Consider the following 115,343-nt stretch of genomic DNA (forward strand, 5'->3'; position numbering starts at 1 on the left):
GAAAACAGATTTCTTTGAAAAAAAGTAATAGAACCACGTACTTAGGACTAGCCGTCGCGCTAGCGACTTGGTACAATGGAATATGTAGAAGAAGATTATTTGATGATATCAGGAATCCAGCATTTTAAATTTTGCAGAAGACAATGGGCATTAATTCATGTAGAGCAGCAATGGGCAGAAAATGCACATACTGTAGTGGGTGAGTTGATGCACAGAAAAGTTCATGATCCATATTTAACAGAGAAACGAAAGGATGTAATAATAGCCAGAGCTCTTCCTGTAGTTTCCAGGGAAATGGGAGCCAGTGGAGAGTGTGATGCAGTAGAATTTTATCGTGCAGAGGATGGAATTAACTTACATGGACATCGTGGTCTGTTCAAAATATATCCTGTCGAATATAAGAAGGGAAGACCAAAGCTTACAGAGGAGGATGAGCTTCAGCTGACAGCTCAGGCTATGTGTCTGGAAGAAATGTTTTCCACTGAGATACCTGAGGGCGCGCTTTTTTACGGAGAAACGAGAAGACGGGAAAAAATAGAATTCACACAGGTTTTGCGAAAAGAGGTACGGGATATGTTTCTGGAAATGCATCAGTATTATGACCGAAAATATACACCAAAGGTAAAATATACCAAAGCTTGTAATTCCTGTTCACTGAAACTGTCCTTCCTCGAATTGGAAGGACAGTTTCAGTGAAAGCCTATATGGATGAGCGCCTGAGGGAGGAAAATGAATGAAGAAATTGCTGAATACGTTATATGTCACTTCTGAAAACAGTTATCTTTCTCTGGATGGTGAAAATATAGTGGTATTTGAAGACAAAAAAGAGGTTGGCAGGCTCCCTTTACATAATTTGGAAGGAATTGTTTCTTTTGGATACAGAGGAACAAGCCCGGCGCTTATGGGAGCCTGTGCTGACAGAAATATTTCTTTATGCTATGTCACTCCGCAGGGAAAATTTCTGGCAAGAGTGACAGGTAAGATAAAAGGGAATGTAATACTGAGGCAACAGCAATATGAAAGCAGCAGGGATAAGGAAATCAGTCTGTCTATAGCAAAGAACTGTATTACAGGAAAAATTTATAATGCTCGTTGGGTGTTGGAGCGTGCAGTACGTGATCATAGCCTTCAAATCAATACTGACCAGGTAAAAACAGCATCGGTTCATCTGAAACAATCACTGGAACATATAAGAAACAGCCAATCAAAGGAACAGTTGAGAGGATATGAGGGAGAGGCTGCCAGTATTTATTTTGGAGTATTTAATGAACTGATACTACAGCAGAAAAAGGATTTTGTGTTTTGTGGAAGAAATAAAAGACCTCCTTTAGACAATATAAATGCGATGTTGTCTTTTGTATATACGCTTTTAACAAATCAGATTGCTTCTGCATTGGAATGTGTCGGTCTGGATCCCTATATAGGTTATTTACATACAGAAAGGCCCGGAAGAGTGTCTTTGGCTTTAGATTTGATAGAAGAATTAAGAGCCCCGCTGGCTGATCGCTTTGTTTTGTCACTTATTAATAAAAAAGTAATTACGAGAAAAAATTTTAAAACAAAAGAAAATGGTGCAGTAATTATGGATGACGAAGCCAGAAAGAGGCTGTTGACAGAATGGCAGAACAGAAAAAAAGAAACAATCACACATCCATTTTTGAAAGAAAAGATTGAGTGGGGAATGGTTCCTTATGTACAGGCAATGCTGCTTGCAAGGTATCTGAGAGGCGATTTAGACGGATATCCGGTTTTTCTGTGGAAATAAGAGGATAAAATTATGATGGTATTGATTACTTATGATGTAAATACAGAAACACCAGCAGGAAAAAAGCGCCTAAGAAAGGTGGCAAAGCAGTGCGTAAATTATGGGAGGCGTGTGCAGAATTCTGTGTTTGAATGTATTTTGGACAATGCTCAGTGTATTATGCTGAAGGCTGTATTATCCGATATTATTGATAAAGAATGTGACAGCTTAAGATTTTATTATCTGGGAAACAAATATCAAACTAAAATAGAGCACATCGGCATGGAAAAAGGGATTTCTGCAGATGACATTTTAATTATGTAAACTATGTATAGTGCGAAATATAAGTAAACATAAAATACCCAGGAGATTCGCACATGAAAAAAGCAGAAAATACAGGAAATTATATTGATATAAGTTTCTCAAATAAAAGAAACAATGTATTTTTGTTACTACTTTACAAAAGTTACTATTTAAATTTGGTGACTTTTGCTGTCGCTCCCCTCGCGGGAGCGTGGGTTGAAATATCAAACATCACCTCCGAAAATATGATCAGATCGTCGCTCCCCTCGCGGGAGCGTGGGTTGAAATCATGAATCGGTAAGCATACCCTTTTGATTTCCAGTCGCTCCCCTCGCGGGAGCGTGGGTTGAAATTGTCCAGGTGATATCATGCAGCTCTCCATCAGAGTCGCTCCCCTCGCGGGAGCGTGGGTTGAAATTGATCGGCTCTGTCCGGTTATGCATCGGTCTTTTGTCGCTCCCCTCGCGGGAGCGTGGGTTGAAATCGGTCCTGAAAAATATGGTGGATCAACAATCGCCGTCGCTCCCCTCGCGGGAGCGTGGGTTGAAATCGTAATAGTTTCTGCGTTCCGGTCCTGAAAAATGTCGCTCCCCTCGCGGGAGCGTGGGTTGAAATGCTGGTGTCTTAGGAAATAATAGTCCTGTCTGGTCGTCGCTCCCCTCGCGGGAGCGTGGGTTGAAATCCCAGAAGATGATTTGCTGTCAGTATTTAGGGGTGTGTCGCTCCCCTCGCGGGAGCGTGGGTTGAAATTTTTCCAGATATCCGATCTCTTCTTCCGCAATTCCGGTCGCTCCCCTCGCGGGAGCGTGGGTTGAAATTGGAATTGACAGGTTTGTGGTCTTTAACGGCGCCGTCGCTCCCCTCGCGGGAGCGTGGGTTGAAATCTTGAAGGCGTTGGAGGGATTCCGGTATGCCAAGTCGCTCCCCTCGCGGGAGCGTGGGTTGAAATTGTAATCAGTTTGATAAGGTCTGTACGGAGCTTGGTCGCTCCCCTCGCGGGAGCGTGGGTTGAAATACTTAAATCCTCCTATCCAGTTTAATCAGTGTGTAAGTCGCTCCCCTCGCGGGAGCGTGGGTTGAAATCTCTATCGGTTTTGCTATATACTCCGCCAGATCTTGTCGCTCCCCTCGCGGGAGCGTGGGTTGAAATCAGTGATATCTAATGGAAACTACATAGATCCAAAGTCGCTCCCCTCGCGGGAGCGTGGGTTGAAATATGGTATGGCCGTTATAAGCCTTTGGATAGATCCGGTCGCTCCCCTCGCGGGAGCGTGGGTTGAAATCTCCAGCCAAAAAGAGGACAATCACTCGCCCTCCGGTCGCTCCCCTCGCGGGAGCGTGGGTTGAAATTTAAGAAGAAACGCAGGAATAACAGATGCCTTGGTCGCTCCCCCTCCCCGCGGGAGAAGGTGAATTGAAAAAGGTAAATCTTGAATTACTGGTTTCCAGTAACGCTTTAATGTGATATAATAGCTTGAATTATTTTTTAGGAGGGGAAATCAGTGAAAGAAAGAGAAACTTTTGGCTCACGGCTTGGGTTCATTCTGGTGTCTGCCGGATGTGCCATAGGTCTGGGCAATGTGTGGAAATTCCCATATATGACAGGAAAATACGGTGGAGCGGCGTTTGTTCTTATTTATCTTGTTTTTCTTGTAGTTCTGGGACTTCCTATTCTTGTCAGCGAGTTTGCAGTGGGACGCGCCAGCAGAAAAAGTACGGCGAAGGCCTTTCATGAACTGGAACCGGAAGGCTCCAACTTCCATAAGTACAGCTATATGGGTATGATCGGAAACTATGTGCTGATGATGTTCTATACCATGGTAGCAGGATGGACGCTGTATTACGGTTACGTAATGGCAACCGGAAAGCTTCAGGGTGCGGATTCTGCACAGATAACAGAATTTTTTGGGAACTTCCAGAAATCCACAGGAACCATGACCTTCTGGATGGTCCTTGCAGTGTTTCTGGCATTTGGAATCTGTTCTCTGGGACTTCAAAACGGAGTTGAGAGAATTACAAAGGTCATGATGCTGTGCCTGTTAGGTCTGATCGTTGTGCTTGCAGTTCATTCTGCTACTTTGGACGGAGCCGTGGAAGGTATTAAATTTTATCTGATTCCGAATTTTGAAAACATGAAAGAAGCCGGGATCGGAAATGTAATATTCGGAGCCATGTCTCAGGCATTTTTCACTCTGAGCATTGGAATCGGAGCCATGGAGATCTTTGGAAGCTATATGAAAAAAGATCTGACACTGGCAGGAGAAAGTCTCAGTATTCTTGTGCTGGATACCTTTGTTGCACTGATGGCAGGCATGATCATTATTCCTGCATGTTTTGCGTTTAACGTGGAGCCGGGGGCAGGTCCGGGGCTTGTATTTATCACACTTCCAAATGTATTTAACCAGATGATGGGCGGAAGACTCTGGGGCGCATTGTTCTTCCTTTTTATGGCATGTGCGGCTCTGTCTACAGTGGTTGCTGTATTTGAAAATATTCTGTCTTTTGCCATTGATCTGTGGGGATGGAGCCGTAAGAAAGCGGTAATGGTAAATATTGTTCTTGTTATCATTCTTTCCATGCCGGCAATCCTTGGTTTTGGACCGTGGTCCGGAATACAGATTTTAGGTGAAGGAACAAACATCATGGATCTGGAAGATTTTATTGTATCTAATAATATTCTGCCTCTTGGTTCTGTATTGTTTGTGCTTTTCTGCGCATCGAAAAGGGGCTGGGGTTGGAAAAACTTTTTAAAGGAAGCAAACACAGGAAAGGGAGTAAAGTTCCCGGCAGGTATCCGCATGTACATGCTGTGGGTAATTCCGGTAGTGGTTTCTGTAATTTACCTGAAAGGCTACTACGACATGTTTAAGCCAAAAGGAATGGAGTACCTTGTTCCGTGGATGATCATTGGTGTGGCAATGCTTGCCCTGGTTGTGTGGATTGCCTTTGGCCATAGCAAAAGTAAAAAAGACAGGAGCTGACGGATATGATAGCAGAAAAAATGATTCCTTTTGTTCAGAATAATTCTGCGATCCGTACTATGTTTGAGGAGGGGAATCGTCTGAAAAAACAGTACGGAGCAGATAAAGTATATGATTTCAGCCTGGGAAATCCCAGCGTTCCCGCGCCTGACTGTGTTCGGGAAGCCATTGTTGATCTGGCAAATAATGAGGATCCTGTAATTCTTCACGGGTATATGAATAACGCAGGATTTGAGGATGTGCGTGAAACCATTGCGCAGTCCCTGAACCGCCGTTTTGGGACAGATTTTTCTGCGAAAAACCTGATCATGACAGTGGGAGCTGCAAGCGGACTGAACGTGATTCTGAAAACAGTTTTGAATCCCGGTGAGGAAGTAATTGTTTTTGCACCATATTTTCTGGAATATGGTGCATATGTAAAAAATTATGACGGAAAGCTTGTGGAAATCTCTCCTGATACAGAAACCTTTCAGCCGGATCTGGAGGAACTGGAAAGAAAAATCACTGCAAACACAAGGGCAGTTATTGTAAACAGTCCCCATAATCCTACAGGTGTTATTTATTCGGAAGATACAATCAAGGCTCTGGCAGCCATTCTTGAGAAAAAGCAGAAGGAATATGGCAGTGTGATATATCTGATCTCTGATGAGCCTTATCGTGAGCTTGCCTATGACGGGGCAGAGGTTCCATACCTTACAAAATACTACAAAAACACTGTAGTAGGCTATTCTTACAGCAAATCTCTGTCTCTTCCAGGAGAAAGGATCGGATATCTGGTGATTCCCGATGACCTTGAGGACAGTGAAACAGTAATTGCAGCCGCAGGTATTGCCAATCGTATTCTGGGAAGTGTCAATGCGCCTTCCCTGATGCAGAAGGTGATTGCCCGCTGCGTGGACGCAGAAGTGGATGTGGCGGCCTATGATAAAAATCGTCTGGCTCTCTATAACGGGCTTACTGCCTGTGGTTTTCAGTGCATCAAACCGCAGGGGGCCTTTTATCTTTTTGTGAAATCACCGGTTGCTGATGAAAAGGAATTCTGTGAGGCAGGAAAAAAGTATAATATTCTTATGGTGCCGGGAAGCTCTTTTGCCTGTCCGGGATATGTGAGACTTGCCTACTGCGTTTCCTATGAGACGATTATCAATTCTCTTCCGGAATTTAAAAAGCTGGCAGCAGAGTTTTCCCTGACAGAGGAAAGCTAATGTCGGAAGGAGTAGTATACTCTTTTCACAGTCAGCTGTTTTTATGATGACAAAAAAGGAAATAATAACGTAAAAACGATAACAGGATTCTTTTTCCATAAAACAGGAAGAGAATCCTGTTTAAATTTTATCAATCTTTTTTCGGATAGTCAGCATTTTCTGATCCAGCGCACGGATGACGGCAGCGCACTGCTGAAGTTCCTCGTCGATAAACTGAGTTTCTTTTTTTCCACGCTTATAGCGGAGCTGATGATCCAGATTTGCCCAGTAATCCATGGCGGCAGTGCGGAGCTGAAGCTCTATTTTTATCCATTGGATATCTTCCTGAAAGGGGACTGCTGTTTCCAGGATCAGATGAAGGCTCTGGTAGCCGGAGGCTTTTGGCTCCTGTATGTAATCCTTGGTTTTCAGAATGCGGATATCTTTTTGCTTTTTGATCATCTGGGCAACCTGGTAGATATCGTCTACATAAGCGCAGACGGCTCTTACACCAATCAGGTCGTTTATTTTTTCAAGGGCAACATTAAAATTCAGTTCAAGCCCTTTTTTCTGCATTTTTTTATATACGCTGTCGTATTCCTTCAGCCGTCCGGTTTTCATCTGAATGACATTGCGCTGATATTTCATGGTAAGGATTGTATTAATAATATCAAGCTTTGCCAGCATAAGGCTGACGGCGCATTTTCCCTTTGTGCAGAATGTTTCAGATGTCAGTGCACGCCTTAACTGCTCTTTCTTTTTCAATTTCTTCTGTTCTTCCTCAATCTGTGCATAAATAAATTTCCAATGGTCTTTTACTGCAATACAACTGTTCATTACTTTACACTCCTTATAATAAATAGAAAAAAAGCCTGAGTTAATTTCGGGTAAAATATATCTGAAAGCCTGAGTGTCTGTCAGAATAACTGTTTGTGGCAGATATCAGACAGAAAAACAGTCCCCATCAACTAAGATATGCATTGGTATAAAAAAATATGACAGAAAATTTTTGTATATATTACACAAAAAAGGAGAGATTTAAGATTTATTTTTAAATATTTTTTTATTGAGATAAAGATTGACAAATGATTAACAAACTAATATAATAAAACCATCAAGATTGACAAATATTTAACGTTAATCAATTAACATAATTATTTGCCGCTCTATCAAAAGAAAGTAACAATCAAGAATATAAATGGATTAACAAGGAGGATTTCAAATGGCAAAGACAGAAACCCACATCCCGGCTGTGATCGACACTGCAGAGGCACTGGAAGCAAAAATGGCTGCGATGAAAGAAGCACAGAAACTTTTCGCCACCTATACACAGGAGCAGGTAGACAAAATCTTCAAGGCTGCGGCTACCGCTGCTGACAAAGCGCGTATTCCCCTTGCAAAAATGGCTGTTGAGGAAACAGGCATGGGCGTTGTGGAAGATAAGGTTATTAAGAACCACTACGCAGCAGAGTATATTTACAATGCTTATAAAAACACGAAAACCTGTGGCGTGATCGAAGACGATCCGGTTTATGGAATCAAAAAGATTGCAGAGCCGATTGGCCTGATCGCAGCAGTTATTCCTACAACAAATCCTACCTCCACAGCGATTTTTAAAACACTGATCGCATTAAAAACAAGAAACGCAATTATCATCAGCCCGCATCCTCGCGCAAAAGGCTGTACTATTGCTGCAGCAAAGCTTGTTCTTGAAGCAGCCGTAAAGGCAGGCGCTCCGGAGGGCATTATCGGATGGATCGATGTTCCAAGCCTTGAGCTTACCAACCTGGTTATGAAGGAAGCAGACATTATTCTTGCGACAGGTGGTCCGGGAATGGTTAAAGCTGCATATTCTTCCGGAAAGCCGGCTCTTGGCGTTGGCGCCGGAAATACACCGGTTATCATTGACGATACGGCAGATGTACGTCTGGCAGTAAACTCCATTATCCATTCAAAAACCTTTGACAATGGTATGATCTGCGCTTCCGAGCAGTCTGTTACTGTACTGGAAAGCGTATATAAGGCAGTAAAAGAAGAGTTTATTTACAGAGGCTGCTACTTCCTGAAAAAGGATGAGCTTGACAAGGTAAGAAAAACAATTATTATTAACGGCGCGCTGAATGCGAAGATCGTAGGTCAGAAAGCAGCAACAATCGCAGAAATGGCCGGTGTGACTGTTCCGGCTGAAACAAAGATCCTTATTGGCGAGGTTGAGTCTGTGGACATCAGCGAAGAATTTGCTCACGAAAAGCTTTCTCCGGTACTTGCCATGTATAAGGCAAAAACCTTTGACGAGGCTCTTGCAAAGGCTGAACAGCTGGTAGCTGACGGCGGATACGGACATACTTCTTCTCTTTATATCAATGTAAATGAGAAGGAAAAAATGGCAAAACATGCAGCAGCTATGAAAACCTGCCGTATTCTTGTAAATACACCATCCTCCCAGGGAGGAATCGGAGATCTTTATAACTTTAAGCTTGTTCCATCCCTTACTCTGGGCTGCGGCTCCTGGGGCGGAAACTCTGTTTCTGAAAACGTTGGAGTAAAGCATCTGATCAATATTAAAACTGTTGCAGAGAGGAGAGAGAACATGCTCTGGATGAGAACCCCGGAAAAGGTTTACTTCAAAAAAGGCTGTATGCCGGTTGCCCTTGATGAGCTAGGAACTGTTATGGGCAAAAAACGCTGCTTTATCGTAACCGACTCTTTCCTTTACAAAAACGGATATACAAAGGCAATCGAGGATAAACTGGATCAGATGGGCATTGTCCACACCTGTTTCTCTGATGTAGAGCCGGATCCGTCTCTTGCATCTGCAAAAGCCGGAGCAGCAGCAATGCGCGCCTTTGAGCCGGACTGCATTATCGCTCTTGGCGGTGGTTCTGCAATGGATGCCGGAAAAGTTATGTGGGTGCTTTATGAGAATCCTGACGCTGATTTTGACGATATGGCAATGGATTTCATGGATATCCGCAAGAGAATCTATACCTTCCCGAAAATGGGTAAAAAAGCTTACTTTGTAGCAATCCCAACATCTTCCGGTACAGGTTCCGAGGTAACTCCGTTTGCCATTATTACAGACAAAGAAACAGGAATCAAATGGCCTCTGGCAGACTATGAACTGATGCCGAACATGGCTATTGTTGATACAGACAACATGATGAGCGCTCCGAAAGGCCTGACCTGCGCTTCCGGTATTGACGTTATGACTCACGCGATCGAGGCATATGTTTCCGTAATGGCTTCTGACTATACAGACAGTCTTGCTCTGAAAGCAATCAAGCTGGTATTTGATTATCTTCCAAGAGCTTACAGAGACGGAAATGATGTGGAGGCAAGAGACCATATGGCAAACGCTTCCTGCATGGCTGGTATGGCTTTTGCAAACGCTTTCCTTGGAGTAAATCATTCTCTTGCTCATAAGCTTGGCGCTTTCCATCATATTCCTCACGGAATTGCAAATGCTCTGGTTCTCACAGATGTAATGCGTTATAATAGTGTTGAGGTACCGACAAAAATGGGAACATTCCCGCAGTATCAGTATCCGCACACACTTGCACGTTATGCAGAGATCGGACGTTTCGTAGGTCTTACAGGCAAAAATGATCAGGAAGTATTTGAAAAACTTCTTGAGAAGCTGGAAGAGCTGAAGAAGATCATTGAGATCAAGCCAACCATCAAAGATTATGGTGTAGATGAGAAATATTTCCTGGATACTCTGGATGAGATGACTGAACAGGCGTTCAACGACCAGTGTACAGGAGCGAACCCGAGATATCCGTTAATGGCTGAGCTGAAGGAAATCTATCTGAAAGCATACTACGGAAAAGAGTCCAAATAAGAAAAGGGAGGGTATTTACCATGAAGCTGAAAGACAAAAAGGTATTTTTGACACGTCCATATAAAGTTGTCTACAAAGATGGAGACCGTATTATCAAGGTATTTACCAAAGAGCACGGAAAGGCAAATGTCTTTAATGAGGCTCTCTGCCAGGCTCGCGTAGAGGAAAGCGGACTGGATATCCCGAAGGTTCTGGAGGTAACTGAGATCGATGGCGAGTGGGCCATTGTGATCGAATATGCAGAAGGCAAAACTCTGGAACAGCTGATAAACGAGAATCCGGATAAGCTTGAGGAATACATGGAGAAATTTGTGGATCTTCAGCTTTCCATGCATGAGAAAAAAGCTCCGCGTCTTACGCTCCAGAAGGACAAATTTGCCCGCAAGATTGAGAGCATGAAAGATAAGCTGGATGCTACTGTTCGCTACGAGCTGCTCACAAGACTGGATTCCATGCCAAACCACACCAAGCTCTGCCATGGGGATTTTAACCCAAGCAACGTGATCGTTGCAGAGGACGGAACTATGAAGATCGTAGACTGGTCCCATGCAACTCAGGGAAATGCCAGCGGCGATGCAGCCATTACTTATCTGGAATTTGCCCTGAAGGATGAAAAAATGGCTGACCTGTACTTGAAGCTTTTCTGCAGGAAGAGCGATACCGCAAAGCAGTATGTACAGAAATGGCTTCCGATTGCGGCGGCAGCCCAGCTTACCAAAGATGTAAAAGAGGAAGAAGAGTTCCTGCTTCGCTGGACAGACATCATTGATTTCCAGTAAAATTTATAGAAAAACCATTTGAAACAAATCCCTTTATTATTTATAAAATCCCCGGGCTGACTGTGTCGGTTCCGGGGATTTTGGACTTCCGCAGTCCGGCATTGGCACATTCTTGGAACTGTGGTAGAATAGAAATAATAAAGTGACAAATTAAAAATTGCAGTACATGAATAAAATACAAGTGTTATTTAACAGTCTTACGCAGGAGTATTTTGGATAGACAGGGGGGGATTTGATGGCAAAAATGACAGTATACCATGGTGGGTTTATGCCGGTAGAGCATCCGGAAATCCGTATCGGGAGGAATACGAAAGATTTTGGAACAGGATTTTATTGTACAATTATAAAAGAGCAGGCACAACGGTGGGCGAAACGATATGATACTAAAGTTGTGTCTATATATGAGGTACGTTTGAATTCAAATTTACGGATAAAAGACTTCAAAGATATGACGGATGAATGGTTGGATTTTATAATTGACTGCAGGAGTGGAAAACCTCATGATTATGATATTGTAATCGGGGCAATGGCAAATGATCAGATTTATAATTATGTATCCGATTATATGGAAGGGGCTATTACCAGAGAACAATTCTGGATATTGGCAAAATTTAAATATCCAACACATCAGATTAATTTTTGTACAAATGAGGCACTGAAATGTCTGGAATATAGAGGGGCTGAGGAGGTGTTGTAATGACGGAAAATAATGGAAGAGAAGCGGCAAAAGATAACGATTTATTTTTTACCTGCAGCCTGATTGATTATATTGCCAGAAAAACTCAAAACACGCGGGCAGATGTCGTAAATATGTTAGGGGCAGAAAAAGTTGAAAAAATTTACGATTTAGCAGACATATACCATAGTGATAATATAGAACGTGTCAGTGATGATTTTATACGGGAAGCAGGTATTAGAAACGGTGAATTTGATAATGTAAAAGAGTGTAATTATGCAATTCCATCACATTGGGATATTGGAAAAGTGTATAAAAGATTGATAAAAGCTGTAGCTGAGCACGAAAAAATCGGAATTATTGAAGCATTGTTTAAGGTATACAATTCATTTCTAAGTACTAAGATTGATGATTATAACAGCAGTATGTATTACGAGAATCCAGCTTATTTACTGGAGTGTTACCTGGAAAGTAGAGTTATTTAAGAAAAATGCAAAAATATTAGATACTGGATACCAGGTTTCGAAAGAAATTGCATTTGCAAAAGTAAAGAAAAGGAAGTTATTTTTCATTCGGCGCATAAAGAAAATTAATTTTCCGTTTTTGCCAGAAATAGTTGTTATCTACATAAGACATATTTAGAAAATTAAAATAATAAGGTTATCGGGAAATAAATGAATATGAGAGACTGGTAACCTGTGACGAACGTTTCATGGGCTATAAAGAATTCATGCTGTATGCAATTGGAAGAAACATAAGAATCTCCTATGGAAGATCAGGTATAAAAACACTGATTCCTACAGGAGATTTTTATTTTAATATTTAGATGCTAAAAAACGGTATTTACAGACAGGCTCGTTGTATTTTTTGTAAAAAATAAAGACAAAATGAAACATAAAGTGAAAAAATACGTCTAATATAATATAGGGGAATAAATGAACAGGAGGCGTGTATGGAAGATACGGATATCATTGAGTTATTTTTAAACAGATCTGAAGAAGCAATTCGTCAGACTGACATAAAGTATTCAAAGCTCTGTTTTGGAATCGCATGGAATATTTTATTGAATAAAGAGGATTCAGAGGAATGTGTAAACGATACCTGGTTAATAACGTGGAATGAGGTTCCACCTAAAATCCCGAAAATCCTATCTGCATTTCTGGGGAAGATAACTCGAAATCAGGCAATCGACTGTTTACGGAGAAAAAATGCGTTTAAAAGACCAGACTCTCATATGGCAGATATCAATGGTGAATTGGAAAGACTTGAAGAAACGGTACAGTATTCTCTGGAACATAATATAAAACGTCAGGAGATCTTAGATGTTCTGGATGAATTTTTAAAAGGATTAAAAGAAGAAGACAGGGATATTTTTGTGCGGCGTTATTGGTATATGGATGATATTAAAGAAATTTCCAAAAGACATTCTGTTTCGGAAAGCAAGGTGAAATCAAGTCTGTTTCGCAGCAGAAAAAAATTATGGAAAAAGGCAGGTGATCTTTTATGAAGAACAATTATACCTTTCTGGAATTATTTGGGGATATTGATGAAAAATTTATTTATGAGGCTTCTCGGCCATGGAAAAAACAGGTAATCATAAAATACAGGTTATTAAAGACTGCAGTAGCGGGATTTATATTATTATTTTTGGCAGCAGGTACTATGACACATCAGGAAGAGGTAAAAGCAGCATGGAAACAGTTTACTTCATGGATTGGAACGGCACTGGGACTTTCTGAGGATGTCAGCAGCTATACAGATGTGATAGGGAAAACAATAACCAGAAAAGGAGTTTCGGTTACTATTCATGAAGTGGCAGCAGATAAAAATGATTTATGGGTGGCTTTTTCTGTTACTTCTGATTCAGAAAAAACAGAAGAACCAGTTTTGCTGACAGACGTGCTTATTAATAAACAGGAAATACAATTGAGCGAAAGCTATCCCGTGCTTTTAGAAAATGGGGAGATGCAGGGAGAGGTTTCTCATTATACGATAGAAGACAATATTTTTGCCAATGAGGAAGCAGATGTAACAATAAGTGTGCATACAGCTTCGCCGGAGGAGATACAAAAAATAGATGAAAGTTCAAAGTCAGACGAGTATGTTTTTGAATTTAAAACAGATTTAAAAGAATTGGAGGCAAATACTGAAATAATTAATATAGATCAACAGATTAAAATAAATGAAAATCAGAATCTTACGGTTTCTCAAATGCGGCTAAATGATTTTACAAGTACGATTTCAGGAAAGATGACAGATTTGGGAGAGTATGATGAATATTATTTGATAGGAGAAGACAATCTGGGCAATTCTGTTTGTTACCGGCTTGCAGATTATAATAAACCAGAAATACTGTTTCAACAGGACAGAGTTTTCGAAAGATATACAGGCATTTCTCCAAATGCAGGATCTGTAACCCTTCAGTTATATGTTGATAAATATAAAAATAAAGATATTGAAAACAAATATTTTTATACAACAGGAGAAGAGGACACATATGGAGAAGGAACAGGAAGTGTGTATGAGGGAGATGCGGATTTAACACAGATATATTGTCCATTGGGTAATAAAATAGAAATAAAAATTCGATAACAGGACAATAAATCAGCCGCCCACTACTCGCAATAGTGAACGGCTGTGTAAAACAGTTATCATAATTAATTGAGGGTAGGCCGTGTGTTTCTGGCTTTCCCTTTTTCTATTATCAATAGAACGCATCTGTTAGAATAACACAAGAGCTTTATCCCTCTGTCAAAATTTCATTTTAGGTTCTTTGCCTTTGACTTTTATATGATAGATCAGTTTTTCTTAAATCCTGCGCGTTTTCTTTCTCTTGGGTCAAGAATTCTCTTACGGATGCGAAGGCTTGTAGGAGTTATCTCCAGAAGCTCATCCTGGTCGATAAATTCAATGGCCTGCTCAAGGCTTAATACTTTAGGCGGTGTCAGTTTCAGAGCCTCGTCAGCGGAGGAGGAACGGGTGTTGGTCAGATGCTTGGTCTTGCATACGTTCAGCTCGATATCTTCAGCCTTTCCGTTCTGGCCGATGACCATGCCGCTGTAAACCTTTGCTCCCGGTCCGATGAAGAGTACGCCTCGTTCCTGAGCGGAGAAAAGTCCGTAGGTAACTGCTTCGCCTGCTTCAAATGCGATCAGGGAGCCCTGTTTGCGGTACTGGAAGTCTCCCTTGTACGGGGAATAGCCGTCGAACATGGTATTCAGGATTCCGGTTCCTTTTGTGGAAGTCATAAATTCGCTGCGGAAACCGATCAGTCCCCGGGAAGGAATGTGGAACTCCAGACGGACAGAGCCGTCGCTGGCAGTGCTCATCCCCTGAAGCTCGCCTTTACGCTCGCTCAGCTTCTGGATCACAGTACCGGAAAATTCATCCGGAACGTCCACATATGCGATTTCCATTGGCTCCATCTTTTTGCCGCGCTCATCAAAATGATAAAGGACTTCAGGCTTGCTGACTGCGAATTCATAGCCTTCGCGGCGCATGTTTTCGATCAGGACAGAAAGATGAAGCTCACCGCGTCCGGAAACCTTAAAGCACTCAGTTGACTCGGTATCCTCCACACGAAGGCTTACGTCAGTGTTCAGCTCTCTGTAAAGACGGTCGCGGAGATGACGGGAAGTAATATATTTTCCTTCCTGGCCTGCAAGCGGGCTGTCGTTTACCAGGAAATTCATGGAAATCGTAGGCTCGGAAATTTTCTGGAAAGGAATGGCCTCCGGATTTTCACCGCCGCACAGGGTATCGCCGATATGGATGTCTGCAATACCGGAAACAGCTACAATGGAACCGATAGAAGCCTCTTTGACTTCAATCTTATTTAATCCGTCAAATTCATAGAGCTTGCTGATCTTTACTTTCTGACGTTTATCCAGATCATGATGATTCAGGAGGGTAAGCTCCTGGTTCACGGCAATTCTGCCGTTTTCTACTTTACCGACACCAATTCGTCCCACATATTCATTGTAGTCGATGGTGCTGATCAGAACCTGTGTATCTGCATCCGGGTCGCCTTCCGGAGCAGGAATGTATTTAAGAATAGTTTCAAAGAGAGGAGCCATATTTTCCGGTGTATCGGAAAGATCAAGAACTGCATGTCCTGCCTTTGCGGATGCATACAGGAACGGACAGTCAAGCTGCTCGTCAGAAGCCTCCAGATCCATGAGAAGCTCAAGAACTTCATCAATTACTTCGTCAGGGCGGGCCTCGGGACGGTCGATCTTATTAATGCAGACAATTACGTGAAGGTTAAGCTCCAGAGCTTTTTTAAGAACGAATTTTGTCTGAGGCATAGCGCCTTCAAAGGCATCTACAAGAAGAATTACGCCGTCTACCATTTTCAGTACACGCTCTACCTCTCCGCCGAAATCAGCGTGTCCGGGAGTGTCGATGATATTGATTTTTACGCCTTTATAATGGACAGCAGTGTTTTTGGACAAAATAGTGATACCACGTTCACGTTCGATATCATTGGAGTCCATGACACGTTCCTGTACTTCCTGATTTTCACGGAAAACACCGCTTTGTTTCAGAAGCTGATCCACCAGAGTGGTTTTGCCATGGTCTACATGGGCGATAATGGCAACATTGCGTACATCTTCGCGTTTGGTCTTCATAAAATTTGAAATCCTTTCTTTTTTCTTCTATATTAATGTGTTTTTTATTCATGGTACGACATTTCAGTTTACCACATTTTTCGCAGATTACAAGGCATTCAAAAAAATTTTTTAAGATTTTGGTTCTAAACTTCCGGGCAGGTACATAGGCTAATATAGACAAAATACCCAAAGAGGAAGGAGAACTATATTATGGCAGACAAAATTATTGAAAACAATCAGGTATCAATCATGGGGAAAATTGATACGGGCTTTACTTTCAGTCATCAGGTATTTGGAGAGGGCTTTTATGTGATGGATCTGATCGTAAAGAGACTCAGTGATTCAGAGGACAGGATTCCGGTCATGGTATCCGAAAGACTTCTGGATGTAACGCAGGATTACGTGGGAGAGTATATAGAAATCCACGGTCAGTTCCGGTCCTATAACCGCCACGAGGAAAAACACAACCGTCTGGTACTTTCTGTTTTTGCAAGGGAGGTAAGATTTGTAGAGGAAGAGGACGACTCAGTTCCCGTAAATCAGATCTTTCTGGACGGATATATCTGTAAACCGCCGGTTTACCGCAAAACTCCGCTGGGAAGAGAAATTGCGGATCTTCTGATGGCTGTAAACCGTCCTTATGGAAAATCTGATTACATACCCTGTATCTGCTGGGGAAGAAACGCCCGGTATGCCTCTGCTTTTGCTGTTGGGGGACATGTTCTGATCTGGGGCCGTATCCAGAGCCGGGAATATGTAAAAAAACTGGGTGAGAACCAGGCAGAAAAAAGAATCGCCTATGAAGTTTCAGTAAGCAAGCTGGAATACATGGAGTAGAGCCCGAAACATGCATTGCCTCATTCAGGCGGCTGTATTATTTCTGCACATAAGCAGATGAATGGGGCAAATATATGGGCGGCGCCTGGTATCGAGTGGTTCTGTGGGAATAGAAAATGCAAGAATATATGCCTGGCTGAACAAAACCCCTGACGGATTCATACACCGGCAGGGGCTTGTTTCATCTGTTATTCAGCTGGAAATTCAGGCCTGCCTTACAACAGTCTTTTTAAAGCTGCGGAAAACGCCTGTCTGTTCAATCAGTCTGGTAATCGTGAAAAAGATAAAGGAGTCAATTGGCCACATGATCAGATTTTTTACTGCGCGTGCAGGCAGAATTGCAAGGAAACCTTTGCCGTACAGCATGTCAAGCCACAGAGTGTTCAGAACTACATTGACAACAAGAACCACTACCAGCTTGGCGATCAGAACTCTTTTCAGAGTCAGCTTCTGACGGTAATAAAAGCATCCGTAAATAAAGGCTGCGAGCATTGCGTTAAACGTAAAGCCAAAGAAAAAGGCTCCGTCAGGTTTCATGAAATATTTTACAAGATCCAGAATTCCTGCAAATAAGCCTCCGGTAATGGGACCAAACAGATAGTCAACAATCTGGTTTGGAATACCGGAAAATCCGATTTTGATATACGGACCCAGATTAATGGATGCCACTGAATTCAGGATCAGTGCAAGTGCCGCAAACATTGCGCACATGGCAAGAGCAGGCACACTCTTCAGCTCTTTGGCTGAAGAAAGAAACATGTTTTTGTTTTTTTCCATAAAAAAATTACCTCCCTTCGCAGATATCTGACCACAATAGGAGATAACCAAAAATATTTACCCTCTGTTGCAGCGAGATGCAACCCATATACCGCAAGATTTCTCTTTTCGTCCTTCCGGCAACTCTCTATCCGGATGGCACTTTACGCATATGAATTTACTCTGCATGTCTTTTATGGGTTTATTATATACTATTTTATTACGGCACGCAATAAAAACAGAGCATTTTTCGACATTTTAGTATAGGCAGATTATTTTCACCGATTAGAAGGCTTCTGAATACTGACAGAGGACGGAAAAGCTTGCAATTTCAGGCGAACTGAGGTAAGATAAGGACATTGAAAAAGATGCAGTTTCATCAATATTAAGAGGAATTGTCATGAAAAAAGAATTAACAGAAGTATACTGCGGAAGCGCGAAGGGAAAGACGACACTGGCTCTGGGGCACAGTCTTCGTGCGGCTGCTGAGGGAAAGAGCGTTATTATCATTCAGTTTCTGAAGGGAAAAGAAACACGTTCTGTTGATTTTCTGGAGCAGTTGGATGATCTGGATATTAAGATTTTCCGTTTTGAAAAAAGAGACTGCTGCTATGATGATCTGAGTGATGAGGAAAAGGCAGAAGAACGTTCTAATATCTTAAATGGATTGAATTTTGCCAGAAAAGTTGTTGTGACCCAGGAATGTGATTTCCTTTTGCTGGATGAAATCCTTGGTGTCATGGAACAGGGAATTGTTTCTGTGGAAACAGTTGCAGACATTCTCAGGCAGAAAGACGAAAGTATGCAGATTGTTATGACCGGTTCGAATCTGCCGGAAGGATTGAGACCCTATGTGGACACAGTGATAAGGCTCACTGAGGATATGGTCGGAAATGATTCAGAGCAACAGTAAAATCCGTGATTCGGGAAGACTGTGATTTGCATAATATAGTACAGAAGAATAAAAGGAGGAACTTATATGGCAATTTTTAAGGGCGCAGGCGTTGCTATTATCACCCCGATGCATGAAGACGGGAGTGTAAATTATGAAAAACTGGAGGAAATTCTGGAGTTTCAGATTGCTAACAGTACGGATGCTGTCATTATCTGTGGAACAACCGGCGAATCATCTACAATGACTCACGGAGAACATCTGAAAACTATCAAATTTGCAGTGGATAAGGTGGCAAAACGTGTTCCTGTGATTGCAGGTACAGGCTCCAACTGTACAGAAACTGCAATTATGATGTCAAAGGAGGCTGCTTCCTATGGTGTGGATGCGCTTCTGGTTGTAACTCCTTATTATAATAAAGCTACACAGAAAGGTCTGATCGCTCATTATACAGCGATTGCCAATGCCGTTCCGGAAACACCGATCATTATGTACAATGTGCCAAGTCGCACCGGCTGTAACCTTCAGCCGGCTACCGTAGCCGCACTTGTAAAAAATGTAAAAAATATTGTTGGAATCAAGGCTGCCAGCGGAGATCTTTCTCAGATTGCAAAAATGATGTCTATGGCGGGAGAGGATCTGGAGCTTTATTCCGGAAATGACGACCAGATTCTTCCGATTATGTCTCTGGGCGGACTTGGAGTTATTTCTGTTCTGTCAAATGTTGCTCCGAAGCAGACACATGATATTGTTATGAAATTCATGGAAGGAGATACCAGAGAGGCGGCAAGACTTCAGCTTGAAGCAATTCCGCTGATCAATGCACTTTTCTGTGAGGTAAATCCGATTCCGGTTAAAACAGCCATGAACATGATGGGTATGGAAGTAGGTCCTCTTCGTATGCCTCTCTGCGAAATGGAGGAGAGCAACAAAGAAACTCTTGCAAAAGCAATGAAGGATTATGGTCTTAAACTTGCATAAACAAGAAGCCGGATCAAATTCAGATGCCTGCCAGTTTACAGGCAATAAAGCAGATATGATTTTACACATATCTGGATGTGTGCATACAGGCACACAGAGGAGGTAATTATGATAAAAATTATGATGCACGGATGCTGTGGCCATATGGGCCAGGTAATCTCAGAACTTGTGGAAAAGGATCCGGAGGCGGAGATCACTGTGGGAGTGGATATTGCGGATAAAGGTAATACTTCTTATCCGGTGTATACAGATCTTTCTGCCTGTCAGGAAGACGTGGATGTAGTGATTGATTTTTCTTCTGCAAAAGCAGTTGATGCGCTTCTTGATTATTGCGGAGAAAGGAAGCTTCCTCTGGTTCTGTGCACAACAGGGCTCAGTGAAGAGCAGCTGGCCAGGGTAGAAGAAACAGCAAAGAAAACAGCAGTGCTGAAATCAGCAAATATGTCTCTTGGAATCAATACCCTTCTGAAACTGATCCAGGAGGCGGCCAGGGTTCTGGCAACAGCCGGATTTGATATGGAGATTGTAGAACGCCATCACCGTCTGAAGCTGGATGCCCCAAGCGGAACTGCTCTTGCGCTGGCAGACAGTCTCAATGAAGCTATGGGCAATGAATATAAATATGTTTATGACCGCAGCCAGAAGAGAGAAATGCGCTCTGATAAAGAAATTGGTATCTCTGCTGTTCGGGGAGGAACAATCGTAGGAGAGCATGAGGTGATCTTTGCAGGTCCGGATGAAGTGATTGAATTTAAGCATACCGCATATTCAAAAGCTGTATTTGGAAAAGGCGCTGTTGAGGCAGCTAAATTCCTGGCAGGAAAGCCGGCAGGCCGTTATGATATGGCCGATGTGATCGAGGGTTAATAATCAGGGCAGGACAAGTGCTGAAAAGCAGTAGTCCTGCCTTTTTTGGAATTTTTTTCACGAATAAAACTGAAAAAATTACGCATATTACCTGTATGAGCTTTAAAATTCCAAGAAAAGGAGACAATCAGGATGAAAAACATCAAAAAGATCATTACAGGTATGATGCTTGTACTGGCATTAACTGCATTTACCGCCTGTGGAGAAAGAACAGACAATAATGCAGACGAAACAAACACAGCAAAAGATAACGTGATGGACAACGGAGACAGAGACAACAACATGGATAATAAGGATGCAGTTCCGGATGCTGACAGGACAGATGATAATAGGACAGATAACAATGGGACTTCTGCGGATACAGATACAAAGAATGACAATACTGCATCTGAAAATAACGCTGCTGATGACAACACTGTTGCAGGAGACAGAACAGATGATGTTGCGGACGGCACCATGGATCAGAGTACTGACAGAAATGATGATACCGTTTCCGGTGAGCTGGGAAACAGTGTAAAAGATCTCGGCGAGGGCGTGGGCAACGCAGTAGAAGATGTAGGTGACGCAGTGGGAAATGCGGCAGAGGGAAGGTAGCTTTTTATTTACTGGTAAAACAGTACGTTCTGTACAGGCCATTCCGGTGAATAAGAAACACTTCCACAGGATGCGGCCAGATGCCTGCGGAATATGACGGCTTACGGCAGTCTGCATCTGGTCTGCAGCTGCTGCCATACAGAGACATGCCGATACGGGACAGTATCTGTAGGAGCATGTCCTTACATAGAAACATATTACGTGCTGCAATATATTCTGTAAAAGACAGGAAGTACAGGATATGTGCAGGGATAAAGGAGGATGAATCAGTGAAATTCCGTCCGTGTATTGACATACATAATGGTAAGGTGAAACAGATTGTTGGGGGAAGTCTGAGAGACACAGGCGATCAGGCAAGAGAGAATTTTGTGTCAGAGCAGGATGCTGCTTTTTATGCGGCGCTGTACAGAGATTCCGGATTACAGGGAGGCCATGTGATCCTTCTCAATCCGGAAGATTCACCCTATTTTCAGGAAACAAAAAAACAGGCGCTGAACGCTTTAAAAACCTATCCGGGAGGCCTTCAGATCGGCGGAGGGGTCTGCCCGGAAAATGCAGAGGATTATCTTGATGCAGGCGCAAGTCATGTGATTGTTACCTCCTATGTTTTCCGAAATGGAAGGCTGTCCTGGGAAAACCTGGAAAAAATAGAAAAAGAAACAGGAAAAGAGCATCTGGTACTTGATCTCAGCTGTCGGAAAAAGAACGGAGCTTACTACATCGTAACGGACAGATGGCAGAAATTTACAGATGTAAAGATAACTTTGGATACATTGAGGGAGCTTGGCGCCCACTGCGATGAATTTCTGATTCATGGCGTAGATGTAGAAGGAAAAGCCGGAGGAATTGAGGCAGAACTGGTAAAGCTGCTTGCAGAGTATGGAGAACGGTCAGTAACTTATGCGGGCGGTGTGGGAAGTATGGAGGACATTCGTACTCTTGAAATTTATGGAAAAGGAAAACTGGATGTAACGGTAGGAAGCGCTCTGGATCTTTTTGGCGGAAAGATACCGTTTGACAGTCTGAAAAAGCTTAAATAGGAACCAGAGTCAAAGCATGGAGGAATTATGTCAACAATAACAAAGAGAGCTCTTGCAGAAGCTCTGAAAAAAATGATGGAAAAGAAGCCTCTTTCCAAAATCACTGTGACAGACCTTGCAGAAGCCTGTGGGATTAACAGACACACTTTTTATTATCATTTCAGGGATATTTATGATCTGGTGGAGTGGATTTATTGCAGTGAGGTGGAAAGAGCCATTATGGGAGACGATCCTGCTGACAGCTGGGAAGAACGTTTTCGGAGGTTTTTTACCTATGCCCGGGAAAATAAAAAATTTATCATGAGTACTTACGCATGTGTTCAGAAAGATTATCTTCTGAGGTTTATGTATACATATATTGTTAAAATTATCAGTAATATTTTGGATGAGATGGCAGAGGGAATAACGGTTGCTCCCGAAAAACGAAAATTTATTACAGATTTTTATACCTATGCCTTTGAAGGAATTATTTTTTCATGGGTAAGAGACGGAATGGAGCAGGATCCCGAGGAATTGATAAAAATGCTGGGAGCTATAATCACAAGAGGGAATGAGGAAAATTCTCTTCTTCGTATTCTGGAAACCTGAATTTAATAAAGATACAGAGCTTTTTAGCCAGATAGAGGACAGTGGTAAAAAACTAAACACTGTCCTGTTTTTGTTTATGGAAAAAATAACACAGGAGAATATAATGTGTTTATGAACATAAGAAAAGATATGATTGACCATGCGCAGCAGGCGCTGTAAGGAGGAGTTTTCAGATGAACAGGGTAACACACGCAGCAGGAAGAAAGGTATTTTCCAGAATCGTAGATCATGAGCTTAGCCAGATCAGTAAGAACCGGGAACAGGCCTATGAAAAAATCCTTGATACTGCACAGAAGTATATGGATGAATTTGATCTGGGGATCAACTGGGAATATCTGAGGAGAGTAACTTTAAACCAGGGATATACCCTGAATACATATATTAATTCCATGGCTGATCAGCTGCATCCCAATGTGCTGAAGACAACTCTTCTGAATCTGGGATATGAAGCGTTTTATAATGGAACCAGGACAATCCGCGAAATGAGAAAGATCCATAACTGCAACATTCCCTGGATTATCTTAATGGATCCTACAAGTGCCTGTAACCTGCACTGTACCGGATGCTGGGCAGCGGAGTATGGAAATAAACTGAATCTGACCTTTGACGAAATGGATTCTGTGATCACGCAGGGAAAAGAACTGGGGATTTATTTTTATATGCTTACAGGCGGAGAGCCTCTTGTACGTAAAAAAGACGTGATTGCTCTCTGCAAAAAGCATAATGACTGTATTTTTCTGGCATATACCAATGGTACTCTTGTGGATGAGGAACTGTGCCGTCAGATGCAGGAGGCAGGAAATCTTTTTCTTGCGCTCAGTCTCGAAGGAAAACCGGAAGTTAATGATCTTCGCCGGGGCGAGGGTGTTTACGGAAAGGTTATGCATGCCATGGAGCTTCTGAAAGAAAACGGTCTTGTATTCGGAACCTCCATCTGTTATACAAGCCAGAATATTGAAAGTGTTACAAACGATGAGTTTATTCAGATGCTGGTGGAAAAAGGCTGCCGGTATTCTCTGTATTTCCACTATATGCCGGTTGGAAACGAGGCTTCACCGGAACTGCTTCCCACAGTGGAGCAGAGAACATATATGCACCACAGAGTCAGGGAAATCCGCAATATGGAACATGGGCCGGGACTTTTTACCATGGACTTCCAGAATGACGGTGAGTTTGTAGGAGGCTGTATTGCAGGCGGAAGAAATTATTTTCATATTAATGCAAACGGAGACGCGGAACCCTGTGTATTTATCCATTATTCCAATGGAAATATCAGAGAAAATACAATTCTTGAGATACTGAAACAGCCGTTATTTATGGCTTACCACAACAATCAGGCGTTTAACGACAATATGCTTCGTCCATGTCCCATGCTGGAGAATCCTGAGATCCTTCAGAGGCTTGTAAAAGAATCCGGCGCACATTCCACAGATCTTCAGTCGCCGGAAACCCCGGAACATCTTTGCGGAAAATGCGTGGAATATGCAGCGAAATGGGCTCCGGAGGCAGAAAGGCTCTGGAAAGAGACACAGGAGAAGAAAGCTTCCAGATCCTTTTAAGAAAAAACTACATTTGGTGATTTGCAGCAGAAATAATGCTTTTAGTTTTTGCTGAAGAATAAAGAATACAGGTATCTTGAAATCCGAAATATCAGGATGGAAAAGAGCCTGTATTTTTTGCTTTATTTTGGTGGTTCCATTTTTCTGTGATTTGTATTAGAATAAATGATAATGAAGTCGTACAAACGCGGCAGCACATGATACAAGATACTGAATAAGGATTGGAGACATATATGAAGGTTGTAATTTTGGCAGGCGGATTTGGCACAAGGATCAGTGAGGAAAGCCACCTGAAACCGAAGCCCATGATCGAGATAGGTGAAAAGCCGATTTTGTGGCATATTATGAAAATGTATTCTCATTATGGATTTCATGAATTTGTAATCTGCTGCGGTTACAAACAGCATGTGATCAAGGAGTGGTTTGCAGATTATTATTTGCACAACAGTAATATTACCTTTGATTTTACTCAGGAAAACAAAATGATCGTTCACAATAATGTCCTGGAACCGTGGAAAGTAACACTGGTGGATACCGGACTGAATACGATGACCGGAGGCAGGATAAAAAGAGTCAGGGAATATCTGGACGGAGACACGTTTATGCTGACTTATGGGGATGGAGTTGCAGATATTGATCTGAAGGAACTTCTGGATTATCACAGATCCCATGGAAAAATGGCAACCATTACAGCAGCCCAGCCAGGAGGACGTTTTGGAATTCTGGATATCTGTGAAGATGGAACCATTACGAATTTTAAGGAAAAGAAAAAAGAGGACGGGGGCTGGATCAACGCCGGATTTATGGTTCTGGAACCGGAGATCATGGATCTTATTGAGGGTGACGATACTGTGTTTGAAAAGGAACCATTGGTGGAGGCAGCCAGAAGAGGAGAACTGAACGCTTACCGGCACAAGGGCTTCTGGCAGTGTATGGACACATTAAGAGAAAAGAATCTTCTGGAAGAGCTGTGGCAGAAGGGGCAGGCTCCCTGGAAGAGCTGGGAATAAGAAAAGAAAGGAGACAGGATATGAAGCGGGAGAAAGAAGCATGTCATTGCAAGAACATTACCTATGGTATGATTGAGGATGCGGTAAAATCAGGCGCATCTACCTACGAGGAAGTCCAGAAGCTTACCGGCTTCGGTACCGGATGCGGCAAGTGCAGAGATTTTATCCGTTGTCTGGTTCGCGATATAGTGGAGGAAAATCAGTAAAAAATAAGAAATGCAAAAAGAGTACAGACCACCTCAGTATCTGAGGAATCTGTACTCTTTATTATTTACCGGGAAAATTCATACCTTCTGTACTTATTTTCCTGAGAAAAATGCTCTGCTTTTATGCTTCTGCGCAGGGTGTGGAGGCTGTGAACCGATCCAGAATCCCGCTGCTGAATTTTTCAAAAAGCTGGCCGTAAACGGAACCCAGAATATTGTTCAGAATACGGAAAAGAATTGCTCCCGGAAGCCCCAGGATGGCTGTTGCGATCGCCATTGCGCCAAGCGAATTAAATACTGCCTGCCATTTATAGGAAGCAGAAAGTCCTACGCCCACACCTCCGATTATTCCAATATAAGGCAAAATAGAAGGGGAAAACAGAAGATAGAGGGCAAGAAAAACAACACCTCCGATAATATTTCCCGGAATACGTCCCTTTACCCGGCCTTTCAGATCATCCCGGAACGGCATAAGTACTGACATGGCTGCAATTCCGATCCACATGGTTCTGGGAATATGAAAAAGACCTCCCAGAAAGATCGCGGTAGATACGCCAAAGGTCACAGTCAGCTGCCAGCGTGTCCGGAGAGAATCAATACGGAATTCTTTTACAACATCAGAGAGAGTTCTTTTGTATGTTCTGCTGCGGTGATTTCTGTAAAAAACAATTCCCGTAAGAAGAGCGCCTGCGGCAATAGCTGCCAGTCTGAGAAGATAGTCCTTTCCTGTGGTGTCATAACCATAGAGAAGAAGATAACCAAGGACGATAGTGGAATGATTGGACATCATAATGTTGTGGCAGCCAAGGAGAAGAAGCACAAAGATGCAGGCTGCATTAATAAGAAGTTCGCCGAAGAGTCCGGCCATATTGGCAAGTCTTGGGCCAAAGGCCAGAATAGAAAAGATAATTGCCATGGAAGCAAGGGAGCCAGTCATCTTCATTCCAAAGTCTGCATTTCGGAAAACCATAACACAGAGGAGAATAATAACGCCTACGATACTGTTTTCATCTCCGAAAATTTTGCCGTATCCCATAACAAAGGCCACGCAAAATACCATGGTAATAAAAATCTTAAACAGATAAACAAGTGTGTGACGCAGCTTTTCACCGGAGGTTGCACAGCTTTTGATAAGTGATTTTGACCCCGCCTGATTTAACTGCAGTTCCTGATAAAATGTCATGAAAACGCTCCTTTCTGCTGAGTTATCGGGGAGGAATTATATCATCAGGAATAAGGTTTGTCAAATGATATTTTTATGTCCATTTTGTGAAAAAAGAAAATGTCCTGCGAATGTACAGCGGATATGGCTTTGAAGAAACTGTCATAATGATGCAGAGAATGAGATAAACAGAAAACTCCCGAAATCCATATACGGATCTCGGAAGTTGATTTTTAATAGATGCTCAGTATCATATAGATAAATCCTGCTGCCAGCATATCTACAGGAAGACCTCGGAAGGCCTTTCCGGTGCGGGCAAATTTTAAGGTCTGTTTTACAGAAAGGAACAGAACAACAGGAACAAGGATGATCCATAAGGTTCCGGGAAGACCGCCAAAGCTTTCCACTGTAAACGGGTGGAACAGGATAAAGGCGGGAATCGCCGGAAACAGGCTGTTCATTCCTTTGCAGTCTTTTTTCAGGATTCCGTTTGTAAATGCCAGTACAAGACCTGCTGCCAGGAAAGCGAAGATTGTCTGCTGGAAGGCCTTTGACTGGAAGGAGGCTGTCAGGAGTGTGTTTCCGAAAATACTTCCGGTTCCCATGAATTCACGGAAAATGGCAAGCAGGATCCACAGTCCCCAGGCAATGGCTGACTCCCAGAGGAGTTCGCCGTATTCAGCCTCTGTATTTCCTGAAAGAGCGTGTCTGGCGCACAGAAGTCCCACAAGAAATACCATGATCCAAAGCTCCGTTGTCAGCGCAGTTCCCAGAACCGCAAAGCCCACCAGAAAGGCTGAGGCACAGACAGAGCCGGAGGCAATATATACACAGAGCTGAAGGCTCCATGCAGGAACAGCTTTTTCCAGGAGATTTTTCAGCAACTCTGCAAATACAGAGGTAAAAATCACCAGGATTCCGGCTGCAAAGGCTTCCTTCATTCCTGCGGAAAAAAGAATGATTCCCAGGGCAAAGGCTTCTGCCGGATATCTTAATTTCATAGTGATTCCTCCGTTTTCTTATTTAACTGTCTGTAAGAAGTTATATGCATCGTTGATTCCGTTTACGGCTGCAGTAGAAGATTTGGTAGCGCCGGAAACAGCGTCGATCTGAGTTCCCTCTCCTGATGCCGGAGCTTCTTCTTCTGCCGGAGCTTCTGTTGCCTCAGGCTCAGCAGCTTCGATACCGGAAGCCTGCTCCAGACACTGAGTTGCCAGATCAATAAATCCGTTTACAGAAATACTTACGCCTGTAACTGCGTCAGTTTTGCCTTCTGCGTCAGTGGTAAGGAAGGAAAGTGACTGGTTTTCAATGAGAGCTTCTGCAAGAGCTTCAGCCTGAGCCTTCCATGTGAGGCCGTCTTCAGTCATTGTGTATTCGCCGTTTTCGGACATAATGCTCTTTTTGGAACCGTCCTCTGTTACAGCATCCCAGCTTGCTTCTGTGATAGCGCCGTCTTTTACAGTCAGAGTAACAACATCGGTAAAGCCGTTGGAATCCGGTTCAGATGTTTTTGCTTCATAGGTTCCGTCAGTGAGCTCTGCCCCTGCAAACGGATCCTCCTGTGCCGGCTCAAGTCCTGCAGCCTGTTTCATACACTGAGCAGCCAGATCAATAAAACCGTTTACAGAAATACTTACGCCTGTAACCGCATCAGTTTTACCCTCTGCGTCAGTGGTAAGGAAGGAAAGTGACTGGTTTTCAATGAGAGCTTCTGCAAGAGCTTCAGCCTGAGCCTTCCATGTGAGGCCGTCTTCAGTCATTGTGTATTCGCCGTTTTCGGACATAACGCTTTTTTTGGAACCGTCTTCGGTAACAGCATCCCAGTTTGCTTCTGTGATAGCGCCGTCTTTTACAGTAAGAGTAACAACTTCAGTAAAACCGTTGGAATCCGGCTCAGATGTTTTTGCCTCATAGGTACCGTCAGAAAGCTCAGCTCCTTCAAGGACTGTAAGATCTGTTTCTTCCTTTGCAGGCTCGGCTTCTGCGCTGCTGTCCTCAGAACCGGCAGAAACGTCCATTCCCGGAAGGAAAACAGGAGCTTCTGCGCCTTTGAACTGGTCAAGGAACTCCGGCTCTGTGATCTTGGAACCAAGTCCGTCAGTTTCTGACTGCTCAACTACCTGAACCTCTGTGATCTTGGATGCGGAGCTGTCAAAAGAAACGTCCATAACAATATCGCCTACATAACCTTTGGTGCGGACAGTTACCAGGTAGCCGTCTTCTGTTTTTCCGGCTTTTTCAATGTTTTCCGCGCCGCTTACATCAAATTCTTCCAGAGTTTCTGAGCTTTCACCGGAAGCGTCTCCGCCTGCGCTGAGAGCAAGAGATTTTGAGCCGATGATTACGCCGAAAGACAGTGCGGTCACTACAACCAGCGCCAGAATTCCTTTTACTTCTTTATTTTTCATGATTTTTCCTCCAAATTAAGCTTTTTTTACTCCGTATACATGTTTTTTATAGAGAAGAGACAATGCACCGCCCAGACAGTTGGCTGTCAGGATTCCAAAGCAGATTCCTTCCGGATAAAAACTGAAGATACGGATCGCTGCCGTGATGATTCCCGCAGTGACTGCGTAGAGCAGCCGTCCTCTTCTTGAGGCAAATGCATAGTCTGTAAGCATATAGCATGCGCCGAGGATCAGGCCGCCGCCAAAAAGGTTCAGGAGAATATCTCCGGTAAATAATCCTGCCGGTCCGAAGATAAAGGTCAGGATGATTACTGTTGCAATGTAAGTAAGAGCAGCCTCTGCGTTTACGATTCCCATAAAGCACATGTAGGCAAATCCCACAAGAAGCAGAAGCTTGCTTGTTTCTCCAAGGGCGCCCGGTGTTTCACCAAGGAACATCTGCAGATAGCTGTAACCTGCTTCTCCGCCGTTTTTTACTGTTCCCAGAACAGTGGCAGAAGAGACAGCGTCAAAACCTGTCGTTGTCAGAGTGCGGGGAGCAACATACTGCATAACGGCTCCCGGCCATACCACCATGGTGAAAAGACGGCCCATGAGTGCCGGGTTTACAAAATTGCAGCCGATACCGCCGAACATCTGCTTTACAACAAGAATGCTGAAAATACCGGAAAGTGCAACTACCCACAAAGGAACAGTAACCGGCATATTAAATGCCAGAAGTATTCCGGTAACAACAGCGCTGAAATCATTGGCAGTAACCGGTTTTTTTGTGATTTTCTGCCAGAAATATTCAGTCAGTACACAGACGGTAACAGAAAAACCGGTGATGTACAGTGAGCGGATCCCGAAAAAGTAAATGGAACCCAGAAGAGCCGGCATCAGAGAAATTGCAACATGGAGCATAATATTCCGCGTTGTATTGGCTGTGCGGATATGAGGTCCGGTTAAAGTTTGTACCTGATTCATGATTTTTTCACCGCCCTTTCTCTGATTCTCTGTTTTACGATATCTCTGGCTGCGCGGGTACGCACGGAAAGCTCGCGTCTTGCAGGGCAGATATAGGAGCAGCAGCCGCAGGCAATACATTCGCTTGCGTACAGCTTTTCACAGAGATCATAGTCTTCGTCAAGAAGAGCAAATTCAATCTTATATGGAACAAGTCCTGCAGGGCACACGCTTTCGCATCCGGAACAGCGGATGCAGGGCTGTTCTTCAAAGCCCGGTTCCGGAAGAATCAGGATTCCGGAAGTATTTTTTGTAACATGGAAAAGCTCTGTCTCTCCATTCCAGTTGTTTGCCACACAGGGACCGGTCATGGGTCCGCCTGCGATTACACGGTTTTCCGAAACAGTAACTCCGCCGCAAAGCTGGATCAGCTCTTTGGCTGAGGTTCCAACAGGAACGAGGAAATTTCCGGGATTTTTTACCGCGCCGGTGACAGTGACGATTCTCTCAGTAAGAGGACGTCCGCCAAGAAGCATATCTGCCGCTGCTTTGGCAGTGCTTACATTGGAAACGATCACTGCTGAATCAGCCGGAAGACCTCCCATGGGAACTTCACGCCCAAGAACTGCCTGGATCAGCTGACGTTCGCCTCCTTGTGGATATTTTGTAGGAAGAACCTTGATCTCTATGTTTTCTTCCTGACCCATCAGACCGGAAGCTGTCATTTCAGCCAGAATTTTGTTAAGATTTTCTGCAGCCAGAGGCTTGTTGTCTTCCAGACACACATAAGCCTTGGATGCTCCGCTTGCCTTGAGAAGAATACGGACGCCGTTTAAAAGAGCGTAGCCGTTTTCCAGCATAAGGCGGTAATCACAGGTGAGAAAGGGTTCACATTCTGCACCGTTGATCAGAAGATCTGTAATTGTTTTGTCGGTTTCATATTTTTTATGGGTGGGAAAGCCTGCGCCGCCCATACCTGTAAGACCGCCGTCACGGATTCCTGTCAGGATTTCCTGACTGGAGATGTTGCTGATGTCAGCAGCCCCTTTATAATAGGAAAGTTCTGTGTTTACTTCCGGATCAGTTTCTTTCTGTACAATACATGCCATGATGCTGCGTCCCTGTTCCTGAACCTCTTTTATTTCAAGAACTTTACCGCTTACGCTGGCGTGAAGGGGAGCGGCCACGAACGCTTCAGGTTTTTCGATCAGCTGGCCTTTTTTTATATGATCTCCGGGACTGACAAGAAAACTGCACTTTCCTCCAAAGGACTGTTCTGAAAGGATCGTAACAGTTTCCGGACAGTAAGGCTGTACGGCAGAATCCATGGACAGAGCTTTGTCAAAGCCGTCTGTAGGATGTACGCCGCCGGGGAATACAGATTTTTTTCGTTTCTGCATGTCCTGACCTCCTTTACTTATTTTGTGGTTCATTATTGTTAAATAGTTCACATTCCGAATCAACATACCATATGAATAGGAATTACGCAAGAACGATTTTATAAAATTATCTGTAAAAATTTTCTTCTGGAATTTACTATGTGCAGTCTTTTGTGATAAGATGCATAAGAAAACATAAAAAATAAAATTCAGTATCAGATGAATGAAATATATGTGATTTTGTAAAAAAAGGAGGCAGATAACAGTGAAGGCGGCAGGCTGTGATTATTGTGCAAATTATGTTTATGATGATGAGACAGAAACTTACTACTGTGATGTGAATCTGGATGAAGATGAATACTACCGGTTTCTTACAGGAAATATGAAGGAATGTCCTTATTACCGTAACGGGGATGAATACAGAGTTGTACGTCATCAGATGTAAAGATCAGGGATAAACCAAAGCAAAAGAGAATGGAGATTTTTAAATGGTAACAATGGAACTGGATAATTTCAGTCTGGAGCAGATCTGTGATTCCGGGCAGTGTTTTCGTATGAAAAAGACTGGGGAGAATACCTATTCTCTGGTGGCAGGGAATCAGTATCTGGAGGTTTCTCAGAAAGGAAGTATTGTGGATTTTAACTGCAGCGATACAGAACTGATCTGTTTCTGGGTTCCTTATTTTGACCTGGATGTAGATTACGGCGCTTATATAGAGAAGGTAAATTCACGGGATCAATATTTAAGCAAGGCCGCGGCTCATGGAAGCGGAATCAGGATACTTCAGCAGGATCTATGGGAAATGATCGTTACGTTTCTGATCTCCCAGCAGAATAATATTTCCCGGATCAGAGGATGCATTGAGAGACTGTGCGCCCGATACGGAGAAAAGCGGATCTCGGGAAACGGAGTGGAATATTACGGTTTTCCCGGCCCTGAGATTCTGGCGGAGGCCACAGAACAGGAGCTGAGAGAGCTGGGACTTGGATATCGCGCAAGGTATATTGCGGAGACGGCCCGCACCATTGTAAAAGGAGAAATTTCTCTGGAAAAAATTTACAGGATGCGTTATTATAATCGTGCAAAGAATGAGCTGATGAAGCTCTGTGGTGTGGGAGAAAAGGTGGCGGACTGCATCTGTCTTTTTGCTCTTCATCACATGGACGCTTTTCCTGTGGACACACATATCAGGCAGGTTCTGGATGAACATTATAAAAGAGGTTTTCCGAACCGCAGATACCATGGGATCAGAGGTATTATGCAGCAGTATATTTTTTATTATGAACTGACAGAAGGGAGAAGGTAATATGAATTTCCAGTTTGCGCACTATAATTATAATGTGATCGATCTTGACAAATCTATCCGGTTTTATGAGGAGGCTCTTGGACTGAAAGAAATCAGACGCAAAGAGGCTGAGGACGGAAGCTTTATCCTTGTTTATCTTGGAGACGGAGCAACCGGATTTGAGCTGGAGCTTACATGGCTTCGGGATTGGGAGAAAGATCACTATAATCTGGGAGATAATGAGATCCATCTTGCATTTACAGTGGATAACATGGAGGAAGCCCATAAGAAACATCAGGAAATGGGCTGTATCTGTTTCGAGAATCCTGCCATGGGAATTTATTTTATCAATGATCCGGACGGATACTGGCTGGAGATTGTTCCGGCAAAATAATACAGAAAAACAGGCAGCCTGCATAACAGCGGACTGCCTGTTGGATTTTTCAGACCTTTTCTTTTCGGTCGCTGCGCCCCACAAGATAATCAAGGCTGATATTATAATAATCCGCCAGGCGGATAAGCATTTCCACAGGAATATCTCTGGAGCCTGTCTCATAATGTGAATAAGATCGCTGACTGATATGGAGAATTTCGCCGATCTGCTTCTGAGACAGATCAGAATCTACACGCAAATCCTGAATTCGCTGAAATTTCATGCAAATACCTCCTTTTGCAAAAAGTATAGGTCGGAACTTCCTGTGCTATTCAGATTTGGAACGAAATGGACTATACAGAAAAAAGGCAGAATTGTGGAAAAGTATGCGGATGTCCGGTAAGACAATGAAAAGGATGGAAAATACAAAGCTTCAGAATCATAAGAATTGTATTTTGGATAAGATTTGATTATAATAGGCACAAAGATTTTATTTTGAGGGAGGTATGAAAATGGAATATGCAGTTTCGGTTATTAAAAATGTCCTGGGAGCCCTTTATCAGACCGGCGGCGCTTCTCTGATCATTGCAGCGCTGTTTATGAGCGTATATATGAGAATAAAGAAAAAAGGAACAGGGGCAGTGATTCAGGCATGGATCAGTGAGTTTCGCAGCAGCAGTCAGTTTCGAAGAGAATTTCTTCTGGTGTTTTATGTGTGTATGATGCTGTTCAGAACCCTGCTGTGCAGACCGATCTGGGGAAATCCCCTGGACAGCGTTATGGGAATCTGGGGTATTCATAAGCCGGATGGGACAATTTACACAGAAAATATTGAGAATCTGATTCTTTTTATCCCGTTTATGATTCTTTTATACTGGGCGGAGGAAAAAAAGACAGACAGACGAAAAATGCCTGTACAGAGCGTTCTTCTGAAAAGCCTGTGGCTCAGCTTTATTGTTTCTCTTTTTATCGAAGGATGTCAGCTGTTTCTGAAGATCGGAACCTTCCAGCTGACAGATCTTGTGTTCAACAGTCTGGGAGGACTTCTGGGAGGCCTGATCTACTGGGGCTTTGACCGCAGCCGCAAATATATTTCGGAAAATGTGAAAAAAATAGGAGGCTGGGATGTTGAGCCCTGGAAAGCTCCGGAAACTGAGACAGCTGAAAGTATCTCTTCTGTGTCAGGAACAGCAGCCGAAATCTCAGAAGAACAGCCAAAAGAAGAAAAAAGCAGTGTGGATTATAAAAGTATTGAGCTTCTGGTCCGTCAGGCAGGACAAAAGCTTTATCAGGCCAGGCCAACCCGGGAAAATATTCACAAAAAAGAAGGCCTTGCCAATTTCTGTACGGATTTTGACACAGCGATCCAGAAATTTCTGATTGAGGAACTGGAAAAGCTTCTTCCCGGAGCTGCGTTTTTCGGCGAGGAGGATACAGAGGGCAATCAGGGAGCAAAGGCCTGTGGAGAGTATACCTTTTATATTGATCCCATAGACGGAACAACAAACTTTATGTTTGGCTATCATCACAGCTGTGTCTCTGTGGGACTGGCTCATCAGGGAAGGATAATCGCAGGATTTGTATATAATCCCTATGTGGATGAAATGTATAAAGGAATCCGTGGTCAGGGAAGCTGGCTGAACGGACAGAAGCTTGAAATGGAAAATATTTCTGTTGGGGAAGGGATTGTGGCTTTCGGATGCGCAAGATATAATGAGGACGGAGCGGACAGCTTTTTCCGTGCAGTAAAGGAACTGTATATGAAGAGCCTCAGCATCAGAAACGGAGGCTCGGCAGCCCTTGATCTTTGCAGAACCGCATCCGGAAGCAATGCGGTATATCTGGAAATGAAGCTTCAGCCGTATGATTTTGCGGCAGCGTCCCTGATCGTTGCGGAAGCAGGAGGCATCATCAGTCAGTTTGACGGAGCGGCGGTTACTCTGGACGGTCCGTGTTCTGTTGTGGCAGGCGCCGCAAAAGCCTGTGAGGAGACAAGGGAGATCATAAAAAGCTGCAGATAAAAGAATTTGACAGGATATGGTGAATGAATGGTGAAAATACATAAAATTCTTACCGGGCTTGCCCTTTGGGGAATTATCAGTGCAGGTGCGGTACTGTGTCCGGTTTGGGCCGGCGCAAAAACAGAAAAATATACAAATACAGATTTTGCAATGAATACAGTGGTTTCTGAAACCCTGTATACAACAGGAAAAAATCTGAATCCGTCAGTGGGAGAGCTTCTGAAAAATACAGAAGAAAATCTTCTTTCCTGGACGGAGGAAGACTCCCAGATCGCAGCGCTGAATGCGGCACAGGGGAAAACTCTGGAAGTTTCTGACGAGCTTGCAGGATATCTGGAAAAAATACAGCAGCTTTCCGTGGATTCGGAGGGAGCTTTTGATCCTACTATCGGAAAAATCATTCGACTGTGGGATATCGGGGGAGAAAACGCCGGCATACCCGCTCAGGAGGAACTGGATAAGCTGCTGAAGGAAACCGGTTATGAAAAACTTGAGCTTGATGGAAATAAAGTGACCTTAAAAGACGGGGCAACGCTGGATCTGGGAGCAGCAGGAAAGGGAATCGGATGTGACCTTGTGATGGATCTGCTGAAAAATGAGAAAGAGGTTTCCGGTATGATCCTGAATCTGGGAGGCAGCAGCGTAATGGCATACGGAGAAAAGCCGGATCAGTCTGACTGGAGGGTTGCAGTAAAAGATCCAAGAGACCCGGAAGGAGAGTATCTGGGAGCCATCACTTTAAAAGGGGGAGAATTTCTTTCCACCTCAGGCGATTATGAAAGATACTTTATGGAGAATGGAAAAAGATATCACCACATTCTGGATCCGGAAACCGGTTATCCGGTGTGGAATGGGCTGACAGCAGTGACCGTAGTCTGCGACAGCGGAATTATGGCAGACGGTCTTTCCACTGCCTGCTTTGTGCTGGGAAAAGAAAAAGCCCTTCCTCTTCTGGAAAAATACGGGGCAGATGCGCTTTTTGCAGATGAGAACCACAAGGTGTATCTTACAGAAGGAATGGAAGAGCGTTTTGAGCTGATGAAGGATACCTATAAGGTACAGAAATAAAATATTGGACAATGTAAGGGAAGTGACTTAAAGATGAATTCTTTTTGTCACTTCTTTTGTCAGGATACCGATCAGAAGACCGGTGATCATGCCGGAGATCAGAAGTACAGGCGCGTAATAAAGAAGACTGGTGTTTTCCACAATCAGGGCAGCTACCATCAGCTGACCGATATTGTGGGACACGCCTCCTGCCACGCTGATGCCGAGAATGCTGAAGCCGGAACTTTTTTTCATAAGAGTCATGACAAAGAGGCTTAAAGCTGCTCCTGCCAGACTGTAGATAATGGTGAACATATTTCCGAAAAGAAAACCGATCACAACGATGCGCACTGCAGATACCACAGCGGCTTCTTTCCAGGTATAGGTTTCAAGGATAAAGAGAACGGCAAGATTTGCCAGCCCCAGCTTGATTCCGGGGACTCCCGCAAAAAACGGGAACAGGGACTCCACATAGCCGAAAATGATGGCTACAGCGGCAAACAGTCCGAGATATGCGGTTTTTTTATTGTTCATAGCTTATACTGCCGTGTCAAATTCCGGAGAAGCTTCTTCGGAGCCAGCGGCTTTTACTCCTTCTATTACAACTTTATTGGGAAGGCACACAATGGTCCCGCCTGAGTTCCCTACAGCTTTCTGGCTGATGCAGAGATGGTCGGGACAGTCTGCCTCTGTCATTTTGATTTTTCCATTTTTGATTTCGCAGACATTTGTATCGCCAATGGCGATCACCTGGTCCTTTGCAAGGGAATAGGTTCCGTATTCCAGACCGTTTACAGTGATACGGACAGAACCGTAGTCGCCTTTACGCATCAGGAACATGCCGCCCCAGAGAGCAAGCGCAGTAACCAGGATTGTTGCGATCATGATCAAATCCTTTTTTTTCAATTCAGAATCCTCTTTCTTTATCATCATTGGTTAAAGTGGTTTCCGGTTTGGAGCAGGATAAATCCTGCAGTTTGGTGTTTATCATAGCATAAGGCACAAAATATGACAAGTCCTGAAGTTAGATGATAAAAACACAGTGCGGATCTGAGGAGAAAGAAGGGGACTGTTTACTGCGGCTGCACTGATAAAAGGGCAATATTCAGGGACTGCGGGTAAAAAAATTCATTGTTTTCCATGTGAGAAAGTGATAGAATAGAATGGATTAATTGTATTAACCTAATTACGGAGGATTCCGTAAAGAAGATTTTATATAAAATAAAGACAAACAGGAGTATATTATGAATGTGTTTTCAAAGGTATTCGGGACGCACAGCCAGCGTGAGGTAAAACGTATCATGCCGCTGGTAGAAAAGACAGAGGCTCTGCGCCCGGAGATGCAGAAATTAACTGATGAAGAACTGAGAGACAAAACAAGAGAGTATAAAAGACGCCTGGAGGAAGGGGCGACCATCGACGATCTTCTTCCGGAGGCTTTTGCCACAGTGCGCGAGGCAGCCAAGCGTGTTCTTGGAATGGAGCATTACCGTGTCCAGATCATCGGCGGTATCATCCTTCATCAGGGACGAATTGCGGAAATGAAAACCGGTGAAGGTAAAACACTTGTATCTACACTTCCGGCATACCTGAACGCTCTGGAAGGCAAGGGTGTGCATATTGTTACTGTCAATGACTATCTTGCAAAGCGAGATGCAGAGTGGATGGGCAAGGTTCACGAGTTCCTTGGTCTGACTGTAGGCGTTGTACTGAACGACATGAAGCCGGAGGAGCGCCGGGCTGCCTATGGCTGTGACATTACCTATGTGACAAATAACGAGCTTGGTTTTGACTACCTTCGTGACAACATGGTTATTTATAAGGAACAGCTTGTACAGAGAGATCTGCACTACTGTATCATCGATGAGGTTGATTCTGTTCTCATTGACGAGGCCCGTACTCCTCTGATCATTTCCGGTCAGAGCGGAAAATCCACCAAGCTTTACGAAGTGTGCGATATTCTTGCAAAGCAGCTGGAACGCGGTGAGGCAAGCCATGAGATGACAAAGATGGCAGCCATCATGGGTGAAGAGGTTGTTGAGACAGGAGATTTTGTTGTAAATGAAAAGGACAAGATCGTCAACCTGACTGAGCGCGGTGTGAAAAAGGTTGAGAAATTTTTTAATATTGAAAACCTTGCTGATCCGGAAAATCTGGAGATCCAGCACAATGTTATTCTGGCTCTCCGCGCCCACAACCTGATGCACAGAGATCAGGATTATGTGGTAAAAGACGATGAGATCCTGATTGTTGATGAATTTACCGGACGTATCATGCCGGGCCGCCGCTATTCTGACGGACTTCATCAGGCTATTGAGGCCAAGGAGCATGTAAAGGTAAAACGTGAGAGCAAAACTCTTGCAACCATTACTTTCCAGAACTTCTTTAACAAATATACAAAAAAAGGCGGTATGACAGGTACTGCGCTTACTGAGGAAAAAGAGTTCCGTGATATTTACGGAATGGACGTTGTTGAGATCCCTACCAACAAACCGGTACAGCGTAAAGACCTGGAAGACGCTGTTTATATGACAAAAAAAGAGAAATTCAATGCGGTTGTTGAGGCTGTCAAGGAGGCCCATGCAAAACAGCAGCCGGTTCTTGTAGGTACGATTACTATTGAGACTTCTGAACTTCTCAGCAGAATGCTGCGCCGTGAAGGAATCCAGCACAGCGTGCTGAATGCCAAATTCCATGAGCAGGAGGCAGAGATCGTTGCTCAGGCCGGACAGGCAGGAGCGGTAACCATTGCTACCAATATGGCAGGCCGTGGTACAGATATTAAGCTGGATGATGTGTCAAGAGAGGCCGGCGGTCTGAAGATCATCGGTACTGAGCGCCATGAATCCAGACGTATTGACAACCAGCTGCGAGGACGTTCCGGCCGTCAGGGAGACCCGGGCGAATCCCGTTTCTACATTTCCCTGGAAGATGATCTGATGCGTCTTTTCGGTTCCGAGCGTCTGATGAAAATCTTTACCTCACTTGGCGTTGCAGAGAACGAGCAGATTGAGCACAAAATGCTTTCCAATGCTATTCAGAAGGCACAGGAAAAGATCGAGTTCAACAACTTTGGTATCCGTAAAAATCTTCTTGACTATGACCAGGTAAATAATGAGCAGCGTGAGATTATTTACAAAGAGCGCCGTCAGGTACTGGACGGAGAGAATATGCGTGATTCCATCTATAAGATGATCACAGATATTGTGGACAATACTGTGGACAGATGCTTCTCAGATGATGTGGACGCAGTAGAATGGAACCTGGATGAATTTAACTCCATTCTTCTTCCGATCATCCCGATCCAGGCTCTTACTCAGGAAAAAGTAAAGGGCAAGAAGAAAAATGAGATGAAGCATATTGTCAAGGAAGAGGCTGTGAAGCTTTATGAGGCAAAGGAATCTGAGTTCCCGGAACCGGAGCAGCTTCGTGAGCTTGAGCGAGTGGTTCTTCTGAAATCCATTGACAGTAAGTGGATGGATCACATTGACGATATGGAAATCCTCCGTCAGGGCATCGGCCTTGTAGGATACGGACAGAGAGATCCGGTTGTTGAATATAAGATGAGCGCTTACGATATGTTCAATGAAATGACAAACAGCATTCAGGAGGATACAGTCCGCATGCTGTATCATGTTCATGTTGAACAGAAGATCGAGCGTGAGCAGGTGGCAAAAGTGACCGGAACAAATAAAGATGATTCCAGCGCCCGCAAGCCTGTTCAGAGAAAAGAGGACAAGGTTTATCCTAATGATCCGTGTCCCTGCGGAAGCGGCAAAAAATACAAACAGTGTTGTGGACGTAAAATGATGAAAGCATAAGTAAATAAAGAAACAGAAGGGCTGGTCACATCTGATGACGGCCCTTCTTTCATATAAACACAGAAATATTAAGGGAACAGATTATGGTCTGTCAGGAGAGAATATGATAAAAATTGATTTGATCACAGGATTCCTGGGATCCGGTAAAACAACTTTCATAAAAAAATATGCTTCTTATCTGCTGAAAAAAGGGATGAACATAGGAATCCTGGAAAATGATTTCGGAGCAGTAAATGTGGACATGATGCTTTTAAAGGAACTGGAAAGGGAGAACTGTGAGCTTGAAATGATTGCGGGAGGCTGTGACCGGGAAACTCACAGACGCAGATTCAAGACAAAGCTGATCGCTATGGGGATGTGCGGATATGACCGGGTGATCGTGGAACCTTCCGGGATTTTTGATGTGGATGAATTTTTTGATGCTCTTTATGAGGAGCCTCTTGACCGCTGGTATGAAATCGGCAATGTGATCACTATAGTAGATGCCGGACTGGAAGAAACGCTTTCTGCTCACGGAGAATACCTTCTGGGATCCGAGGCTGCTTCGGCAGGCTGTGTGGTGTTCAGCAGAGCAGGGGAAGCTTCAGCGGAAAAAATAAGAGAAACAACAGCGCATCTGAATCAGGCAATGGAAGCGATCCGGTGCGGCAGAAGATTTGGTGAAGATATTTTCTGCAAAGACTGGGAAAGCCTGTCTGATAAGGATTATGAAATGCTTCTGAACTGCGGATACCGTACAGAGACATATGAAAAACAGCATTTTGACGGACAGGCTTTTCAGTCTCTTTATTTTATGAACACAGGAATCTGTGCAGAAAATCTGAAAGAGGCAGCGGAAAGAATCATGTCAGATACAGACTGCGGATCTGTGTTCCGTATCAAAGGCTTTGCCGGAAATACAGAGGGAAGCTGGATGGGACTGAATGCTGTCAGGGAAAAGGCTGATCTCTGTCCGATTGATGCAGGACAGGAAGTGATTATTGTAATAGGGGAGAATCTGGTAAAAGAAAAAATTGAATCACAGTTAAATTTTTTGCCTGATAATTAACATCTGTTCAGTTGTGGTAAGGGTGCGGCTCTGGTATGATAAAAGCAGCAAAGGCCGATGCGTAAATCAAACAGAGAAGGAGAATTGCCATGAAAACAGGTGAAGTGATCAGAATGTACAGAAAAAACAGGAATCTGACTCAGGAAGAAATGGCCAGCCGTCTGGGTGTTACAGCTCCGGCTGTAAATAAATGGGAAAATAATGTTTCCCTTCCTGATATCACCCTTCTTGCGCCCATTGCAAGGCTTTTGGAGACAACTCCGGATACCCTTTTGTGTTTCCGGGAAGAATTAAGCCAGGAAGAAGTGAACGCTTTTGTGCAGGAAGTCGATGAAAAATTTCAGAAAGAGGACTATGAACAGGCTTTTGAATTCTGCCGGAAAAAGATCTGTCAGTATCCGGGCTGTGACAGGCTTGTGGTACAGCTTGCCTCAGTTCTGGACGGCTGGCGGATATTGAAGAAGATCCCGGAAGAAGAGAAATATGACCGGGAAATTCTTGGGTGGTATAAGCAGGCATTGGAAAGCCAGGATGCGGAGATAAAGGAACGGGCGGCAGAGGCGCTGTTCAGTTATTATTTACGAAAAGAACAGTACGAAGAAGCAGAAGGCTGCCTGAACTATTTTTCTGTAAAAGATCCGGGAAGAAAAATCCATAAAGCCCTTTTATATGAGAAAAAGGGGAATCGTCCGGCTGCCTGGAAGGCATATGAAGAGCTTTTGTTCCAGACTGGAAATATTGCGGAAATGGTGCTTGGCGGACTGTTTTCCCTTTCGGAAAAGGACGGAGATCTGGAAAAAGCACGGATGTTTACAGAAAAGCTTATACAGCTTGCAGAGCTTTTTGAAACAGGCGAATATCATAAGGCAACTGCGAGAATGAGCCTTGCTCTTGCAGAAAAGGACAGAAGCCGGCTGGAACGACAGATGGAAAAAGTGATTGCCGCTGTGGATCAGCTGGACTTTTATCGAAATTCTGAACTTTATGCACATATGGAATTTAAAGAGATGAGTCCGGAATTTGCAGAAAGCATGAAAAAAACGCTGCGGGAAAGTTTTCAGAACGAAGCGGTTTATCAGTTCGCAGAGTGATTTTTCAGATGTAAAAAAGAAAAAATCATACGTATCATGAAAGGGTGACAGAAACAGCGCCAGATCGGGAAGACAGCTCCGGTTTGGCGCTGTTTTAAGCAAAGGGGTTGACATTCTGCTTTTTTCGTGTAATTAATAGGGGGATAACAGGTACGGAGGAGAAAAAAAGTGGGAAAAAATACAAAAATTTTATTTACAGATCTGGACGGAACCCTTTTAAATGATGAAAAAGAAGTAACGGCCGGCAATCAGGCTGCCATAGACAGAGCGTTGGAGCAGGGGCATAAAATTGTCGTAACCACAGGAAGGCCTCTTGCAAGCGGGCTGGATATTGCAGAGAGGATCGGTCTCACAAAGGAAGGCTGTTATGTGATCGCCTTTAACGGAGGACAGATCTATGATCCTTTTCACAAAAAAACAATTTATGGCAAAACCTTCTCAAAAGAGGTGGCGAAGCCTTTGTTTCAGGAGGCCATGGACAGAGGACTTCATATTCAGTCCTATTCGGACACTCAGGTTCTTTCTCTGAAAGAAAACCGGGAGCTGCTTTTTTATATCAGCGGATCTACAGTATCTTATAAAATTGTTCCGGATCTGGAGTCGGCATTTCCAAATGATCCGTATAAAATCCTTCTGGTAGGGCTGGATAACCGTGCAGAACTGGACAGATATCAGGAGGAATGTGTGAATCCTCTGAAGGGAACCGTAAGAGGATTCTTTTCTACAGAAAATTTTCTGGAGATCGTTCCGGACGGTGTTTCCAAGGGTGTCGCAGTAAAATGGCTCTGCGAGTATCTGGATATTCCCCTGGAAAATTCAGTGGCAGCAGGAGACGCGCCAAATGATGTGGAAATGCTGCAGGCAGCCTGTGTGGGAGCTGTGATGAAAAACGCCTACGAGGGAATGGACAGATACGCAACCTATGTGACAGAGCGGGACAACAACCATGACGGCGTGGCGGAAATTATAGAGAAGTTTATTTTAAAATAAAGAGAAGAAGTAAGACTCCCGGTGTTTTGAACACCGGGAGTTTTTGCAGTGTATATAAATGAGTGATTATTTTTGTAAAAATTGAGCCGTGTAAGTTACTCAGATTTACTTGACTTTCTGTGAAAAAAAGAGGTATATTTATAACGTAAAGAGTGAAATATACCACATAAAGGAGGTAGGCGTAAATGAGGAAAAAATTTAATTATTTAGGTTTGTTATCGCTGCTGTCCCTGGTTTCCCTTCTTGGGAGGATTACTGAAAATACCGGGCTTTATGGATTTTTGGGATTTATCTATTTTATACGGTATTTTTGGATTATACCTGATGAATTTTTCCGGCAAAATGTTCAGAAGTCTGCAACGTTTGCTTTTATGGCAGAAATGATTGCTTTTGTTCCTTTTATGTTTATATGTGCTTATATTTATGATGGAAGCAAAGCTGTAGCAACTGCATTTGCGTTGTGTTTTGCAGTTGTGATTATTGCATTTACCCTTTCTCTTGCATTTCATGAATGGAGGGAGCAGCGGGGGGCATTGAATGATTAAAAATCGAATTAAAGAATATCGTGCCAGATTCGATATGAAACAGGAAGATCTTGCGAGAATAACAGGAGTCAGGAGAGAGACTATTGGAAATCTGGAAAAAGGAAAATATAATCCGTCTCTTGTATTGGCATGGAACATTGCAAAAGCTTTTGGTGTAAGTATTGAAGAGGTTTTTACGGTAGTAGAAGATACAAATAACTAAAATATATGGAGATGATGCTTTTGGCATCATCTCTGTTTTTGTTTTAATACCCATTGACAACATATATACTGTGTGGTACGATGTATATAAAGAGGTGAGGTATATGAATATTGACGACTGGAAATCTCAGATTAAAAGAGGAACCCTGGAATTTGGAATTCTTTTAATGATCAGTCAGGAACCCTGCTACGGCTACGAGATCATCAGCAGACTGGAAAAGTGGCCGATTTTATCTGTAAAGGAAAACACTGTGTATCCCCTTTTGCGAAGGCTGCTGAAAGAGGAATATCTGTCTTCCTCCTGGCAGGAGACAACAGAGGGGCTGCCGCCCAGAAAATATTATTCGCTTACAGAAAAGGGCAGAGAATATCTGCAGTGTATGAAAACAGAATGGAAGAATCTTTTATCTGCAATTTCAGACTTGGAGGGAAAAGAAAATGGATAAAATTTTAAATGATTATCTGGAAAAAGTTGATAAATACCTGAAACCCATGAAGGTAACAGACCGGATGGACATTATAAAAGAAATTGAAAGCGACATGGCAGAGCTGAGAGAGCATGGAGGGCTTTCGGCAAATGAGATCATTGACCGGCTGGGAGAGCCCAAAAAGCTGGCGCAGGCATATCTTGGAGAAACGATCACAGAAACAAAAGGGATGAGCTTCAGAAAGCTTGGGGCAATGATAGCTTTTTACAGTATGGCAGGACTGGGCGGCATTATTATTCTTCCAGTTACCGGGATTACATCAATAGCCCTGATTCTCAGTGGTATTTTGTGTCCGCTGTGTGGGCTGGTGAAGCTGTTGGCATCCTTTGTGGGATATGACATTCCGTTTATTGGCTTTCAGCTGGGAAGCTTTTCTGCATCTCCGGCTTTGACATTGATTCTTTCGATTATTGTGGGACTTGTTTTTGCGGCAATCGGATGGGGCTTATGGCTGGTAACAAAGGCCTATATCAGAGCTGTCAGCGCCGGGTCTGAAAAAATACGGGGAAGAAAATAGAACAGTATCAGTCACTGTTTACAGGTTTGGCATGTTTATGCCAGAATCCCGGGATATACAGGGCAAAATTCCTTCGCCGAAGGTCATTTGGAAGGTGTTTTCCCTGCTCCTATACAGGTCCGGCTCTCTGTGTTATGATAATTGCAGAAGGAGGCGCTTTTATGGAACGGGAAAATCACACATATATAGCCATTGATCTGAAGTCCTTTTATGCTTCTGTGGAGTGTCGGGAGCGGGGGCTTGATCCGATGAGGACAAATCTGGTTGTGGCGGACGGCAGCCGCACACAGAAAACAATCTGTCTTGCAGTATCTCCGTCTTTAAGAGCATATGGGATTCCGGGCAGGCCAAGGCTTTTTGAAGTGGTTCAGAAGGTCAGAGCCATCAATACTATGCGAAAGAGAAAAGCGCCCGGAGGAAGTTTTTCCGGGGCTTCGTATCTGGCGCCGGAGCTGGAAGCATACCCGGAGCTTGAGCTTACCTATATTACAGCTCCGCCAAGAATGGCATTTTATATGGATTACAGCACAAGGATCTACAATATTTATCTGAAATATATAGCGCCGGAGGATATGCATGTATACTCTATTGACGAGGTGTTTATTGACGCCACTCACTATCTGAAAACCTATGGTATGACTGCCCGTGAGCTTGCAATGACAATGATCCGGGACGTGCTGCAGTCAACAGGAATCACCGCTACTGCAGGGATCGGAACAAATCTTTATCTGTGTAAGGTCGCAATGGACATTGTGGCAAAGCATATAGAACCTGATGAAAATGGTGTCAGGATCGCCGAGCTGGATGAGATGTCCTACAGGAAGCTTTTGTGGGATCATCAGCCTCTTACAGATTTCTGGAGAGTGGGAAAAGGCTACGAAAAGAAACTCAGGGCCAACGGGATTTTTACCATGGGGGATGTGGCGCGCTGTTCTGTGGGAAAGCCGGAAGATTTTTATAATGAAGAGCTCCTTTATAAGCTTTTTGGAATTAATGCAGAGCTTCTGATCGATCATGCCTGGGGATGGGAACCCTGTACCATCCAGGATATAAAAAGTTACAGACCCTCCAGCAACAGTGTAGGTTCAGGTCAGGTTCTCACCTGCCCCTACAGCTTCGAAAAAGCCAGACTGGTGATCCGGGAAATGGCAGACCTTCTGGCCCTGGATCTTGTTGACAAGCGTCTGGTAACAGACCAGCTGACCCTTACAGTGGGATATGATATTGAGAATCTGAAGAATCCGGAGAAAAAATACAGCGGGGAAGTAACCACGGACCGTTATGGAAGAAAAATCCCCAAACATGCGCACGGAACCATTAATCTGAAACAGCAGACTTCTTCTGCAAAAAAAATCGTAACTGCTGTGATGGAGCTTTACGACAGGATCATGGACAGAGAGCTTCTGATAAGAAGAATGTATCTGGCAGCCAACAAAGTGGTTCCGGAGGAAATGATACAGGAGGAAACTTTTGAACAGCTTGATCTCTTTACGGATTATGCGGCGCTGGAAAAGCAGAAGCAGCAGGAAGAGGCTGTGCTGGAGCGGGAACGCAAAATGCAGGAAGCCATGCTGGATATTAAGAAAAAATTCGGGAAGAATGCAATTCTGAAGGGAATGAATCTGCAGGAGGGTGCTACGGCCAGAGACAGAAATTCCCGGATCGGAGGTCATAAGGCTTAGGCGGCTCTCCGTTCTGATAAAAAGGAGGGCAGGAATGAAAAATTATTTTGGTGAAACACATAAATATGACGATATCATCAACCTTCCCCACCATGTGTCCGGGACACATCCTCAGATGCCGGTGGAGGACCGGGCAGCCCAGTTTGCTCCCTTTGCCGCACTGACCGGATATGGAGCGGCCATTAAGGAAACAGAAAGATATACAGAAAAGAGAATACAGCCGGATGAGGAGAGCGTGGAGATTTTAAACAGACGGCTTGAATTTATCCGGGAGCATATCAGTGAGAAGCCGGAGGTTACGGTCACATATTTTCAGCCCGACCTGAAAAAAGAAGGCGGAAAGTATATGACAGTCACTGGCACTGTAAAAAAGATCGACACGTTCAGACACCGGATGCTTCTGAAGGATGAAACAGAAATTCCTTTTGAAAATCTCTGGGAAATTGTTTTCCAGGAAAAATAAAAAGATTATCACATTGAAGATAAATCTGTCATCTGACAGTGGTTTTATCAGAAATTCCATCAGAAATTCATCTCTGGACGGAAAAATTCAGCCTTTACGGATGAGAGGATATTCTGTATACTATACTAAAAAGGTCAATAAAAGGAGGAAATACTTATGCTGGAAATTGGCACAAAAGCGCCGGCGTTCGAACTGCCGGATCAGAATGGAGAAATGCATACGCTTGAGGAATATAAAGGGAAAAAAGTGATTCTTTATTTTTATCCCAGAGATAATACACCGGGATGCACAAAGCAGGCATGCGGCTTTGGAGAGCTTTATCCTCAGTTTACAGAAAAAGGGGCGGTTGTTCTGGGTGTAAGTAAAGACAGCGTGGCATCCCATAAGAAATTTGAGACAAAATATGAGCTTCCGTTTACTTTGCTGTCAGATACAGAGCTTTCCTGTATTCAGGCATATGATGTGTGGAAAGAAAAAAATATGTACGGCAAAAAAACAATGGGCGTGGTGCGTACCACATATTTAATTGATGAACAGGGAATCATTGTTAAGACCTTTGGAAAGGTGAAGGCTGCAGATAATCCGGCGCAGATGCTGGGAGAGCTGTAACATGAAGATCATTATATCTCCTGCGAAAAAAATGAATGTGGATACAGATACCTATCAGGTAACAGGGCTTCCGGTATTCCTTGAAGATACAAAGCTTCTCATGGATGAAATCAAAAGTCTTACGTTTGCTCAGGCAAAGGAACTGTGGAAATGCAATGACAGGCTGGCGCAGCTGAATTATGACCGTTTCAGGAGTATGGACGTAGAACGCTGCCTGACTCCGGCAGTCCTTACCTATGAGGGACTTCAGTACCAGCATATGGCTCCGGAAATTTTTACGGAAGGAGCCCTTGCCTACATAGACAGACATTTGCGTATTTTATCGGGATTTTATGGAGTGCTGAAGCCTTTTGACGGAGTGACGCCCTATCGTCTGGAGATGCAGGCAAGATTATCTGTAAAAGGAAAAAAGGATCTGTATGATTTCTGGGGAGACCGGCTGTACAGGGAACTGACAGAGGGAGGCCGCCTGATTATAAATCTGGCCTCCAGAGAGTATTCAAAGGCTGTGGAAAAATACCTGGAGCCAAAGGACCGGTTTCTGACAGTGGAGTTTGGCCAGCTTAAGGACGGAAAGGTGAAACAGAAGGCAACTCTGGCAAAGATGGCGCGGGGAGAAATGGTCCGGTTTATGGCAGAAAATAATGTCTGTGATCCGGAAGATATAAAAAATTTCCGGGCGCTGGGCTTCCGGTACAGCAAAGAACGGTCAGACAAAAATAAAATGATATTTTTGGCGGAACAGGATAAGAAATAAGATGATCTCAACTTTTATGCAATAAGAATCAAGGACATATGATAGTTCTGTATATTCTGACATTGCAGGAAAACAGAATAATGTAATATTTAAGGACAGATACAGAGCGGTCAGCGCTTCTGTATCTGTTTTTTCTTTATGATAAATTAACATCCCTTGTCCGGAGTTTAATACCGACTTTATAAAAACTTGTATACAATGTCTGAGAACAGAAAAAGGGGTTACTGTGAACGAAATGAGAAGTAAGAAATGAGGGGTTCTCAGGAGCGTCCCTGCATGTGCAGAAAAAAGAGCACAGAGAGGAGAGGATTATTATGATGGATATTCTGATGATAGCGGTTCTTCTTGGCTGTTTTGGCCTTGTGAAGCTGTTTGCGGATTTCTGTGAATCGCAGGTGAATCCGAAAGAAAAATAAGAGGAAAGGCGGAGTAAGATTATGATAGCATTGGGGATTATCATTCTGGCGCTTGGAGGCTATCTTGTATACGCGCTGATATATCCGGAAAAGCTGTAAAAATTTACAGATCTGTTCAGAGAATGTTGGATTTTAATTTATGTCAAAAGGGAGAGCAACAGGAGGAGAAAAATGTTACAGATCATTCTTACGCTGGCAATTTTCCTGATACTTGTGATTCCCATGGGAAAGTACATGTATCACATTGCCACAGAACAAAAAACTTTTGCAGATAAAGTTTTTAATCCAATCGATCATTTGATATATAAAATCTGCGGTATCAAAAATGAGGATATGGGATGGAAAAAATATGCCCTTACTCTGGTAACTGCAAATGCTGTGATGGTTTTTGTGGGATACCTGATCCTCAGAATTCAGAATCTTCTGTTTCTGAATCCAAATGGCATTGAAGGAATGGAGTCAAGTCTTTCCTTTAATACGATCATCAGTTTTATGACAAACACCAACCTGCAGCATTATTCCGGTGAAAGCGGACTTTCCTATGCAGCGCAGATGTGTGTCATCATTTTTATGATGTTCACTTCAGCAGCCAGCGGTTATGCGGCCTGCATGGCATTCTGCAGAGGACTTTCCGGAAGAAAGCTGGGGAATTTTTACAGAGATATGGTAAGGATCACAACCAGGATCCTGATCCCGGTATCTTTTATAGTAGGTCTGATCCTGGTAAGCCAGGGAACACCGCAGACACTGATGCAGAACTTTACAGTGGAAACGATTGAAGGAAAATATCAGGACTTGGCAATGGGACCGGTAGCGGCGCTTGAATCCATCAAGCATCTGGGAACAAACGGCGGAGGTTTCTTCGGGGCAAACTCAACCACACCATTTGAGAATCCTACTGTGATCTCCAATATGGTTGAAATGCTTTCCATGATGATTCTTCCGGGAGCCTGTATCGTAACCTTTGGCCATATGCTTAATGACCGGAAGAAAAACAAAGTAAAGGCAACAGCTGCAGCAGTGGCACCTGCAAAGAAAAAAATCCTTATGGGACGTCAGGGCGCTGTAGTATTTGGCGCAATGGCAATCCTCTTTATGGTCGGACTGCTGTTATGCTACAACTCAGAGATGGCAGGAAATCCTGTGATCGGTGAAATGGGAATCGACCAGAGCGCAGGAAGCATGGAAGGAAAAGAGGTCCGTTTCGGAACTGCCCAGTCCTCCCTGTTTACCACAGTAACCACATCTTTTACCACAGGTACGGTAAACAACATGCATGATACACTGACTCCTCTTGGCGGTCTGGTGCCAATGCTTCATATGATGCTGAACTGTGTGTTTGGCGGCAAGGGCGTAGGACTTATGAACATGGTTATGTATGTGATCCTGGCAGTGTTTATCTGCGGCCTTATGGTTGGACGTACACCGGAATATCTGAATAAAAAAATTGAAGGAAAGGAAATGAAGCTGGTAGCAATTGTAATTCTGATCCATCCGCTTCTGATCCTTGGTTTTTCCGCACTGGCAGTTGCGGTTTCCGGAGGACTGGATGGTATTACAAATCCCTCGTTCCACGGACTGAGCCAGGTATTGTATGAATATGCTTCCTCGGCAGCAAACAATGGTTCCGGTTTTGAGGGACTGGCTGATAACAGTGTATTCTGGAATGTTACAACAGGAATTGCAATGTTCTTTGGAAGGTATATTGCTATTGTAGCGCAGCTTGCAATTGCCGGTTCCCTTCTGGCCAAGAAGAGAGTGAATGAATCCATTGGTACACTGAGAACTGACAATGTTGTATTTATGATCGTTCTTGTATTTATTGTATACATCTTTGCAGCACTGACCTTCTTCCCGGCTCTTGCACTGGGACCGATCGCGGAGCATCTGTCGCTGTGGATGTAATAGATGCAGAAAAAAGGAGAAGAGAAACATGGCTAAGAAGGAAAAAACAAAATTCATTACTCCGGATATTCTGAAAACTTCTATTATTGGAGCATTCCAGAAACTGGATCCAAGATATATGATCAAAAATCCGGTAATGTTTGTTGTTGAGATTGGATTTATTATCACTTTGATTCTGACATTCTTTCCTACAATGTTTGGAGGAAATGCAGAGTACAGAATTTATAATGGAATTGTAACAGTGATTCTTTTTGTGACGGTGCTGTTTGCAAACTTTGCAGAATCTGTTGCAGAGGGACGTGGAAAAGCCCAGGCAGCTTCTCTGAAAAAAACAAAACAGGACACAAAGGCGCGAGTACTTCTTTCCAATGGACAGGAAAAAACAATCAATGCGTCTGAACTGAAAAAAGGCGATATTGTTCTTGTAAAAATGGGAGAGGTAATCCCCAATGACGGTGAGGTTATTGAAGGAATCGCTTCTGTAGACGAATCTGCTATTACAGGAGAATCTGCTCCTGTAACAAGAGAAGCCGGCGGAGATTTTTCCTCTGTAACAGGTGGAACTACTGTAGTATCTGACTGGTTGAAAATAAAAATTGTTGCTGAGCCGGGTGAATCTTTTCTGGATAAGATGATTTCTCTTGTAGAAGGTGCATCCAGACAGAAAACGCCAAATGAGATTGCCCTGAACACGCTTCTGATCGTACTGACCCTGATCTTCCTGATCGTTGTGGTAACTCTTTATCCGTTTGCAAATTACCTTAGAGTGGAGATTCCGGTATCATGGGCAATTGCTTTGATGGTATGCCTGATTCCAACTACTATTGGAGGACTTCTTTCTGCAATCGGTATTGCAGGTATGGACCGTGTGACCCGTTTTAATGTTATAGCAATGTCGGGTAAAGCTGTGGAAGCCTGCGGTGATGTGGATACCATGATTCTTGACAAAACAGGAACAATTACTTTTGGCAATCGTCTTGCGGCAGAATTTTATCCGGTGGAAGGTGTGGATAAGAAAGATCTGATCAGATACAGTGTTCTGTCTTCTCTGCTTGACGGAACTCCGGAAGGAAAATCCACAGTTGACCTGGGCAAAAAGATGGGATGTGATCCGGACAGTCTGAACACAGAAGGAATGGAATTTGTAGAATTTACCGCTCAGACAAAAATGAGCGGGGCTGACTGTAAAGATGGAACCATCATCAGAAAAGGCGCATACGAGGCAATTAAAACATTTGTACAGGAAAAGGGAGGAGAGATTCCTTCTGACCTGGAAGGCATTGTAACAGAAGTTTCCAACCTTGGCGGAACTCCTCTGGTTGTATGTGTAGATGCCAAAATTTACGGAGTTATTTATTTGAAGGATACAGTTAAGCCGGGACTGGTAGAGAGATTTGAGCGTCTTCGTGAAATTGGTATCAAAACTATTATGTGTACCGGTGATAACCCTCTGACAGCGGCAACCATTGCAAAGGAAGCCGGAGTGGACGGATTTATTGCAGAGTGCCGTCCTGAGGATAAAATTACAGCCATTAAAAAAGAGCAGGCAGAAGGTAAGCTGGTAGCCATGACAGGTGACGGAACCAATGACGCTCCGGCTCTTGCTCAGGCAGATGTAGGTCTTGCCATGAACTCAGGAACCCAGGCGGCAAAGGAAGCCGCAAACATGGTGGATCTGGATTCTGACCCCACTAAGATCCTTGAGGTAGTGGAGATCGGAAAGCAGCTTCTGATCACAAGAGGATCTCTGACAACCTTCAGTATTGCTAATGATATTGCAAAATATTTTGCTATTATCCCGGCAATGTTTACACTGGTCCTGCCACAGATGCAGATTTTGAATATCATGCATCTGGCTACTCCGGCAAGCGCCATTCTTTCCGCACTGATCTTTAATGCGATCATTATTCCGGCGCTGATCCCCATTGCCATGAAGGGAGTCAAATATAAACCTATGAAAGCAGAAAGACTTCTTCTCAGAAATATGGGTGTGTATGGACTTGGCGGAATTATCGTCCCGTTTGTGGGAATCAAGCTGATAGATCTGATTGTAGCTCCAATGCTTGCAATGATTGGAATGTAGGAGGAATGTTTCATGAAAAAGTTTGGAAAAATGCTGGGAAAGGCATTTGTATTCTGTATAGTGATGATTGTGCTCTGTTCATTTGTCTATCCCCTCGCCCTGACAGGTGTGAGTCAGCTGACCATGAAGAATAATGCCAATGGAAATCTGATCGACAAAAATGGAGAACCGACCAATAATATAGAAGAAGCTGTGGGTTCCGAACTGGTAGGCCAGGATTTTACAGAGGATTATTTTTTCAGAGGAAGAGTTTCTTCTGTAAATTATAATACATACACAGAGGAGCAGAAAGAAAACGGCGAGTATACAGGCGTATCTTCAGGAAGCTTTAACTATGCGAACTCCAATCCTGAACTGGAAAAAAGAATTCAGGAAGATCTGGATGAGTTTCTGGAAACTCATCCCGGAGTAAAAAGGGAGGATATTCCTTCTGATCTTCTGACTGCTTCCGGTTCCGGACTTGATCCCCATATCAGCCCGGAGGCGGCGCAGGTTCAGGTTGCGGCAGTAGCTGAAAATTCTGGCCTTTCCGAGCAGGAAGTACAGGACATTGTAAAAGAGAACACAGAGCATAAGGTACTTGGGATTTTTGGAGAAGAAAGAGTAAATGTGCTGAAATGCAACCTTGACATTGCAGGCGCAATGGGACTGATCTGACAGAAAGAAGAGGGCAGAATGGAAGATATAAGACCTGATTCAGAATATCTGTTAAAAAAGCTTCAGTATGAGGAAGAGCAGAAGCTGAAAAAAAATAAAGGGAAGCTGAAGATTTTCCTGGGATATGCGGCAGGCTCCGGCAAAACCTATACGATGCTGGAAGCGGCCCATGAGGCAAAAAAACATAACATAGATGTGGTGGCCGGGTATATTGAACCTCATGACAGGCCGGATACACGCAGACAGGCGGAGGGGTTAGAAACCATTCCGCCTCTTGTGGTAGAATATAAAGGGGTAAAGCTCCGGGAATTTGATCTTGACCGTGCTCTGGAGCGGAAACCTCAGCTGATTCTTGTAGATGAACTGGCTCACACCAATGCAGCCGGCTGCAGAAATGAAAAACGGTATCAGGATGTAAAAGAGCTTCTGCGGGCAGGGATTGACGTTTATACCACCATTAACATTCAGCATCTGGAAAGCCTGAATGATCTGGTGGGATCGATTACTCATATAGAGGTCAGGGAAAGGATTCCGGACAGTGTATTTGACCATGCGGATCAGGTGGAGGTCATTGATATTGAGCCGGAAGAACTTCTGGACCGGATGAAAGAGGGAAAGATTTACAAGCCGGTGCAGGCAGAACGCGCCATGAACCATTTTTTTAAAAGAGAGAAGCTTGCGGCTCTTCGTGAAATTACCCTGAGACGCACAGCGGACCGTGTAAACCGTATTGCAGAAGAGGAGCGGAATATTACAGGGGCTATGGATTACCATACAGGCGAACATATTCTTGCCTGCATTTCCGCCGCGGAGTCAAGCGCAAAGGTCATCCGGTCAGCGGCCCGTCTTGCCTATGCCTTTCGCGGGCAGTTTACAGGGCTTTACGTGGAAACACCTGCCATGCAGGAAGCTAATGAAAAGACGAAACAGAGTGTGCGGAGAAATATGGAGCTTGCCCGGGCTCTGGGAGCAAAAATCGTTACAGTGTATGGTTCTGATATTGGCAGCCAGGTTGCAGAATATGCAATGGTAAGCAATGTTTCGAAGGTGGTTCTTGGAAGGACAAACCACAGATTTTTTATGCGAAAGCCAATGGCGGAGGTACTGGAAAAATTGAACAGTATGGCTCCCAACATTGACGTATATATTATCCCGGATATGAAAAACAGAAAGGCTGCAGGAAAATACGGTCACAGAGAAGGGCGCAGAAAGGCAGAAAATGCAGGAATGCAGGCATTGTGGGAATTTGGACTGATCAATATAATTCTGGTTCTTACTACGATCGCAGCCTGGATTCTCCAGAAATTTCACCTTCCGGAATCCAATATCATTATGGTGTATATTCTGGGAGTGCTGCTGTCGTCCTACATATCTGACAAAAAAATCTATGCGGTTTATTCGTCCCTGTTCAGTGTGCTTGCCTTTAATTTTTTATTTACAGAACCGTATTTTTCTCTGAAGGCTTATGATAAAGGATATCCCACCACTTTTGCAATGCTGTTTATTGTGGGGCTTTTTACAGCGTCCCAGACAAGAAAGCTGAAGCTTCAGAACAAAGAAAGTGTAAAAAAGGCTTACCGGACAGAGATTCTTCTGGAAAACAGCCAGAAGCTCCGCCGATGCAAATCCGAAAAGGAGGTCTGGCAGCAGGCGGCGGCCCAGGTGGAAAAGCTTCTGGATCTGTCTCTTGTGATCTATCCGGTAAATAAAGACGGGCTTCTGGGAGAGGCAATGCTGTTTCCCCGTCAGGGAACAGAAAAAACCAGTCTGGAACCTTTGCTGACTTCTCAGGAAAAAGCGGTGGCAAAATGGGTGGCAGCCAATCACCACCGGGCAGGAGCCTGTACTCATACTCTGTCAACAGCAAAAGCTATGTATTTGCCTGTTCAGGATGAGGAAAATGTGAAGGGTGTCATGGGGATTTTCCTGGAGGAACGCAGACAGATCCAGGAGTTTAAGTACGGGCTTCTGATCGCTATGCTCAATGAAACAGGAGTAAAACTGAAGGATCGGTTTTGATTCTGCTACTTCTGACAGCTTCTGTATGCGTTTATAGCCTTGCGGATCAGATCGTTGAATTTATCAGCGTCCCAGGCTGCCCGGCCGGTAAAGAGACCGTCAATAGAGGGCTGTATGATCAGTTCCTCTGCATTATCGGAATTAACACTGCCTCCGTAGAGAACAGGAATCTGCTCAGAAGCTTCACAGAACAGCTCTCTCAGGGTTTCTTTTATGATTTTGTGCATGGATTCCGCGTAGTCCGGAGTGGCGGGAGTGCCATTTATTCCGATAGACCATACAGGTTCATAGGCGATCCATAATTTGTGAAGCTGATCGGAAGGAATTCCGTGGAGGCCGATTTTAAGCTGAGACCGGAGAACTTCCGGGCTGATCCCATAGTCTTTTTGTTCCTGAGTTTCCCCGATGCATAATAAAGCAGTAAAGCCGTGTTTTAATGCGGCTTTTATTTTTTTGTTTTCTTCAATGTCTGTTTCTCCGAATACATGTCTTCGCTCGGAGTGGCCTGCCATTACAAGTCCAAGTCCAAGCTCTTTTAACATCAGTGGTGATATTTCACCGGTAAACTGTCCCTGGTCCTCCCAACACATATTCTGGGCGCCCAGAAGAATCTGGTTCTGATCGGTGCATGCTGCAGCCTGTTCCAGAGCAGTGAAAGATGGAATAATAAAAAGCTGAATATCGTCTCTGCTTATATCGCTTGTATTTTGCGTCAGTTTTGCGAGGTATTCCACAGTATCTCTGACGTTTTTATACATTTTCAGATTGCTTCCAAAATAAAGTTTTTTATTCATAATGATAATCCTCCTGATGGAATTTTTCTTTTGTTTTGGCTTTATTATATGATTGTAAAAAACGAAAAGCAATTAGGAGAAATGTAGTAAATAATGATTGAAATGAAAGAAAACGAAAATACGAAATGAAACAAAAGAAATAAAGGCATTATATTGTGCAAAATGTACAAAAATACAAATGAAAAAGTGAATATAAATAACGAAAAGTAAACATATACTTGATTTTGTGAAAAAAGTGAGTTAAGATTAGAACATGAAAACGACGGAAATCAAAATAAAAATAAACAAATAACGAAAATTAAATGAAAGGAAAACTGATTAAAATGAAAAGTGAATTTAAGCCTGTAACGGCAGTTACAATGGGAGATCCGGCTGGAATAGGACCGGAAATAGTGGTAGGAACTATGCTTGATAAGGAACTGTATGATTCCTGTAAAATGTTCGTAATCGGAAGTATTGCAATTTTGGACAGAGCGGCAAAAGTTCTTGGCAAAGAACTGAAATACAATAAAATTTCCAGTCCGGAGGAAGCAAAATACGAATATGGGGTTGTTGATGTTCTGGAAACAGGTGATTATGACACAGATTCTATTAAATGGGGCGAGGTTCAGGAGCTTGCAGGACGTATGGCTGTTGACTGGATTATGAAATCAATTGAGCTTGGAATGGAAGGAAAGGTAGATGCAGTATCCACGGCTCCAATCCACAAACGTGCAATCAAGCTTGTGGGAGTGAAAGAACCCGGGCATACGGAAATTTATCAGAATGTAACCAAATCTCCTTATGCACTTACAATGTTTTCCTGCCATAAGCTGAGAGTATTTTTTGTAAGCAGGCACATGTCTCTGGTGGATGCGGTGCATTTTGCTACAAAAGACGTTGTGCTGGAATTTATTGAAAATATTGATAAAGAACTGAGGAACGTAGGAATTGACAATCCATGTATAGCAGTTGCGGGTATTAACCCTCATAACGGAGATAACGGACTTTTTGGAAGGGAAGAAATTGATGAATTGGAGCCGGCAGTAAAGGCGGCTCAGGAGAAGGGGATCAATGCAGTGGGCCCATGCCCGGCAGATTCGGTATTTCATATTGGAAAGAGCGGAAAATTTGATGCGATTCTTTCCATGTATCACGATCAGGGACATATTGCATGTAAGACCTTTGATTTTCAGAAATCAGTAACCATTACATGGGGACTTCCGTTTATCAGGGGATCTGTAGACCATGGAACAGCTTTTGATATTGCGGGAAAAGGAATTGCAGACTGTGTAAGCCTGATCGAGTCCACAAAGGTATGTGTGGAATATGCAGTACGTAAGCACGAAAGAGAAACAAAGAAGTAAAGCAATACAGAGAAGGGAAGAATGTTATGCCGATTATAGGTGCAGTTGCAGACGATCTGACAGGGGCAACCACTACAGGGGTGTTGCTTGCAAGGTCAAAAGCGAAAACAGCAGTGTTTTTTAATGAAGAAGCAGCAGAAAAGGCAGAGGGTGCAGAAAATCTGGATGCTATTCTGGTAAGCAGCAATTCACGCCCGCTTCCGGCAGATGAAGCCTATGAAAAGGTAAAATCAGCTACCCTTGCGTTAAAAAGAATGGGGGTAAAATATTTTTCCAAAAGAATAGATACTACGCTTCGTGGCGGAGTGGGAACAGAGATAGATGCCATGCTGGATCAGTTAGATGAAAATGCGATAGCAGTTGTGGTTCCTGCCATGCCTCAATCCAGAAGGATACTGGTAGGCGGTTATTCTATCATAGATGGAGTTGCTTTGATCAATACTCCGGTAGCTCAGGACGTGCGTACTCCGGTAAAAGAAAATTACATGCCAAGACTTCTGGAAGGACAAACCAGAAGAAAAGTGGGACTTGTTACTCTCGACTATATTCTGAAGGGCCGGGAGGACACAGAAAAAAGACTGATGGAAGTACGTAAAGAAGGCTGCAAGGTTATTGTAGTTGATGCGATTACTCTTGAAGATGTTGAAACGATTGCAGACGCCTGCATTGCTTTGAATTGGAATGTGGTTGCAGTAGATCCGGGACCGTTTACAGCTAAAATGGCCTACAGGCGAGGGTTGATCGGGATTGAGGAACCTGATATACCGGACGAAAAAGAGCAACCTGGAAAAACAGTGCTTGTTGCAGCCGGAAGCGCAACTCCGGTCACAAAAAAACAGATGGAGGTCCTTTGTGAGGATCCCCGCCATGTAAGGATCAGTGTGAATCCGGTTCCTTTGATAAATGGAGGAGAAGAAGCTTTAGAGGAAGCACTTAAAGCAGTGAATACTGCAGCCGATATGATGAAAGCCCAAAAGGCACCCAGAGCGATCCTGTTTGAGACAGCTCTTCATGGAGAACTTCTGAATCTGGAAGAAGAGGATCGGAAACACGGTTATGCGGACGGAATGAGCGCCAATCGTATCAATGCAGGTCTGGGAACAATTATTTCCCGTCTTATGGAAGAGGTGGGAAGAGAAAAAATAGCCGGACTTTACACAACAGGCGGAGATACTATGGTGAACGTGTGCTATCAGCTTGGAGTGGAATGCATTCAGGTAATAGATTATGTAATTCCTCAGGCAGATATAGGAAGACTGGTGGGAAGCTATGACGGGCTTCCGGTAATCGGAAAAGGTGGTCTGACCGGAAATGACCATACAGCCTGTGATATTGTAGATCGTTTGTTTAAAGAAGCAGAAAGAAAATAAAGGAGGAAACAGAAAATGAAGCTGGCAATTGGATGTGATGAAGCAGCATATGCTTTAAAGGTGGAAATCATGAAGCATCTGGACGAGATTGGTGTGGAGTATAAGGACTTCGGAGCTGACAAGGGAGAAATAGTCTTATATCCGGATGTGGCCAAAACAGTTGCTGAGGCTGTGGCAGCAGGTGAATTTGAACGTGGGATTCTTGTATGTGGAACAGGAATTGGCATGGCTATTACAGCAAATAAGGTTCCGGGGATCCGGGCAGCAGTGTGTCATGATCCGTTTTCTACAGAGAGATCCAGAAAAAGTAATGATGCGCAGATCATGTGCATGGGGGAGCGTGTGATCGGCGTGGAGCTTGCGAAATATCTGGTAGATATCTGGCTGAAATGTGATTTTGCAGGGGGCGGATCTGCTCCTAAGGTTGAACGTATTATGGAAGTAGAGCGTTCCTATCACTAAGCGAAAAAAGGAGAATGGTATTATGGGTGAAAACAAAGAAAAAAACAAAAAAGAACCAAAAGATCTTGATCTTTTAAATAAGATGAAAAACCTGCCCGGAGGGCTTGTTATTATACCTCTGGTTATTGCGGTTCTGCTTGCAACCTTTGTTCCGCAGGTATTTCAGATCGGAGGGTATGTAACTGCTTTGTTTTATGAAGGAAATTCCTGTATGATGGGATTCTTCCTGATTGTGTGCGGTTCTATGATCAATGTAAAACAGGTGGGTATGCCTCTTTATAAGGGCGCGATTATGACAGGCGTAAAATTTGCGCTGGGTGTTGCTGTTGGCGTTCTTGTAGGAACGATCTGCGGACCAGAAGGATTCCTGGGAATTGCACCTTTTGTTCTGATTGCAACAATTACAAATTCCAACGGCTCGCTGTATATTTCCCTTTCTTCTCAGTTCGGAAATGCCACAGATACCGGAGCGATTTCCATTCTGTCTCTGAATGACGGACCGTTTTTTACACTGATCGCCCTGGGCGCTACAGGACTTGCCAATATTCCGATTAAATCACTGATTGCAGTTCTGATTCCTCTTCTGATCGGTTTTGTCTGGGGTAATCTGGATAAAGGCTTTCGTGATGCATGTAAAACCGCACAGCCAATTGTCACTTTCTTTATGACTATTTCAATTGGCGCAAAGACAGATGTAAAGACAATTTTGACAGCGGGAGCGTCAGGAATCGTTCTGGGTCTGATTTCAGCAGCGACAGCAGTATTGTTTTTCTTTATTATCAATCTGCTTCTTCCAAAAAAAGAAAGAAATGCAATGGGAGCAGCGATTGGAACTACAGCTTTAAATTCTGCAATGACACCGGCTGCAGTAGCGGAAGCAGATCCCAGTATGGCGCAGTACACAAGTATGGCAACTGCACAGTGCGCCACAGCTTCTATTATTACTTTGTTCCTTTGTCCGTTTATTACAGCGGCATTTGACAAATATATGATGAATCATAAGAAAGGTATCTACAGCCCGGAAGGATGGGCATACGAAAAAGCACTTGCCGCAGAACAGAAATAGGTTATTGTATATAAGTCCTTTTGTATGTTAAAATATAAAAGGACTTTTTACAAAACTTTTCTTAATTTAGAAAGGATTGTGAAAAGCTCATGAAAAAAATAACAGTTCATATGACAAAAGAGGCGCTATTTGACTTTCTTCTGTTTCACGCTTATTCGAAATTCAGCGGATTTCTGGTGAATATTCTGGGTCTTGCTGTTGCGTTTATGGGGATCATTCTGTATATATCAGATAAAGCCAGCACGTTGAACCTTTGTTTTTATCTTGGAGCTGCATTCCTGTTTCTGGGATATACACCGTTACAGCTAAAAAGAAGAGCGGCAGGTCAGATGAAGATAAATCCACAGTACGCACAGGATGTAGATTATACCTTTTCTGATGAGGGGATTCTGATGGAACGTGGAAATATGCAGGAAACCTATCAGTGGAGCAAGATTCAGAAGGCTGTTGTGACTCCGAAAACAATTGGGATTTATTATGAGCCGGAGCGTGCTCTGATTATACCTAAACAGGATTTTGGAGAGCAGTTTACAGGTATATTTCAGTTGATTGCCATGAATCTGGGAGCATCCAGGCTTCAGATGAGATAGAAGAGTTGTTTTCGAATGAGTCCGGAATGATAGCGTCTGTTTGTAAGCAGTATTGAGGGTGGGAAAATGCAGGAACGCAGACGAATAATATTACAGAGACTGGAAGAGTATGGCTCAGTAAAAGTAAATGAATTGAGCAGTGAGTTTGGATGCTCAGAAGTAACGATTCGGTCGGATATCCGGGCGCTGGAAAAGGAGGGAAAGCTTTCCAGAACGCATGGAGGCGCTGTGAGAAAAGAAGAGGAAGGCGGTGTGATCCATTATCGCGCAGAAAGCCTTTATCGAAATGTGGAATTAAAAAAGCAGATTGCGGCCTGTGCTTATGAATTTATTGAAGACAGAGATACTATTATTATAGATGATGCATCTACCAGTTTTTATCTGGCTGTTTATATAAAAGAACATCCGGAAAAGCACCTGGCAATAGTAACAAATTCGCTGCTGGCAGCCAATGAGCTTTCAGGGCTTTCTCATGTGGAACTTTTTATGGTGGGCGGACACGTTGGAGGTCATCTTGCAGCAACCATGGGAGAGATCGCTGAGGACAGTATGGCAAAGTTCCATGTAGACAAGGCTTTTATTGGTGTCCACAGCATTAATTTTGATGCAGGACTTACATCCATTGCCACGCCTCAGATGCAGGTAAAGCAGGCAATTATGAAAACAACGGATAAAGTGTTTGTACTTGCAGACAGTACAAAATTTGGCGGAGGTTATCTTTCAATTATCTGCCCTATTAAATCTGTGTATAAAATCATTACAGACCAGCAAGTCTCGAAGCAGAATGTCATACGGGCAGAAAGAGAAAGTGTTCCGTTGGTAATTGCTAAAAGGCCGGAGTAGTTTTCAATGATGTCACAAAAATATATTTGGTAAAGTAACAGGTTCTGCTGAGAAAAGCAGCAGATTTTCTTGACAAGTGAAAAGACTGGTGTTATATTACATATAGAACAAAGAGGCAGGGGGATGCTGCAATAACTTGCCGGCATCTCCTTTTTGCAGGACTTGTGAACCGGAGGTGGCATAATGGCGAAAAGAGACTATTATGAGGTCCTTGAAGTGGGCAGAAATGCTGATGAAAAGGAAATCAAAAGAGCATACAGAAAACTTGCCAAGCAGTATCATCCGGATATGAACCCGGGAGATAAGAAGGCAGAACAGAAATTTAAAGAAATCACAGAGGCCTATAATGTTCTCAGTGATACGGAAAAGAAGAAATTATACGATCAGTTTGGATTCGCTGCATTTGAGGAAGGCTTTTCGGCAGAAAATGCAGGGGGATTTTCTGGGCGTGGAAATGGCTTCGGAGGCTTTGATTTCGGCCGGGACGGAAACGGCGCTTATCGGGAATATCATTTTGAAAACGGTAACATGGATGATATTTTTGGGGATATCTTCGGCGATATGTTTCATGGTCAGGGTGGACGCACCGGAAGAGGCCGGGCAGGCTTCGGAAGCGGTTTTTCCGGAAATTCCGGCTTCCGGGGGTATCAGGACTTCGGAGGCAGACAGGGTACAGGACGGGGCAGCGACCTGCGCTCAGAGGTCAGTGTCAGCTTTAAAGAAGCTGTGTTCGGATGTGACAGAATGCTGCAGCTTTCTGATCCAAATGGAAAAGCCCAGAAGCTTCAGGTGCATATTCCGGCAGGAATTGAGGATGGAAAGAGCATTCGCCTGAAGGGGAAGGGAAATCCCGGATACGGAGGCGGAGCATCAGGCGATCTTTTTTTGAAGGTTCATGTGGAACCGGAAACCGGATGGGAGAGAAAAGGTCAGGATATTTATACGATAGCAGAAATTCCTTTTATGACAGCAGTGCTGGGAGGAGAAGCGAAATTTTCTACTTTGTACGGAGATGTGATGTGCAGGATTCCGGCCGGAACTCAGTGCGGCGGAAAAATCCGGCTGAGAGGAAAAGGGGTTCCTTCCATGCAGAATCCTTCTGTAAAAGGCGACCAGTATGTGACCATACAGATCCAGGTGCCAAAGGCGGTAAGTAGAGAGGCGGCCCAGAAACTGAAAGAATACGGAATGGCAATGGACAGAAGCTGTTCAGGCAGACGGGGAAGCGCAGTATAAAGCGCTTCCTTTTTGGCTTCTCAGTATAAAGCAAAACATACTTTTCAAATACTGGCTGTCATTTTATAATAGAGAAAATGCTATGTTTGCTGTAATGTGACAGTGATCAGATGTGTTTAGACTTGCTTTGATGAGGGATGTATTTATGAAACTGAGTATGTGGATGATCGCAAATCGTATCTGCGCTTTGGAACCGGAACTCTATATTGAAGAGGATGCGCCTATCTGTCTTAGAAGTGCACGCATGGCCTATGCAACAGACTGTGTTCATGTATATCAGTCAGGAGCAGACGCAGTGTGTCAGGGGATCGGAGGAAAAATTGTTCTCAGGGATATGGACTGCCAGCAGGCCTTTGAAATCATTCAGAGTGTTTTTGATATTTATGATGACTGGATCAGCGGTTTGCTGCCGGTTGCAGGGACAGAGGATTATCAGAGGATCGTAGATGAAAGCCGGCAGATTTTTCAGAATCCTGTTATATTCCTGGATGGGGACAACAGAGTTCTTGCTCTCAGCTCCCAGTATGGGGAAAAGGACATTGACAGGGAGTGGGAGCATCTGTGCAGATACGGCTACAGTTCCCTGGACTATATTCAGAAGTTCCGCAGAACATATTCGCAGAATGATTTTTATATTAAAAATAAGGCGCAGCTGTTTTCTTTCGGACCGGAGCTGGATAACTGTGTTACTATGTCAGTGGCAGTTTATTATGATAATCTGTTTTGCGGGAGAATCAATGTTCTGGAAACAGACCGGAAGCTGAATCTGGGAGACATACAGATTCTGGAAATCCTTGCCAGTCATTTGTCTCCGTATCTTGGAGCTATGCGTTACCGGCAAAATCAGGATTTTCATCAGAATATTTTTCAGGATCTTCTGCAAAAGCAGAATATTCCTGCTACGGTACTGGAAGAGCGGCTGCACTGGCAGCTGGGATATATGAAATGGAAGCCGGAAGATTTATTCTGTCTTTTGACGCTTCATCCGGAAAGAAAAGATTTTTCACCGGATCTTCTGATTCTGGCCGGGAATCAGCTTCGGAAGCTTTTTCCCCAGACCAGTGTCTTTACTATGGAAGATCATATTGTTATGGTCTGTGATCAGGAAAAAAACGCAATGGAGAATCTGTTTGCTGTTTTACGCGAGTATCTGCTGGTGAATCATTTTGCTGCGGGAATGAGCCTGCCTTTCAGACGCCTGGAAAAGCTCAGATATTACCATCAGCAGGCTCTGGCAGCAGTTTCTTATGGGCAGAGAGAAAACAGAAAATCCTCTGTCTGTGATTTTTATGATTATGCGCTTTCTTATATTATTGAGATTTCAGATCAGGAGGCGCTTATCTGCGCCTGTCATCCGGATATTCTGGCGCTTGCGGAAGAAGACTCAAAAAATCACGGAGACAGGCTGAATACGTTGTGTACTTATCTGAATATGGAACGTTCTCTGCTGAACACAGCAAAAGCTCTTTATATTCATCGTAATACTTTAGTGTACCGTATTACGAAAATTATTGATTCACTTCATTATGATATAGAAGATGTGTACTGCAGAGATTATATGAAGATGACCTTCCGTATTCTGAAGCTTTTTTCAAGGCTATAATCTGGAATACAGTTCAAGACTGTAATTGTATACCTCTTCTTCAAAGACGCGGAATATGCGTTCATCGTTGCAGGAGGTGCTGAAGACAACTCCGCTTCCGTCATTGGCCTGTGCGCCGTATTCGTCTACAAAGCTTCGCGCATAGGCTCTGATCTCATCATCTGTTTTGTCCAGATCATTCATAATATAAGGATCTGCTTTCAGTTCTACAGTTACACGGCTGCCGTATTTTTTCAGAATTCCTTTAATGTCGTTGATCGGCTGGATTTCCAGTGCATCGGCCTCCAGTCCTTCTACGATATAAGGAATAAAACGGTCGATTTTGCCGCAGTTGTGGAACTGGACAAGAACTCCCTTGTCATGGATGGCATCAAATATTTTTTTAGTAGGCTCAAAGAGCAGATCTTTTAATACATCTTCTGAGAAAAAAGCATCTCTGGCTGTACCCCAGTCATCATTGTAAATAACGTAATCGAAATGATAACGTTCATACATCCGTTCAAAAATTTCAATTTTATAATCTGCCATTTTCATAAAAAAAGCTTTGCTGGCTTCCGGTTCCGTGAGAAGATCAATCAGCGCGGTTTCAAAATCCAGGAAAATATGCATTCTCTCAAACAGACCGTTTCCGTAAGGGGTTGCCAGAGCAAGCTGGGGCTTCCGCACAAAGGTGTCTAAACCGGCATCCCAGTCGCAGGCATTCATATCCGGCCACTTTATTTTTTCTTCCCACTGGGTAATGTCATCAAGCATTCCCGGCACAGGAGTAGGGGTGCCAAAGGCTTCCGAAAAAGTATACTGGACACCGAACCAGTCATCTGTGGCAGAGGTCATACTGCGGGGCATATCCTGATTTGCAGGACAGAGAGCAAACTGGGTAGATCTGTATTGGTGAGGCATCCAAGCCGGTTTTTCGTGCCGGAAAGCCTTCAGAAGATTTTCACGCTGACTAATGGGATAGCCGGGATCAAACGGGGGCATGGGCTTGGACAGCGCAGGTATTTTAATATCAGACAGCTTCATATGAGATTCCTCCTGTTCATTGTTTATTTATCTTTCTGCCGGACAGTGCAATACAGAGGATTCCGATTACAGACCCAGATAAAATACTGACGCAGGCGATCTGCCAGTCAGCTCTTGCTGCGGTGATATGCAGGATATCCCGCACAAACTTCAGAATATAGGCAGAGGAAAACTGACCGATTCCCGTACAGCATACGTAGATGGAGATTGCCATGGGAGTATGGCTCTTATCTGTTACGCCGGAGGCTGCTTTTAAGGTCAGTGCCGGATTGGTAAATCCGAAGCCCAGGCCAAAGACTGCAGCAGATACAAAAAATAAAGGTTTGCTGGAAGCTGCCATCGCTATGCCGAAGGCGATTCCCACCAGAAGAATAGCGATAGCCGGCGTGTACTGTCTGCCTATTTTGGCAAATCCCACATAAACCAGACCGGCAAGGAAGGAAAAAGCAGTAAACGTACTTAATACATTGGCTGCATCTATGGCAGTCCCGATCTGTTCTCCTGTGATAAATAAAGCCATATTCTGCATATAGGAAAACTGCACTGCATTTAGCAGAAATCCCACGGCACAGCAGATATATAAGGTTTTTGTATATTTGGAACCCTGTGTTTTGGCAGTTTCAGCGGTTTTCTGGACTCCTGTGTCCGGAAGAACAAAAAGAACCAGGATAACAATCGGAATCACAAGAAGGAAACCAAGGAAAGAAAATCTCCAGCTGTAAGCTGCCAGGATACCGCCCAGGGACTGGAATACTACTCCTGCCAGGGCGCCTACTGCGCTTTTCCAGCCCATCATGGCATCCTTTTCACTTCCGTCAAAAAGATCTGTAACAACAGCAGAGGCCAGCGGGAACACAAGACCGTAACCGGCTCCGAAGACTACACGGGTAAAAAGGATAAAATTCATATCTCCGAAAAAGGCCGGAAGAACACCGGCAAAAATCAGGCCGGAAGCAATCAGAATGGCCTTTTTAATAGATACTTTGCGGGTAAGCCATCCGGATACCAGGGAAAAAATACACAGCATCAGCGAGGGGATAGAGCCGATCAGCTTCACAGTTTCTCCACTGGCATCAGGAAAGGCTTTTGCTATCTCAGCCAATGCAGGTGTAGTCATACTGGTAGTATACATTAACAGAGCTACGGATAAGGTGGCAGCCTTTACCATGACTCCGTATTTTTTGTTTGTCTGTTCAGTCATAGCTTTTACTTCTCCTCCGTTTCTCCACAGTACAGTTTACGGCTGGTAACGTAGATCACTTCATTGATATCAACCTTGCGTCCGGGATTTGTATTGACTACCCATGGCATATATCGTCCTGCTTCAGCCATTGTTTTTACGTGATTTTCCACATATTGCCGCAGTTCTTCCCCGTCCATTTCTGCCGGAGGCTGGAAAATACTTACCTGTCCCATGCGGCTGGTTGTCTGCTTCAACAATGCTGTTTTGTCGTTGCAGTTATCCTGTCCTTCCCAGAAATCAAAGCCTGTGTCACAGAAATTTTCCATCTGATTTCCCACACAGCCGCAGGAATGCAGGATCATATATAAGCCCATATTGTGGGCTGCCTGATTCATCCGTTTGTAATGAGGAAGCAGAACTTCACGGAAGGTGGCAGGAGACATAAAGGAATTGATCTGAGTACCCATATCGTCGTGGAAGGTGATCGCGTCAGCGTGATATACTTCTCGGGCGATTTTAAACAGTTCAATGTGAAAATCCGTCAGCTTTTCAAAGAAATCTCCGACAGCTTCCGGTTCTTCCAGAAGATAACAGAAGGTGTCCTCAAAGCTGGTCAGATCAGCCAGTCTCTCAAAACAGCCGTTGACAATAATGAAGGTAGTGGCGCGGTCCGGTTCCATCAAATCGGCATAGTGTTCCTGATAATCTTTTTTCCAGTCAATGGCTTTCAGATCAGGGAAAACCAGCTCCTTTTCCCAGTTCACAATGTCTGAGAGTCTTCTTGTACCCGGTTTCACCATGGCTGCCCGGCTCAGTTCTTCATATTGCCATTCAATGCCGAACCAGTCAGTTCCACCGTAGGTTCTGGCATAGGCATCCGGCATGACCATTGGCTGCAGACAGTTAAAATCAACAGAAAAATTAGGCATCCACAAAGGCTTTTCTCCACGGGCCAGCCGTAGGAAATTTTCTTTTGGCGTAATAGGAGTATTGAATTTTCGTACTGGGAAAGACGGCACACCGTAAGGCTTTGGTACAGGGCGGAATTTTCCCACATCTTTTAATTCCTCTTCAGGGCAAAACGGATAGTTCATATTGGCATCTCCCTTCTCTTTGTTTGTATCCAGTGTACGCCTTTCGCTGAAAAAAAGAATCGTGTGCAGGATACAAAAACAAACGGAATAAATGCCTGCTTTTTGGATTTTGCATACAAAAGATTTTTGGGATACCTTGATAACAGAAATGAAATCGCTTATAATTTGGCAAAGAGGTGATGTGTTTGGAAGAATTTCGGAAGGAACCTGCAACGCTTACATTGATCATTATAAATATTGTAGTGTTTCTTATGGTGGAATTTACGGGACTTTCCCAGGATACGCTTCATATGCTGGACTGGGGAGCAGCCTATACGCCGCTGATCGTAGAAAAAGGGGAAGTTTATCGTCTGTTTACCAGTATGTTTCTTCATTTTGGGATTGAACATCTGATCAATAATATGCTGGTACTTTTTGTTCTGGGAAGCCGTCTGGAAAGAGTGATCGGAAAGCTGCGTTTTATCGTGATTTATCTGGCTGGAGGCATGACGGGAAGTGTACTTTCTCTTGTCTGGGATTTAAGACAGGGGGAATATGCAGTATCGGCAGGAGCCTCCGGCGCAGTTTTTGCGGTAATGGGAGCTATGATTTATGTGGTGATACGAAATAAAGGACGCCTGGAGGATCTGTCTGTGCGTCAGATTCTTGTTATGGCCGTCTTTTCTCTGTATTTTGGATTCGCCAGCAGCGGCGTGGATAACGCCGCGCATACAGGGGGACTTGCAGCAGGCTTTCTGCTGGCGGTTTTTTGTTATCACAGGCGGAAAAAGATCTGAAATTCAGTGCCTTTACCCGGTACGCTTCGAACCTTCAGACTGCCTCCGTGCGCCTCAATGATCTGGCGGGTGACAGGAAGCCCAAGTCCCGTTCCTGTGGGCTTGTAGGTAACGAAGGGATTGAATACATTTTTTATCTGGCTGTCTGTCATTCCGCATCCGTTGTCACGGACGGAAATACAGATGCCGTCAGTAACAGCGGCTGCCGTAACAGAGATAACGCCGTGAGAGTGCTGAATGGATTCCTGGGCATTTCTGAGAAGGTTCAGAAGCGCCTGATGGATTTTTGTCTGGTCCAGACAAAGAAGGGGAAGGGTCTGGGGAATATCTGTTTCCAGAGTGATTCCAAGGTAGTCCAGCGCAGGGCGGAAAGAGCGGATAATACTTTTTAAAAGGAGGGTAATATCTGTCTGTACAGGGGAAAGATGCTCTGCGTTGTTGTAACGGGACAGTTCATTCAGCAGCTCCCGGATATATTCCAGATTTTCCATGATACCGTACCAGCCGTCATAAGAATTCAGTTCCGGATGAGCGGAAGCGAGCATCTGGAGTTCACTCTGAATCAATGCTACCGGATTACGTATTTCATGGGTAAATTTTGATAAAGTCATTTGCAGCTCTTTTTTCTGCTGTTCTAAAGTTAAATTTTCCTGCATAATCTGTCACCTCGTTTGCAGTGTACCATTCCGGCCTGTTTCGGGCAAGAAATTTCATGTTGAAAAAATCGACAAAGTACGAGAGAATAGAAGAAACAATATTTCATAATTCAAAGGAGGAGTATATTATGGAAAACTGTATTTTTTGTAAAATTGCAAATGGTGAAATTCCCTCTGCAACGTTGTATGAGGATGAAGAATTTCGAGTGATCCTCGATCTGGGTCCGGCAAGTAAAGGACACGCTCTGATTCTGCCAAAAGTTCATGCGGCAAATATTTATGAGCTTCCGGATGCAACAGCAGGAAAAACCATGATCCTGGCAAAGCATATGGCAGAGAAACTGACAAATGCACTGGAATGTGACGGATTTAATATTGTGCAGAACAATGGAGAGATCGCAGGACAGACAGTATTTCACTTTCATATGCATTTGATCCCGAGATATCAGGGAGACGGTGTAGAGCTTACCTGGAAGCCGGGCAGCCTCACTGATGAGGACAGAGACGATATTCTGGCAAAACTGAAATAGGAATCAGGTATTGTACAAAAGATGAAAAACGAGGATTTTAATGATATTTATAGGAAATACCATAGATTCTCTGTAAAAAGCGCTTACAGGCTTGTAAAGGACAGAATGCTGGCAGAAGATATCAGTCAGGAAGTGTTTTATCATCTCTATGAGATTATGGATACTCTGGATCTCGGTAATGAAGAAAAACTGAGAGCGCTGATATTTATAGCAACTGTCAATAAAACAAAAGATTATTTTAAGAAACCATGGAAAAGGCAGGAACATGTTGCTCTGGAGGACTGGAAACGCAGAAAGCCTTCTGAGGAGAAACTGAATCCTGAAAAGATCATGCTGAACCGGGAAGAGATCGAGTACAGAAAACAGGTGCTGCTCAAACTTCGCAAGGTAAATCCTGTAAATTATAATATTCTGGTTATGGTGAAATATTTTGGGATTTCTCCGGATTCTGTGGCAGAGGAGTACGGTATCACAAGAAACAATGTGAATAACCGTATCCTCCGGACAAGAAAATGGATGAAAGCAGAGCTTGAAAAGCTGCACAAAAGACATTAAACAATTATTGGACTATCTGGATCCTGCACATTCTTCAATCATGGAAACGATATGGTGAATGGAATCCATCTGGCTGCCTGCCGACATTGCCTGTTCATATTTATGACGGTCGGCATACAGATTTCGGATCACTGACAGAAGCTTTTCGTCAGTGATCTCTTCCTCTTCAAGAACCATACTGTAGCCCTGACGTTCAAAGGAACGGGCGTTAAGAATCTGATCGCCTCTGCTGGCATTGGCGGAAAGCGGAATCAGAAGGTTTGGCTTATGAAGAGCGCTGATCTCGCAGATGGCATTGGCTCCGGCTCTGGAAATTACAATATCAGCCAGGGCAAAAAGATCAGAAAGCTCTTTTTTGATATATTCAAACTGGACATATCCTTCTGTTCCTTTCAGTGATTCGTCTGTTTTGCCTTTTCCGCAGAGGTGGATCACCTGGAATTCCTTCAGAAGCTCAGGAAGAATGCTGCGGATGTGTTCATTTACTGACGCGGCTCCAAGACTTCCTCCGATTACCATCAGCACAGGTTTATCGGAAGTAAAACCGCAGAAAAGGCGTCCGGCTTCTTTATCTCCGCTGAGAAGCTCTTCGCGGATAGGAGTTCCGGTAAGAACTGCTTTTTCCTGAGGAAGACTTTTTACTGTTTCCGGGAAATTACAGCATATTTTTGAGGCGGAAGAAAGACAGAGCTTATTGGCAAGTCCGGGAGTCATATCGGATTCGTGGATGATCGCCGGGATTTTGCGCTTCTTTGCAGCGATCACAACAGGAACAGTCACAAAGCCGCCTTTGGAAAATACCACGTCCGGTTTCAGCTGTTTCAGCAGTTTTTTCGCCTCATGAAAGCCCTTTAATACACGGAAGGGATCTGTGAAATTTTTTACATCAAAGTAACGTCTTAATTTTCCGGAAGAAATACCGTAATAGGGAATACCAAGCTCTTCGATCAGCTTTTTTTCGATTCCCTCATAGGAACCAATATAGGAAATCTGGTATCCGGCTTCTTTGAGAGCAGGAATAAGAGCAATGTTTGGAGTGACATGTCCGGCAGTACCTCCGCCGGTAAGTACAATATGTTTCATAGGGGATTCCTCCTGAATAAATCTTTTTGTTACCAATAAATATGAACCAATGGGAAAGAATTGTCAAGAACACAAAATTTTATTGCAGAAGGCAATCCAGAATGAAATTCAGCCGGTTAGAGGGAACAGAAGAGAGAATGAATACCAGCTGGTTAGAGGAAACAGAAGAGAGAATGAAAATCAGTCGATTATCGGGGACAGCATAGAGAATGAAGCCCATCCGGTTAGCGGGAGCAGTAACAGAGACAAAATTCCGTTGGTTTCTGGAAATAGTCATGGGGCAGTTCAGAGAAATTATGGAGAGCAGGAAAATCAATACAAATGTCTGAGAATACAGCACTGGGAGAAAACCATGGAAAATAAAGATAAAAGGAATGGAAAACAACAGAATAATCAGGCATCAGACAGAGAAAAAAGGGTATTTTTAGATGAGCAGTATGTGAAAACAGCTGCGCAGATGGAACGGGAACTTTTTGCAGACAAAGATTTTGAAGACTATGAGCCTGAGGACAGTGAAGCAGAAGCCCGTTCATATGAAAAACTGGTCAACAGACTGAGGAAAGAGGGGGTATACAGAGAAGAGTTTGCGGATATGGCAGAGTTTCCAGGCATAGAAGAAGTGGATGCAGAAGAAGCTCCGGGAACAAAAGAAGCCATGGACGAAGAAGATATAAAAGCTCCACAGTTTCCTTCTTCTGGCAGAAAAAAATATGCCAGGGTACATGTGGGAAAAGTGGCTGGTGTTGCGCTTCTGTGCTGCGCCTGTATATTTGCAGCCAGTATGACAAGCCAGGCAAACAGAAATTATCTGGTGAACAATATACGTGTGTGGAGTGGAAATGATACAAAGACTGTAGTTGGTAACAGTGATCAGAATGAAAATGTGGATACGGCAGAGTATGAAGTTGTGGAAGAAATTGAGAAACAGTTGGGAGTAGAAGTGCCGGAATTTTACTACAGGCCAAATGGGTTTGAGTTTGTAAGTTATGAGATAGATGTTTTTGCGAATCTTGCAAGGGTTGAATACGAATATCAGAATAATATTATTTTATTTGTAATTGATACACAGAATGTTGATACTGCAAGCCGAATTATCAGTATGGATGAAGCAAAAGAAGCAGGTGTTGTTAAAAGCGAAGAGGGATCAGAGATAATTATAGAAAAGATTCAAGGGAAAATAGATGAGAAGCCGAGTTATTTAGCCCAATGGGAATTAAACGATACCATATATTATATGTCGGGAAGAATAGAAGAACAGGAATTAAAAAAAATATTGGAACAAATGAAATTTTAGCGTGATTTTTAAAAAGTTTTGTCGTATTACTTATGTAAGGGTTGGTTGCAGAGGAAAGGAGGGATAACAATCAGTAGATGGAAACGGATGCTGGGGATTGGTTTGGTGGCTGGAATCCTTGCATTGGGAAATGCAACAATGGTTTCTGCTCAACCGCTCAGTATTATGGATGAGGTAGAAACTTCAGCAGATTATGCGGAAGATACCAGCTACAGTCTGCTTCGTGGAAATCATCTGAATCTGGGAACTGTAAAGGTTCAGAGATTATCCAGTAATGAGATCACTATTTATGGACTGACTCAGTGTCATCATACCTGCGACAAGGTATATTTATCCTTGTACCTTGAGCGTAAAGTAAACGGAAGTTACGGTACTTACAAATACTGGGAATTTACTGCAGATGATGCAACAAGCCTCAGCCGAGGATTAAATGTTGCAGTTCCCAGCGGTACTTATTATCGTGTGCGCGGCTATCATGCTGCCAAGGACGGAACTACTAAAGAGTCAACATCTACGCTTACTCAGGGCATACTGATTAAGTAATCATGCGGATTTCCGGGGTATAAGGGACGATACTTCTGGAAAGAAACAAATTTTTGGACATACAAAACGAAAAACTGAATAGCGGAGCATGGGTGCAGACTGCAGGATGTACAGAAAAAAGAACTGTCAACCGCCATTACCATCAGGCAGCGCGAAATGCTCGCATTAGTAACTGGTAAACAATGAGATTACGACAAAACATTTGTTAGACGTGTAAAAAATAACTCGTCAACGAATACGACAAACCTTTGAGGGCAGGGCAGGATCTGAGTATTCTGTCCTGTCTTCTTTTTGAAAAACAACTGTTAAAATCACGGAGAATCGTGTATAATAATTATAAAATATTCCAATTTAATAAAGATTGTCTGACAAAGGGGGCTTGCATATGAAGATTACATTTATCGGTGCAACGCACGAAGTGACAGGAAGCTGCTACTATCTGGAAGCAGCGGGAAAAAAGTTTCTGGTAGACTGCGGTATGGAGCAGGGGCCGGATTATTATGAAAACAGGGATATTCCGGGAAATCCTGCTGATATTGATTTTGTGTTGCTGACCCATGCTCATATGGATCATTCCGGTAATCTTCCTGCAATTTATGCCAAAGGCTTTCAGGGACCGGTTTATGCCACAGATGCCACCTGCAATCTTTGCGACATTATGCTTCGCGACAGCGCTCATATACAGATGTTTGAGGCTGAGTGGAGAAACCGTAAGGGACGCCGCCAGGGCAAGCCGGAATTTATTCCCGCGTATACTATGGAAGATGCAATGGGAGTGATCCGGAATTTTGTTTCCTGTCCTTATGAAAAAACAGTGAAGCCTGCAGAGGGAATTGAGGTACGGTTTGTAGATGCGGGGCATCTTCTGGGATCGGCAAGTATTGAGATTACGATCACAGAAGGGGACACAAAGAAAAAAATTGTTTTTTCCGGGGATATTGGAAATACAAATCAACCGTTGATCAAAGATCCTACCTGGCTTCACGAGGCAGATTATGTAGTCATGGAATCCACTTATGGTGACAGAAGCCATGGAGACAGACCGGACTATGTAGGTCTTCTCAGTGAGGTTATTCAGAGAACCTTTGACAGGGGAGGAAATCTGGTGATTCCTTCTTTTGCTGTAGGACGTACACAGGAAATGCTGTATTTTATCCGGCAGATCAAAGAAGAGGGAAGAGTGAAGGGCCACGGGAACTTTAAGGTATATGTGGACAGCCCGCTGGCAAACGAAGCAACAACGATCTTTGGGGAACACAGATATGACTGTTTTGATGAGGAGGCCGTTGCCCTGACCAGAAAGGGAATTAACCCTTTAAGCTTTCCGGGACTGAAAACTTCTGTTACCAGTGATGATTCCCGGGCAATCAACTTTGACGAGGACTGCAAGGTGATCATATCCGCAAGCGGAATGTGCGACGCCGGCCGTATCAAGCATCATCTGAAGCATAATCTATGGAATAAAAAGAATACGATTCTTTTTGTGGGATATCAGGCAGTGGGAACACTGGGAAGAGCTCTTCTGGAAGGAGCAACAGAGGTGAAGCTGTTTGGAGAGGAAATCCATGTGGAGGCAGAAATCTGTCAGATGCCGGGAATCAGTGGTCATGCAGATGTGAACGGTCTTCTTGACTGGATCGGAGCCTTTGAAGGCAAACCTCAGAAGGTATTTGTAACTCACGGAGACGATACGGTTACGGAACTTTTTGCCGACAGGCTCAGGGAAGAAAAAGGACTGGATGCAGTGGCGCCTTTCAGCGGAACAGTTTATGATCTGAAGGATAATGTATGCATTTATGAGACAACGGGAGTGAAGCTTGAAAGAATACACATTTCCTCCAGAAGCAGTAAAGCGGCCAGAGCCTTTGAAAAACTGGTTGCAATGGGTCAGAGGCTTCTGTCTGTTATTAAAAAGAATGAGGGATGTCCAAATAAAGATTTGGATCGTTTTGCCAGAGAAATTCAGTCCCTTTGTGATAAATGGGACAGAAAAGACGGATAACAGAAAAACGGCTGCGGAATCCTGATGGGATTCTGCAGCCGCTTTTATCTTCTGTTGTAAATAAATCAGGCCAGAGCTTCTTTTAAAGCTTTTGATAACTGATCCGGGCAGGATGTAGGACGTACACCGCAACGGATTCCCTCAAGGCGGCGGATCGCTTCCTCTGCCTCCATGCCTTCTACAAGACGGGCAACGCCCTGAGTATTTCCGGAGCAGCCGCCCTGGAATTTTACATTGTGTATTTTTTTCTGGTCGTCCAGCTCAAATTCAATGGCGCTGGAGCATACGCCGCTTGTTTTGTATCTCATTTGTTTTCCTCCTGATGTATTTGGATTTTAAGTACTGTTCATTTGGAAATATCACGCCTGATGTAATCCGGCATGCAGATGTGAACAGTAACAGTTTTCTGTAACACATTATAGCAGAATTTAAAAAAAGTTTCCATATAAACGAAACTTTTGTTATAATGTATCATGAATAAGCAGATGACGGCTTACAGCCGCGTCCTGCCAGGTATTCTGGTATATACCCAAATACCGGAATATACAGATCAAAATGCCATTGCCGATGATTCGGAATGCATTTTGCCTAAACTGATAAAACAGATTACAGACCATAAGACAGGAGAATTTTGTTATGAGATGTATTGGAATTATAGGAGCAATGAGCGATGAGGTTGCAGGACTGAAGGCTCTTATGCAGGATACACAGATTATAAGAAAGGCTTCCATGGAGTTCTACTCAGGAATCCTGGAAGGAAAAAAAGTAGTTGTTGTACAGTCCGGCATCGGAAAAGTTAATGCAACTGTCTGTACACAGATCCTGATCGATGACTTTCAGGCAGAGGTTGTGATCAACACAGGAATTGCAGGAAGTCTGAATAATGATATTAATATTGGAGACATTGTAGTTTCTACCGATCTGGTTCATCATGATGTGGATGCAGGCGCTTTTGGATATAAAAAAGGACAGGTTCCGGATATGGACGTATTTTCTTTTGGAAGCGACGACGCTCTTCGCAGTCTGGCAGTAAAGGTGTGCAGAGAGGTAAATCCGGATATTCAGGTATTTGAGGGAAGAATTGCTTCCGGAGATCAGTTTGTGGCAGATCAGGGAGTAAAGGACGTTATTGTCAGCGAATTTGGCGCTTATGCAGTTGAAATGGAAGGCGCTGCTATCGCACATGCCGCATATCTGAACCATGTGCCGTGTCTGGTGGTCCGCGCGATTTCTGACAAGGCAGACGGAAGTGCGGAAGTAGATTATCCTGCTTTTGAGAAGCTGGCGATTGAGCACAGCATGAAGCTTACCAGAAGAATACTGAGAGAGATGCAGGCATAAAAAGTCACATCTGAGCTTTTGTCGCATAGTTTAAAGAAGAAGTCTGGAATAAGCAGGAGCCTGTCTATGTATTATGATGAATTTTTTCCGTTTTACGCAGCATATGCAGATCCTTTACTTTATGAAAGAGAAAATATACAGGAAAAGGAATTTGCGCTGATGAAATCCTGGTATCCGGAAAGTGTCCGCAGGCTGCAGGAAAGGGTGGAACAGGAATGTCAGCTTCTGGATTATGAAGGAAGCCGTATTTATGACGAGTATCCGGATCGATGGATGCTGCGCCGGATGTGCAGGGATATCAGGGAAACAGAAGAAAATACAATGGAGGCTCAGATGGTGTCTTCGGAAAAGCTGGAAGAACTGACAGAGGTGCTTCTGTACCAGGAGATATCCAGAAGACGATGCAGAAGGCGAAGATGCCGCGGATACTGAAACAGGCAGGACAGAACGCCTGAATAAAGGCGAGAAAGAGTTATACAGAAATGATGAAAACATTACAGGAATTTTTGGAGGAGCAGATCAGTGAGGAGCTGATCCTTGCCGTACTCAGCGGCAGCAGAAAAAAGGAAATTCCCTCAAGAGTGAGAATACGTCCGGTGGAGCTGAAGGGCAGGATCCTGTATCAGGCCTCATCCACAGTGGGGACAAAGGTTCTTCACGAAAATTATACCAGAAAAGAGCTTCTTGCCTATATGGAGCAGGCTCTTGCAGGAGATTATTCTCAGCTGCAGGTACAGGGCAGCAGCGCGGACGGCAGTGTTCTTGTAAGCAAAAAAGGAAAACAGACCATTAAAGTGAAGCCCCATGCTGTAAAAAAGCCTGCAAAAATACTTTCGCACAACAGGGTAAAGCAGTATATCCTTCCGGAAGGAAAGCCGGTTCCTTTTCTGGTGGATCTGGGAGTTATGAGCCCGGAGGGAAAGGTTCATGTTTCTGCTTATGATAAATATAAACAGATCAACCGTTTTCTGGAATTTATAGAGGATATCCTTCCCCGCCTTTCCAGGGACAGAGAGATTACGATTGTGGATTTTGGCTGCGGAAAATCATATCTGACCTTTGCCATGTATTATTTTTTACGGGAGCTGAGAGGGTATGATGTGAATATCATCGGGCTTGACCTGAAGGCAGATGTGATTGAAAACTGCAGCCGTCTGGCGGAAAGCTACGGATATGACAAACTGCATTTCTGTCAGGGGGATATAGCCGGATATGAAGGTCTCCAGAAGGTGGATATGGTAGTTACCCTGCATGCCTGCGACAAGGCAACGGATTATGCTCTGGCAAAGGCTGTGGAGTGGGATGCAGAAGTGATTTTTTCCGTACCCTGCTGTCAGCATGAGCTGAACAGTAAGATCAGCAGCGAGCTTCTGGAGCCGGTTTTAAAATACGGTATTTTAAAAGAAAGGATGTCGGCTCTTATTACAGACGGAATCCGGGCAAATCTTCTGGAATCCAAAGGATATTCCACACAGATCCTGGAATTTATTGATATGGAGCACACACCTAAGAATCTGCTGATCCGGGCAGTAAAAAGCGGAAAAGAGCAGAGCACAGACAAGCTGAAAAAAATGACAGAGGCTCTTAATGGGGAGCTTACGCTGGAGCAGCTTCTTTATCCCCGGGATAATGAGAAGGGAGCGGTGTAAAGGCAGATGAAAAAGTTTTTTCGCAAGTTTGCAGTGCTCCTTCTGGTGTTTGTGCTGGGAGTGGCCGGAACTGCGTTTTTGATGAACAGCCGGTCAACAGATGACCGTTCCGATATGAATAATCCGGTTCTTCCGGAGGTTATGACTGAGTTCGGAGGAACTCTTTCCAATCTGATGCATGGATACAGACAGCCCATGCAGGCTGATTTTGTCAGGGAATGCATTACGCCCCTTGATACCACCCGTACGGTATCTCTGGCAGTGGATCCCCATGAATCAGAGGTAAAAAGCCTTTCCTATGAGATCAGAAGCTCAGACGGAACAAAGGTGATCGAAAACAGAAAGATCAGCGCCCTGGAATCTTCCGGAGACGGGTATCTCAGAACTTCAGTACAGATCAGCGCAGGTCTTCTGATGAATCAGGAATATTCCATGCAGATTACCCTGGATACAGATTCAGGCGAGGCTTACTATTATACGAGGGTAGTTTCCAGGACGGCAACCAATGTTGCGGACTATGTGGCTTTTGCATCATCCTTTGCCCAGAAGTGCATGGATAAGACTACTGCAGATGAACTGGGGACATACCTGGAAGCAACTGAAACATCAGCCCGCAATTTTGCAGATATTTCCATTACTTCATCCCTGGCAAATGTAAGCTGGGGGAATTTACATCCTCAGATATCCAGAGCAGGGATTCCGGTGATCAAGGATATTAATGAGACCACTGCCAGTATTTCTCTGGAATATGAGATCATGGCTGCCAATGATGAAGGAAAAGCAGAATATTATAATGTGACAGATTTTTACAGAATGCGTTATACGGAAACACGTATTATGCTTCTTGATTTTACAAGATCTGCCCATCAGATCTTTAATCCGGAGCTTTCTGTGATCAGCGATAAAGGCCTGCTTCTTGGAGTTGGAGATAAGAATGTCTCCTACATGGCAAACAAAGACGCTTCGGTAGTGGCCTTTGTCCGGGAAGGCGAGCTGTGGACCTATGCGCCGGAAAGCGGGAAATTTGTGGACGTATTCAGCTTTCGCAGAAATGTTGACAGCGATTCCAGAGATGCAGATATGAACCATGACATCAAGCTTCTTGGCATAGAAGAAAACGGCGACGTGGATTTTATGGTTTATGGATATATGAGCCGCGGAAATCATGAAGGATACAGCGGCGTTGGTATTTATCATTATAACAGCGACCAGAACATGGTAGAGGAAAAGGTGTTTATACCAGGTACGGAGTCCTATGAATTTCTCAAGGATGATCTGGGAATTCTTTCTTATGTAAACAAGGATAACCAGCTGTTCCTGGTAATGGCAAAAGATCTTTACCAGATCAATATTGACGAAAGCAGTTATAAGGTGCTGGCAGAGGGGATCAACAGAGATAATTTTGTGGTTTCCGATACCAATGCCCATGCAGCCTGGATCGTATCCGAGGGAGAAAATGCAGGGCAGATACAGATGATGGATTTTGATTCTCAGAATGTAAGACTGATCGCACCGGGCCAGGATCAGGAGTTGCGTACCCTGGGATTTATGAACGAAGACCTGATTTACGGGCTTCTCCAGAGCGGAGATATCCTCACAGACGAAAACGGTCACAGCACAGAAGGGCTGACCTCTTTCCGGATCGAGGACTTTGAGGGCAATTTGAAAAAGGAATATCACCAGGAGGGAATGTATATTGTCAATCCTTCTGTGGGTCGGACTCTGATGGAGTTTCAGCTTGCTGCAAAAGGAAAACAGGGATATTCTGTCCAGAAAAAGGACAATATCATGAACAATGGAAATAAAACGGCCAAGCTGGTAACCGCAGAGCAGACCAGTTCCGACCGCCAGGGAATTATGACCCGGCTGACCTTTGAGGACAAACCAGAATCAGACAAGCCTCTGGTTCTCAGAGCCAAGATGCGCAGTGTGAAAGAGCATATTGTGGAGCTTGAGGTGGAAACACCGGAGGAAGAGTTGTACTATGTATATGGAAAGGGCGGCCTGGACAGCACCTGGACAGACCCTGCACAGGCAGTAAAGCGCGCAGATTCTCAGATGGGAGTTGTTCTGAACCGGGCCCAGCAGTATGTATGGGAGAGGGGAAACCTGAAAACGCAGATTACCCTGAATACAGAGGATATTCCGGAAATTATCCGGACAGGCTCCTGGGATAAAAAGGTTCTTCAGGACGGAATGGGAGATACCGGAAAAATAATCGACCTTTCCGGCTGCAGTCTGGAAAATGTTCTGTATGAGATCAGCGCCCAGAGAGCTGTGATTGCAGAAACAGGAGAAAATTCCAGTACAGTGATCGTGGGATACGATGAATATAACACCTGGCTTCTTGATCCGGCTACCGGAGAGGTGAAGCCTTATGGAATGCAGGACAGCACAAAGCTGTTCCAAAAGGCAGGAAATATTTTTATTACTTATCTGGAAGCTGTGACCTATTGACAGGTCATGGCATTCCTGAAAATAAATTAAAAAAGAAGAGGATTCTTCAGAAACAGGAGGCAGCATTATGCAGAAAGAACTGATGGAAAAATTTGTGGAGGTTTATGGCGAAGGCGGAGAAATCCGTGAGTACTTTGCGCCGGGAAGAGTAAATCTGATTGGAGAACATACAGATTACAATGGCGGACATGTATTTCCCTGCGCTCTGACTCTGGGTACATATGGACTGGCCCGCAAAAGAGACGACAGAAAACTGCGTTTTTATTCTGTAAACTTCTCCAAGCTTGGTGTGATCGAATCTTCCCTGGATGACCTGATCCCTTCTGATCAGGCAGGATGGACAAACTATCCGAAGGGCGTTATGTGGGCGTTTGAAAAAAGGGGCATTCAGTTGGAGCATGGTGTGGATTTCCTGATCTACGGAAATATTCCAAATGGTTCCGGACTTTCTTCTTCTGCGTCTCTGGAAGTTCTTACAGGTCTGATGCTGAAGGATATGTTTGGCGTTGAGGAACTTTCCATGCAGGATCTGGCTCTGATCGGACAGTATTCAGAGAACAATTTCAATGGAATGAACTGTGGTATTATGGATCAGTTTGCAAGCGCCATGGGCAAAAAAGACTGCGCGATCTTCCTTGATACAAGCACTCTGGAATTTGAATATGCTCCGGTACAGCTGAAAGACGCCAGAATCGTTATTACAAACAGTAAGGTAAAACACAGTCTGGTGGGATCTGCCTATAATGACAGAAGAAACGAATGTGAGACAGCTCTTGAAGAACTTCAGAAAGAATTGGATATCAGAACTCTGGGGGATCTCAGCGAGGAAGAGTTTGAAGCTCATAAATCAGCCATCACAAGCGACATCTGCAGAAAACGTGCAAAACATGCAGTTTATGAAAATCAGCGTACAATCAAAGCAGTAAATGCGCTGAAAGCAGACAATGTGGAAGAGTTCGGAAAACTGATGAATGCTTCTCATGTTTCTCTTCGTGACGATTATGAGGTTTCCTGTGAGGAGATCGATATTCTGGTAGACCTGGCATGGCAGATTCCGGGAGTGATCGGTTCCCGTATTACAGGAGGCGGTTTCGGCGGCTGCACAGTAAGTATTGTGAAAAATGACGCAGTGGATCATTTTATTGATACCATCGGAAAACAGTACAAAGAAAAAGTAGGACATGAAGCAGAGTTTTATGTAGTAGACATCGGTGACGGAGCTCATGTGATCGCATAAAATCAGGGGGATAAAAACATGTTAAGTAAAAGCATCAGAAAACTGGTACAGTATGGAATTGAGACAGGACTGACACCTGAATGTGAAAAAAATTATACAATCAATCTCCTCCTGGATGTCTTTCGTGAAGAGGAATATACAGAACCGGAAGAAGTACCGGAAAATGTGAATCTGGAGGAAACTCTGGGAGAGCTTCTGGATGAGGCTGTGAAACGTGGACTGATCGAGGATAGTGTTGTATACCGTGATCTTTTTGATACACGCCTTATGAACTGTCTGATGCCAAGACCTGCTCAGGTTCAGAAAGAATTCTGGGACAGATATCAGAACAGCCCTCAGGAGGCTACGGATTATTTTTACAAATTAAGCCAGGACAGCGATTATATCCGTCGCTATCGTGTAAAAAAAGACCAGAAATGGACAGTGGAAAGTCCTTATGGAGATATTGATATTACAATCAATCTGTCAAAACCGGAAAAGGATCCAAAGACCATTGCAGCAGCAAAAAATGCAAAGGCAAGCAGTTACCCCAAATGTCTTCTCTGTCCTGAAAATGAAGGCTACGCAGGCCGTGTGAACCATCCGGCAAGGGAAAACCACAGGATCATTCCTATTACAGTAAATGACAGTCCGTGGGGCTTCCAGTATTCACCGTATGTATATTACAATGAGCACTGTATTGTATTTAACAGTCAGCATACTCCCATGAAGATCGAGAGAAATACCTTTATCAAGCTTTTTGATTTTGTAAAGCTGTTTCCTCATTATTTCCTGGGCTCCAATGCGGATCTTCCGATCGTAGGCGGATCTATTTTAACCCATGATCATTTCCAGGGAGGCCATTATACCTTTGCCATGGCAAAAGCCCCCATTGAGAAAAATGTAGTTATTCCGGGATATGAAGATGTAGAGGCGGGAATTGTAAAATGGCCGCTGTCTGTTCTTCGAATCCGTCATAAGGATGAAAAACGTCTGATCGATCTTGCTTCTCATATTCTGGAGGTATGGAGAGGATATACAGATGAGGAAGCCTTTGTGTTTGCGGAAACAGAGGGAGAACCTCATAATACCATTACGCCCATTGCCCGTAAAAGAGATGATCTGTTTGAGCTTGATCTGACGCTGAGAAATAATATTACTACAGAGGAAAATCCTCTGGGCGTATATCATCCTCATGCAGAGTACCACCACATCAAAAAAGAAAATATCGGTCTCATTGAGGTTATGGGCCTTGCAGTACTGCCGGCGCGTCTGAAAGAAGAGCTGGAGCTTCTGGAAGAGTACATTCTGGAAGGAAAAGACATTTCCTCCAATGAAAAGATTGAAAAACATGCCTCATGGGTACAGCAGTTCCTTCCAAAATATAAGGATCTGAACAGAGACAATATCCATGAGATCCTTCAGAAGGAAGTTGGAAATGTGTTTGTTCATGTACTGGAGGATGCCGGTGTTTATAAATGCACAGAGGAAGGCAGATCCGCCTTTATGCGTTTTGTAGAAAAACTCTGATATTTTCTGAGGCAGGAGTTCCGTTCCCGGGAACCGGGCGGATTTCCGTAAAACTCCTGCATTTACACCTTGCAGGAACACAGTGAATGGGATATACTAGAAAGCGAAACGGATGTTTGTACATCTGCTTCGCTTTTTATATCATGAGTTATCATTAAACAGAGAGAGGAAATAGATTATGAAACTTACAACTGTAAAAGAAATTTACACAGACCGGGAAATCTTTCTGGATCAGGAAGTGACCGTAGGCGGCTGGGTGCGCAGCGTCCGTGGCTCCAAGGCATTTGGATTTATTGTACTTCATGACGGTTCCTGTTTTGATACACTTCAGGTAGTCTATCATGATACCATGGATAATTTTGCGGAGATCAGCAAGCTCAATGTAGGAGCTGCCATTATTGTAAAGGGAACTCTGGTTGCAACACCGGAGGCTAAACAGCCTTTTGAGATCCAGGCATCAGAAGTACAGGTGGAGGGAGCGTCTGCGCCTGATTATCCTCTTCAGAAGAAACGCCACACCATGGAATACCTGAGAACAATGACACATTTAAGACCAAGGACAAATACCTTCCAGGCAGTGTTCCGTGTCCGTTCTCTCTGTGCATATGCAATCCATAAATTTTTCCAGGAGAGAGGCTTTGTATATGTCCATACACCTCTGATCACAGGAAGCGACTGTGAGGGAGCAGGAGAAATGTTCCGTGTTACCACTCTGGATCCTCAGAATCCGCCTGTAGATGACAACGGAAAGGTTGATTACACTCAGGATTTCTTTGGAAAAGAAACAAACCTTACAGTAAGCGGACAGCTGAACGGTGAAACCTATGCTCAGGCATTCCGCAACATTTATACTTTTGGACCTACTTTCCGTGCAGAAAACTCCAACACCACCCGTCATGCGGCTGAATTCTGGATGATCGAGCCGGAGTGTGCGTTTGCAGACCTGAATGATAACATGGATCTTGCTGAGGACATGCTGAAATATGTGATCCGCTATGTGCTGGAGAACGCTCCTCAGGAGATGAACTTCTTTAATTCCTTTGTGGATAAAGGACTTCTGGACCGTCTGAACCATGTGATCGATTCTGAGTTCGGTCATGTGACTTATACAGAAGCGATTGAGCTTCTGGAAAAGAACAATGACAAATTTGACTACAAGGTATTCTGGGGCTGCGACCTTCAGACAGAGCATGAACGCTATCTGACAGAGCAGATCTTTAAGAAGCCTGTATTTGTAACAGATTATCCGAAGGAGATCAAGGCTTTCTACATGAAACAGAATGAGGATGGAAAAACCGTTGCTGCTATGGACTGCCTTGTTCCGGGAATCGGAGAGATCATTGGCGGAAGCCAGAGAGAGGACGATTACGATAAGCTGAAAGCCCGCATGGATGAGCTTGGTCTGAAAGCAGAGGACTATCAGTTCTACATGGATCTGCGTAAATACGGATCTACCCGTCATTCCGGTTTTGGACTGGGATTTGAGCGCTGCGTTATGTATCTGACAGGAATGGGCAATATCCGCGACGTAATTCCTTTCCCGAGAACAGTAAACAACTGCGATTTATAAGGAGTCATAAATGATAAGATTTATTCATCTTGCAGATGTTCATCTGGGGGCGGTTCCCGACAGGGGCTGCCCGTGGAGCCATGAGCGGGAGGAAGAGATCTGGGAAACTTTCCGCCGGGTCATTGCGTCTGTACGCAGGGATCCGGTGGATTTGTTATTTATAGCAGGAGATCTTTTTCACCGGCAGCCCCTTCTGAAGGAGCTGAAAGAGGTTAATTATCTTTTTTCCACCATACCGGAAACCAGAGTGTTCCTGATGGCAGGCAATCATGACTATATGAAGAGAAATTCTTTTTACAGGGGATTTGCATGGGAACCTAATGTGACATTTTTCGATAGTGAGAAAATGAGCTGCGCATATATTGAAGAGCTTCAGACTTTTGTTTACGGAATGAGTTATGAGCATCAGGAGATAAAAGAACCTCTGTATGACAGCTGGCAGCCGGAGCAGGAACAGGGCTTTCATGTGCTTCTTGCTCACGGCGGCGATGAGAAGCATATTCCCATGGATGCAAAAAAAATTCTTTCCTCAGGCTTTACTTATCTGGCTCTTGGGCACATTCATAAGCCTCAGGCAATGGTAAGGGGAAAAGCCCTGTATCCCGGAGCTCTGGAACCCATTGACCGAAACGATACAGGAGATCACGGTTATATTGAGGGAAGCTATGACAATGGCAGAATGCGTCTGAAATTTGTTCCTTTTGCATCCAGAAGCTATCAGAATCTTCTTCTTACCCTGGATGAGACCTCCACTCAGTATTCTCTGGAGGAGATGCTGAAGGGAGAGATCCTGAAACGGGGCGGAAAAAATATTTACAGACTGATTCTCAGGGGAAGACGCGCTCCTGAATTTATTCTTCTTACAGAACGGCTGAAAAAGCTGGGAAATATTGTGGAGGTTCTGGATGAATCCAGACCTGCTTATGATCTGGAAGAGCTGTACAGAAAGTATACAGGAACTCTGATCGGAGACTATATTGGATATTTTATGGGAAGAGAGCTGACTGTGGTGGAGGAAAAGGCCTTGTATCACGGGCTCCAGGCATTGCTGGAAACCAGCATACTCAATTAACGGCGGGAAAGAATTATGATCATAAAACGAATTACAGTCAGGAATTTTGGAAAGCTTCAGGACAGGACCATGGAGTTTTCAGATGGAATCAATGTGCTGTACGGCGACAACGAAAGCGGAAAGACTACTACGCATACCTTTGTGAGAAGTATGCTGTATGGAATCCAGAGACAGAGAGGCCGCGCTGCCCGTAAGGATGCTTACAATCTGTATCTGCCCTGGAAAAATTCTGCTGATTATGGTGGAACTTTGTGGTTTGAAAACGGTGGAAAGAATTTCCGGCTTACGAGAAACTTTTATAAGGAGAACCCTACAACAGAATTTCTCTGTGAGGATGACGGAGAGATCCTGGATGTGGCCCAGGGAGATCTGGATGCTGTGCTTGGCGGTATCAGTGAGACGGTTTATGAAAACACAGTTTCAGTGGCTCAGCTGAAAAGCACCACAGGCCCGGAGCTGGTAAGAGAAGTCCAGAACTATATGGCCAGCTATCAGGGAGCAGGGGACAGCTCCGTAGATCTGGGACGGACCATGCAGATGCTGAAAATGGCCAGAAAAGGCTATCAGGTACAGGCAGAACAGAAAAAAAGAGAAAACCAGAGGGAAAAAGAAAAAATAGCTTCCGGAATGGAATATATCAGAGGCGAGCTTAAAGAGCTTGAGGAAAAGGAAAACAGGGTTTCCGGACAGGAAAAAAGCTTTTATATAGGCGGCGACGGAAGCGGGATCGGTGATCTGGAAACGGGGATCGCAGCGCTTTACAGGAAGCGGAAAATTCTGGAGTTTGTGATAACGACAGCTCTTATATTCGGAATCGGCGGAGCTCTGGCAGTAGCCGGAATCACAAAAAGCCTGATTACTGCCATGGTCATTGGTGTGATCGGCATTGCGGCAGGAGTCGGCGCCTATCTTGTGAGAATGCGTGTATCTGAGGAAACAGAAAAAAAAGAATGGCAGAAAAACCGCCTTCTTGCAAGACAGGAGAAGCTTTCCTGGAGCCGGGAAAATATCAGAGAAGCCCGGAAGGAAAAGGAAACGGCCCTGGAAAACGCTGCGGCAGAATACAGAGAGGCTGAAGAGTACGTTTATTTTCCTCTTGCAGAAGAAATGGAAATAGAATCTCTGAATCTGGCTATGACAGTGATCGATCAGATTTCAAGGGATATTCACCGACAGGTGGGAGGAAAGCTCAGAAGACGGATCTCCGGAATCCTTTCTGAGATCACAGGAGGCAGGTATACGGAAATTCTTATGGACGCAGATCTCCATATGACAGTAAATACCGGAGAGCGTACCGTGCCTCTGGAAAGCCTCAGCAGAGGAACTGTGGAGCAGATCTACTTTTCCCTGAGAATGGCGGCAGGAGAGCTTCTGTGCGGCAGAGAGCAGCTTCCCGTGTTTCTGGATGAGGTATTTGGCATGTATGATGAGGAACGCCTTACCTCTGTGCTGAAATGGCTGGCAAAAGAGAAACGTCAGGTGATCATCTGCAGCTGCAGGCAGAGAGAAATGGAAATTCTGGAAAAGAATGGAATTGCCTATAATAAAATAGCGCTGTAAATGAATACGGGAAAAGCCCTCTGGCAGTCACAGGACTGTGCAGGGGGCTTTTCTGCGGTGTCAGTTTATTGCTTTCAGGCGCCTGATGTGAGCCTTCTGAAAATTATTTATACTGATCCATATAGTTGCTTACACAGCGTTTGATACGGTCTACCGGATTCAGAAGGTGGCTGACAGACATATCATGGTTCAGAGTGTCGATGATAAGAGCAATATATTTACTCATATCACAGGTAATATAATATGATTTTTCAAGAAGCTCCGGTGTCTGGTATACAAGGTTGGTAGTAAGAAGCTTGTCAAATACGCCGTTTTTGAAGCCTTCGTCAAATTTGTCCAGACCATCTGTAAACAGACCGAAAGTAGAGCAGATATAGATTCGTCCTGCTCCTCTCTTTTTAAGAAGAGAAGCGATCTTGAGAACAGTGTCTCCGGAGGAGATCATATCGTCGATCAGGATCATATCCTTGCCTTCCAGCTTCGGTCCCAGGAATTCATAGGCAGCGATCGGATGACGTCCGTTTACACGTCTGGAATAATCGAGACGCTTATAGTACATACCCATATCAACGCCAAGGATATTGGCAAGATAAATGGCGCGGTTCATGCTTCCTTCGTCAGGGCTGATGATAGCAAAATGCTCATTGTCAATGCGAAGACCTTCTTCGTTTCTGAGAAGAGCCTTGATAAACTGATAGGATGGCTGAACAGTTTCAAAACCATGAAGAGGAGTTGCGTTCTGAACACGGGCGTCATGGGCGTCAAAGGTAATGATGTTTTCCACACCCATTCCGGTCAGCTCCTGAAGAGCTGTGGCGCAGTCCAGTGATTCACGTCCTACACGTTTGTTCTGGCGGCTCTCATAAAGATAAGGCATGATAACATTGACTCTTCTTGCTTTGCCGCCGATTGCTCCGATCACACGCTTCAGATCCTGGAAATGGTCGTCAGGGGACATCAGGTTGGTGAAGCCGCTGATACGGTAGGTCATGCTGTAATTGCATACATCTACCATAAGATAAATGTCATCGCCGCGGACAGACTCTGTGATCACGGATTTTCCTTCTCCGGAACCAAAACGGGGAGTCTGTACTCCGAGGATGTAGGAATCTCTCTGATAACCTTCAAAAGCAAAGGAATTAAGCTCCTGATGATTTCTTTCCTGTCTCCATTTTACAAGCCAGTCATTGACCTTGGAGCCAAGGGACTGACAGCTTTCCAGAGGGATCAGCCCAAGTCTTCCTACAGGGAGTGTTGTGAGATCTTTGGTGCTTAACTGTGCCATTCTTTATTTTCCTCCTAAAAATATTTTCTGTATGCGGATATCTTTTCCAATGAGTTTCAGCATCTGAAAATTGCTTGCGATCCGGGAAAAGGTTCTCTCGGAATAGGTGGCAGAAAAATCCTCCAGCTTCAGATTGGTAGAGATGATGGTGGATTTTCTGCGGGCAAGCCGCTCATTGATGCACAAAAAAAGCTGAGAAGATACAAAGCTGTTGGTAAGCTCTGTACCAAGGTCGTCAATGATCAGAAGATCACAGTCGTAAATAAAATCTTCTCCCGGATCCGTTTCTGTCTTTCTGGCAAAAGTATTCTGCGCCAGTTTGTCAAAAAGATCAAAAGCTGAAAAATAAAGCACGCAGTGAGCGGTTTTCAGCAATTCACGGGCAATGCAGTGGGAGAGGAAGGTTTTGCCTACTCCGGTGCTGCCGTACAGAAAAAGATTCTGGCAGCCGGAATCAAAATTGCGTACAAAATTCACAGCAGTATCATAGGCATGCTTTGCTGTTTCTCTTGCGGTCAGTCCGGTTGCCTCGTTTTTTATTGTATCAGAATACCAGTCAAAAGAAAAGTGCTCAAAATTTTCTTTTTCCAGAATCTCTGCAAGATTGGACTGAGTATAAAGAAGTTCGATCTCTGCTTTTTTGAAGCAGGAGCATTTGCCTGTGTCCGTGTAGCCTGTATCCTGGCAGCGGGGACAGAGGTAATGAGGTTCCAGATAATCTTCAGGAAAGCCGTTTTCTTTCAGCAGAGAACGGCGCTCACGGGACAGCAGAGCTACGGATCTTTTCAGATCTTCCACAGAGCTGCTTTGACCGCAGAGCAGAGAACGTGCCTTCTGGGCACTGAGAGAAGCGACCTCACGGTCGATCTCTGCCAGCCGGGGAGCCTTTGCAAAGGCGCAGGAGCGTCGTTTTTCCAGGTCGTGCATAACCTGAGTCTGTCTCCGGTTGTATTCTCTCATAATAATATCATACTGAAAATTCTGTAAAGACACGTCATCCCTCCTTGCCTGAAAATTACTGGTTCAGCAGGCGTTTTTCATATTCGTCAAAATTATATTCTCTCTGCTGAAAATTATTAAAGCGGTTGCCGGAAGCAGGAGCGGCAGGTTTGGACTGTTTTTTGTCCTGCTTCCGTTTCTTGTGCTCTGCGTCCAGAGCCTGGATATCCTCCAGAGTTTTTACCTGTTTCTTTTTCCAGCCCTCCAGGATCTTGTCCGTATACTGGAAGCTGGCCTGTCCTGTCTGCAGAACTGTTCTGGTGCAGGCTTCCTGAATGATGGCAATAGAAAAACCATAAGTTTTCAGCCAGGTGTCCATCAGAGTGATCTCTGTTTCCACAGGGCTTCTGTTGGTGATTCCCAGAGCCTTCAGAATGGAATAATAATCCTTGCTGTACCGGGCATTGGATTTTTTGGCTTCCGCCACAGTGGAGATTCCCTCCTGAGCCCAGGCAAGGGCAACGGTCTCCATGTACCGGATGCTTTTATGACTGCGGCTGACGCAGTACTCGATCAGGTATTCGATCAGATCTGCGGAAAAGCCCAGGCCGTCATAGAAGAAAAGAATCTTCTGTATTTCCGTGGGGGACAGGGTTTTGCCCAGATACTGTTCTGCAATATAAAGAAGCTGGATAATATCTTCGTTCTGTTTCAGTTCTTTTACACGGTCCGGCGTAAGCGGTGCGGCTTTGGCCGGTACTGCCTGCTTTAAAGCGGCGGCAGCCGTCTCGTCTTCAGCAGAGGCTTTTGCCTTTGGCAGAAGCAGGGCAATGCCGCGGAGACTTTTATCTGCAGCGAAGTCCAGGGCAAGAAGCTCCTGTCTGGACCAGTATTTCAGCGCCCGCAGAATATCCCTTTCTGTACAGAGCAGGTGGTCGGCCATCTGTTCCAACGTGAAAGAAACCGGAGTAGTGGACAGCGCCCGTAAAAGATAAATGTAAACCTTTACAAACTCACCATTGGCCTCCGGCATGTAGTCATCTATAAAAATATTGGACAGAAGCGTAACCTCTGACTGGGAGGGCTTCTGCAGTGTAATCATGCTCATGAACGATCTCCCGCTTTCTGAATCTTTTAAGTCACCTGCATTATAGCACAAGATTTTTCAAATGAGAATAGGGTATTTTACGGGGAAATCTTTCCACATAAAAATGTGGATAATGTGGATAATGTGGACAACGAATTTTCTCGAATATTTGCCATAAATCTCGGAAACCGCGTGTTTTGTTGCTTTTTCATTAAAAATAGATAAAATTGCTGTAGAAGAATGTCGGATGATGGAGGCATAAAAAATCCACATGTCCGGCACGGGGGATATGTGCATAAACATGTGGATAATGTGGATAACTTAGTTTCCGAGAAGCTGTTCTCCTATATTTACAACGTCTCCGGCCCCCATAGTTATCAACAGGTCACCCTGTGTACAATTTTCAAGTAAAAAATTCTCGATTTCATCAAAAGTCGGGAAATATTCGCAGGAAGTTCCAAGTTCTGCGATTTTCTCTTTCAGATCTTCTGAAGAAATTCCAAGAGTATCGGTCTCTCTTGCCGCGTAGATATCAGCCAGTACCACGTGGTCAGCCAGAGAAAGCGCTTTTGCAAATTCAGGAAGAAGCGCCTTGGTGCGGGTGTAGGTATGAGGCTGGAACACGCACCAGATCTTTTTGTGCGGATAATTTGCAGCAGCATGAAGAGTTGCCTCAATTTCTGTGGGATGATGAGCATAGTCATCAATAATGGTCACTCCGCCGATCTGGCCTTTATACTGAAAACGCCGGTCTGTGCCTGTAAAGCTGTTCAGCCCCTCTGCGATTACTTCCCAGGAAAGATCTAAAAGCCGGGCTGCGGCAATGGCGGAAAGTGCATTGGAAACATTATGTACTCCCGGAACACTTAGGGAGCAGGTGCCAAGAGCCTGTCCTTTATGGCATACAGTAAAGGTGGCATGGCCAAGCTCGTTATAGGTAATATCAGAAGCTGTATAATCTGCCTCATGCTCCAGACTGTAGGTAAGTACCTGGCAGGACAGTCCTTCTGTGATTTTTTCGTACTGCGGTGTATCTGCGTTGATGATGAGAGTTCCGTCCTCAGGAAGAAGCTCTGCAAATTTGCGGAAAGAGCAGCGGATATCTTCAATATCCTTGAAGAAATCCAGATGATCCGCATCAATATTCAGGATAATGCTGATCTTCGGGAAAAAGCTCAGAAAGCTGTTTGTATACTCACAGGCTTCGGTCAGGAAGGTCTCTGACTGTCCTACACGGATATTTCCTCCGATAGCCGGAAGAATGCCGCCTACGCTGATGGTAGGATCGCAGTCACCTTTCAGCAGAATGTGGGAAAGCATGGAGGTAGTGGTTGTTTTGCCGTGAGTTCCCGCTACTGCAACAGGGGTGTCATAATTGCGCATGATCTGTCCCAGAAGCTGGGCTCTTGTGAGCATGGGAAGATTCATCTCCTGAGCTTTTCTGAATTCCGGATTGTCCGGGTGGATTGCAGCAGTGTACACAACAGCCTGAACGGTATCGGAAATATTGGAGGCCCGCTGTCCGTAGTAGATTTTTGCGCCTTTTTCTTCCAGAGTTCTGGTAAGAGGGCTTTCTTTTGCGTCAGAGCCGGAGATAGTGAAGCCTTCTTCAAGAAGAACCTCAGCCAGTCCGCTCATACTGATACCGCCGATGCCAATAAAATGAATAGCCATCGGTTTTTTGAAGTCTATCTGATACATAGTATTATTCTCCTGTTCATTCATGAATATGTTCCTATTATAACCCTATCAGCCTTAAATGAAAAGTGTTTCTTAAAGGGCAGAATGTAATTCCGAAAGGCGATCAGGAAGGTATTTTGACCAGGCTGCCGGGGTGAGAGAGTACAGGGGAAAAACATGTGCAATAGCTCCAAAAAAATACAAATAAACAGCAAAAATATTGTAAAAAATGTTCACTAATAAGGGGAAGTATGATATAATTAAAAAATCATAACATACAAGGGGTGAGTGCATGATGATGAAGAAGGAAATGATTGCCATGCTTCTGGCTGGCGGTCAGGGCAGCAGACTTGGTGTGTTGACAGAAAAGGTTGCAAAACCGGCTGTCGCATTTGGCGGAAAGTACCGTATCATTGATTTTCCGCTGAGCAACTGCATCAATTCAGGCATTGATACAGTGGGAGTTCTGACACAGTATCAGCCGCTGCGTTTAAATACTCATATTGGAATCGGTATTCCGTGGGATCTGGACAGAAATGAAGGCGGAGTCACAGTTCTTCCTCCCTACGAAAAGAGTACAAGCAGTGAGTGGTATACGGGAACTGCCAATGCGATTTTTCAGAATCTGGATTACATGGAACAGTATAATCCGGATTATGTTCTGATTTTATCAGGAGATCATATCTATAAGATGGACTATGAGGTAATGCTGGACTTCCACAAGGCAAATAAAGCAGACATTACCATTGCATGTATGCCTGTTCCTATTGAAGAGGCAAGCCGTTTCGGGATCATGGTAACAGATGAAACCGGAAGGGTAACAGAATTTGAGGAAAAACCGGAGAAGCCGAGCAGCAATCTTGCGTCTATGGGAATTTATATTTTCAGCTGGCCGGTTCTCAAGGAGGCTCTGATCGCTCTGAAGGATCAGAACAGCTGCGATTTCGGAAAGCATATTCTTCCGTACTGTAAGGAGAAAGGTCAGAGACTTTTTGCCTATGAGTATAATGGCTACTGGAAAGATGTGGGTACGCTTGGATCTTACTGGGAAGCCAATATGGAACTGATCGATATTATTCCGGAGTTTAATCTTTATGAAGAATTCTGGAAAATTTATACAAAAGGTGATATTATTCCGCCTCAGTATATTTCAGCAGATGCGGTAACAGATAAATGTCTGATCGGGGAAGGTGCTGAAATTTACGGTGAAGTACATCATTCTGTGATCGGTCCTAATGTTGTAATTGAAAAGGGCTGTGTGATCAGAGATTCTATTATCATGCGCAATTCCGTGGTGGGTGAAGGCACTGTAATGGACAAGGCAATTGTGGCAGAGGATGTTGTGATCGGAAAGAATGTAACTCTCGGCTGCGGAGAAGAAGCTCCCAATGTGCTGAAACCTGCGGTATATGCCTTTGGGATTGCCACAGTAGGCGAGCACAGTGTGATCCCTGACAATGTAAAAATCGGTAAAAATACATCTGTGTCCGGAGTGACTGTGCCGGAGGACTATCCGGAGGGAATACTGGAAAGCGGACAGAACATCAAGGCAAAGGACGGTGAGAAGGCATGAGAGCACTTGGAATTATTCTGGCAGGCGGAAACAATAACCGTATGAGGGAACTTTCAAACAAAAGAGCCATTGCAGCCATGCCTGTAGCGGGAAGCTACCGCGCCATTGACTTTGCATTAAGCAATATGGCAAATTCCCATATTCAGAAGGTGGCAGTACTGACTCAGTATAACGCCAGATCACTGAATGAACATCTGAGTTCCTCAAAATGGTGGGATTTCGGAAGAAAGCAGGGTGGGCTTTTTGTGTTCACACCTACTATCACAAAAGAAAACAGTCTGTGGTATCAGGGAACAGCGGATGCTATTTATCAGAATATTACATTCCTGAAAAACAGCCATGAGCCTTATGTTGTTATTGCTTCAGGAGATGGAATTTATAAACTGGATTATAATAAGGTGCTGGAATTCCACATTGCCAAAAGAGCTGATATTACGGTTGTGTGTACAGAGTGCAGAGATCAGAGCGAAGTAGAGCGGTTTGGCGTGATCCGCATGAATGATGACTGCAGGATTGAGGAGTTTGAGGAAAAACCTATTATTTCTTCTTATAATACTGTGTCTACAGGTATTTATGTAATACGAAGAAGACAGCTGATCGAACTGCTTGAAAGAGCTGCTCAGGAAGACAGACATGATTTTGTAAACGATATTCTGATCCGTTACAAGAATCTGAAACGAATTTATGGATATAAGATTGATTCCTACTGGAGCAATATTTCCACGGCAGAAGCATATTACAGAACAAATATGGCATTTCTGGAGCCGGGAATCCGCAATTATTTCTTCAGACAGGAACCGGCGGTAAAAACAAAGATCGACGATCTTCCTCCGGCAAAATATAATGCAGGAGCTTCTGTGAAAAACAGTCTTGTTGCCAGTGGCTGTATCATCAATGGAACAGTAGAAAATTCTGTTCTGTTTAAGGGTGTGTTTGTGGGCAACAACTGTGTGATACGAAATTCTGTGATCCTCAATGACGTATATATAGGAGATAATACACACATTGAGAACTGTATTGTAGAAAGCCGGGATACGATCCGGGCAGACTCTGATTATCGAGGAGAAGACGGAGTCAGAATCGTGGTAGAAAAAAATGATCGCTACGTAATTTGATAAACGGAATTTCTGATCGCGGCTTATGGGGCAGTAAAACAGATTTCCGGTCAGTTGGCGTATACAAAATGAAAGGGGCAGAAAAAGATGAATATTACAGATGTACGTGTGAGAAAAGTTGCAAAAGAAGGAAAAATGAAAGCAGTTGTATCCATTACAATTGATGATGAGTTTGTAGTACATGATATCAAAGTGATCGAGGGTGAAAAGGGACTGTTTATTGCAATGCCAAGCCGTAAAGCGGCAGACGGAGAATACCGTGATATTGCACATCCTATTAATTCCACAACAAGAGACAGAATACAGACTCTGATCCTTGACAAATATCAGGAGGTTATGAACGAGACGGACGCGCAGGAAGAGGCAGCAGAGGAATAACACCGGATATCTGTAATAAAAACGAAATGATTTAGTAAAAGAGATGTTCTGAAGCAGAATTTGTCGAAAAAAATTACTCCAGAATGTCTCTTTTTTTGCGTGTATCCGCCGAAATATTACATATTTGTTACAGAAATAAAATAAAAGTATTGATTTTTGAATGAAATGTTGTTATACTTGTCCTACGAAAAAAATTATGAGGTGTTTATATGAAGATGAAGAAAGTTCTTTCACTGCTGTTGACCGGCGCCCTGACTGTTTCCATGGGGACAAGCGTTTTTGCATCCACAGAAGACCAGATCGCAGCCGCACAGGCACAAAAGCAGGAGGCACAGGCGGGACTTGCTCAGGCACAGGCAAATATCAGCAGCCTGGAAAGCAAGAAACAGGAACTGGAATCCTATATGGCAGAACTGGACGCACAATATAATGAACTGACAAATACAATTTCACAGCTCAGTGTGGAAGCAGCTGAAAAAGAAGAAGAGCTGAAAAAGGTTCAGACAGAGCTGGAAAGGGCAAAGAAAACAGCAGAGAATCAGTATGAGGCAATGAAGCTTCGTATTGTTTATATGTATGAAAACGGCGGAAACTCCATGCTGGAAACACTTCTGTCATCAGAAAGCCTGGCAGATTTTCTGAATCAGGCGGATAATATTTCAAAAATTTCCGAGTATGACAGAAATATGCTGAAGCAGTATGAGGCAACCCAGGAAAATATCCAGGTACAGGAGGAAAAGGTAGAAGAGGAATCCAGCTCTATTAACAGTCTCCTTTCCGAAAAAAGCGCCAAGCAGCAGGAAGTGCAGTCTCTGGTTGCAACTACCGGTGACAGCATCAACTCCTATATCAGCCAGATCAGCGCAAGCCAGGAAGAGGCAAATGTTCTGATGGCTCAGGTAAACAGCGCAGACAGCAGTATTGCAACTCTGATGGAGCAGGCTGAACAGGAAAAAGCAGCAGCTCAGGCGGCTGCACAGGCAGCGGCAGAGCAGGAAGCCGCTTCACAGGAAAGTGAAGAACCGGAATATGATCCGGAAACAGACACAACCGATTCTGAAAGCAGCTCTACAAGCAGTGATGTTACTGTAGAGGAGGTTGCTCCGGAAGAGGATGCAGAAGAATATACAGAAGAATATACGGAAGAGTACACAGAGGATACGGAAACAGAGCCGGAAGCTCCGTCAGATACAGATGGAAGCTCTGATTCTTCCGGTTCCAGTCAGGGTACATACCTTGGAAACTTCATGCTGACAGCTTACTGTAACTGTGCGCAGTGCTGCGGAACAGCGGGAAATGCCACTGCCAGCGGTGTAATGCCTTCAGCAGGTCATACAGTAGCTATGGCGGGAGTTCCCTTTGGAACACAGCTTCTCATCAACGGAACTGTTTATACTGTTGAGGATCTGGGAACCCCTTACGGACATGTGGATATTTATTTTGGAAGCCATGAAGAGGCATTAAGCTTTGGGCTGCAGTATGCAGATGTATATCAGCTGAACTAAAACCATACAGGAATATCATGAAGAGACTGCCAGAGATGACGGTCTCTTTTATTCTTTACCCGGAAAACAGTACATTCTGTATCATTTTCCCGGTAAATAAAAGATTCTTTGTGAGGATTCTGAGCGTTTGAGACGGACCTGTCCGCTTGTTCAGGGAATATTTTCATATAAGAGACAAAAAACGGAAAAAGGAGAAAGATATTAATGGAGCTTGTAAGTGGAAGACCGCAGAACACAGAGGGAAGACTGGGAAAAGAAATCAGAACATATGACTTTCTGGATTCTATTGGGATTCATTATGAAAGAGTGGATCATAAGCCGGCTATGACCATAGAGGCCTGTGAGGAGGTTGACAAAATACTGGGCGCTGTGATCTGTAAAAATCTTTTTTTGTGCAACAGACAGGAAACAGACTTTTATCTCCTGCTGATGCCCGGGGATAAAAAGTTCAAAACAAAGGATCTTTCAGCTCAGATCAATTCCTCAAGGCTTTCTTTTGCAAAGCCTGAATATATGGAACAGTTTCTGGATATTACTCCAGGTTCAGCCAGTATTCTGGGGCTGATGAACGACAGAGATAACCGGGTACAGCTTCTGATCGACGAGGACGTGCTGAAAGGAGAATATATAGGATGTCATCCCTGCATCAATACTTCAAGTCTCAGAATCAGCACAAAAGATATGACAGAAAAAATAATACCGGAATTGAAGCATAATCCAAAGCTGGTTCGTTTACCTTAGTATAGAGGAAAAAGTCTCAGAGCAGTGCTGTGGGAATCAGTAAAAACGAAATATGAATTTTTTATAAAACATGGAGATTTCAGCAATTTTGGCATTGATTAAATAAGATAATACGTTATACTATTATCTACAGAAGAATATACGCTGAAAATGGTTTTGAGGCGGTGGACCGCCTGGCGGGAAAGGGTGATAATTTGGATTATCTGAGGAAGTCAAAACATATATGGATCATCCCGGCATATGGGATTTTTTATATGATTTCTTTTATGCTTGTGGAAAAAATCAGTACAGAAACCCATCTGATTCATTCTTTTGTGGATGATCTGATTCCGTTTTGTGAATACTTTATTATTCCCTATGTGCTGTGGTTTCTTGTAGTTCTCGGAAGCGTGATGTATTTTGCATTGGGAAGTCCGGGCAAAAAAGAGTATTATCAGTATATGGCGACCCTGGGTGTGGGAATGACTCTGTTTCTTATTATCTCCTTTGTGTATCCCAATGGCCAGAATCTCAGACCTGAACTGACAGGAGAGGGTCCTTTTATTCAGGCTGTGCAGCTTTTGTACCAGACAGATACCCCCACAAATATTTTTCCGAGTATTCATGTATTTAATGCAGTTGCCTGTTGTGTGGCTCTTCTGAATAACAAAAAATGCAGACAGAACAAAATCTTTACAGCCGGAAATATTGTGCTGACTGTATCAATCGTTCTTTCCACTATGTTTTTAAAGCAGCACAGTGTGGAAGATGTAGTTACCGCTCTGATCCTCAATGTGATCTGTTATCAGATATTTTACAGGATCATTCCGGAAAATATGCATAAGTTTGAGAGGATGCTTACCAGAAAACAGATCTGTACAGCGTCTAACCTGCTGACCGTCGGCAGACTTGCCCTTGCTCTTGTATTTATGGCCCTGATTGAGCGGTACAGACTGATGGGAGAAAAAGCTCTGCTTGCAGTGATGCTTCTGGCAATTATAGCTGTGGATATACTGGCCGGGAAGCTTGCCCGGAGACCGGAACAGGTAAGCGATATAGGAAGACTTCTGGAGCTTCTGGCAGACCGGGTCTGTCAGTTTGTGATCCTTTCCTGTCTGATTCCGAAGTATTCACTGGCAAAGATGCTTCTGGTATTATTCTTTATTAAAGAAAGTTATACAGCAGTCCTTGGCTGGAGAGTGATTTTGTATGCAGATAAAGAGGCTCAATCTCCCTGGTATGATACCATGACGAAGGCAGTGTTCTACATAGTGGCGCTGATTCTTTTGGCAGGACCTCGAATTCCGGCATCAACAGCCGGTATTCTGATCGGTGCCTGCGGAATCTGTATGATGGCAGCCTTTGTAATGAACATAGAAGAGATCCGCGTTGCAGAGGAAAAATTCCGACACTCTGTTGGAGAAAAAGTTCCGGGCAGGATCGGATAAAAAATAAAATAATCGGGTAGATATAAGGGTGCAGCTTTTATCAGGCTGCACCTTTTTTAAAAAAAGAAGATTGGTGTAGATTCATGTAGAACTTTCAGAGAAAATAGGATATAATATAGTTCAGAATCATACGGAACGCCGTATTAAGGCTGTGAAAACCGAAGAATTCTGAAGTTTTCAGTATAAAATTTAATGGAGGTTCAACATGGAAAACGTATATATTATGGAGCATCCGCTGATTCAGCACAAAATTTCTCTGCTCCGTGACAAAAGCACTGGAACAAATGAGTTTCGTAAGCTGATCGAGGAGATTGCGGTTCTTATGGGATTTGAGGCGCTGAGAGATCTTCCCCTGGAGGATGTGGAAGTGGAAACTCCTCTGGAAACATGTATGACACCGATGATCGCAGGTAAAAAGCTTGCAGTTGTGCCTGTGCTTCGCGCCGGCCTTGGAATGGTTAATGGAATCACAACTCTGGTACCGTCTGCAAAGATCGGACATATTGGATTGTACAGAGATCCGGAGACACACGAACCTCATGAATATTACTGCAAATTGCCGGATCCCATTGATCAAAGACTGATCGTGGTAACAGATCCCATGCTTGCAACCGGCGGTTCTGCTGTGGCTGCAGTAGATTTTATCAAAGAGCATGGCGGAAAGAATATCAAATGTATGTTTATTATCGCAGCTCCGGAAGGTCTGGAGCGCCTGCATAAGGCTCATCCTGACGTGCAGATCTACGTAGGTCATGTGGATCGTGAGCTGAACGAAAACGCATATATCTGCCCGGGTCTGGGAGATGCAGGAGACCGGATTTTCGGTACAAAATAAAATCAGAACAAGCACAACAAAAACGGATGGTGTATTTTCGGAGAGCGTGTTTTCCGGGACACGATCCGTTTTTCTGTGTAAAAAGAAAGAGAGCCTGATACCTGTTTTTGCCGAAAAGAAAATAGTTTTGCACAAAGACATCAGGGATAACGGTATCAGAAAAACATATCAGAAGAAACAGTATAAAAACAGGCAGAAAGGAACTTGATTTATGACAAAAAAACAGCGGGCTCTGGAAGTAATTCAGAGACTGAAAGACGAATATCCCGATGCGGGATGCACCCTGGATTATGATCAGGCATGGAAGCTTCTGGTCAGTGTACGCCTTGCAGCGCAGTGTACAGATGCCAGAGTAAACGTAGTGGTAGAAGATCTTTATGCAAAATATCCGGATGTAGAAGCGCTGGCAAAAGCGGAGCCGGAGGAAATTGAAGCGATCGTAAAGCCATGCGGACTGGGAAAAAGTAAGGCAAGAGATATCAGCGCCTGTATGAGGATCCTCCATGAACAGTATGAGGATAATATTCCCACAACTTTCGAAGAACTGCTGAAGCTTCCGGGGGTGGGAAGAAAAAGTGCAAATCTGATCATGGGAGATGTATTTGGAAAGCCTGCCATTGTAACAGATACGCACTGCATCCGCCTGACCAACAGAATAGGACTGGTAGACAATATCAAAGAGCCGAAAAAAGTGGAAATGGCCTTATGGAAGATCATTCCTCCGGAGGAGGGCAGTGATTTTTGTCACAGACTTGTTTATCATGGAAGAGACGTGTGTACTGCCCGGACGAAACCCCATTGTGATAAATGCTGTCTGGAAGATATCTGCAAGAAAAATATCTGACACGGAAGGAGAAAAGGAATATGGCATTGAAGGCAGTACATCATATTGCGTTGCTTGTATCTGATTATCAGAAATCAAAAGAGTTTTATGTGGATAAGCTTGGATTTCGTATTGTGAGAGAAAATTTCCGGAAGGACAGAGGCGATTATAAACTGGATCTGATCCTAAATGGAGTTGAGCTAGAGATTTTTGCTCCGGCACAAAAAGATCATGAGCATCAGCTCCATCCGGCAAGACCGAATTTCCCGGAGGCATACGGGCTCAGACATCTTGCCTTCACAGTTACAGATATTGAAAAAACAGCCGCAGAACTCAGGGAAAAGGGAATTGAGACAGAACCTGTCCGGGTAGACGAGTTTTCGGGAGGGAAATTTACCTTTTTCAAAGATCCGGACGGACTGCCGCTTGAGCTGCATGAATAATTGAGAAGAAAGTGGTGAAAAAATAATGATTAAAAAGCACGTAGAGGATTCTCGCACAGAAAATACCTATCTGATTATGCCAAAACATATCAATTGTTACGGCAGACTTTTTGGTGGAATTCTGATGCAGTGGATAGATGAGGTGGCCGGAATTGTGGCACACCGTCATGCAGGAAGTATTGTAACGACAGCCTGTGTGGACAATCTGAATTTCAAAGCCGGGGCTTATCTGGGAGACACGGTGGTACTGGTAGGAAGAGTGACTTATGTGGGAAAAACGTCTATGGAAGTACGGATAGATACTTACGCAGAGGATCCGGATGGAATGCGCAGAATGATCAACAGGGCTTATGAAGTTCTGGTATCAATAGATGAAGAAGGAAACAAACTTGAAGTTCCCGGGTTGATTGTAGAAACTGAAGCTCAAAAGGCAGAATGGGAAGGCGGACAAAAGCGTTATGATTTAAGAAAACAAAGACGGAAAGAAGGGTTTTAGAGGAAAAAACCACAGATGAAATATGGAGGAAAGTTCTAAAATTTATAGAATAAATGTTTTTTGTTGAAAAATTTCCAGATAAGTAGTACACTCTGGATATAAATATACAGAAACAGATAAAAACAAACTTAAACAGAAAGGAGAAAACAACAATGTTAAGAAATATTCCTCCGATTTTGTCACCGGAACTGTTAAAAGTTCTTGCAGAAATGGGACATGGAGATACAATCGTAATTGGCGATGCAAATTTTGCAGCCGCTTCTATGGCAAAAAAAGGAACGCTTGTAAGATGTGATGGTCTGAAAGCAACAGATCTTATGGATGCTATTCTTTCGTTGATGCCTTTAGATGAATTTGTAGAAAAGCCTGTTTTTATTATGGATAAAGAACCGCGCCATGCGGAGCTTGAGTGTCCGGTATGGGATGAATTTAAAGATATTGTGGCAAAGTATGATGAGCGAGGGGCTGAGGCTTGCGGAATGATTTCCAGAAAAGAATTTTATAAAAAGGCGAGAAAGGCATATGCAGTTGTAGCTACGACTGAGACCGCATTTTATGCCTGTACTATTCTTCAAAAGGGATGCTTGTAGAAAACAAATAAAAACGGACATAAAACAACATAAAAAATGCGTAAAAGCGGTTATTTCGGATGGAATACCGCTTTTTTCTTATGAAAAAAAGAATATATCATGTTTGCATACGTGATATTTGATATCGTAAATGTGTGAAAATGAATATATAATTCTGGAAAACTGTGATATTTTACTAAAAATGTGGGTTGAAACTGTGGAAAAGTAACAAAAAGAAAAAAACGGACAAAAACAAACAGTAACATATTTACATTTGTGGTAATATATGATAAAATCGAACTATCGAAAACGGAAAAACATAGCAAAATCACCAAAAACAAAAAAGGGGGTAACACAATGAAGAAAAAAATAATGGCTCTTGTTCTGGCAGCATCTATGATTACGGTTCCATTTGCGACTGCTTATGCCAGTGAAAAGGATGCAGCAGCTGAAAAAACAGAGGAATCTGCTGATGAGACAAAAGAGACAACAGAATCTCCGGTAGCAGGAAAGAAAATTGCATATATCATGTATATGACTCCAGCTACAATTTTCCAGATGTGGTCTGATTCTTTCACCGAGACTGCTGAAAAGCTGGGAATGCAGGCTGATACGTTTTTCTGCAATGACAGTGCTGACACATGGAAACAGACTATTGAACAGTGTGCACAGGGCGGATATGATGGACTGATGGTTTCTCATGGTGGTCAGGAATATGCATATGATTTTCTGACAGGAATTTTAGAACAGTATCCGGATCTGAAAATTGCTACCTTTGACACTCCGTTTAAAGATGCAAATGGTGAAGTTGCTAAAATTCCAGGCGTAGTACAGTTTTTCCAGCAGGATGCAGGATTTGCCTCCAGTCTGGTTGAAAGTATTATGGATATGTACCCTGAAAAAGTAGAAGCAGGAGAACCGGTAAATATACTACAGGTTCAGCAGGGAGCAGGATATAACAGCCCGTTTGACCGGCGCCAGATCGGATACCAGCCATATGAGGACGAAGGCAAAATTAAAACAGTTGAAAGAATTGCTCCAATTGATGATCAGAACGCCACCTCTTCTATGAGAGATGTAACAGCTGCAACCTTACCTAAGTATGGGGAGGGTGAAATTGATGGAATCTGGTGCTGCTATGATGCATATGCGCAGGGAGTATATCAGGCACTGGTTGAGGCAAATTCAGATATTCCAATGGTATCAGTAGATATCTGCAATGAAGATATTCAGTTTATGCAGGAAGGTAAAAACTGGAAAGCCTGTGCTACTACCAATTGGAGTTCAAATGGGGAATTTGCATGCCGTGTTCTCGCACTGGAAATGGCAGATCAGTATGAGGATATTTATGCTGCATCCTGCTATTATGAAGATCCTGGCGACTGGATGGAAATTCCGTCTGTAATTGTTACTCAGGAAATGGTTACATCAAAAGATGGAATCAATATTGAAAATCTGGCTGAAGTTGCCGGTGAAGAATATTCCGATACCTCCTGGATGCCGACTTGCGATTGGATGGTTGATCTTCTTGGTCACTAATCTATCTTAAAGGAATTGTTCTTATACATATGTGAATAAAAGAACATTAGGATTAGGTGAGGCGCCGGGGCTGTGTTCCGGCGCCTGTATTTTAAGAATTTTGAAGTAGGGGTGTAAAAACTAAATGGAAAAGAGGGAATTTATGGATAAGATTACACTTGGAACAAGAAATGTCTCTATTGAATTTCCCGGTGTAAAAGCTCTTTCCAATGTAGATTTTGAAATTGAAACGGGAGTAATTCATGCTCTGATGGGGGCAAATGGAGCAGGTAAATCTACATTGATGAAAGTTCTTGCCGGTTCAAATCCAGGATATACAGGAGATGTTCTATACAATGGAAATCCTGTAGAATTAAGAAATCCGGCGGCAGCTAAAAAACTTGGAATCCAGATTGTATATCAGGAAGTTGATATGGCTCTGATTCCAACACTGACTGTTGCAGAAAACGTTATGTTTAATGACCTTGTAATGAATATGGGACATAAGCAGTTTGTAAATTACGGAAAGATCCGCAAAGATGCAAAAGAGGCTCTTGCCCGTTTAAATGTAAATATTGATGTACGGCGTATGTGTGGAACGTTGACATTGGCACAAAAACAGATGGTATTAATTGCACGTGCTGTACAGAGTGCATGTAATTTTTTGATTCTTGATGAACCGACAGCTCCCTTGTCTGATACAGAAACAGAAGAACTGTTCAGGGTAGTCAGACATCTTCGCAAAACAGAAAATCTTGCAGTTATTTTTATTACGCATCGTATTCATGAAGTGTTGCAGATATGCGATTCTTATACAGTTATGAGAAATGGCGAAATTGTGGATACGACACCCATTACGCCCAAGACAACTTCAAAAGAGATTGTAGATAAAATGCTGGGACGTTCATTTGAAGAAAACTTCCCGAAACAGGTTTGTGAGATAGGAGAAAAAGCTTTTGAAATTGACCATCTTACAGAACGGGAGGGACGTGTTCAGGATATTTCCATGTATGTGCGAAAAGGAGAGATTGTTGGATTAGCCGGACTGGTAGGGGGAGGAAAAACAGAACTCTGCAAAACCATTTTTGGTGTATATAAGAAGTCTGACGGTATTATAAGACTCAACGGGAAAGAACTGAATATTAAGACACCTTCAGATGCAGTAAAAAACAGGATAGCGCTTGTTCCGGAGGAGAGACGCAAAGAGGGTGTATTGGTTGCAGAAACAGTGACATTTAATACAACAGCAGCCAGTCTGGATGATTATTGTACATTCTCTTTTGTAAATGATCGCAAAGCAGCGAAGAAAGCAGAAGAATATGTGAAAAGTTTGAGTATAAAAACACCGTCGATCAAGCAGAAAGTGGCATATCTGTCTGGTGGAAATCAACAGAAAGTGGCAGTTGCAAAATGGCTTGCTGCAGACTGTGATGTCTATATTTTTGATGAACCGACTAAGGGTGTGGATGTAGGCGCAAAACAGGAAATTTTCACATTGATTAATAATATTGCAAAAGAAGGCAACTGTGTTATTTATGCAACCTGTGAGAATTCAGAGTTGTTATCTATTACAGACCGTATGTATGTAATGTTTGATGGCCGCATTACGGCAGAATTAGAAACAGCGAAGACTTCTGAGGATGAAATTATGCATTATGCAACAGGAGCAACGACTGTATACACAGGCTGAGGCCTTTAGTAACATATCCATTATGGGAGGAAAATAATATGGTTCAAAATGCTAAAATGAAAAATATTGGAAAAATGCTGTTGAGCTGGGCGGCGGTGATTGTTTTAGTTGTTGCAATTGTGATTTTTACAATTGTGAAAGGAACAGCTTTTTTTTCTGTGGCAAACCTTCTGAACATTCTTCGTGCAATGTCCGTTGTTACGATTTTTGCTCTTGCTGCAACAGTATCTATGGCTCCGGATGGATTTGATATGTCAGCCGGAACGTTGGGAACATTTAGTGCATATGTGTTTGCAGCATCATTTCTGTGGTTTGGACTTCCACTCTGGCTTGCGGTTGTGGTAACAATTTTGTTTACAATGTTTTCTTATTTATTAACAATGTTTCTGATTCTTGTCTGCAAGATTCCGGATATGCTGGCAACATGTGCGCTTCAGTTTGTACATGCGGGGTTGGGATTAGCGTTCACAGGTGGAAGTGCCGTTTCGGCAGGTCTTGGCGTACCGAAATGGGTAGCAAATCTTCGGGGCGGCGATACAAGTCCACTGCGTGGGGGATGGACTGAGGGATCCCAGAACATCGGAAAATCCCCATACATAATAATTATTATGATCGTGTGTGTTGTAATCTGCTGGGTTCTTCTGGAACGAACAAAACATGGACGCTATCTTTATGCAATGGGTGGAAATAAAACAGCGGCAAAGCTTTCAGGTATTAATGTAAAGAAATATCGTTTTATGGCAGGTATGTTCGCTGCTCTGTTTATTGCAGTGGCAGGTATTGTTGTATGCTCACGTAATTCAGCAGCACAGATTAACGGATGTGACAGTTACCTGATGAGTTCTCTTGCGGCAGTATTTATTGGACGATCTGTAGGAGGAGCAGAAAGACCAAATGCTCTTGGCACAGTTGTGGGAGCGCTTTTAATTACTGTTCTTGAGAATGGTCTGACCATGTGTGGCGTTGTATATTATGTGCTTCCGGCCGTTAAGGGTGCAGTTCTTTGCCTGGCATTGGTTGCAGCTTATATTACAGTAAAAGAAGACTGATAAAAAATAAAATGGAGGTTTTTTGATATGTCTAAATTTGATACTTATTTTTTAATGACTACAGAGGATGCCATTGAGTATGCAAAAGTAAAAGTTCCGCAGATGGAATGGGATTCAGGAAGTATGACATGCAGAGAAATTGGAGATGGAAACCTGAATTATGTTTTTAAAGTTACAGATGACAGAGGCCATAGCGTTATTATTAAGCAGGCAGGTGGTGTGGCGCGTATTTCTGAAGATATGAAACTGGATACAGATCGAAATCGTATTGAGTCCGAGATCTTGGTTCTTCAGGGAAAACTTGCTCCTGGATATGTACCGGAAATTTATTTTTATGATACAGTTATGAGTGCCTGTGGCATGCAGGATTTAAGTGATCATGAAATTATGCGTACTGCTATGCTGGAGCATAAAATTTTTCCGAAATTTGCAGATCAGATATCGACCTTTATGGCGCAGGTATTAATGGGTACTACAGATGTAGTAATGGACCACCAGGAAAAGAAAGATTTACAGAGGAAATTTATTAATCCGGAATTATGCGATATTTCAGAAGCCCTTGTTTATACAGAACCATATAATGATGAATTACACAGAAATAATGTGTTTGCTCCAATAGCAGATTTTGTGAAAGAAAAACTTTATAATGATGAAGAGCTACATTGTGAAGTGGCGAAATTGAAAATGGATTTTATGACAAAGGCACAATCGCTGATTCATGGAGATCTTCATACAGGTTCTATCTTTATTAATGAAGACAGTACTATGGTGTTCGATCCTGAATTCTGTTTCTATGGACCTATGGGATATGATATTGGAAATGTAATTGCAAATATGATTTTTGCATGGGCAAATGGAGACGTGTATGGAAATTCAGAGTTCTGTACATGGGTGGAAGAAGTTATTGTAGATGTTGTGAATCTGACAATGGAAAAACTGCGTGCTTATTATGAGGAACATGTAACCGATACTATGTGTAAAAATGAAGCATATAAGAATTATTATATGGATACTGTTTTGGCTGATACATCCGCAGTTACTGGATTGGAATTGATTCGTCGTATTGTGGGTATGGCAAATGTAAAGGATATTACCAGCATTAAGGACGAAGCAAAACGTGCGCGGGCAGAAAAAATTTGTATTATGGCAGCGATTGATTTTATTAAAAACAGAGAAACTAAAAAATGTGGTAAATGTTTCCTTAATACATTAAAAGACGCCATTGCTACAATAGATGCATAACAGATAGGGTGCGGCAATTATGAAAGGAGAATACGATTATGGAAAACGCTTTAAATCTGGATACAGTACGACTGGCAGAGAATAAAAAAGAAATAGTTATTCTTGATCAGACACTTCTTCCTAATCAGTGTAAATATTTAAGTATTAAGAAAGCAGGAGACATCTGGGAAGCAATTTATTCTCTTCGGGTACGTGGTGCTCCGGCTATCGGTGTGACAGGCGGTTATGCTTATTATGTATTGGCAGATCAAATTGAAACAGAAGATAAGCACGAGTTTATAAGAAAATGTACGGAGATGATGGAGTATATTAATTCTTCACGTCCAACAGCTGTAAATCTTTCTTGGGCTTTAAACCGGATGCATAATGTTATGCTGAATGAAATTAACCAGATGAGCATAGAGCAGCTGAAGATACGCCTGATGGAAGAAGCAGATGTGATTCGTCAGGAAGACATTCAGATCAGTCGCAATATTGGAGAATATGGATTTAAGCTTCTGGATGAACTTGGAAAAGGTGTAGGAATCATGACACACTGTAATGCCGGAACTCTGGCAACTGCAAAGTATGGTACAGCACTTGCTCCTATGTATATCGCTCTGGAACATGGATGGGATCCCAAGAACGATATGCATGTATACTGTGATGAGACAAGACCTCTGCTGCAGGGAGCCCGTTTAAGTGCGTATGAAATGCAGGCAGCAGGAATTGATACTTATGTACAGTGCGATAATATGGCTTCGTATACAATGAAAGAGGGAAAAGTAGGTATTATATTTGTGGGATGTGACCGCGTGGCGGCAAATGGTGATTTTGCAAATAAGATTGGAACCAGTGGTGTGGCAATTATTGCAAAACATTATGGAATTCCGTTTTATGTGTGCGCACCGTCCTCTACGATTGACATGACACTGGAATCTGGAGATGAGATTCATATTGAGCAGAGAAAAGGTAAAGAAGTTACAGAAATGTGGTATGAAGAGCGTATGGCTCCAGAAGGAGTTGGGGTGGTGAATCCTGCTTTTGATGTGACAGATCATAGCCTGGTTACAGGAATCATTACAGAGAAAGGAATTGCCTACGCACCATTCAAAGAATCTTTTGAAGCGATGGGAATCAAACCAGTAGAGAAATATGTAGATAAAAAATAAAAGGTAAAGGGCGACAGTGATCGCCCTTTTATTGTTAATAATACTGTACAGAATTTTTAGTAAGCCACTCTTTCCATTCTGAAGAAAATTCACAGTCAGTGATAATAGCGTCCATTTTTTCCAGGGGAATAACTGCAGAAAAGGAAGTCTTATCCAGCTTTGTATGATCTACTACAAGAAATTTCTGGTGGGCGTGCTGAAGTGCAATTTTATAAAGCATGGCGGAATCTTCATTAATATCTGTAACACCAAATTCCATACATACACTTCTGCACGAAACAAATGCTTTGTCAAAAAAATATTGCTGAAGAGAACGCACAGTGCCGTTTCCGGTGAATCCTTTGGTTCTTGCGGAAAACTCGCCTCCTGTAAGAAACAGATGTACAGTGGAAGAACGTGAAAGAATATTGGCAATTTCAAGGGAGGTTGTAACAACAGTTAATTTTCGATTGACAATTTTTCGTGCGATATACCAGGAAGTAGTAGATGAATCAAGAAAGATAATATCACTAGGCTGAATCAGAGCATCGCATTTTTGGGCAATAATTTCTTTTTCAGTAATACGCAATACCTGTCTGGTTGTAACATCCAGATCATTTTGGACACCTTCCAGTATATAGGCACCTCCATGAGTACGTATAAGTTCCTGATCTTTTTCCATTGCACGAAGATCACGACGAATTGTTTCTTTAGTAACGTTCAGGCGTTCGGACAGATCAGAAATAGTGACACTTTTTTGTTCCTGAAGCAGTTTTTTGATGGCTTGTTTACGAGTGATTGCTAACACAGCGAAATGACTCCTTTCATATATTTAAGCATCTTTGTTTTTAAGATATCATGGTTTAAGTGAAAAAGCAAATACAAGAACTGTATATTAAAAAAGTTTGAATATTGGAGATATTTTTGCAAGTTACAGTCTGATAACTGGAATTCTAGGTATAAACAGGATAAAAAAGAAAATATGAATAAAATGTACAATTAATACGGAAATAAAACAACAAAAGCAGACAAAATAATTGACAAAGCAGACAAAAATGATTAAAATATAGTTAAAAATAACTAGTTAAACTTGATAAAAACAATTAATTTATCCAATACGCACAAACGGAGGTAGAATATGAAAAAAATTATTAATGCGCCGGAGACCTATGTAGATGATATGCTTAAAGGGATTTATGCTGCTCATCCCGATCAGGTAAAATGTGCAGAAGATGATCTTAGAAGTTATTGCATTGCACACAAAAAAGAAGGAAAGGTCGCTATTATTACTGGTGGAGGATCCGGACATCTTCCGTTGTTTCTTGGTTATGTAGGAGAAGGACTTATTGATGGTTGTGGGGTAGGAGGTGTATTTCAGTCTCCGTCACCCGAACAGATTTATCAGATTGCAAAAGAAGTTCATGCAGGATCAGGAGTTCTTTTCCTTTATGGCAATTATACTGGAGATATTATGACATTTGATATGGCATCAGATCTTTGTGATATGGATGATATTGAATGTAAAAGTATTGTTGGGGCTGATGATGTAAATTCACATGCAGATCCAGATACGCGCAGGGGTGTAGCTGGGATTTATTTTATGTTCAAGGCAGCTGGGGCAAGAGCTGATGAAGGCGGAACGCTTGAAGAAGTAGTTGCTGCAGCGCAATTGGCAAAAGACAATACACGTACAGTTGGATTTGCCCTTACTCCGTGCATTATTCCGGAAGTAGGTCATGCGAATTTTGAATTGAAGGAAAATGAAATGGCAATGGGAATGGGAATTCATGGGGAACCAGGTGTATGGAATGGTCCATTAAAAACATCCCGGGAAATTGCCGAAGAGTCTTTAAATACGCTTCTTGGTGATATGCCTGTGGAAGAGGGGGAAGAAGTAGCTGTTTTGATTAATGGACTTGGAGCAACTTCTGTTGAGGAATTATATATACTTAGCCATGATGTAAATGATATTCTGAAATCAAAGGGAATCGGAATTTACAAAACTATTGTAGGTGAGTATGCAACATCTATGGAAATGGCTGGCGCATCTATTTCTATATGTAAAATGAATGGTGAGTTGAAACGTTATATGGATCATCCGGTAAATACACCATTTATTTGCCAGAAATAATTATAGTTTTGAGGAGGTTTCATATGGAGATAATTGCATTTAATCAGATTCCTGATCTGTTTGCCGTTGTAGGTAAGCTTTTTGTAGAGAAAAAAGAAGAATTATGCGATATGGATGCTCGTCTGGGAGATGGGGATTTAGGCCTTACCATGAGTAAAGGATATAGTTCTCTTCCAGAATTGATACGTAATGAAATGGATGGAGCTGGCGGAGATATAGGGAAACTTCTTATGAAAGCGGGAATGAAGATGTCAAGTCTTGTTCCTTCTACAATGGGATTTCTGATGTCCAGTGGTGTTATGGAAGGCGGAAAAAATTTAAAGGGAAAGACAGAAATAGATGGGATGGGACTGGCAGCATATCTTGTTGGATTTGCAGCCGGAATACAAAAAAGGGGCAAGTGTCAGACAGGTCAGCGCACAATTTATGATTCTGTATTTCCAGCAGCTCAGGCAGCAAAAGAGTTGACAGAAAAGAATCCGGAGGCTTCTCTGAGTGAAGTTGTGGCAGTTGCACTTAATGCAGCAAAAGAAGGAACAGAATCAACCAAGAGTATGGTTCCTGTATTTGGAAAGGCAGCAGTTCATGCAGCGCAATGCGCTGGCATTGCTGATCAAGGTGCAGTTGCAGGTTATTATAAGATTTTGGGACTTTATAATTATATATGTGGGATGTAAACAAAAAGGCTGGGGCGATTATTCGTCCCAGCCTTCGTAAAACCGGATATTTACAGAAATATTCCGTACAATATCTCCCTCCTGAAGCTCCATATCCTCTTTATCAGAAACAGATGGAAGATTACAGTCATCCTCAGAAAGCTCCAGAGAGATCCAGTTATAAGCTGCTTCATTTGCGTTGTCAATGGCATCGTCCAGGGTGTCACCGTCAGCATAGCAGCATTCCAGATCCGGGAAAAATCCGTGATAGGTTCCGTTTTCCGTTTTGCGGAATACCGCAGGATAAATAAATTTCATAAATGCCTCCTACTGTTTGCTACATACTGTTATGAAAGATATTGTAACATATTCTTGCAGCGATGGAAAAGAAAAATTTGTTTCCGCATGGAAAAACCGGGATATATTTTATATAATCAGAGTCGGGAGGTAAAAGCTGTGATAAAGTTGATTGCCAGTGATTTAGACGGAACACTGCTTACAGACAGTAAAGAGCTGTCACAGACAACTGTGCAGATTCTTGATATGGCTGTAAAAAAGGGAATATATGTGATACCGGCTACAGGGAGATCCTTCAGGGCAATACCTGAACAGATCCGGAATTATCCGGGTATCCGGTATGTGATCACATCCAATGGAGGCGCCATTTATTCTGTCCTGAAGAATAAGAGGATTTATCAGTGTCTGCTGAACGGACAGACGGTTGAGGAAGCATTGGATATTCAGGTACCGGAAAATACCGCCATAGAGCTTTTTGTGGATGGAATCCCTTATTCGGAAGAATCTTATGTGAGGTTTCCGGAAAAATACGGGGCCACGGAATATGGGGCAAAGTATGTAAGGGAAACAAGAATACCGGTAAAAGATATAAAAGCGTTTGCCATGGAACACAGAACGGAACTGGACAGTATGGCATTTATCTGTGGGGACAGAGCAGGCAAATGCACATTGGAAAAACAGTTAAGAGACTCGCTTTCTGATGCATATATAACCTCGTCTGTTCCTCATATGGTGGAAATTGGACATAAAAACGCAGGAAAGGGAAATACGCTTCTATATCTTATGAGACTTCTGGGGATATCCCCGGATGAAGCAATAGCCTTTGGAGATGCAGATAATGACTGCAGTATGCTGGAAGCGGTAAAATATGGAGTTGCTGTGGGGAATGCTACAGAAGCCTGCAAAAAAGCTGCAGCTTTTGTTACAGCATCCAATGAAGAGGACGGAGTAGCAAAAGCTGTCAGACAGTTTCTGCAGAAAGCATGAAGCGGAAATTTCCGCATTTTGTAGTATGAACCAGATAAAAACTTAAAAAAATCGCACGATGTCCTCTGTTTCTTTACGTTTGGGACGGTTGGGCTCTTCAGCCGGTATACCTACGGCAATTACAGAAACAATGGTTTCTTCTTCTGGAACAGAAAGGACTTCTCTTATTTTCTGTGCATCTCGTATTCCAATGATCAGTGTGCCATAGCCCAGTTCTTCTGCTTTGAGAACAAGGTTTGCGTTCTGAAGTCCAAGATCATAACAGCCCCAGCCGTTTTCAAGTTCGTTGTCAGCCGTTCCATCCTGTTTGAAGCCGGAGCGGTTGTGCACAAAAGTTGTGACAATAAGGGCTGCATTTTCGGATTTCAGGGCATTGCCGGAAGGAAGGCAGTCTGTACGGAACTGTTGGGTCATTTCTTCGGACAGAAGACAGTAGTAACGGCCTGTCTGAGAGTTTTTCCAGGATGGAGCTTCCTGGGCGGCCCGGATCATTTCCAGGATATCTTCTTTGGGAATGGTATGCCCTGCACTGTATTTACGGACACTTCTTCTTTTTTCAATTAATTTTTGAAATTCCATATAGGTTCCTCCTTTGGGTGTATAAATGAAGTATTTTATTGATACCAGATGTTATTATTATGACATTCTTTCGAGGTTTTGGCAAAGAGAATATGACTTATGTAATAAAGTTTTACAGATCTGTGCCTATGGTATAATTCGATTTGGGGTATTTTAAGCCAAATGCTGAGGTATATAAGCTAAAATTCTGTCTACAGTTTGTGCCTCATATTGAAAAAGATAAAGAAGAACCGTATATTAAATTTAAAAAGGGGGAAACAGTGCGGGCCGGGGCGGAGTCCTATTTTTTCCAATAGATTTTACGCAGGCTGATTTCTGTAAGTTACGGGTTATAAGTACCCAATGCAGTATAAAGAAAAATAATCCACCCACAAATACTGCCACACCTTGAAAACAGGTAAAAAGCTGCTAAAATAAAATTGTTCGGTGCGAATGAAAAAGAAAAAGATTCCCACGTTGTCTGAGAACTGTAAAGAGTATCTGACAGCGTGGGAATTTGTTTTTATTTTTTATGCCCGTATATTGCGGTGGTTATTGTGCAAAATTGGAAATTTGCTTATTTATAGTCCGCAGATTACAGAGATTTTCATGGAGATAAAAGATGAAAAAAATGAAAAAGTTATGTGCGGTGGGGCTGGCAGCCCTGTGTCTGGCAGGAAGTATGAGCTGCTTCACAATGGCAGAAGCATCAGAAAATGTGCAGGAGCAGGCTCAGGATCAGATGCTGTATTCGTCAAGAATGTGGGAAAGTAATGGTCATATTTATACTGTATATAATGTAGATGCAGAGGGATATACATCTCTGTCAGGAAATTATATGGATGCCATTGCCGTATATGAGGGAAAGGTCTACTGGAGAAAAAATAACGGGGAAGAGAATGAACCTGCTGAGATCATACGGATGGAGCCGGACGGTTCCGGACAGGAGGTTCTGGCAGAAAATGCGCATCCTTCCTCGCTTCTGTGCATTGATGAGGGATTTATCTACTATACTGCTTCAGATGAAAAGGGAGAGCAAAAAAGCCGCAGGATCAATCTGGACACAGGGGAAAATCAGGAGGCTCCGCCATACAGATTCAGAGCGGGAAATGAAAACTTCTGGTTTTCCACATCTCTGGAAGACGGGATATGGTATTGCTCGGAGCCCGGATATAAAAATATCAGGTCAATGTCAGGGGTAAACGGCCTTCGGCTGGGGGCTTTGGATCATAAGCTTTATTATATGGTACAGGGGGAGGATTCTTTATATACAACCTGTTCCTTTGATGTTGAGACCGGTGAGACAGAGATACTGCTGAGAAATCAGCAGGCAAAAAGCATTGTCAGCGGAACCGGACTTTATTACAAACAGGAAAGC

The 115,343-nt window shown here is 43.4% G+C and carries 111 protein-coding genes, 1 pseudogene, 1 CRISPR repeat array and 1 riboswitch (1 of these 114 running past the window's edge); of the genes and pseudogenes, 87 read left to right on the top strand and 25 right to left on the bottom strand.

The features are described 5' to 3' along the window. Nucleotides 1-75: 75 nt before the first annotated feature. From cas4 to NSA57_RS03760, 5 genes and pseudogenes are all read left to right on the top strand, one after another. Nucleotides 76-737 (top strand): annotated as a pseudogene (cas4, locus tag NSA57_RS03740) (CRISPR-associated protein Cas4). Continuing rightward, nucleotides 734-1,765, top strand: coding sequence for a type I-C CRISPR-associated endonuclease Cas1c (gene cas1c / locus NSA57_RS03745; protein WP_257464072.1), 1,032 nt, complete (start codon nt 734-736; stop codon nt 1,763-1,765). Before cas4 ends, cas1c begins: the two are co-directional and overlap by 4 nt. 12 nt (nt 1,766-1,777) lie before the next feature. Beyond that, nucleotides 1,778-2,068 (top strand): CRISPR-associated endonuclease Cas2, encoded by a 291-nt coding sequence (gene cas2, locus NSA57_RS03750; RefSeq protein ID WP_138270169.1) that lies wholly within the window; start codon nt 1,778-1,780, stop codon nt 2,066-2,068. Between the two features lie 170 nt (nt 2,069-2,238). Continuing rightward, nucleotides 2,239-3,397: direct repeats of the CRISPR family, unit length 32 nt; unit sequence GTCGCTCCCCTCGCGGGAGCGTGGGTTGAAAT. Nucleotides 3,398-3,549: 152 nt separating this feature from the next. Beyond that, a complete protein-coding gene (locus NSA57_RS03755) occupies nt 3,550-5,028 on the top strand; it encodes a sodium-dependent transporter (RefSeq protein ID WP_147599524.1) in 1,479 nt (492 codons plus the stop codon). Nucleotides 5,029-5,033: 5 nt separating this feature from the next. Continuing rightward, nucleotides 5,034-6,233 carry a pyridoxal phosphate-dependent aminotransferase gene (locus tag NSA57_RS03760; RefSeq protein ID WP_147599525.1) on the top strand — a complete coding sequence of 400 codons (1,200 nt, stop codon included), beginning with the start codon at nt 5,034-5,036 and terminating at the stop codon, nt 6,231-6,233. Nucleotides 6,234-6,353: 120 nt separating this feature from the next. Here the strand turns inward: NSA57_RS03760 and NSA57_RS03765 are convergent, their stop codons facing one another. Then, nucleotides 6,354-7,049 carry a GTP pyrophosphokinase gene (locus NSA57_RS03765; protein ID WP_147599526.1) on the bottom strand — a complete coding sequence of 232 codons (696 nt, stop codon included), beginning with the start codon at nt 7,047-7,049 and terminating at the stop codon, nt 6,354-6,356. 385 nt (nt 7,050-7,434) lie between these two features. On the opposite strand from NSA57_RS03765, the gene adhE reads away from it, so the two are divergent. From adhE to NSA57_RS03800, 6 genes are all read left to right on the top strand, one after another. Continuing rightward, nucleotides 7,435-10,053: a bifunctional acetaldehyde-CoA/alcohol dehydrogenase gene (gene adhE, locus NSA57_RS03770; protein WP_147598602.1), complete on the top strand. Its 2,619-nt coding sequence runs from the start codon at nt 7,435-7,437 to the stop codon at nt 10,051-10,053. A gap of 20 nt (nt 10,054-10,073) precedes the next feature. Further along, on the top strand, nt 10,074-10,832 hold the full coding sequence (locus NSA57_RS03775) for an aminoglycoside phosphotransferase family protein (protein ID WP_257464073.1): 759 nt from the start codon (nt 10,074-10,076) through the stop codon (nt 10,830-10,832). A gap of 235 nt (nt 10,833-11,067) precedes the next feature. Beyond that, nucleotides 11,068-11,529, top strand: a complete 462-nt coding sequence (locus tag NSA57_RS03780; protein WP_177297352.1) for a DUF3990 domain-containing protein — start codon at nt 11,068-11,070, stop codon at nt 11,527-11,529. After that, on the top strand, nt 11,529-11,993 hold the full coding sequence (locus NSA57_RS03785; protein ID WP_138270165.1) for a hypothetical protein: 465 nt from the start codon (nt 11,529-11,531) through the stop codon (nt 11,991-11,993). The genes NSA57_RS03780 and NSA57_RS03785 overlap by 1 nt, the downstream gene beginning before the upstream one ends. A 467-nt stretch (nt 11,994-12,460) precedes the next feature. Further along, the gene (locus tag NSA57_RS03790; RefSeq protein WP_257464074.1) at nt 12,461-13,015 is read left to right on the top strand and encodes an RNA polymerase sigma factor; all 555 of its coding nucleotides are present in this window, start codon (nt 12,461-12,463) and stop codon (nt 13,013-13,015) included. Continuing rightward, complete coding sequence (locus NSA57_RS03800) at nt 13,012-14,100, top strand: DUF4179 domain-containing protein (RefSeq protein WP_330671295.1); 1,089 nt, start codon at nt 13,012-13,014, stop codon at nt 14,098-14,100. Before NSA57_RS03790 ends, NSA57_RS03800 begins: the two co-directional genes overlap by 4 nt. A gap of 206 nt (nt 14,101-14,306) precedes the next feature. Here the strand turns inward: NSA57_RS03800 and typA are convergent, their stop codons facing one another. Further along, the gene (typA, locus tag NSA57_RS03805) at nt 14,307-16,139 is read right to left on the bottom strand and encodes a translational GTPase TypA (RefSeq protein ID WP_022068798.1); all 1,833 of its coding nucleotides are present in this window, start codon (nt 16,137-16,139) and stop codon (nt 14,307-14,309) included. 192 nt (nt 16,140-16,331) lie between these two features. On the opposite strand from typA, the gene NSA57_RS03810 reads away from it, so the two are divergent. After that, nucleotides 16,332-16,958 carry a single-stranded DNA-binding protein gene (locus NSA57_RS03810; RefSeq protein WP_022068797.1) on the top strand — a complete coding sequence of 209 codons (627 nt, stop codon included), beginning with the start codon at nt 16,332-16,334 and terminating at the stop codon, nt 16,956-16,958. 204 nt (nt 16,959-17,162) lie between these two features. Here the strand turns inward: NSA57_RS03810 and NSA57_RS03815 are convergent, their stop codons facing one another. Beyond that, a complete protein-coding gene (locus NSA57_RS03815; protein ID WP_147598595.1) occupies nt 17,163-17,735 on the bottom strand; it encodes a folate family ECF transporter S component in 573 nt (190 codons plus the stop codon). 68 nt (nt 17,736-17,803) lie between these two features. Beyond that, nucleotides 17,804-17,902, bottom strand: a riboswitch (THF riboswitch). A gap of 212 nt (nt 17,903-18,114) precedes the next feature. Here NSA57_RS03815 and NSA57_RS03820 point away from each other — a divergent pair. From NSA57_RS03820 to NSA57_RS03860, 9 genes are all read left to right on the top strand, one after another. Continuing rightward, nucleotides 18,115-18,627: a cob(I)yrinic acid a,c-diamide adenosyltransferase gene (locus tag NSA57_RS03820; RefSeq protein WP_138270161.1), complete on the top strand. Its 513-nt coding sequence runs from the start codon at nt 18,115-18,117 to the stop codon at nt 18,625-18,627. A gap of 66 nt (nt 18,628-18,693) precedes the next feature. Continuing rightward, the gene (gene dapA, locus NSA57_RS03825) at nt 18,694-19,587 is read left to right on the top strand and encodes a 4-hydroxy-tetrahydrodipicolinate synthase (RefSeq protein ID WP_022068794.1); all 894 of its coding nucleotides are present in this window, start codon (nt 18,694-18,696) and stop codon (nt 19,585-19,587) included. Nucleotides 19,588-19,695: 108 nt separating this feature from the next. Then, nucleotides 19,696-20,454: a 4-hydroxy-tetrahydrodipicolinate reductase gene (gene dapB / locus NSA57_RS03830; protein WP_138270160.1), complete on the top strand. Its 759-nt coding sequence runs from the start codon at nt 19,696-19,698 to the stop codon at nt 20,452-20,454. 132 nt (nt 20,455-20,586) lie between these two features. Then, entirely contained in the window at nt 20,587-21,048 is a 462-nt protein-coding gene (locus NSA57_RS03835; protein WP_257464075.1) for a hypothetical protein, read from the top strand. A gap of 269 nt (nt 21,049-21,317) precedes the next feature. Further along, on the top strand, nt 21,318-22,088 hold the full coding sequence (gene hisA, locus NSA57_RS03840) for a phosphoribosylformimino-5-aminoimidazole carboxamide ribotide isomerase (RefSeq protein ID WP_257464076.1): 771 nt from the start codon (nt 21,318-21,320) through the stop codon (nt 22,086-22,088). 27 nt (nt 22,089-22,115) lie between these two features. Next, the gene (locus tag NSA57_RS03845; RefSeq protein WP_257464077.1) at nt 22,116-22,676 is read left to right on the top strand and encodes a TetR/AcrR family transcriptional regulator; all 561 of its coding nucleotides are present in this window, start codon (nt 22,116-22,118) and stop codon (nt 22,674-22,676) included. Between the two features lie 173 nt (nt 22,677-22,849). Next, entirely contained in the window at nt 22,850-24,235 is a 1,386-nt protein-coding gene (locus tag NSA57_RS03850; protein WP_257464079.1) for a radical SAM/SPASM domain-containing protein, read from the top strand. Nucleotides 24,236-24,468: 233 nt separating this feature from the next. Next, nucleotides 24,469-25,245, top strand: coding sequence for a glucose-1-phosphate cytidylyltransferase (gene rfbF, locus NSA57_RS03855; RefSeq protein WP_147598585.1), 777 nt, complete (start codon nt 24,469-24,471; stop codon nt 25,243-25,245). 20 nt (nt 25,246-25,265) lie between these two features. Next, nucleotides 25,266-25,451, top strand: coding sequence for a (2Fe-2S)-binding protein (locus tag NSA57_RS03860; protein WP_147598583.1), 186 nt, complete (start codon nt 25,266-25,268; stop codon nt 25,449-25,451). Between the two features lie 121 nt (nt 25,452-25,572). Here the strand turns inward: NSA57_RS03860 and NSA57_RS03865 are convergent, their stop codons facing one another. The 5 genes from NSA57_RS03865 to rsxC all read right to left on the bottom strand — a co-directional run bounded on the left by NSA57_RS03865 (nt 25,573) and on the right by rsxC (nt 31,369). Then, nucleotides 25,573-26,634 carry an FUSC family protein gene (locus tag NSA57_RS03865; RefSeq protein WP_257464080.1) on the bottom strand — a complete coding sequence of 354 codons (1,062 nt, stop codon included), beginning with the start codon at nt 26,632-26,634 and terminating at the stop codon, nt 25,573-25,575. A gap of 212 nt (nt 26,635-26,846) precedes the next feature. Further along, nucleotides 26,847-27,614, bottom strand: a complete 768-nt coding sequence (locus NSA57_RS03870) for a hypothetical protein (protein ID WP_147598580.1) — start codon at nt 27,612-27,614, stop codon at nt 26,847-26,849. 18 nt (nt 27,615-27,632) lie between these two features. Continuing rightward, the gene (locus NSA57_RS03875) at nt 27,633-29,024 is read right to left on the bottom strand and encodes an FMN-binding protein (RefSeq protein ID WP_257464081.1); all 1,392 of its coding nucleotides are present in this window, start codon (nt 29,022-29,024) and stop codon (nt 27,633-27,635) included. Between the two features lie 15 nt (nt 29,025-29,039). Then, nucleotides 29,040-29,990, bottom strand: a complete 951-nt coding sequence (locus NSA57_RS03880; protein ID WP_147598576.1) for an RnfABCDGE type electron transport complex subunit D — start codon at nt 29,988-29,990, stop codon at nt 29,040-29,042. Continuing rightward, nucleotides 29,987-31,369: an electron transport complex subunit RsxC gene (gene rsxC / locus NSA57_RS03885; RefSeq protein WP_257464082.1), complete on the bottom strand. Its 1,383-nt coding sequence runs from the start codon at nt 31,367-31,369 to the stop codon at nt 29,987-29,989. Before rsxC ends, NSA57_RS03880 begins: the two co-directional genes overlap by 4 nt. A gap of 244 nt (nt 31,370-31,613) precedes the next feature. On the opposite strand from rsxC, the gene NSA57_RS03890 reads away from it, so the two are divergent. Genes NSA57_RS03890 through NSA57_RS03900 form a run of 3 tightly spaced genes read left to right on the top strand, consistent with a single transcriptional unit; the run spans nt 31,614 to nt 33,028 of the window. Then, a complete protein-coding gene (locus tag NSA57_RS03890; RefSeq protein ID WP_257464083.1) occupies nt 31,614-31,793 on the top strand; it encodes a DUF6472 family protein in 180 nt (59 codons plus the stop codon). Nucleotides 31,794-31,836: 43 nt separating this feature from the next. Next, nucleotides 31,837-32,655, top strand: coding sequence for a DNA-3-methyladenine glycosylase family protein (locus NSA57_RS03895; RefSeq protein WP_257464084.1), 819 nt, complete (start codon nt 31,837-31,839; stop codon nt 32,653-32,655). 1 nt (nt 32,656) lies between these two features. Next, entirely contained in the window at nt 32,657-33,028 is a 372-nt protein-coding gene (locus NSA57_RS03900) for a VOC family protein (RefSeq protein ID WP_022068779.1), read from the top strand. Nucleotides 33,029-33,077: 49 nt separating this feature from the next. Here the strand turns inward: NSA57_RS03900 and NSA57_RS03905 are convergent, their stop codons facing one another. Next, complete coding sequence (locus NSA57_RS03905; protein ID WP_147598569.1) at nt 33,078-33,290, bottom strand: helix-turn-helix domain-containing protein; 213 nt, start codon at nt 33,288-33,290, stop codon at nt 33,078-33,080. A gap of 229 nt (nt 33,291-33,519) precedes the next feature. On the opposite strand from NSA57_RS03905, the gene NSA57_RS03910 reads away from it, so the two are divergent. Together NSA57_RS03910 and NSA57_RS03915 are read left to right on the top strand one after the other, a co-directional pair. After that, complete coding sequence (locus tag NSA57_RS03910; protein ID WP_257464085.1) at nt 33,520-35,028, top strand: inositol monophosphatase family protein; 1,509 nt, start codon at nt 33,520-33,522, stop codon at nt 35,026-35,028. Between the two features lie 27 nt (nt 35,029-35,055). Beyond that, nucleotides 35,056-36,096 carry an FAD:protein FMN transferase gene (locus tag NSA57_RS03915; RefSeq protein ID WP_147598567.1) on the top strand — a complete coding sequence of 347 codons (1,041 nt, stop codon included), beginning with the start codon at nt 35,056-35,058 and terminating at the stop codon, nt 36,094-36,096. 27 nt (nt 36,097-36,123) lie between these two features. On the opposite strand, the gene NSA57_RS03920 is transcribed toward NSA57_RS03915, so the two are convergent. After that, nucleotides 36,124-36,609, bottom strand: a complete 486-nt coding sequence (locus NSA57_RS03920; RefSeq protein ID WP_257464086.1) for a Gx transporter family protein — start codon at nt 36,607-36,609, stop codon at nt 36,124-36,126. Between the two features lie 3 nt (nt 36,610-36,612). Beyond that, complete coding sequence (locus tag NSA57_RS03925; protein WP_243873621.1) at nt 36,613-36,981, bottom strand: NusG domain II-containing protein; 369 nt, start codon at nt 36,979-36,981, stop codon at nt 36,613-36,615. A gap of 338 nt (nt 36,982-37,319) precedes the next feature. On the opposite strand from NSA57_RS03925, the gene secA reads away from it, so the two are divergent. The 18 genes from secA (at nt 37,320) to NSA57_RS04010 (ending at nt 55,367) form a co-directional block, all read left to right on the top strand. Next, the gene (gene secA, locus NSA57_RS03930; protein WP_147598561.1) at nt 37,320-39,896 is read left to right on the top strand and encodes a preprotein translocase subunit SecA; all 2,577 of its coding nucleotides are present in this window, start codon (nt 37,320-37,322) and stop codon (nt 39,894-39,896) included. A 103-nt stretch (nt 39,897-39,999) separates the two neighbouring features. Further along, the gene (locus NSA57_RS03935) at nt 40,000-40,944 is read left to right on the top strand and encodes a GTP-binding protein (RefSeq protein WP_257464087.1); all 945 of its coding nucleotides are present in this window, start codon (nt 40,000-40,002) and stop codon (nt 40,942-40,944) included. Between the two features lie 89 nt (nt 40,945-41,033). Beyond that, nucleotides 41,034-42,035 (top strand): helix-turn-helix domain-containing protein, encoded by a 1,002-nt coding sequence (locus tag NSA57_RS03940; RefSeq protein ID WP_147598559.1) that lies wholly within the window; start codon nt 41,034-41,036, stop codon nt 42,033-42,035. Nucleotides 42,036-42,203: 168 nt separating this feature from the next. Then, nucleotides 42,204-43,025: a Cof-type HAD-IIB family hydrolase gene (locus NSA57_RS03945; RefSeq protein ID WP_178709713.1), complete on the top strand. Its 822-nt coding sequence runs from the start codon at nt 42,204-42,206 to the stop codon at nt 43,023-43,025. Between the two features lie 185 nt (nt 43,026-43,210). Next, nucleotides 43,211-43,570 (top strand): DUF3796 domain-containing protein, encoded by a 360-nt coding sequence (locus tag NSA57_RS03950; RefSeq protein ID WP_138270147.1) that lies wholly within the window; start codon nt 43,211-43,213, stop codon nt 43,568-43,570. Then, nucleotides 43,563-43,772: a helix-turn-helix transcriptional regulator gene (locus NSA57_RS03955; RefSeq protein WP_147598557.1), complete on the top strand. Its 210-nt coding sequence runs from the start codon at nt 43,563-43,565 to the stop codon at nt 43,770-43,772. Before NSA57_RS03950 ends, NSA57_RS03955 begins: the two co-directional genes overlap by 8 nt. Before the next feature lie 103 nt (nt 43,773-43,875). Beyond that, on the top strand, nt 43,876-44,217 hold the full coding sequence (locus NSA57_RS03960; RefSeq protein ID WP_147598555.1) for a PadR family transcriptional regulator: 342 nt from the start codon (nt 43,876-43,878) through the stop codon (nt 44,215-44,217). Beyond that, nucleotides 44,210-44,776 (top strand): DUF1700 domain-containing protein, encoded by a 567-nt coding sequence (locus tag NSA57_RS03965; protein ID WP_147598554.1) that lies wholly within the window; start codon nt 44,210-44,212, stop codon nt 44,774-44,776. Before NSA57_RS03960 ends, NSA57_RS03965 begins: the two co-directional genes overlap by 8 nt. A 161-nt stretch (nt 44,777-44,937) precedes the next feature. Further along, complete coding sequence (locus tag NSA57_RS03970; RefSeq protein ID WP_257464088.1) at nt 44,938-46,458, top strand: Y-family DNA polymerase; 1,521 nt, start codon at nt 44,938-44,940, stop codon at nt 46,456-46,458. Between the two features lie 34 nt (nt 46,459-46,492). After that, nucleotides 46,493-46,921 carry a YolD-like family protein gene (locus NSA57_RS03975; protein ID WP_022068167.1) on the top strand — a complete coding sequence of 143 codons (429 nt, stop codon included), beginning with the start codon at nt 46,493-46,495 and terminating at the stop codon, nt 46,919-46,921. Nucleotides 46,922-47,077: 156 nt separating this feature from the next. Further along, nucleotides 47,078-47,530: a thioredoxin-dependent thiol peroxidase gene (bcp, locus tag NSA57_RS03980; RefSeq protein WP_147598551.1), complete on the top strand. Its 453-nt coding sequence runs from the start codon at nt 47,078-47,080 to the stop codon at nt 47,528-47,530. A 1-nt stretch (nt 47,531) separates the two neighbouring features. Continuing rightward, the gene (gene yaaA, locus NSA57_RS03985; RefSeq protein ID WP_257464089.1) at nt 47,532-48,287 is read left to right on the top strand and encodes a peroxide stress protein YaaA; all 756 of its coding nucleotides are present in this window, start codon (nt 47,532-47,534) and stop codon (nt 48,285-48,287) included. 278 nt (nt 48,288-48,565) lie between these two features. Next, entirely contained in the window at nt 48,566-48,703 is a 138-nt protein-coding gene (locus NSA57_RS03990; protein ID WP_173751781.1) for a hypothetical protein, read from the top strand. A 21-nt stretch (nt 48,704-48,724) separates the two neighbouring features. After that, nucleotides 48,725-48,802, top strand: coding sequence for a K(+)-transporting ATPase subunit F (gene kdpF, locus NSA57_RS19905; RefSeq protein ID WP_138270196.1), 78 nt, complete (start codon nt 48,725-48,727; stop codon nt 48,800-48,802). Nucleotides 48,803-48,874: 72 nt separating this feature from the next. Then, complete coding sequence (locus tag NSA57_RS03995) at nt 48,875-50,608, top strand: potassium-transporting ATPase subunit KdpA (protein WP_257464090.1); 1,734 nt, start codon at nt 48,875-48,877, stop codon at nt 50,606-50,608. A gap of 28 nt (nt 50,609-50,636) precedes the next feature. Next, entirely contained in the window at nt 50,637-52,691 is a 2,055-nt protein-coding gene (gene kdpB, locus NSA57_RS04000) for a potassium-transporting ATPase subunit KdpB (RefSeq protein ID WP_257464092.1), read from the top strand. A 12-nt stretch (nt 52,692-52,703) separates the two neighbouring features. Then, complete coding sequence (gene kdpC / locus NSA57_RS04005) at nt 52,704-53,348, top strand: potassium-transporting ATPase subunit KdpC (RefSeq protein WP_257464093.1); 645 nt, start codon at nt 52,704-52,706, stop codon at nt 53,346-53,348. 18 nt (nt 53,349-53,366) lie between these two features. After that, a complete protein-coding gene (locus NSA57_RS04010) occupies nt 53,367-55,367 on the top strand; it encodes a DUF4118 domain-containing protein (protein ID WP_257464094.1) in 2,001 nt (666 codons plus the stop codon). A 5-nt stretch (nt 55,368-55,372) separates the two neighbouring features. Here the strand turns inward: NSA57_RS04010 and tpiA are convergent, their stop codons facing one another. Continuing rightward, nucleotides 55,373-56,161, bottom strand: a complete 789-nt coding sequence (gene tpiA / locus NSA57_RS04015) for a triose-phosphate isomerase (protein ID WP_147598545.1) — start codon at nt 56,159-56,161, stop codon at nt 55,373-55,375. Between the two features lie 323 nt (nt 56,162-56,484). Here tpiA and pdxA point away from each other — a divergent pair, with 323 nt between their 5' ends. The 8 genes from pdxA (at nt 56,485) to NSA57_RS04055 (ending at nt 64,677) form a co-directional block, all read left to right on the top strand. Next, entirely contained in the window at nt 56,485-57,507 is a 1,023-nt protein-coding gene (pdxA, locus tag NSA57_RS04020) for a 4-hydroxythreonine-4-phosphate dehydrogenase PdxA (RefSeq protein WP_257464096.1), read from the top strand. Between the two features lie 26 nt (nt 57,508-57,533). Beyond that, nucleotides 57,534-58,877: a four-carbon acid sugar kinase family protein gene (locus tag NSA57_RS04025; protein WP_257464097.1), complete on the top strand. Its 1,344-nt coding sequence runs from the start codon at nt 57,534-57,536 to the stop codon at nt 58,875-58,877. Nucleotides 58,878-58,892: 15 nt separating this feature from the next. Beyond that, entirely contained in the window at nt 58,893-59,339 is a 447-nt protein-coding gene (rpiB, locus tag NSA57_RS04030; protein WP_147598543.1) for a ribose 5-phosphate isomerase B, read from the top strand. 22 nt (nt 59,340-59,361) lie between these two features. Next, on the top strand, nt 59,362-60,405 hold the full coding sequence (locus NSA57_RS04035; RefSeq protein ID WP_147598542.1) for a 2-keto-3-deoxygluconate permease: 1,044 nt from the start codon (nt 59,362-59,364) through the stop codon (nt 60,403-60,405). Between the two features lie 89 nt (nt 60,406-60,494). Next, nucleotides 60,495-60,995 carry a YcxB family protein gene (locus NSA57_RS04040; RefSeq protein ID WP_147598541.1) on the top strand — a complete coding sequence of 167 codons (501 nt, stop codon included), beginning with the start codon at nt 60,495-60,497 and terminating at the stop codon, nt 60,993-60,995. Nucleotides 60,996-61,061: 66 nt separating this feature from the next. Then, nucleotides 61,062-61,838 (top strand): DeoR/GlpR family DNA-binding transcription regulator, encoded by a 777-nt coding sequence (locus NSA57_RS04045; protein WP_147598540.1) that lies wholly within the window; start codon nt 61,062-61,064, stop codon nt 61,836-61,838. Between the two features lie 183 nt (nt 61,839-62,021). After that, nucleotides 62,022-63,074, top strand: a complete 1,053-nt coding sequence (locus NSA57_RS04050; RefSeq protein WP_301910508.1) for a DnaJ C-terminal domain-containing protein — start codon at nt 62,022-62,024, stop codon at nt 63,072-63,074. A gap of 145 nt (nt 63,075-63,219) precedes the next feature. After that, on the top strand, nt 63,220-64,677 hold the full coding sequence (locus NSA57_RS04055; protein ID WP_257464098.1) for a PucR family transcriptional regulator: 1,458 nt from the start codon (nt 63,220-63,222) through the stop codon (nt 64,675-64,677). On the opposite strand, the gene NSA57_RS04060 is transcribed toward NSA57_RS04055, so the two are convergent. From NSA57_RS04060 to NSA57_RS04070, 3 genes are read right to left on the bottom strand one after another with little or no spacing between them, the layout of a single operon-like run. Beyond that, nucleotides 64,672-65,700 (bottom strand): uroporphyrinogen decarboxylase family protein, encoded by a 1,029-nt coding sequence (locus tag NSA57_RS04060; RefSeq protein WP_147598537.1) that lies wholly within the window; start codon nt 65,698-65,700, stop codon nt 64,672-64,674. The genes NSA57_RS04055 and NSA57_RS04060 overlap by 6 nt on opposite strands. 16 nt (nt 65,701-65,716) lie before the next feature. Beyond that, nucleotides 65,717-66,901 carry an MFS transporter gene (locus NSA57_RS04065; protein WP_147598536.1) on the bottom strand — a complete coding sequence of 395 codons (1,185 nt, stop codon included), beginning with the start codon at nt 66,899-66,901 and terminating at the stop codon, nt 65,717-65,719. 5 nt (nt 66,902-66,906) lie between these two features. Beyond that, the gene (locus tag NSA57_RS04070) at nt 66,907-67,977 is read right to left on the bottom strand and encodes a uroporphyrinogen decarboxylase family protein (RefSeq protein WP_257464099.1); all 1,071 of its coding nucleotides are present in this window, start codon (nt 67,975-67,977) and stop codon (nt 66,907-66,909) included. Nucleotides 67,978-68,156: 179 nt separating this feature from the next. Here NSA57_RS04070 and NSA57_RS04075 point away from each other — a divergent pair, with 179 nt between their 5' ends. After that, a complete protein-coding gene (locus NSA57_RS04075) occupies nt 68,157-68,753 on the top strand; it encodes a rhomboid family intramembrane serine protease (protein ID WP_138270137.1) in 597 nt (198 codons plus the stop codon). Here NSA57_RS04075 and NSA57_RS04080 read toward each other — a convergent pair. Continuing rightward, nucleotides 68,732-69,409, bottom strand: coding sequence for a sensor histidine kinase (locus tag NSA57_RS04080; protein ID WP_022068177.1), 678 nt, complete (start codon nt 69,407-69,409; stop codon nt 68,732-68,734). The genes NSA57_RS04075 and NSA57_RS04080 overlap by 22 nt on opposite strands. A gap of 128 nt (nt 69,410-69,537) precedes the next feature. Here NSA57_RS04080 and NSA57_RS04085 point away from each other — a divergent pair, with 128 nt between their 5' ends. Together NSA57_RS04085 and NSA57_RS04090 are read left to right on the top strand one after the other, a co-directional pair. Continuing rightward, nucleotides 69,538-69,939 (top strand): HIT family protein, encoded by a 402-nt coding sequence (locus NSA57_RS04085; RefSeq protein WP_257464100.1) that lies wholly within the window; start codon nt 69,538-69,540, stop codon nt 69,937-69,939. A 21-nt stretch (nt 69,940-69,960) separates the two neighbouring features. Next, nucleotides 69,961-70,494 (top strand): RNA polymerase sigma factor, encoded by a 534-nt coding sequence (locus tag NSA57_RS04090; RefSeq protein ID WP_147598534.1) that lies wholly within the window; start codon nt 69,961-69,963, stop codon nt 70,492-70,494. A gap of 12 nt (nt 70,495-70,506) precedes the next feature. Here the strand turns inward: NSA57_RS04090 and NSA57_RS04095 are convergent, their stop codons facing one another. After that, the gene (locus tag NSA57_RS04095; RefSeq protein ID WP_257464101.1) at nt 70,507-71,577 is read right to left on the bottom strand and encodes an undecaprenyldiphospho-muramoylpentapeptide beta-N-acetylglucosaminyltransferase; all 1,071 of its coding nucleotides are present in this window, start codon (nt 71,575-71,577) and stop codon (nt 70,507-70,509) included. An 82-nt stretch (nt 71,578-71,659) separates the two neighbouring features. On the opposite strand from NSA57_RS04095, the gene NSA57_RS04100 reads away from it, so the two are divergent. From NSA57_RS04100 to NSA57_RS04110, 3 genes are all read left to right on the top strand, one after another. Further along, on the top strand, nt 71,660-72,871 hold the full coding sequence (locus tag NSA57_RS04100; protein ID WP_257464102.1) for a DUF4367 domain-containing protein: 1,212 nt from the start codon (nt 71,660-71,662) through the stop codon (nt 72,869-72,871). Nucleotides 72,872-72,958: 87 nt separating this feature from the next. Then, nucleotides 72,959-73,414: a DUF6147 family protein gene (locus tag NSA57_RS04105; protein ID WP_179979089.1), complete on the top strand. Its 456-nt coding sequence runs from the start codon at nt 72,959-72,961 to the stop codon at nt 73,412-73,414. A 385-nt stretch (nt 73,415-73,799) separates the two neighbouring features. Further along, nucleotides 73,800-75,416: an MBL fold metallo-hydrolase RNA specificity domain-containing protein gene (locus tag NSA57_RS04110; RefSeq protein WP_138270133.1), complete on the top strand. Its 1,617-nt coding sequence runs from the start codon at nt 73,800-73,802 to the stop codon at nt 75,414-75,416. A 65-nt stretch (nt 75,417-75,481) separates the two neighbouring features. Here the strand turns inward: NSA57_RS04110 and NSA57_RS04115 are convergent, their stop codons facing one another. Then, on the bottom strand, nt 75,482-75,724 hold the full coding sequence (locus tag NSA57_RS04115; RefSeq protein ID WP_022068184.1) for a TIGR03905 family TSCPD domain-containing protein: 243 nt from the start codon (nt 75,722-75,724) through the stop codon (nt 75,482-75,484). Between the two features lie 328 nt (nt 75,725-76,052). Here NSA57_RS04115 and NSA57_RS04120 point away from each other — a divergent pair, with 328 nt between their 5' ends. From NSA57_RS04120 to NSA57_RS04160, 9 genes are all read left to right on the top strand, one after another. Then, nucleotides 76,053-76,757, top strand: coding sequence for a 5'-methylthioadenosine/adenosylhomocysteine nucleosidase (locus tag NSA57_RS04120; RefSeq protein WP_257464103.1), 705 nt, complete (start codon nt 76,053-76,055; stop codon nt 76,755-76,757). Nucleotides 76,758-76,823: 66 nt separating this feature from the next. Beyond that, a complete protein-coding gene (locus NSA57_RS04125; protein ID WP_138270131.1) occupies nt 76,824-77,189 on the top strand; it encodes a hypothetical protein in 366 nt (121 codons plus the stop codon). A gap of 53 nt (nt 77,190-77,242) precedes the next feature. Further along, on the top strand, nt 77,243-78,406 hold the full coding sequence (locus tag NSA57_RS04130) for a methyltransferase (RefSeq protein WP_147598631.1): 1,164 nt from the start codon (nt 77,243-77,245) through the stop codon (nt 78,404-78,406). Between the two features lie 6 nt (nt 78,407-78,412). After that, nucleotides 78,413-80,863: a hypothetical protein gene (locus tag NSA57_RS04135; RefSeq protein WP_257464104.1), complete on the top strand. Its 2,451-nt coding sequence runs from the start codon at nt 78,413-78,415 to the stop codon at nt 80,861-80,863. A gap of 67 nt (nt 80,864-80,930) precedes the next feature. Further along, complete coding sequence (locus NSA57_RS04140; RefSeq protein WP_257464105.1) at nt 80,931-82,100, top strand: galactokinase; 1,170 nt, start codon at nt 80,931-80,933, stop codon at nt 82,098-82,100. A gap of 18 nt (nt 82,101-82,118) precedes the next feature. Beyond that, nucleotides 82,119-83,609: a UDP-glucose--hexose-1-phosphate uridylyltransferase gene (galT, locus tag NSA57_RS04145; RefSeq protein WP_257464106.1), complete on the top strand. Its 1,491-nt coding sequence runs from the start codon at nt 82,119-82,121 to the stop codon at nt 83,607-83,609. 178 nt (nt 83,610-83,787) lie between these two features. Beyond that, nucleotides 83,788-85,179, top strand: a complete 1,392-nt coding sequence (gene asnS / locus NSA57_RS04150; RefSeq protein WP_257464107.1) for an asparagine--tRNA ligase — start codon at nt 83,788-83,790, stop codon at nt 85,177-85,179. Between the two features lie 10 nt (nt 85,180-85,189). Then, on the top strand, nt 85,190-86,251 hold the full coding sequence (locus NSA57_RS04155) for a metallophosphoesterase family protein (RefSeq protein WP_147598525.1): 1,062 nt from the start codon (nt 85,190-85,192) through the stop codon (nt 86,249-86,251). Nucleotides 86,252-86,266: 15 nt separating this feature from the next. Beyond that, nucleotides 86,267-87,811: an ATP-binding protein gene (locus NSA57_RS04160; RefSeq protein WP_257464108.1), complete on the top strand. Its 1,545-nt coding sequence runs from the start codon at nt 86,267-86,269 to the stop codon at nt 87,809-87,811. A 103-nt stretch (nt 87,812-87,914) separates the two neighbouring features. Here the strand turns inward: NSA57_RS04160 and NSA57_RS04165 are convergent, their stop codons facing one another. The 4 genes from NSA57_RS04165 to murC form a co-directional block, all read right to left on the bottom strand. Beyond that, nucleotides 87,915-89,096, bottom strand: a complete 1,182-nt coding sequence (locus tag NSA57_RS04165) for a ribose-phosphate pyrophosphokinase (protein ID WP_147598523.1) — start codon at nt 89,094-89,096, stop codon at nt 87,915-87,917. A 3-nt stretch (nt 89,097-89,099) separates the two neighbouring features. After that, on the bottom strand, nt 89,100-90,089 hold the full coding sequence (locus tag NSA57_RS04170; RefSeq protein ID WP_147598522.1) for an ATP-binding protein: 990 nt from the start codon (nt 90,087-90,089) through the stop codon (nt 89,100-89,102). Nucleotides 90,090-90,111: 22 nt separating this feature from the next. Beyond that, nucleotides 90,112-91,143: a DnaD domain protein gene (locus tag NSA57_RS04175; protein WP_147598521.1), complete on the bottom strand. Its 1,032-nt coding sequence runs from the start codon at nt 91,141-91,143 to the stop codon at nt 90,112-90,114. A 300-nt stretch (nt 91,144-91,443) separates the two neighbouring features. Beyond that, nucleotides 91,444-92,823: a UDP-N-acetylmuramate--L-alanine ligase gene (gene murC / locus NSA57_RS04180; protein WP_147598520.1), complete on the bottom strand. Its 1,380-nt coding sequence runs from the start codon at nt 92,821-92,823 to the stop codon at nt 91,444-91,446. Between the two features lie 274 nt (nt 92,824-93,097). Here murC and NSA57_RS04185 point away from each other — a divergent pair, with 274 nt between their 5' ends. The 16 genes from NSA57_RS04185 (at nt 93,098) to mtnA (ending at nt 109,357) form a co-directional block, all read left to right on the top strand. Continuing rightward, a complete protein-coding gene (locus tag NSA57_RS04185; RefSeq protein WP_173751969.1) occupies nt 93,098-94,375 on the top strand; it encodes a glucose-1-phosphate adenylyltransferase in 1,278 nt (425 codons plus the stop codon). Next, on the top strand, nt 94,372-95,490 hold the full coding sequence (glgD, locus tag NSA57_RS04190) for a glucose-1-phosphate adenylyltransferase subunit GlgD (protein WP_022068452.1): 1,119 nt from the start codon (nt 94,372-94,374) through the stop codon (nt 95,488-95,490). The genes NSA57_RS04185 and glgD overlap by 4 nt, the downstream gene beginning before the upstream one ends. Nucleotides 95,491-95,577: 87 nt before the next feature. After that, nucleotides 95,578-95,868, top strand: a complete 291-nt coding sequence (spoVG, locus tag NSA57_RS04195) for a septation regulator SpoVG (RefSeq protein ID WP_022068451.1) — start codon at nt 95,578-95,580, stop codon at nt 95,866-95,868. A gap of 209 nt (nt 95,869-96,077) precedes the next feature. Beyond that, a complete protein-coding gene (locus tag NSA57_RS04200; protein ID WP_147598519.1) occupies nt 96,078-97,373 on the top strand; it encodes a PcsB-like coiled-coil domain-containing protein in 1,296 nt (431 codons plus the stop codon). Nucleotides 97,374-97,577: 204 nt separating this feature from the next. Further along, nucleotides 97,578-98,114, top strand: a complete 537-nt coding sequence (locus NSA57_RS04205; protein ID WP_147598518.1) for a prolyl-tRNA synthetase associated domain-containing protein — start codon at nt 97,578-97,580, stop codon at nt 98,112-98,114. Between the two features lie 254 nt (nt 98,115-98,368). Beyond that, nucleotides 98,369-99,541 carry a CDP-alcohol phosphatidyltransferase family protein gene (locus NSA57_RS04210; protein ID WP_257464109.1) on the top strand — a complete coding sequence of 391 codons (1,173 nt, stop codon included), beginning with the start codon at nt 98,369-98,371 and terminating at the stop codon, nt 99,539-99,541. A gap of 205 nt (nt 99,542-99,746) precedes the next feature. Beyond that, the gene (upp, locus tag NSA57_RS04215; protein WP_147598516.1) at nt 99,747-100,376 is read left to right on the top strand and encodes a uracil phosphoribosyltransferase; all 630 of its coding nucleotides are present in this window, start codon (nt 99,747-99,749) and stop codon (nt 100,374-100,376) included. Nucleotides 100,377-100,587: 211 nt separating this feature from the next. After that, nucleotides 100,588-101,220, top strand: a complete 633-nt coding sequence (locus tag NSA57_RS04220; RefSeq protein WP_138270103.1) for an endonuclease III domain-containing protein — start codon at nt 100,588-100,590, stop codon at nt 101,218-101,220. A 20-nt stretch (nt 101,221-101,240) separates the two neighbouring features. Further along, complete coding sequence (gene gloA2 / locus NSA57_RS04225) at nt 101,241-101,642, top strand: SMU1112c/YaeR family gloxylase I-like metalloprotein (RefSeq protein WP_257464110.1); 402 nt, start codon at nt 101,241-101,243, stop codon at nt 101,640-101,642. Nucleotides 101,643-101,667: 25 nt separating this feature from the next. After that, nucleotides 101,668-102,138: an acyl-CoA thioesterase gene (locus tag NSA57_RS04230; protein WP_147598514.1), complete on the top strand. Its 471-nt coding sequence runs from the start codon at nt 101,668-101,670 to the stop codon at nt 102,136-102,138. A gap of 152 nt (nt 102,139-102,290) precedes the next feature. Continuing rightward, nucleotides 102,291-102,728 carry an RbsD/FucU family protein gene (locus NSA57_RS04235; protein WP_147598513.1) on the top strand — a complete coding sequence of 146 codons (438 nt, stop codon included), beginning with the start codon at nt 102,291-102,293 and terminating at the stop codon, nt 102,726-102,728. A 336-nt stretch (nt 102,729-103,064) separates the two neighbouring features. Further along, nucleotides 103,065-104,246 (top strand): substrate-binding domain-containing protein, encoded by a 1,182-nt coding sequence (locus tag NSA57_RS04240; protein ID WP_173751930.1) that lies wholly within the window; start codon nt 103,065-103,067, stop codon nt 104,244-104,246. Between the two features lie 142 nt (nt 104,247-104,388). After that, nucleotides 104,389-105,915, top strand: a complete 1,527-nt coding sequence (locus tag NSA57_RS04245; protein ID WP_147598511.1) for a sugar ABC transporter ATP-binding protein — start codon at nt 104,389-104,391, stop codon at nt 105,913-105,915. A 38-nt stretch (nt 105,916-105,953) separates the two neighbouring features. Then, nucleotides 105,954-106,964, top strand: coding sequence for an ABC transporter permease (locus NSA57_RS04250; protein WP_257464111.1), 1,011 nt, complete (start codon nt 105,954-105,956; stop codon nt 106,962-106,964). A gap of 27 nt (nt 106,965-106,991) precedes the next feature. Continuing rightward, the gene (gene mtnK / locus NSA57_RS04255; RefSeq protein ID WP_147598510.1) at nt 106,992-108,206 is read left to right on the top strand and encodes an S-methyl-5-thioribose kinase; all 1,215 of its coding nucleotides are present in this window, start codon (nt 106,992-106,994) and stop codon (nt 108,204-108,206) included. Nucleotides 108,207-108,244: 38 nt separating this feature from the next. Beyond that, on the top strand, nt 108,245-109,357 hold the full coding sequence (gene mtnA, locus NSA57_RS04260; RefSeq protein ID WP_147598509.1) for an S-methyl-5-thioribose-1-phosphate isomerase: 1,113 nt from the start codon (nt 108,245-108,247) through the stop codon (nt 109,355-109,357). A gap of 34 nt (nt 109,358-109,391) precedes the next feature. On the opposite strand, the gene NSA57_RS04265 is transcribed toward mtnA, so the two are convergent. After that, nucleotides 109,392-110,144: a DeoR/GlpR family DNA-binding transcription regulator gene (locus NSA57_RS04265; protein WP_147598508.1), complete on the bottom strand. Its 753-nt coding sequence runs from the start codon at nt 110,142-110,144 to the stop codon at nt 109,392-109,394. 330 nt (nt 110,145-110,474) lie between these two features. On the opposite strand from NSA57_RS04265, the gene NSA57_RS04270 reads away from it, so the two are divergent. Together NSA57_RS04270 and NSA57_RS04275 are read left to right on the top strand one after the other, a co-directional pair. Further along, entirely contained in the window at nt 110,475-111,467 is a 993-nt protein-coding gene (locus NSA57_RS04270) for a dihydroxyacetone kinase subunit DhaK (RefSeq protein WP_147598507.1), read from the top strand. Between the two features lie 23 nt (nt 111,468-111,490). Next, nucleotides 111,491-112,144, top strand: a complete 654-nt coding sequence (locus NSA57_RS04275; RefSeq protein WP_147598506.1) for a dihydroxyacetone kinase family protein — start codon at nt 111,491-111,493, stop codon at nt 112,142-112,144. Nucleotides 112,145-112,162: 18 nt separating this feature from the next. Here NSA57_RS04275 and NSA57_RS04280 read toward each other — a convergent pair whose 3' ends face one another. Continuing rightward, nucleotides 112,163-112,441, bottom strand: coding sequence for a type II toxin-antitoxin system HicB family antitoxin (locus NSA57_RS04280; protein WP_022068876.1), 279 nt, complete (start codon nt 112,439-112,441; stop codon nt 112,163-112,165). A 138-nt stretch (nt 112,442-112,579) separates the two neighbouring features. Between NSA57_RS04280 and NSA57_RS04285 the strand changes: the two genes are divergently transcribed. Then, nucleotides 112,580-113,407: a Cof-type HAD-IIB family hydrolase gene (locus NSA57_RS04285; protein WP_257464112.1), complete on the top strand. Its 828-nt coding sequence runs from the start codon at nt 112,580-112,582 to the stop codon at nt 113,405-113,407. A gap of 42 nt (nt 113,408-113,449) precedes the next feature. Here the strand turns inward: NSA57_RS04285 and NSA57_RS04290 are convergent, their stop codons facing one another. Then, a complete protein-coding gene (locus NSA57_RS04290) occupies nt 113,450-113,986 on the bottom strand; it encodes a nitroreductase family protein (RefSeq protein ID WP_147598504.1) in 537 nt (178 codons plus the stop codon). A 601-nt stretch (nt 113,987-114,587) separates the two neighbouring features. Between NSA57_RS04290 and NSA57_RS04295 the strand changes: the two genes are divergently transcribed. Further along, a protein-coding gene (locus NSA57_RS04295) for a DUF5050 domain-containing protein (RefSeq protein WP_257464113.1) crosses the window boundary here: on the top strand, nt 114,588-115,343 show its 5' portion. 252 nt of this gene lie beyond the right edge of the window; 756 of the gene's 1,008 nt are visible here — the first part of the coding sequence; the start codon lies at nt 114,588-114,590; the stop codon falls past the right edge of the window.

Origin of the sequence: Blautia caecimuris, assembly GCF_024622975.1 — a bacterium.
Lineage (GTDB): Bacteria > Bacillota > Clostridia > Lachnospirales > Lachnospiraceae > Blautia_A > Blautia_A caecimuris.

Coding starts and splice junctions, on each gene's coding strand:
- cas1c (WP_257464072.1), top strand. CDS start 734: ATGAAGAAATTGCTGAATACGTTATATGTCACTTCTGAAAACAGTTAT.
- cas2 (WP_138270169.1), top strand. CDS start 1,778: ATGATGGTATTGATTACTTATGATGTAAATACAGAAACACCAGCAGGA.
- NSA57_RS03760 (WP_147599525.1), top strand. CDS start 5,034: ATGATAGCAGAAAAAATGATTCCTTTTGTTCAGAATAATTCTGCGATC.
- NSA57_RS03765 (WP_147599526.1), bottom strand. CDS start 7,049: ATGAACAGTTGTATTGCAGTAAAAGACCATTGGAAATTTATTTATGCA.
- adhE (WP_147598602.1), top strand. CDS start 7,435: ATGGCAAAGACAGAAACCCACATCCCGGCTGTGATCGACACTGCAGAG.
- NSA57_RS03775 (WP_257464073.1), top strand. CDS start 10,074: ATGAAGCTGAAAGACAAAAAGGTATTTTTGACACGTCCATATAAAGTT.
- NSA57_RS03780 (WP_177297352.1), top strand. CDS start 11,068: ATGGCAAAAATGACAGTATACCATGGTGGGTTTATGCCGGTAGAGCAT.
- NSA57_RS03785 (WP_138270165.1), top strand. CDS start 11,529: ATGACGGAAAATAATGGAAGAGAAGCGGCAAAAGATAACGATTTATTT.
- NSA57_RS03790 (WP_257464074.1), top strand. CDS start 12,461: ATGGAAGATACGGATATCATTGAGTTATTTTTAAACAGATCTGAAGAA.
- NSA57_RS03800 (WP_330671295.1), top strand. CDS start 13,012: ATGAAGAACAATTATACCTTTCTGGAATTATTTGGGGATATTGATGAA.
- typA (WP_022068798.1), bottom strand. CDS start 16,139: ATGAAGACCAAACGCGAAGATGTACGCAATGTTGCCATTATCGCCCAT.
- NSA57_RS03810 (WP_022068797.1), top strand. CDS start 16,332: ATGGCAGACAAAATTATTGAAAACAATCAGGTATCAATCATGGGGAAA.
- NSA57_RS03815 (WP_147598595.1), bottom strand. CDS start 17,735: ATGGAAAAAAACAAAAACATGTTTCTTTCTTCAGCCAAAGAGCTGAAG.
- NSA57_RS03820 (WP_138270161.1), top strand. CDS start 18,115: ATGAAAAAAGAATTAACAGAAGTATACTGCGGAAGCGCGAAGGGAAAG.
- dapA (WP_022068794.1), top strand. CDS start 18,694: ATGGCAATTTTTAAGGGCGCAGGCGTTGCTATTATCACCCCGATGCAT.
- dapB (WP_138270160.1), top strand. CDS start 19,696: ATGATAAAAATTATGATGCACGGATGCTGTGGCCATATGGGCCAGGTA.
- NSA57_RS03835 (WP_257464075.1), top strand. CDS start 20,587: ATGAAAAACATCAAAAAGATCATTACAGGTATGATGCTTGTACTGGCA.
- NSA57_RS03845 (WP_257464077.1), top strand. CDS start 22,116: ATGTCAACAATAACAAAGAGAGCTCTTGCAGAAGCTCTGAAAAAAATG.
- NSA57_RS03850 (WP_257464079.1), top strand. CDS start 22,850: ATGAACAGGGTAACACACGCAGCAGGAAGAAAGGTATTTTCCAGAATC.
- rfbF (WP_147598585.1), top strand. CDS start 24,469: ATGAAGGTTGTAATTTTGGCAGGCGGATTTGGCACAAGGATCAGTGAG.
- NSA57_RS03860 (WP_147598583.1), top strand. CDS start 25,266: ATGAAGCGGGAGAAAGAAGCATGTCATTGCAAGAACATTACCTATGGT.
- NSA57_RS03865 (WP_257464080.1), bottom strand. CDS start 26,634: ATGACATTTTATCAGGAACTGCAGTTAAATCAGGCGGGGTCAAAATCA.
- NSA57_RS03870 (WP_147598580.1), bottom strand. CDS start 27,614: ATGAAATTAAGATATCCGGCAGAAGCCTTTGCCCTGGGAATCATTCTT.
- NSA57_RS03875 (WP_257464081.1), bottom strand. CDS start 29,024: ATGAAAAATAAAGAAGTAAAAGGAATTCTGGCGCTGGTTGTAGTGACC.
- NSA57_RS03880 (WP_147598576.1), bottom strand. CDS start 29,990: ATGAATCAGGTACAAACTTTAACCGGACCTCATATCCGCACAGCCAAT.
- rsxC (WP_257464082.1), bottom strand. CDS start 31,369: ATGCAGAAACGAAAAAAATCTGTATTCCCCGGCGGCGTACATCCTACA.
- NSA57_RS03895 (WP_257464084.1), top strand. CDS start 31,837: ATGGTAACAATGGAACTGGATAATTTCAGTCTGGAGCAGATCTGTGAT.
- NSA57_RS03900 (WP_022068779.1), top strand. CDS start 32,657: ATGAATTTCCAGTTTGCGCACTATAATTATAATGTGATCGATCTTGAC.
- NSA57_RS03905 (WP_147598569.1), bottom strand. CDS start 33,290: ATGAAATTTCAGCGAATTCAGGATTTGCGTGTAGATTCTGATCTGTCT.
- NSA57_RS03910 (WP_257464085.1), top strand. CDS start 33,520: ATGGAATATGCAGTTTCGGTTATTAAAAATGTCCTGGGAGCCCTTTAT.
- NSA57_RS03915 (WP_147598567.1), top strand. CDS start 35,056: ATGGTGAAAATACATAAAATTCTTACCGGGCTTGCCCTTTGGGGAATT.
- NSA57_RS03920 (WP_257464086.1), bottom strand. CDS start 36,609: ATGAACAATAAAAAAACCGCATATCTCGGACTGTTTGCCGCTGTAGCC.
- secA (WP_147598561.1), top strand. CDS start 37,320: ATGAATGTGTTTTCAAAGGTATTCGGGACGCACAGCCAGCGTGAGGTA.
- NSA57_RS03935 (WP_257464087.1), top strand. CDS start 40,000: ATGATAAAAATTGATTTGATCACAGGATTCCTGGGATCCGGTAAAACA.
- NSA57_RS03940 (WP_147598559.1), top strand. CDS start 41,034: ATGAAAACAGGTGAAGTGATCAGAATGTACAGAAAAAACAGGAATCTG.
- NSA57_RS03950 (WP_138270147.1), top strand. CDS start 43,211: ATGAGGAAAAAATTTAATTATTTAGGTTTGTTATCGCTGCTGTCCCTG.
- NSA57_RS03955 (WP_147598557.1), top strand. CDS start 43,563: ATGATTAAAAATCGAATTAAAGAATATCGTGCCAGATTCGATATGAAA.
- NSA57_RS03960 (WP_147598555.1), top strand. CDS start 43,876: ATGAATATTGACGACTGGAAATCTCAGATTAAAAGAGGAACCCTGGAA.
- NSA57_RS03965 (WP_147598554.1), top strand. CDS start 44,210: ATGGATAAAATTTTAAATGATTATCTGGAAAAAGTTGATAAATACCTG.
- NSA57_RS03970 (WP_257464088.1), top strand. CDS start 44,938: ATGGAACGGGAAAATCACACATATATAGCCATTGATCTGAAGTCCTTT.
- NSA57_RS03975 (WP_022068167.1), top strand. CDS start 46,493: ATGAAAAATTATTTTGGTGAAACACATAAATATGACGATATCATCAAC.
- bcp (WP_147598551.1), top strand. CDS start 47,078: ATGCTGGAAATTGGCACAAAAGCGCCGGCGTTCGAACTGCCGGATCAG.
- yaaA (WP_257464089.1), top strand. CDS start 47,532: ATGAAGATCATTATATCTCCTGCGAAAAAAATGAATGTGGATACAGAT.
- kdpF (WP_138270196.1), top strand. CDS start 48,725: ATGATAGCATTGGGGATTATCATTCTGGCGCTTGGAGGCTATCTTGTA.
- NSA57_RS03995 (WP_257464090.1), top strand. CDS start 48,875: ATGTTACAGATCATTCTTACGCTGGCAATTTTCCTGATACTTGTGATT.
- kdpB (WP_257464092.1), top strand. CDS start 50,637: ATGGCTAAGAAGGAAAAAACAAAATTCATTACTCCGGATATTCTGAAA.
- kdpC (WP_257464093.1), top strand. CDS start 52,704: ATGAAAAAGTTTGGAAAAATGCTGGGAAAGGCATTTGTATTCTGTATA.
- NSA57_RS04010 (WP_257464094.1), top strand. CDS start 53,367: ATGGAAGATATAAGACCTGATTCAGAATATCTGTTAAAAAAGCTTCAG.
- tpiA (WP_147598545.1), bottom strand. CDS start 56,161: ATGAATAAAAAACTTTATTTTGGAAGCAATCTGAAAATGTATAAAAAC.
- pdxA (WP_257464096.1), top strand. CDS start 56,485: ATGAAAAGTGAATTTAAGCCTGTAACGGCAGTTACAATGGGAGATCCG.
- NSA57_RS04025 (WP_257464097.1), top strand. CDS start 57,534: ATGCCGATTATAGGTGCAGTTGCAGACGATCTGACAGGGGCAACCACT.
- rpiB (WP_147598543.1), top strand. CDS start 58,893: ATGAAGCTGGCAATTGGATGTGATGAAGCAGCATATGCTTTAAAGGTG.
- NSA57_RS04035 (WP_147598542.1), top strand. CDS start 59,362: ATGGGTGAAAACAAAGAAAAAAACAAAAAAGAACCAAAAGATCTTGAT.
- NSA57_RS04040 (WP_147598541.1), top strand. CDS start 60,495: ATGAAAAAAATAACAGTTCATATGACAAAAGAGGCGCTATTTGACTTT.
- NSA57_RS04045 (WP_147598540.1), top strand. CDS start 61,062: ATGCAGGAACGCAGACGAATAATATTACAGAGACTGGAAGAGTATGGC.
- NSA57_RS04050 (WP_301910508.1), top strand. CDS start 62,022: ATGGCGAAAAGAGACTATTATGAGGTCCTTGAAGTGGGCAGAAATGCT.
- NSA57_RS04055 (WP_257464098.1), top strand. CDS start 63,220: ATGAAACTGAGTATGTGGATGATCGCAAATCGTATCTGCGCTTTGGAA.
- NSA57_RS04060 (WP_147598537.1), bottom strand. CDS start 65,700: ATGAAGCTGTCTGATATTAAAATACCTGCGCTGTCCAAGCCCATGCCC.
- NSA57_RS04065 (WP_147598536.1), bottom strand. CDS start 66,901: ATGACTGAACAGACAAACAAAAAATACGGAGTCATGGTAAAGGCTGCC.
- NSA57_RS04070 (WP_257464099.1), bottom strand. CDS start 67,977: ATGAACTATCCGTTTTGCCCTGAAGAGGAATTAAAAGATGTGGGAAAA.
- NSA57_RS04075 (WP_138270137.1), top strand. CDS start 68,157: ATGTGTTTGGAAGAATTTCGGAAGGAACCTGCAACGCTTACATTGATC.
- NSA57_RS04080 (WP_022068177.1), bottom strand. CDS start 69,409: ATGCAGGAAAATTTAACTTTAGAACAGCAGAAAAAAGAGCTGCAAATG.
- NSA57_RS04085 (WP_257464100.1), top strand. CDS start 69,538: ATGGAAAACTGTATTTTTTGTAAAATTGCAAATGGTGAAATTCCCTCT.
- NSA57_RS04090 (WP_147598534.1), top strand. CDS start 69,961: ATGAAAAACGAGGATTTTAATGATATTTATAGGAAATACCATAGATTC.
- NSA57_RS04095 (WP_257464101.1), bottom strand. CDS start 71,577: ATGAAACATATTGTACTTACCGGCGGAGGTACTGCCGGACATGTCACT.
- NSA57_RS04105 (WP_179979089.1), top strand. CDS start 72,959: ATGCTGGGGATTGGTTTGGTGGCTGGAATCCTTGCATTGGGAAATGCA.
- NSA57_RS04110 (WP_138270133.1), top strand. CDS start 73,800: ATGAAGATTACATTTATCGGTGCAACGCACGAAGTGACAGGAAGCTGC.
- NSA57_RS04115 (WP_022068184.1), bottom strand. CDS start 75,724: ATGAGATACAAAACAAGCGGCGTATGCTCCAGCGCCATTGAATTTGAG.
- NSA57_RS04120 (WP_257464103.1), top strand. CDS start 76,053: ATGAGATGTATTGGAATTATAGGAGCAATGAGCGATGAGGTTGCAGGA.
- NSA57_RS04125 (WP_138270131.1), top strand. CDS start 76,824: ATGTATTATGATGAATTTTTTCCGTTTTACGCAGCATATGCAGATCCT.
- NSA57_RS04130 (WP_147598631.1), top strand. CDS start 77,243: ATGAAAACATTACAGGAATTTTTGGAGGAGCAGATCAGTGAGGAGCTG.
- NSA57_RS04135 (WP_257464104.1), top strand. CDS start 78,413: ATGAAAAAGTTTTTTCGCAAGTTTGCAGTGCTCCTTCTGGTGTTTGTG.
- NSA57_RS04140 (WP_257464105.1), top strand. CDS start 80,931: ATGCAGAAAGAACTGATGGAAAAATTTGTGGAGGTTTATGGCGAAGGC.
- galT (WP_257464106.1), top strand. CDS start 82,119: ATGTTAAGTAAAAGCATCAGAAAACTGGTACAGTATGGAATTGAGACA.
- asnS (WP_257464107.1), top strand. CDS start 83,788: ATGAAACTTACAACTGTAAAAGAAATTTACACAGACCGGGAAATCTTT.
- NSA57_RS04155 (WP_147598525.1), top strand. CDS start 85,190: ATGATAAGATTTATTCATCTTGCAGATGTTCATCTGGGGGCGGTTCCC.
- NSA57_RS04160 (WP_257464108.1), top strand. CDS start 86,267: ATGATCATAAAACGAATTACAGTCAGGAATTTTGGAAAGCTTCAGGAC.
- NSA57_RS04165 (WP_147598523.1), bottom strand. CDS start 89,096: ATGGCACAGTTAAGCACCAAAGATCTCACAACACTCCCTGTAGGAAGA.
- NSA57_RS04175 (WP_147598521.1), bottom strand. CDS start 91,143: ATGAGCATGATTACACTGCAGAAGCCCTCCCAGTCAGAGGTTACGCTT.
- murC (WP_147598520.1), bottom strand. CDS start 92,823: ATGTATCAGATAGACTTCAAAAAACCGATGGCTATTCATTTTATTGGC.
- NSA57_RS04185 (WP_173751969.1), top strand. CDS start 93,098: ATGATGAAGAAGGAAATGATTGCCATGCTTCTGGCTGGCGGTCAGGGC.
- glgD (WP_022068452.1), top strand. CDS start 94,372: ATGAGAGCACTTGGAATTATTCTGGCAGGCGGAAACAATAACCGTATG.
- spoVG (WP_022068451.1), top strand. CDS start 95,578: ATGAATATTACAGATGTACGTGTGAGAAAAGTTGCAAAAGAAGGAAAA.
- NSA57_RS04200 (WP_147598519.1), top strand. CDS start 96,078: ATGAAGATGAAGAAAGTTCTTTCACTGCTGTTGACCGGCGCCCTGACT.
- NSA57_RS04205 (WP_147598518.1), top strand. CDS start 97,578: ATGGAGCTTGTAAGTGGAAGACCGCAGAACACAGAGGGAAGACTGGGA.
- NSA57_RS04210 (WP_257464109.1), top strand. CDS start 98,369: ATGATTTCTTTTATGCTTGTGGAAAAAATCAGTACAGAAACCCATCTG.
- upp (WP_147598516.1), top strand. CDS start 99,747: ATGGAAAACGTATATATTATGGAGCATCCGCTGATTCAGCACAAAATT.
- NSA57_RS04220 (WP_138270103.1), top strand. CDS start 100,588: ATGACAAAAAAACAGCGGGCTCTGGAAGTAATTCAGAGACTGAAAGAC.
- gloA2 (WP_257464110.1), top strand. CDS start 101,241: ATGGCATTGAAGGCAGTACATCATATTGCGTTGCTTGTATCTGATTAT.
- NSA57_RS04230 (WP_147598514.1), top strand. CDS start 101,668: ATGATTAAAAAGCACGTAGAGGATTCTCGCACAGAAAATACCTATCTG.
- NSA57_RS04235 (WP_147598513.1), top strand. CDS start 102,291: ATGTTAAGAAATATTCCTCCGATTTTGTCACCGGAACTGTTAAAAGTT.
- NSA57_RS04240 (WP_173751930.1), top strand. CDS start 103,065: ATGAAGAAAAAAATAATGGCTCTTGTTCTGGCAGCATCTATGATTACG.
- NSA57_RS04245 (WP_147598511.1), top strand. CDS start 104,389: ATGGATAAGATTACACTTGGAACAAGAAATGTCTCTATTGAATTTCCC.
- NSA57_RS04250 (WP_257464111.1), top strand. CDS start 105,954: ATGGTTCAAAATGCTAAAATGAAAAATATTGGAAAAATGCTGTTGAGC.
- mtnK (WP_147598510.1), top strand. CDS start 106,992: ATGTCTAAATTTGATACTTATTTTTTAATGACTACAGAGGATGCCATT.
- mtnA (WP_147598509.1), top strand. CDS start 108,245: ATGGAAAACGCTTTAAATCTGGATACAGTACGACTGGCAGAGAATAAA.
- NSA57_RS04270 (WP_147598507.1), top strand. CDS start 110,475: ATGAAAAAAATTATTAATGCGCCGGAGACCTATGTAGATGATATGCTT.
- NSA57_RS04275 (WP_147598506.1), top strand. CDS start 111,491: ATGGAGATAATTGCATTTAATCAGATTCCTGATCTGTTTGCCGTTGTA.
- NSA57_RS04280 (WP_022068876.1), bottom strand. CDS start 112,441: ATGAAATTTATTTATCCTGCGGTATTCCGCAAAACGGAAAACGGAACC.
- NSA57_RS04290 (WP_147598504.1), bottom strand. CDS start 113,986: ATGGAATTTCAAAAATTAATTGAAAAAAGAAGAAGTGTCCGTAAATAC.